This window comes from Rhodococcus sp. OAS809 (assembly GCF_040546695.1).
Taxonomy (GTDB): domain Bacteria; phylum Actinomycetota; class Actinomycetes; order Mycobacteriales; family Mycobacteriaceae; genus Rhodococcus_F; species Rhodococcus_F qingshengii.
Window position 1 is genome coordinate 3,647,582 of the sequence record NZ_JBEPOI010000002.1, and the last position, 115,343, is coordinate 3,762,924.

At 62.0% G+C, this 115,343-nt stretch carries 113 protein-coding genes, 4 tRNA genes and 1 pseudogene (1 of these 118 cut by a window edge); 38 read left to right on the forward strand and 80 right to left on the reverse strand.

Annotated elements, in window-relative coordinates:
* Positions 1-91: 91 nt before the first annotated feature.
* Positions 92-826, forward strand: a complete 735-nt coding sequence (locus ABIE52_RS20075; RefSeq protein WP_192712884.1) for a queuosine precursor transporter — start codon at positions 92-94, stop codon at positions 824-826.
* Here the strand turns inward: ABIE52_RS20075 and tgt are convergent.
* A complete protein-coding gene (tgt, locus tag ABIE52_RS20080; protein ID WP_007731594.1) occupies positions 817-2,106 on the reverse strand; it encodes a tRNA guanosine(34) transglycosylase Tgt in 1,290 nt (429 codons plus the stop codon). The genes ABIE52_RS20075 and tgt overlap by 10 nt on opposite strands.
* Positions 2,107-2,298: 192 nt before the next feature.
* Between tgt and ABIE52_RS20085 the strand changes: the two genes are divergently transcribed.
* From ABIE52_RS20085 to ABIE52_RS20105, 5 genes are all read left to right on the forward strand, one after another.
* Positions 2,299-3,090: an enoyl-CoA hydratase/isomerase family protein gene (locus ABIE52_RS20085; RefSeq protein ID WP_020723626.1), complete on the forward strand. Its 792-nt coding sequence runs from the start codon at positions 2,299-2,301 to the stop codon at positions 3,088-3,090.
* Positions 3,091-3,116: 26 nt separating this feature from the next.
* Complete coding sequence (locus ABIE52_RS20090; RefSeq protein ID WP_007731596.1) at positions 3,117-4,088, forward strand: ABC transporter substrate-binding protein; 972 nt, start codon at positions 3,117-3,119, stop codon at positions 4,086-4,088.
* A gap of 116 nt (positions 4,089-4,204) precedes the next feature.
* Complete coding sequence (locus ABIE52_RS20095) at positions 4,205-6,544, forward strand: CaiB/BaiF CoA-transferase family protein (RefSeq protein WP_065455095.1); 2,340 nt, start codon at positions 4,205-4,207, stop codon at positions 6,542-6,544.
* 50 nt (positions 6,545-6,594) lie between these two features.
* Entirely contained in the window at positions 6,595-7,542 is a 948-nt protein-coding gene (locus tag ABIE52_RS20100) for a quinone oxidoreductase family protein (protein WP_007731598.1), read from the forward strand.
* A gap of 15 nt (positions 7,543-7,557) precedes the next feature.
* Positions 7,558-9,081, forward strand: a complete 1,524-nt coding sequence (locus ABIE52_RS20105) for an AMP-binding protein (protein ID WP_054827402.1) — start codon at positions 7,558-7,560, stop codon at positions 9,079-9,081.
* Between the two features lie 11 nt (positions 9,082-9,092).
* On the opposite strand, the gene ABIE52_RS20110 is transcribed toward ABIE52_RS20105, so the two are convergent.
* The 15 genes from ABIE52_RS20110 to ABIE52_RS20180 all read right to left on the reverse strand — a co-directional run bounded on the left by ABIE52_RS20110 (position 9,093) and on the right by ABIE52_RS20180 (position 22,794).
* A complete protein-coding gene (locus ABIE52_RS20110) occupies positions 9,093-9,995 on the reverse strand; it encodes an IclR family transcriptional regulator (protein WP_007731601.1) in 903 nt (300 codons plus the stop codon).
* Positions 9,996-10,162: 167 nt separating this feature from the next.
* Positions 10,163-10,987, reverse strand: coding sequence for an alpha/beta fold hydrolase (locus ABIE52_RS20115; protein WP_007731603.1), 825 nt, complete (start codon positions 10,985-10,987; stop codon positions 10,163-10,165).
* Complete coding sequence (locus ABIE52_RS20120; RefSeq protein WP_007731605.1) at positions 10,987-11,307, reverse strand: DUF362 domain-containing protein; 321 nt, start codon at positions 11,305-11,307, stop codon at positions 10,987-10,989. The genes ABIE52_RS20115 and ABIE52_RS20120 overlap by 1 nt, the downstream gene beginning before the upstream one ends.
* Before the next feature lie 3 nt (positions 11,308-11,310).
* Positions 11,311-12,321: an NAD(P)/FAD-dependent oxidoreductase gene (locus tag ABIE52_RS20125; protein ID WP_007731607.1), complete on the reverse strand. Its 1,011-nt coding sequence runs from the start codon at positions 12,319-12,321 to the stop codon at positions 11,311-11,313.
* 150 nt (positions 12,322-12,471) lie between these two features.
* The gene (locus tag ABIE52_RS20130) at positions 12,472-13,257 is read right to left on the reverse strand and encodes a class II aldolase/adducin family protein (RefSeq protein WP_054188628.1); all 786 of its coding nucleotides are present in this window, start codon (positions 13,255-13,257) and stop codon (positions 12,472-12,474) included.
* 13 nt (positions 13,258-13,270) lie between these two features.
* Complete coding sequence (locus ABIE52_RS20135; protein WP_019746502.1) at positions 13,271-14,107, reverse strand: ABC transporter permease; 837 nt, start codon at positions 14,105-14,107, stop codon at positions 13,271-13,273.
* On the reverse strand, positions 14,104-14,967 hold the full coding sequence (locus ABIE52_RS20140) for an ABC transporter ATP-binding protein (protein ID WP_007731623.1): 864 nt from the start codon (positions 14,965-14,967) through the stop codon (positions 14,104-14,106). The genes ABIE52_RS20135 and ABIE52_RS20140 overlap by 4 nt, the downstream gene beginning before the upstream one ends.
* Positions 14,964-15,947, reverse strand: coding sequence for an ABC transporter substrate-binding protein (locus ABIE52_RS20145; protein WP_065351802.1), 984 nt, complete (start codon positions 15,945-15,947; stop codon positions 14,964-14,966). Before ABIE52_RS20145 ends, ABIE52_RS20140 begins: the two co-directional genes overlap by 4 nt.
* A 204-nt stretch (positions 15,948-16,151) precedes the next feature.
* Entirely contained in the window at positions 16,152-17,108 is a 957-nt protein-coding gene (locus ABIE52_RS20150) for an NAD(P)-dependent oxidoreductase (RefSeq protein WP_019746501.1), read from the reverse strand.
* A 109-nt stretch (positions 17,109-17,217) separates the two neighbouring features.
* Positions 17,218-18,090 (reverse strand): alpha/beta fold hydrolase, encoded by an 873-nt coding sequence (locus ABIE52_RS20155; RefSeq protein WP_192712883.1) that lies wholly within the window; start codon positions 18,088-18,090, stop codon positions 17,218-17,220.
* A gap of 30 nt (positions 18,091-18,120) precedes the next feature.
* Positions 18,121-19,077, reverse strand: a complete 957-nt coding sequence (locus ABIE52_RS20160) for a DODA-type extradiol aromatic ring-opening family dioxygenase (RefSeq protein WP_054188629.1) — start codon at positions 19,075-19,077, stop codon at positions 18,121-18,123.
* Positions 19,077-20,420 (reverse strand): M20 family metallopeptidase, encoded by a 1,344-nt coding sequence (locus tag ABIE52_RS20165; RefSeq protein WP_007731632.1) that lies wholly within the window; start codon positions 20,418-20,420, stop codon positions 19,077-19,079. The genes ABIE52_RS20160 and ABIE52_RS20165 overlap by 1 nt, the downstream gene beginning before the upstream one ends.
* Positions 20,421-20,542: 122 nt before the next feature.
* Positions 20,543-21,832: an aromatic ring-hydroxylating oxygenase subunit alpha gene (locus ABIE52_RS20170; RefSeq protein ID WP_007731634.1), complete on the reverse strand. Its 1,290-nt coding sequence runs from the start codon at positions 21,830-21,832 to the stop codon at positions 20,543-20,545.
* 81 nt (positions 21,833-21,913) lie between these two features.
* A complete protein-coding gene (locus ABIE52_RS20175) occupies positions 21,914-22,312 on the reverse strand; it encodes a hotdog family protein (RefSeq protein WP_021332874.1) in 399 nt (132 codons plus the stop codon).
* Positions 22,309-22,794, reverse strand: coding sequence for an FAS1-like dehydratase domain-containing protein (locus ABIE52_RS20180; RefSeq protein ID WP_007731639.1), 486 nt, complete (start codon positions 22,792-22,794; stop codon positions 22,309-22,311). The genes ABIE52_RS20175 and ABIE52_RS20180 overlap by 4 nt, the downstream gene beginning before the upstream one ends.
* A 101-nt stretch (positions 22,795-22,895) precedes the next feature.
* On the opposite strand from ABIE52_RS20180, the gene ABIE52_RS20185 reads away from it, so the two are divergent.
* Together ABIE52_RS20185 and ABIE52_RS20190 are read left to right on the forward strand one after the other, a co-directional pair.
* Positions 22,896-23,747, forward strand: coding sequence for an alpha/beta fold hydrolase (locus ABIE52_RS20185; protein ID WP_007731641.1), 852 nt, complete (start codon positions 22,896-22,898; stop codon positions 23,745-23,747).
* A gap of 7 nt (positions 23,748-23,754) precedes the next feature.
* On the forward strand, positions 23,755-24,936 hold the full coding sequence (locus ABIE52_RS20190; protein WP_192712914.1) for a multidrug effflux MFS transporter: 1,182 nt from the start codon (positions 23,755-23,757) through the stop codon (positions 24,934-24,936).
* Between the two features lie 5 nt (positions 24,937-24,941).
* Here the strand turns inward: ABIE52_RS20190 and ABIE52_RS20195 are convergent, their stop codons facing one another.
* The 5 genes from ABIE52_RS20195 to ABIE52_RS20215 form a co-directional block, all read right to left on the reverse strand.
* Entirely contained in the window at positions 24,942-25,685 is a 744-nt protein-coding gene (locus tag ABIE52_RS20195; RefSeq protein WP_007731643.1) for an IclR family transcriptional regulator, read from the reverse strand.
* 70 nt (positions 25,686-25,755) lie between these two features.
* Positions 25,756-27,687: an ABC transporter ATP-binding protein gene (locus tag ABIE52_RS20200; protein ID WP_007731644.1), complete on the reverse strand. Its 1,932-nt coding sequence runs from the start codon at positions 27,685-27,687 to the stop codon at positions 25,756-25,758.
* Positions 27,684-29,417, reverse strand: a complete 1,734-nt coding sequence (locus ABIE52_RS20205; RefSeq protein WP_003943950.1) for an ABC transporter ATP-binding protein — start codon at positions 29,415-29,417, stop codon at positions 27,684-27,686. The genes ABIE52_RS20200 and ABIE52_RS20205 overlap by 4 nt, the downstream gene beginning before the upstream one ends.
* A 114-nt stretch (positions 29,418-29,531) precedes the next feature.
* Positions 29,532-31,886 carry an MMPL family transporter gene (locus tag ABIE52_RS20210; protein ID WP_063315228.1) on the reverse strand — a complete coding sequence of 785 codons (2,355 nt, stop codon included), beginning with the start codon at positions 31,884-31,886 and terminating at the stop codon, positions 29,532-29,534.
* A 71-nt stretch (positions 31,887-31,957) separates the two neighbouring features.
* The gene (locus tag ABIE52_RS20215; protein WP_007731646.1) at positions 31,958-32,587 is read right to left on the reverse strand and encodes a TetR/AcrR family transcriptional regulator; all 630 of its coding nucleotides are present in this window, start codon (positions 32,585-32,587) and stop codon (positions 31,958-31,960) included.
* Between the two features lie 250 nt (positions 32,588-32,837).
* Here ABIE52_RS20215 and ABIE52_RS20220 point away from each other — a divergent pair, with 250 nt between their 5' ends.
* Positions 32,838-33,947, forward strand: a complete 1,110-nt coding sequence (locus ABIE52_RS20220) for a GGDEF domain-containing protein (RefSeq protein WP_020968182.1) — start codon at positions 32,838-32,840, stop codon at positions 33,945-33,947.
* Between the two features lie 12 nt (positions 33,948-33,959).
* On the opposite strand, the gene ABIE52_RS20225 is transcribed toward ABIE52_RS20220, so the two are convergent.
* A complete protein-coding gene (locus ABIE52_RS20225; RefSeq protein ID WP_003943908.1) occupies positions 33,960-34,415 on the reverse strand; it encodes an RrF2 family transcriptional regulator in 456 nt (151 codons plus the stop codon).
* A gap of 128 nt (positions 34,416-34,543) precedes the next feature.
* Between ABIE52_RS20225 and ABIE52_RS20230 the strand changes: the two genes are divergently transcribed.
* The gene (locus tag ABIE52_RS20230; RefSeq protein WP_047271543.1) at positions 34,544-35,485 is read left to right on the forward strand and encodes a sterol desaturase family protein; all 942 of its coding nucleotides are present in this window, start codon (positions 34,544-34,546) and stop codon (positions 35,483-35,485) included.
* On the opposite strand, the gene ABIE52_RS20235 is transcribed toward ABIE52_RS20230, so the two are convergent.
* From ABIE52_RS20235 to ABIE52_RS20245, 3 genes are all read right to left on the reverse strand, one after another.
* On the reverse strand, positions 35,451-35,789 hold the full coding sequence (locus tag ABIE52_RS20235) for a DUF202 domain-containing protein (RefSeq protein WP_003943794.1): 339 nt from the start codon (positions 35,787-35,789) through the stop codon (positions 35,451-35,453). The two genes, ABIE52_RS20230 and ABIE52_RS20235, sit on opposite strands and share 35 nt — an antisense overlap.
* Positions 35,790-36,140, reverse strand: a complete 351-nt coding sequence (locus ABIE52_RS20240; protein WP_003943804.1) for a YidH family protein — start codon at positions 36,138-36,140, stop codon at positions 35,790-35,792. It abuts the gene before it with no gap.
* A gap of 123 nt (positions 36,141-36,263) precedes the next feature.
* Positions 36,264-36,947 carry a YceI family protein gene (locus ABIE52_RS20245; protein ID WP_003943876.1) on the reverse strand — a complete coding sequence of 228 codons (684 nt, stop codon included), beginning with the start codon at positions 36,945-36,947 and terminating at the stop codon, positions 36,264-36,266.
* A gap of 245 nt (positions 36,948-37,192) precedes the next feature.
* Between ABIE52_RS20245 and ABIE52_RS20250 the strand changes: the two genes are divergently transcribed.
* Both ABIE52_RS20250 and ABIE52_RS20255 read left to right on the forward strand, forming a co-directional pair.
* Positions 37,193-37,366 carry a hypothetical protein gene (locus ABIE52_RS20250; protein ID WP_003943953.1) on the forward strand — a complete coding sequence of 58 codons (174 nt, stop codon included), beginning with the start codon at positions 37,193-37,195 and terminating at the stop codon, positions 37,364-37,366.
* 98 nt (positions 37,367-37,464) lie between these two features.
* Positions 37,465-38,952, forward strand: coding sequence for a DUF1254 domain-containing protein (locus tag ABIE52_RS20255; RefSeq protein WP_354541523.1), 1,488 nt, complete (start codon positions 37,465-37,467; stop codon positions 38,950-38,952).
* Positions 38,953-39,004: 52 nt separating this feature from the next.
* Here ABIE52_RS20255 and ABIE52_RS20260 read toward each other — a convergent pair.
* The 4 genes from ABIE52_RS20260 to ABIE52_RS20275 form a co-directional block, all read right to left on the reverse strand.
* Positions 39,005-39,095: transfer RNA gene (locus ABIE52_RS20260), tRNA-Ser, on the reverse strand.
* 56 nt (positions 39,096-39,151) lie between these two features.
* Complete coding sequence (locus ABIE52_RS20265; protein WP_003943869.1) at positions 39,152-39,343, reverse strand: CsbD family protein; 192 nt, start codon at positions 39,341-39,343, stop codon at positions 39,152-39,154.
* A gap of 138 nt (positions 39,344-39,481) precedes the next feature.
* A complete protein-coding gene (locus tag ABIE52_RS20270; protein WP_003943976.1) occupies positions 39,482-39,943 on the reverse strand; it encodes a nucleoside deaminase in 462 nt (153 codons plus the stop codon).
* Positions 39,944-40,483 carry a tRNA adenosine deaminase-associated protein gene (locus ABIE52_RS20275; protein WP_003943823.1) on the reverse strand — a complete coding sequence of 180 codons (540 nt, stop codon included), beginning with the start codon at positions 40,481-40,483 and terminating at the stop codon, positions 39,944-39,946.
* A gap of 48 nt (positions 40,484-40,531) precedes the next feature.
* On the opposite strand from ABIE52_RS20275, the gene ABIE52_RS20280 reads away from it, so the two are divergent.
* Positions 40,532-41,506 carry a prephenate dehydrogenase gene (locus ABIE52_RS20280; protein ID WP_031332706.1) on the forward strand — a complete coding sequence of 325 codons (975 nt, stop codon included), beginning with the start codon at positions 40,532-40,534 and terminating at the stop codon, positions 41,504-41,506.
* 26 nt (positions 41,507-41,532) lie between these two features.
* Here the strand turns inward: ABIE52_RS20280 and ABIE52_RS20285 are convergent, their stop codons facing one another.
* Complete coding sequence (locus ABIE52_RS20285) at positions 41,533-42,120, reverse strand: putative glycolipid-binding domain-containing protein (RefSeq protein ID WP_073512852.1); 588 nt, start codon at positions 42,118-42,120, stop codon at positions 41,533-41,535.
* A 238-nt stretch (positions 42,121-42,358) separates the two neighbouring features.
* On the opposite strand from ABIE52_RS20285, the gene ABIE52_RS20290 reads away from it, so the two are divergent.
* The 6 genes from ABIE52_RS20290 to ABIE52_RS20315 all read left to right on the forward strand — a co-directional run bounded on the left by ABIE52_RS20290 (position 42,359) and on the right by ABIE52_RS20315 (position 48,101).
* Positions 42,359-43,504 (forward strand): DNA cytosine methyltransferase, encoded by a 1,146-nt coding sequence (locus ABIE52_RS20290; protein ID WP_178377331.1) that lies wholly within the window; start codon positions 42,359-42,361, stop codon positions 43,502-43,504.
* A complete protein-coding gene (locus ABIE52_RS20295) occupies positions 43,501-44,361 on the forward strand; it encodes a hypothetical protein (RefSeq protein ID WP_073512853.1) in 861 nt (286 codons plus the stop codon). Before ABIE52_RS20290 ends, ABIE52_RS20295 begins: the two co-directional genes overlap by 4 nt.
* Before the next feature lie 10 nt (positions 44,362-44,371).
* The gene (locus ABIE52_RS20300; protein WP_030535751.1) at positions 44,372-44,776 is read left to right on the forward strand and encodes a very short patch repair endonuclease; all 405 of its coding nucleotides are present in this window, start codon (positions 44,372-44,374) and stop codon (positions 44,774-44,776) included.
* A gap of 10 nt (positions 44,777-44,786) precedes the next feature.
* Positions 44,787-45,476 (forward strand): DUF998 domain-containing protein, encoded by a 690-nt coding sequence (locus tag ABIE52_RS20305; RefSeq protein WP_073512854.1) that lies wholly within the window; start codon positions 44,787-44,789, stop codon positions 45,474-45,476.
* Positions 45,477-45,555: 79 nt separating this feature from the next.
* Complete coding sequence (locus tag ABIE52_RS20310) at positions 45,556-46,800, forward strand: alpha/beta hydrolase family protein (RefSeq protein WP_073512855.1); 1,245 nt, start codon at positions 45,556-45,558, stop codon at positions 46,798-46,800.
* A 98-nt stretch (positions 46,801-46,898) separates the two neighbouring features.
* Entirely contained in the window at positions 46,899-48,101 is a 1,203-nt protein-coding gene (locus tag ABIE52_RS20315) for a DUF6461 domain-containing protein (protein ID WP_030535753.1), read from the forward strand.
* A gap of 73 nt (positions 48,102-48,174) precedes the next feature.
* On the opposite strand, the gene ABIE52_RS20320 is transcribed toward ABIE52_RS20315, so the two are convergent.
* Positions 48,175-49,353, reverse strand: a complete 1,179-nt coding sequence (locus ABIE52_RS20320; protein ID WP_192712881.1) for a cation:proton antiporter — start codon at positions 49,351-49,353, stop codon at positions 48,175-48,177.
* Between the two features lie 114 nt (positions 49,354-49,467).
* On the opposite strand from ABIE52_RS20320, the gene ABIE52_RS20325 reads away from it, so the two are divergent.
* Complete coding sequence (locus ABIE52_RS20325) at positions 49,468-50,265, forward strand: DUF4352 domain-containing protein (RefSeq protein WP_064073565.1); 798 nt, start codon at positions 49,468-49,470, stop codon at positions 50,263-50,265.
* Between the two features lie 86 nt (positions 50,266-50,351).
* Here the strand turns inward: ABIE52_RS20325 and ABIE52_RS20330 are convergent, their stop codons facing one another.
* The 9 genes from ABIE52_RS20330 to ABIE52_RS20370 all read right to left on the reverse strand — a co-directional run bounded on the left by ABIE52_RS20330 (position 50,352) and on the right by ABIE52_RS20370 (position 57,096).
* Positions 50,352-50,981: a pyridoxamine 5'-phosphate oxidase family protein gene (locus ABIE52_RS20330; protein WP_192712880.1), complete on the reverse strand. Its 630-nt coding sequence runs from the start codon at positions 50,979-50,981 to the stop codon at positions 50,352-50,354.
* Positions 50,978-51,793 carry an ABC transporter ATP-binding protein gene (locus tag ABIE52_RS20335; protein ID WP_192712879.1) on the reverse strand — a complete coding sequence of 272 codons (816 nt, stop codon included), beginning with the start codon at positions 51,791-51,793 and terminating at the stop codon, positions 50,978-50,980. Before ABIE52_RS20335 ends, ABIE52_RS20330 begins: the two co-directional genes overlap by 4 nt.
* On the reverse strand, positions 51,790-52,842 hold the full coding sequence (locus ABIE52_RS20340) for a FecCD family ABC transporter permease (RefSeq protein WP_007731675.1): 1,053 nt from the start codon (positions 52,840-52,842) through the stop codon (positions 51,790-51,792). The genes ABIE52_RS20335 and ABIE52_RS20340 overlap by 4 nt, the downstream gene beginning before the upstream one ends.
* Positions 52,839-53,882: a FecCD family ABC transporter permease gene (locus tag ABIE52_RS20345; RefSeq protein ID WP_007731676.1), complete on the reverse strand. Its 1,044-nt coding sequence runs from the start codon at positions 53,880-53,882 to the stop codon at positions 52,839-52,841. Before ABIE52_RS20345 ends, ABIE52_RS20340 begins: the two co-directional genes overlap by 4 nt.
* Positions 53,879-54,913: an iron-siderophore ABC transporter substrate-binding protein gene (locus tag ABIE52_RS20350; protein ID WP_007731679.1), complete on the reverse strand. Its 1,035-nt coding sequence runs from the start codon at positions 54,911-54,913 to the stop codon at positions 53,879-53,881. The genes ABIE52_RS20345 and ABIE52_RS20350 overlap by 4 nt, the downstream gene beginning before the upstream one ends.
* A gap of 156 nt (positions 54,914-55,069) precedes the next feature.
* Positions 55,070-55,987 carry a helix-turn-helix domain-containing protein gene (locus ABIE52_RS20355; protein ID WP_192712878.1) on the reverse strand — a complete coding sequence of 306 codons (918 nt, stop codon included), beginning with the start codon at positions 55,985-55,987 and terminating at the stop codon, positions 55,070-55,072.
* Positions 55,988-56,033: 46 nt separating this feature from the next.
* A tRNA-Arg gene (locus tag ABIE52_RS20360) sits at positions 56,034-56,106 on the reverse strand.
* A gap of 82 nt (positions 56,107-56,188) precedes the next feature.
* A tRNA-Ser gene (locus ABIE52_RS20365) sits at positions 56,189-56,280 on the reverse strand.
* Between the two features lie 96 nt (positions 56,281-56,376).
* A complete protein-coding gene (locus ABIE52_RS20370) occupies positions 56,377-57,096 on the reverse strand; it encodes a dienelactone hydrolase family protein (RefSeq protein WP_003943860.1) in 720 nt (239 codons plus the stop codon).
* A gap of 61 nt (positions 57,097-57,157) precedes the next feature.
* On the opposite strand from ABIE52_RS20370, the gene hisC reads away from it, so the two are divergent.
* The 3 genes from hisC to ABIE52_RS20385 all read left to right on the forward strand — a co-directional run bounded on the left by hisC (position 57,158) and on the right by ABIE52_RS20385 (position 60,936).
* Positions 57,158-58,234 (forward strand): histidinol-phosphate transaminase, encoded by a 1,077-nt coding sequence (hisC, locus tag ABIE52_RS20375; protein WP_007731684.1) that lies wholly within the window; start codon positions 57,158-57,160, stop codon positions 58,232-58,234.
* Between the two features lie 100 nt (positions 58,235-58,334).
* Positions 58,335-60,029 (forward strand): bifunctional metallophosphatase/5'-nucleotidase, encoded by a 1,695-nt coding sequence (locus ABIE52_RS20380; RefSeq protein WP_007731686.1) that lies wholly within the window; start codon positions 58,335-58,337, stop codon positions 60,027-60,029.
* Positions 60,030-60,066: 37 nt separating this feature from the next.
* Positions 60,067-60,936, forward strand: a complete 870-nt coding sequence (locus tag ABIE52_RS20385; protein ID WP_003943978.1) for an MYG1 family protein — start codon at positions 60,067-60,069, stop codon at positions 60,934-60,936.
* A gap of 8 nt (positions 60,937-60,944) precedes the next feature.
* On the opposite strand, the gene ABIE52_RS20390 is transcribed toward ABIE52_RS20385, so the two are convergent.
* Positions 60,945-61,955, reverse strand: a complete 1,011-nt coding sequence (locus ABIE52_RS20390) for an alpha/beta hydrolase (protein ID WP_039973234.1) — start codon at positions 61,953-61,955, stop codon at positions 60,945-60,947.
* Between the two features lie 399 nt (positions 61,956-62,354).
* Here ABIE52_RS20390 and ABIE52_RS20395 point away from each other — a divergent pair, with 399 nt between their 5' ends.
* The 4 genes from ABIE52_RS20395 to ABIE52_RS20410 all read left to right on the forward strand — a co-directional run bounded on the left by ABIE52_RS20395 (position 62,355) and on the right by ABIE52_RS20410 (position 65,468).
* Complete coding sequence (locus ABIE52_RS20395; RefSeq protein WP_007731691.1) at positions 62,355-62,975, forward strand: LysE family translocator; 621 nt, start codon at positions 62,355-62,357, stop codon at positions 62,973-62,975.
* Positions 62,976-63,000: 25 nt separating this feature from the next.
* Complete coding sequence (locus ABIE52_RS20400) at positions 63,001-63,405, forward strand: DUF4259 domain-containing protein (protein ID WP_007731693.1); 405 nt, start codon at positions 63,001-63,003, stop codon at positions 63,403-63,405.
* Between the two features lie 160 nt (positions 63,406-63,565).
* Positions 63,566-64,774 carry an aspartate transaminase gene (locus ABIE52_RS20405; RefSeq protein ID WP_007731694.1) on the forward strand — a complete coding sequence of 403 codons (1,209 nt, stop codon included), beginning with the start codon at positions 63,566-63,568 and terminating at the stop codon, positions 64,772-64,774.
* Positions 64,775-64,799: 25 nt separating this feature from the next.
* Positions 64,800-65,468 (forward strand): 4-carboxy-4-hydroxy-2-oxoadipate aldolase/oxaloacetate decarboxylase, encoded by a 669-nt coding sequence (locus ABIE52_RS20410; RefSeq protein ID WP_007731695.1) that lies wholly within the window; start codon positions 64,800-64,802, stop codon positions 65,466-65,468.
* A 59-nt stretch (positions 65,469-65,527) separates the two neighbouring features.
* Here the strand turns inward: ABIE52_RS20410 and ABIE52_RS20415 are convergent, their stop codons facing one another.
* The 6 genes from ABIE52_RS20415 to ABIE52_RS20440 form a co-directional block, all read right to left on the reverse strand.
* Positions 65,528-66,571, reverse strand: a complete 1,044-nt coding sequence (locus ABIE52_RS20415; protein ID WP_192712877.1) for an L-idonate 5-dehydrogenase — start codon at positions 66,569-66,571, stop codon at positions 65,528-65,530.
* Positions 66,572-66,582: 11 nt separating this feature from the next.
* Positions 66,583-67,338, reverse strand: a complete 756-nt coding sequence (locus tag ABIE52_RS20420) for an SDR family oxidoreductase (RefSeq protein ID WP_007731698.1) — start codon at positions 67,336-67,338, stop codon at positions 66,583-66,585.
* Positions 67,339-67,433: 95 nt separating this feature from the next.
* Positions 67,434-68,768, reverse strand: coding sequence for an MFS transporter (locus tag ABIE52_RS20425; protein WP_047271513.1), 1,335 nt, complete (start codon positions 68,766-68,768; stop codon positions 67,434-67,436).
* On the reverse strand, positions 68,765-69,838 hold the full coding sequence (locus ABIE52_RS20430) for a 5-oxoprolinase subunit C family protein (RefSeq protein ID WP_047271511.1): 1,074 nt from the start codon (positions 69,836-69,838) through the stop codon (positions 68,765-68,767). Before ABIE52_RS20430 ends, ABIE52_RS20425 begins: the two co-directional genes overlap by 4 nt.
* Positions 69,831-70,538 carry a 5-oxoprolinase subunit B family protein gene (locus ABIE52_RS20435; RefSeq protein WP_172403470.1) on the reverse strand — a complete coding sequence of 236 codons (708 nt, stop codon included), beginning with the start codon at positions 70,536-70,538 and terminating at the stop codon, positions 69,831-69,833. Before ABIE52_RS20435 ends, ABIE52_RS20430 begins: the two co-directional genes overlap by 8 nt.
* A complete protein-coding gene (locus tag ABIE52_RS20440) occupies positions 70,535-71,338 on the reverse strand; it encodes a LamB/YcsF family protein (RefSeq protein ID WP_007731705.1) in 804 nt (267 codons plus the stop codon). The genes ABIE52_RS20435 and ABIE52_RS20440 overlap by 4 nt, the downstream gene beginning before the upstream one ends.
* A 191-nt stretch (positions 71,339-71,529) precedes the next feature.
* On the opposite strand from ABIE52_RS20440, the gene nac reads away from it, so the two are divergent.
* Positions 71,530-72,453 (forward strand): nitrogen assimilation transcriptional regulator NAC, encoded by a 924-nt coding sequence (gene nac, locus ABIE52_RS20445; protein ID WP_030535780.1) that lies wholly within the window; start codon positions 71,530-71,532, stop codon positions 72,451-72,453.
* On the opposite strand, the gene ABIE52_RS20450 is transcribed toward nac, so the two are convergent.
* From ABIE52_RS20450 to ABIE52_RS20565, 24 genes and pseudogenes are all read right to left on the reverse strand, one after another.
* A complete protein-coding gene (locus ABIE52_RS20450; protein WP_007731707.1) occupies positions 72,447-73,373 on the reverse strand; it encodes a D-isomer specific 2-hydroxyacid dehydrogenase family protein in 927 nt (308 codons plus the stop codon). The two genes, nac and ABIE52_RS20450, sit on opposite strands and share 7 nt — an antisense overlap.
* Positions 73,374-73,418: 45 nt before the next feature.
* Positions 73,419-74,201 (reverse strand): SDR family oxidoreductase, encoded by a 783-nt coding sequence (locus ABIE52_RS20455; RefSeq protein WP_064687970.1) that lies wholly within the window; start codon positions 74,199-74,201, stop codon positions 73,419-73,421.
* Positions 74,198-74,719 (reverse strand): gluconokinase, encoded by a 522-nt coding sequence (locus ABIE52_RS20460; protein WP_030535782.1) that lies wholly within the window; start codon positions 74,717-74,719, stop codon positions 74,198-74,200. Before ABIE52_RS20460 ends, ABIE52_RS20455 begins: the two co-directional genes overlap by 4 nt.
* A 104-nt stretch (positions 74,720-74,823) precedes the next feature.
* Positions 74,824-75,867 (reverse strand): urea transporter, encoded by a 1,044-nt coding sequence (gene yut / locus ABIE52_RS20465; protein WP_064687971.1) that lies wholly within the window; start codon positions 75,865-75,867, stop codon positions 74,824-74,826.
* Between the two features lie 34 nt (positions 75,868-75,901).
* Entirely contained in the window at positions 75,902-76,849 is a 948-nt protein-coding gene (locus ABIE52_RS20470; RefSeq protein WP_058038192.1) for an urease accessory protein UreD, read from the reverse strand.
* Positions 76,846-77,487, reverse strand: coding sequence for an urease accessory protein UreG (ureG, locus tag ABIE52_RS20475; protein WP_007731713.1), 642 nt, complete (start codon positions 77,485-77,487; stop codon positions 76,846-76,848). Before ureG ends, ABIE52_RS20470 begins: the two co-directional genes overlap by 4 nt.
* Before the next feature lie 10 nt (positions 77,488-77,497).
* Positions 77,498-78,211, reverse strand: coding sequence for an urease accessory protein UreF (locus ABIE52_RS20480; protein ID WP_047271507.1), 714 nt, complete (start codon positions 78,209-78,211; stop codon positions 77,498-77,500).
* Positions 78,195-78,842, reverse strand: coding sequence for an urease accessory protein UreE (locus ABIE52_RS20485; RefSeq protein WP_050655600.1), 648 nt, complete (start codon positions 78,840-78,842; stop codon positions 78,195-78,197). Before ABIE52_RS20485 ends, ABIE52_RS20480 begins: the two co-directional genes overlap by 17 nt.
* 9 nt (positions 78,843-78,851) lie before the next feature.
* On the reverse strand, positions 78,852-80,570 hold the full coding sequence (locus ABIE52_RS20490) for an urease subunit alpha (RefSeq protein ID WP_003943847.1): 1,719 nt from the start codon (positions 80,568-80,570) through the stop codon (positions 78,852-78,854).
* 35 nt (positions 80,571-80,605) lie between these two features.
* Entirely contained in the window at positions 80,606-81,043 is a 438-nt protein-coding gene (locus ABIE52_RS20495; protein WP_003943812.1) for an urease subunit beta, read from the reverse strand.
* A gap of 29 nt (positions 81,044-81,072) precedes the next feature.
* Positions 81,073-81,375, reverse strand: coding sequence for an urease subunit gamma (locus ABIE52_RS20500; protein WP_007731718.1), 303 nt, complete (start codon positions 81,373-81,375; stop codon positions 81,073-81,075).
* Between the two features lie 51 nt (positions 81,376-81,426).
* The gene (gene amt / locus ABIE52_RS20505) at positions 81,427-83,112 is read right to left on the reverse strand and encodes an ammonium transporter (RefSeq protein ID WP_007731720.1); all 1,686 of its coding nucleotides are present in this window, start codon (positions 83,110-83,112) and stop codon (positions 81,427-81,429) included.
* Positions 83,113-83,886: 774 nt separating this feature from the next.
* Positions 83,887-84,678, reverse strand: coding sequence for a squalene cyclase (locus ABIE52_RS20510; RefSeq protein WP_354541524.1), 792 nt, complete (start codon positions 84,676-84,678; stop codon positions 83,887-83,889).
* 92 nt (positions 84,679-84,770) lie between these two features.
* On the reverse strand, positions 84,771-85,466 hold the full coding sequence (locus ABIE52_RS20515) for an Imm52 family immunity protein (RefSeq protein ID WP_230793306.1): 696 nt from the start codon (positions 85,464-85,466) through the stop codon (positions 84,771-84,773).
* 87 nt (positions 85,467-85,553) lie between these two features.
* Entirely contained in the window at positions 85,554-86,249 is a 696-nt protein-coding gene (locus tag ABIE52_RS20520) for an Imm52 family immunity protein (protein ID WP_325066535.1), read from the reverse strand.
* Between the two features lie 533 nt (positions 86,250-86,782).
* Positions 86,783-87,556 (reverse strand): hypothetical protein, encoded by a 774-nt coding sequence (locus ABIE52_RS20525; RefSeq protein WP_223304698.1) that lies wholly within the window; start codon positions 87,554-87,556, stop codon positions 86,783-86,785.
* Between the two features lie 138 nt (positions 87,557-87,694).
* Positions 87,695-88,492 (reverse strand): hypothetical protein, encoded by a 798-nt coding sequence (locus tag ABIE52_RS20530; protein WP_275231771.1) that lies wholly within the window; start codon positions 88,490-88,492, stop codon positions 87,695-87,697.
* Positions 88,493-88,539: 47 nt separating this feature from the next.
* Positions 88,540-88,779, reverse strand: a pseudogene (locus ABIE52_RS20535) (Imm52 family immunity protein); the annotation flags it as partial.
* 331 nt (positions 88,780-89,110) lie between these two features.
* A complete protein-coding gene (locus ABIE52_RS20540) occupies positions 89,111-89,788 on the reverse strand; it encodes an SMI1/KNR4 family protein (RefSeq protein ID WP_065455076.1) in 678 nt (225 codons plus the stop codon).
* Positions 89,788-92,562, reverse strand: a complete 2,775-nt coding sequence (locus ABIE52_RS20545) for a hypothetical protein (protein ID WP_233272355.1) — start codon at positions 92,560-92,562, stop codon at positions 89,788-89,790. Before ABIE52_RS20545 ends, ABIE52_RS20540 begins: the two co-directional genes overlap by 1 nt.
* Entirely contained in the window at positions 92,559-92,897 is a 339-nt protein-coding gene (locus ABIE52_RS20550) for a hypothetical protein (RefSeq protein WP_047272170.1), read from the reverse strand. The genes ABIE52_RS20545 and ABIE52_RS20550 overlap by 4 nt, the downstream gene beginning before the upstream one ends.
* Before the next feature lie 62 nt (positions 92,898-92,959).
* Positions 92,960-93,352: a hypothetical protein gene (locus ABIE52_RS20555; protein WP_029254241.1), complete on the reverse strand. Its 393-nt coding sequence runs from the start codon at positions 93,350-93,352 to the stop codon at positions 92,960-92,962.
* Positions 93,353-93,443: 91 nt separating this feature from the next.
* Positions 93,444-94,127 carry an MspA family porin gene (locus ABIE52_RS20560; protein ID WP_054188735.1) on the reverse strand — a complete coding sequence of 228 codons (684 nt, stop codon included), beginning with the start codon at positions 94,125-94,127 and terminating at the stop codon, positions 93,444-93,446.
* A 590-nt stretch (positions 94,128-94,717) separates the two neighbouring features.
* Entirely contained in the window at positions 94,718-95,569 is an 852-nt protein-coding gene (locus ABIE52_RS20565) for a glycoside hydrolase family 43 protein (RefSeq protein WP_228402308.1), read from the reverse strand.
* A gap of 250 nt (positions 95,570-95,819) precedes the next feature.
* On the opposite strand from ABIE52_RS20565, the gene ABIE52_RS20570 reads away from it, so the two are divergent.
* Positions 95,820-96,314 (forward strand): DUF1877 family protein, encoded by a 495-nt coding sequence (locus ABIE52_RS20570; protein ID WP_019746449.1) that lies wholly within the window; start codon positions 95,820-95,822, stop codon positions 96,312-96,314.
* Positions 96,315-96,715: 401 nt separating this feature from the next.
* Entirely contained in the window at positions 96,716-97,096 is a 381-nt protein-coding gene (locus ABIE52_RS20575) for a hypothetical protein (RefSeq protein ID WP_030535797.1), read from the forward strand.
* 1,029 nt (positions 97,097-98,125) lie between these two features.
* Here ABIE52_RS20575 and ABIE52_RS20580 read toward each other — a convergent pair.
* The 4 genes from ABIE52_RS20580 to ABIE52_RS20595 form a co-directional block, all read right to left on the reverse strand.
* Complete coding sequence (locus tag ABIE52_RS20580) at positions 98,126-98,971, reverse strand: DUF4258 domain-containing protein (RefSeq protein WP_050655607.1); 846 nt, start codon at positions 98,969-98,971, stop codon at positions 98,126-98,128.
* Positions 98,972-99,459: 488 nt separating this feature from the next.
* Positions 99,460-99,549: transfer RNA gene (locus ABIE52_RS20585), tRNA-Ser, on the reverse strand.
* 50 nt (positions 99,550-99,599) lie between these two features.
* On the reverse strand, positions 99,600-100,025 hold the full coding sequence (locus tag ABIE52_RS20590; RefSeq protein WP_020968140.1) for a MarR family winged helix-turn-helix transcriptional regulator: 426 nt from the start codon (positions 100,023-100,025) through the stop codon (positions 99,600-99,602).
* A 128-nt stretch (positions 100,026-100,153) separates the two neighbouring features.
* Entirely contained in the window at positions 100,154-101,392 is a 1,239-nt protein-coding gene (locus ABIE52_RS20595) for a lactate 2-monooxygenase (RefSeq protein WP_044480920.1), read from the reverse strand.
* Between ABIE52_RS20595 and ABIE52_RS20600 the strand changes: the two genes are divergently transcribed.
* Positions 101,391-102,380 (forward strand): NAD(P)H-quinone oxidoreductase, encoded by a 990-nt coding sequence (locus ABIE52_RS20600; RefSeq protein WP_192712875.1) that lies wholly within the window; start codon positions 101,391-101,393, stop codon positions 102,378-102,380. The genes ABIE52_RS20595 and ABIE52_RS20600 overlap by 2 nt on opposite strands.
* 15 nt (positions 102,381-102,395) lie before the next feature.
* Here ABIE52_RS20600 and ABIE52_RS20605 read toward each other — a convergent pair whose 3' ends face one another.
* Positions 102,396-103,598: a cysteine desulfurase-like protein gene (locus ABIE52_RS20605; RefSeq protein WP_007731767.1), complete on the reverse strand. Its 1,203-nt coding sequence runs from the start codon at positions 103,596-103,598 to the stop codon at positions 102,396-102,398.
* A gap of 132 nt (positions 103,599-103,730) precedes the next feature.
* On the opposite strand from ABIE52_RS20605, the gene ABIE52_RS20610 reads away from it, so the two are divergent.
* The 6 genes from ABIE52_RS20610 to ABIE52_RS20635 all read left to right on the forward strand — a co-directional run bounded on the left by ABIE52_RS20610 (position 103,731) and on the right by ABIE52_RS20635 (position 109,065).
* On the forward strand, positions 103,731-104,300 hold the full coding sequence (locus ABIE52_RS20610) for a bacterial proteasome activator family protein (RefSeq protein ID WP_003943894.1): 570 nt from the start codon (positions 103,731-103,733) through the stop codon (positions 104,298-104,300).
* 64 nt (positions 104,301-104,364) lie between these two features.
* Positions 104,365-105,237, forward strand: a complete 873-nt coding sequence (gene wzm, locus ABIE52_RS20615) for a galactan export ABC transporter permease subunit Wzm/RfbD (RefSeq protein ID WP_064442976.1) — start codon at positions 104,365-104,367, stop codon at positions 105,235-105,237.
* 9 nt (positions 105,238-105,246) lie between these two features.
* Positions 105,247-106,053 (forward strand): galactan export ABC transporter ATP-binding subunit Wzt/RfbE, encoded by an 807-nt coding sequence (gene wzt, locus ABIE52_RS20620; RefSeq protein ID WP_007731776.1) that lies wholly within the window; start codon positions 105,247-105,249, stop codon positions 106,051-106,053.
* The gene (glfT1, locus tag ABIE52_RS20625) at positions 106,050-106,946 is read left to right on the forward strand and encodes a galactofuranosyltransferase GlfT1 (RefSeq protein WP_054825477.1); all 897 of its coding nucleotides are present in this window, start codon (positions 106,050-106,052) and stop codon (positions 106,944-106,946) included. The genes wzt and glfT1 overlap by 4 nt, the downstream gene beginning before the upstream one ends.
* Positions 106,947-107,120: 174 nt before the next feature.
* Positions 107,121-108,191, forward strand: coding sequence for a ribosome small subunit-dependent GTPase A (gene rsgA / locus ABIE52_RS20630; RefSeq protein ID WP_192712874.1), 1,071 nt, complete (start codon positions 107,121-107,123; stop codon positions 108,189-108,191).
* Positions 108,192-108,237: 46 nt separating this feature from the next.
* Positions 108,238-109,065 (forward strand): TylF/MycF/NovP-related O-methyltransferase, encoded by an 828-nt coding sequence (locus ABIE52_RS20635; protein WP_065455073.1) that lies wholly within the window; start codon positions 108,238-108,240, stop codon positions 109,063-109,065.
* 3 nt (positions 109,066-109,068) lie between these two features.
* On the opposite strand, the gene ABIE52_RS20640 is transcribed toward ABIE52_RS20635, so the two are convergent.
* Both ABIE52_RS20640 and ABIE52_RS20645 read right to left on the reverse strand, forming a co-directional pair.
* Positions 109,069-110,934 carry a glycosyltransferase gene (locus ABIE52_RS20640; RefSeq protein ID WP_192712912.1) on the reverse strand — a complete coding sequence of 622 codons (1,866 nt, stop codon included), beginning with the start codon at positions 110,932-110,934 and terminating at the stop codon, positions 109,069-109,071.
* 68 nt (positions 110,935-111,002) lie between these two features.
* A complete protein-coding gene (locus tag ABIE52_RS20645; RefSeq protein ID WP_054827093.1) occupies positions 111,003-111,812 on the reverse strand; it encodes a glycosyltransferase in 810 nt (269 codons plus the stop codon).
* 145 nt (positions 111,813-111,957) lie between these two features.
* Between ABIE52_RS20645 and ABIE52_RS20650 the strand changes: the two genes are divergently transcribed.
* Positions 111,958-114,168 carry a putative glycosyltransferase family protein gene (locus ABIE52_RS20650; protein ID WP_192712873.1) on the forward strand — a complete coding sequence of 737 codons (2,211 nt, stop codon included), beginning with the start codon at positions 111,958-111,960 and terminating at the stop codon, positions 114,166-114,168.
* On the opposite strand, the gene ABIE52_RS20655 is transcribed toward ABIE52_RS20650, so the two are convergent.
* A complete protein-coding gene (locus ABIE52_RS20655; protein WP_063315249.1) occupies positions 114,123-115,103 on the reverse strand; it encodes a Gfo/Idh/MocA family protein in 981 nt (326 codons plus the stop codon). The genes ABIE52_RS20650 and ABIE52_RS20655 overlap by 46 nt on opposite strands.
* 3 nt (positions 115,104-115,106) lie before the next feature.
* Positions 115,107-115,343: the end of a DegT/DnrJ/EryC1/StrS family aminotransferase gene (locus tag ABIE52_RS20660; protein ID WP_042950324.1), read on the reverse strand. 864 nt of this gene lie beyond the right edge of the window; 237 of the gene's 1,101 nt are visible here — the last part of the coding sequence; the start codon falls outside the window, past its right edge; its stop codon occupies positions 115,107-115,109.

Here is a 115,343-nt window from a genome sequence, read left to right on the forward strand (position 1 = left end):
CTGCGGTTCCACGTGAAACCGCAGGGCCTTCGGTGTGTTCTGCGCAACTGGACGGTCGCCAACTCGCATCCGAGCGCCTTGTGGTGCTTGGATGACGGACGTGACAGCTCAGGATCAGCAAGACGAATCGACCCACGAAACCAAATTTGCGCACGTCAGCCGGGGTTATTACCCGACGATCGTCGCGCTCTTCACCGCAGCGCTGCTGATCTCGAACGTGGCGGCGACCAAGGGGGTCGCCTTCTTTGCGGATTCCGACTTCTCGCTCGGTCCCTTGCAGATTCTGCCCATCATCACCGATGGTGGATTCTTCTTGTTCCCGCTCGCCTACGTCCTCGGTGACGTGCTCAGCGAGGTCTACGGCTTCAAAGCGACCCGACGCGCGATCTACCTGGGCTTCGGCGCACTGATTCTTGCCGCTGCGTGCTTCTGGATTGCAGTGCAACTCCCGTCGGCAGAGTTCTACGAGAACCAGGCCGCCCTCGAAACCGTGGTCGGTGTCATTCCCCGGCTACTGGTCGCGGGCTTGGCCGCCTACCTCGTCGGACAGCTACTGAACTCACTGGTTCTGGTCATGATGAAAAAGCGCATGCAGGAGAAGCATCTGTGGGCGCGACTGATCGGCTCGACCGTCGTCGGCGAATTCGCCGATACCCTCATCTTCTGTTCCATCGCCGCCGGTGTCATCGGCATCAGCACATGGGAAGACTTCATCAACTACGTGCTGGTCGGCTTCCTGTGGAAGACGCTTGTCGAGGTTCTGGTCATGCCGATCACCTACCGCGTCATCGCATACGTGAAGAAGCGCGAACCGACCTACGCCTGAGGTGCAGGCGTCTTCGCCGCGTAGAACTTTCCGAGCATGTCCGCCTTGAAGTCGTGGAAATACCCACCTTCGATGCTGGCTCGGATATCGTCGACCAACTTCACGGTGAATCGCTCGTTGTGGATGGTGCAGAGCGTCGACGCGAGCATTTCCTTCGCCTTGAACAGGTGATGGATGTACGCGCGGGTGTAATTGGCGCACGTGTAGCAGTCGCACTCGTCGTCGATAGGCGTGAAGTCACGACGGAATCGGCTGGTGTTGATGTTGAACCTGCCGGAGCGGACGTAAATCGCAGCATTGCGAGCAACACGCGACGGGTTGACGCAGTCGAAAGTGTCCGCGCCGTTCTCGATTGCGACGAAGAAGTCGTCCGGTTCACTGATGCCGAGCATATGACGCGGCTTGTTCTCGGGTAGTTCCTCGTTACACCAACGCACGATCGTTCCGAGGTTCTGCTTCTCGAGGGCGCCGCCGATGCCGTAGCCGTCGAAGCCGTATCCGTTCTCGCCTTCGATCGACTCGAGTCCGCGGCAGGCTTGACGTCGCAGATCTTCGTACTGCGCGCCTTGGATCACGCCGAAGAGAGCCTGATAGGGCTTGTCAGCGCGTTCGGCGGTGAGCTTCTCGTGTTCATTGATACAGCGGATCGCCCACGCCTGCGTGCGCTCGACCGATCGCTCCTGGTAGCCGCGGGTGTTGAGCAGCGTTGTGAGCTCGTCGAACGCGAACATGATGTCGGCGCCGAGCTGATGCTGGATCTGCATCGACACCTCGGGGGTGAAGCGATGCTTACTGCCGTCGAGGTGCGATTTGAACGTCACGCCCTCGTCGTCGACCGTCGCGAGACGCTCCTTGCCCTTCGCGATGACGTCGTCGGACTGCACACCGACGGCCTCCATCGCGAGCACCTTCTTGAACCCGACACCAAGCGACATGACTTGGAAGCCACCGCTGTCGGTGAAGGTGGGCCCGTCCCAGTTCATGAACTTGCCCAGCCCGCCGGCCTCGTCGACGATGTCGGGTCCCGGCTGCAAGTACAGGTGGTACGCATTGGCGAGCAACGACTGCGCACCGAGTTCCTTCATGGACTCGGGCAGCACGGCCTTGACCGTGGCCTTGGTTCCGACGGCCACGAACGACGGCGTCGCGATATCGCCGTGCGGTGTGTGGATGGTTCCGGTTCGTCCGAGCCGGTCCTCGAGCCTGGTCCCAATGGTGAAAATCGACTCGGGACGCTTGTCGACGGAGGGCGCGGGCGGTGTCGGTACTGCAGAAGTCACGGGCTCAATCCTGTCACAGGAGCAAATATCGCCGTGATCACAGCGAAGAAAGTTCCTACGCGATCAGCATCCGACATTGGTCTACTGACCGAACCCGAGCGGTACCGCCGCGTGAGGGTCCCCACCATACTTCCCACTACACATCCCCCGGCTCGACCGGTTTACCCCGCCAACCCGCTGACAGGAGCTCACTTGACGAGACAGACCGGCCAGACCTACAACTTCGTCACCGTCGACGTCACAGACTCGATTGCCACCGTGACTATCGACAAACCTCCAGCCAACGCATTCAACCCCAGCATGATCGCCGAGCTTCTGGAGATACTGCCGGTACTCGCGTCGGACCAGACCGTCCGCGTCATTGTCGTGACGGGCACTGGACGGTTCTTCGTCGCCGGTGCGGACATCACCGTGATGCGCGAGCTGACGGAAGAAACTCAGCGCGCGATGCGCCCGTGGGTCGACGTACAGCGGATCCTCGAGTCGGCTCCCAAACCTGTCGTCGCGAAGATCAACGGGCACGCACTCGGCGGCGGAGCAGAACTGACGTTGGCCTGCGACTTCCGCATCATGGCGCAGTCGGCGACCATCGGCTTCCCCGAGATCGGACTTGGGCTTTTTCCGGGTGCCGGTGGCAGCCAGCGACTTCCACGCCTCATCGGGGCTCACCGAGCCAAAGTGCTCATGATCGAAGGCAAGCGCCTCAGCGCCGAGCATGCACTCGATATCGGCCTGGTCGACACCGTCGTTGCGGACGCCGACCTCGATGCGCATTGCGCTGACCTCGCACGCGAACTCGCGACGAAACCCACTGCCACCATCGGAATGATCAAACGCATTGTCGACGAGGGCATGTCGTTGCCGCTCGATCAAGCGCTGGATCTCGAATTCGAGGCAGTGCTCGACCTGATCAAGACGGACGACGCTGCTGAGGGACTTCAGTCATTCCTCGACAAGCGGTCCCCCACCTTCACGGGACGCTGACAGCTCCCATTTACCGAGAGGCCATCATGCTCAACAAATTTCAGAAGAAATGGGTGGGCGCAGTCGCTTCTCTCGCCGCCCTGACGATCGCCGTCAGCGGATGCACCCGCCCCGCTACCGACAACTCCGCCGAAAGTGGTGGCCTGGTACGGATCGCGGTAGGTGTAGACCCGTCGTACGCCCCGATTTTCCTCGCCGACCACGAGGGCATGTTCGAGGCCGCCGGCCTCGACGTCCAGGTCATCCAGACCGAAGGCGGGGCAGCAGGCGCCCAGAACGTCGTAGCCGGAACTTCGGAACTCTCCGGCAATGCCGACTCGACGGCACTGTCCGTCATGGCCGCCAATCCGAGCCTGCGGGCGCTGGGCGTATTTCAGGAATCCGACCGATACTTCCAGGTTGTACTGAGGAATGGCGTCGAGCCGAAGTCGATCAAGACCATGGGCGTCTTCCCCGGCATCGGCCTCTACTTCACGAACCAGTACCTGGCCAGTCTCGGCATCGACCCCACGACGGTCACACTCGTGAGCACAAGCCCGCCCGAACAGCCTGCTTTGCTGGCGCGCGGTGACATCGACGGCTTCCTGTCCTTCGACCCCTGGGTGACGCAGAGTGTCAATACCGGCGGGCGCGTTGTTGCCACGACCGGCGACTTCGGCGCCAAGTACGCCCAATGGATCATCGCTTCGGACAACTGGTTGTCCGCGAACGAAGAAACCGCAGGCAAGGTGTTCAAGGTGATCTCGGAAGCGTCGGCAATCGTGAACTCGGATCCGGATCGGGCTGCAACCGCAATTGCCGCGTCTATCCAGATGGACCCGGCCGAGGCCGCAGACCGGGTGACCCAAATCGATTTCGGTGGACGCGGATTCACCGAGGACGACGTGGAGCGCGCAAACGAACTTGTTGCATTCTTCCGCGAGCAGGGCAAGATCTCCGCGGACATCGATCCGTCCGCTGTCCTCCTCTCGGGATGGTTCGAGCAGAACGCCGCCTGAGCGGAGAGTGAGAACGGGTCCGGTGGGCAGACCGAAATCATGTCGCCCACCGGCCCGCAGAACTACGTTCGACTCCAGTCGGTTCGGCGATATCTTTCGATTGAAACGGAGTAGTTGTGGTGCATCCTTCGGTACGGGTCGTAGAGATTTCCAGTCCGTTTGCGCGATTCGCCGGGCGCATCCTGGTCGGGCTGGGTTTCGAGGTCATTCTGGTAGAACCACCCACCGGTGACCCCAGTCGCACCGAGTCCCAGGGTGATTCGTACTTGCATTGGCATGCGGGCAAGAAGTCCGTTGTCCTCGATATCGACGACAGCAACGATCGCCTCGCTTTCGAAGCACTGCTGCGCAGTGCCGACGTCCTGCTCGACGGCAGCGCGACCGGCGCTCTACGCGACAACCGAGGATCTCTCGTTCACGTACGAGTGACACCCTTCGGCACAACCGGACCGCGAAGTGACTGGAAGGCAACAAATCTGACCGTCGCGGCACTCGGCGGGATGATGGCCCAGGTCGGCGATCCCGAGCACCCTCCACTGCTGCTCCCCGAACTCCAGGCTGAGCAGCTCGCCGGAATCAATGCCGCAATCGGCGTGCTTCTCGGACTGCGTTCGCGATCCAAGGGCCACAACCCGTTGCTGGAGATCAGCGCTCAGGAATGTGTTGCCGCCGCGCTGGAAGCGGGCACTCTTGCCTACATTCACGAGGACCGCGTACCACCGCGTCCGGGCCGGGTACATCCGCTCGTTCCGCACGGACTGTTCCAGGCCGCCGACGGTTATGTCGGTGGCGGCCTCGGCGGTAGCCCCCGCATGTGGGACGGCATGTTGGCCTGGCTGATCGACAACGATGCTCAGGACGATCTCGATCAACCGGAGTGGTCCGACGCGGTCTACCGAAAGACGCATCAGGAACACATTTTCGACGTTCTGTCCGCCTTCATCGCGAAGTGGCCGAAGGAAGAATTCGCGGTCAGCGCGCAGTCACGCAAGTTGCCGTGGGCAGCGGTCGACCGGCCCGAAGAACTGCTGCGTAACCCGCAACTCAACGACCGGGACTTCTTCACCGACGTGACCGGAGATCACGGTACCTACCGCGATCTCGGGTTCGGCTTCGCTTTCCCCGAAGGCCGGCGCATCGGAACGCTCGAGGCTGCCCGGTTGGGCCAGCATCAGGAACTCTTGAAGGCCACCTCGCCTGTGGCAGTGAACGAAACCCACGAGTTCAGCGGTGGCAGCACGCCCAGCCTCGAAGGTGTCCGCGTCCTGGATCTCACGTGGGTGTTGGCGGGCCCGTACGGCACCAGAATCCTTGCCGACCACGGTGCCGATGTCATCAAGGTCGAATCGATCGGACGCCCGGACCCGACTCGCTTTGCACCGTTCATGCATCTCTCGCGAGGACCGCACGACAATCCGAACACCAGCGGGTACTTCAACGACGTCAACCGCAACAAGCGCAGCATCACACTCGATACCCGATCCGCAGAGGGCCTTTCGGTACTGCGCGACCTGATCAGGAACTCCGACGTCGTGGTCGAGAATTTCAGCTCGTCGGTCATGGACAAGATGGGGCTCGGCTACGAACAACTCCGGGAGCTCAACCCGGACATCATCTACGTGTCGATGTCCGGGATGGGTCACACCGGTCCTCGCAAGGACTGGGTGTCGTATGCCGACATCGTTTCGGCAAGTACCGGTTTGACCGCACTGACCGGCTGGAACGCCGATGACGTTGTCGGAGTCATCTACGGCCATGGCGACATCGTCGCCGGACTGCAAGCCGGCGTCGCGATGCTGGCAGCCCTCGACTACCGCGACCGGACCGGCCGGGGACAGCACGTAGACCTGTCACAACTCGAAGCCATGGCAGCGCACATGGGTACCAGCGTTCTCCGAGCCGCCCGGTCACAGTCCCCCGATCCGATCGGCAACAGCCATCACGAACTGGCACCACACGGCGTGTACCCGTGCCTCGGCAGCGACCGGTGGTGCTCGATTGCCATTCGCGATACCACGGAATGGAATGCATTGTGCCGCGTCATCGAAGCAGAGAAATGGATCGGCAATCCTGACTTCGCGAGTGCAGAAAGCCGCCAAGCCGATCACGAACGTATCGACGACGCCATCGCCGACTGGACCAGGACTCTGTCACCCGAAACCGTCATGGAACGCTTGCAATCGGCGGGTATCGCGGCCGGCACCGTCCAGGACGGACGCGACCTGGTCGAGAGCGATCCACATCTTCGGGCACGCAGTTTCTATTCGGCACAGGAACATCCCCTCGCCGGAACATTCCTCCACGAAGGCATCCCCGTTCGCCGGAACTCCGAACCCGGCTCGATCCGACGCGCTGCGCCGGTGCTGGGCGCGGACACCGACGACGTCCTCGAGTCGGTGCTCGGATACAGCGACGAACTGATCGCCGGACTTCGCGACCAGTCGATCCTGTCCTGACCGCACTCATATTCAGTACATCCATTCACAGATCGCTACTAGGAGACACAATGCGCGCGGCCCGACTCCATCAGTTCGGCACTTCACCGGTCATCGACGACATCGACATTCCCACACGTGAATCCGGTCAGACGCTCGTGCGCATCGACGCTGCCGCGCTCGGCCATCTCGACATCACCGTCGCGAGCGGAAACTTCGGAGTCAAGCCGAACCTGCCACATATCGGTGGAACAGACGGAGCGGCGACGGTAATCGAATCCGACACCTATGAGCCTGGCACCCGCCTTCTGGTCCGAGGCGGCGGAGTCGGCCTGTTCAAGAACGGTTGCTGGGCTGAGTATCTGGTAGCGGCAGACAAGGCGTTCACACCCTTTGATCCCGCACTGTCGCCGGCCGTCGCCGCAACCTTCTTCCTGCCCAGCACAACCGGCTATGTTGCCGTCAACGACATTGCAGCCGTCGCTCCCGGCGAACGAGTTGTTGTCGCCGGAGCATCCGGCGCTGTCGGATCGATGGCAGCACAGTTCGCTCTGCTTGCCGGAGCGTCCGAGGTAATCGGTGTTGTACCGCGCGAAGATCAGGCTGCCTTGCTTCCGGAGGGTGTGCGTCCCGTCGTCGGGCAAGGCGACGAACTTGCCGGAGTGGTGGGATCCGAGCCTTCCGTCGACGCCGTGATCGACACGCTTGGCGGCGACGGCTTGCCGCACCTTCTGGCGAGTGTTGTCCCCGGTGGCCGGGCTGCCCTGATCGGATATACCTTGGGTAAGAGCCTCACCCTGGACTTGCCGAACTGGTTGCTCAGCGATGTCCGGATCCTGCCCGTCAACATGATTCGCAAGACTGCCCGGCAAGCCGAACTGGCACCTGAAATGATCCGGCTGCTCATCGAAGGCAAGATTTCCGTTGCAGTGCAGGAGTTTCCGCTGGATGACATCGCAACGGCACTGCAGTTGATGGGTGAGGGCAAGGTTGCCGGCCGGGCCGTCGTCGTACCCTGAGGGATACAATTACCCATGCCCCACGACGCACATGCCATTCCGCGCTCGCTTCCGGATTTGATCCGGAGGCGAGCTTTGGAGCGTCCGGAGCACCCGGCGCTCGTCGTCGACGGGATCACGGTCACCTACCGCGAATTGCGGGATCGTGCAGCGTCGTTGGGGGCGGATCTCCGTAATCACGGTGTCGGCCGTGGGGAGCGCGTGGCGGCACTGTCCGGCAACAGGATCGAACTGGCAGACCTTGTTCTCGGATGCGCGTGGATCGGTGCGGTTGTCGTCCCACTCAATACGGCCCTCCGAGCCGACAGTGTTGCCGGCGCACTCGAACAGGCTGGTGTACAACGGATCCTGGTTTCACCCGAATACTCAGGCGCTGTAGCCGGATTCGACGGCACCGTGTGGGTCATGGGTGAACAGTGCGTCCCCACTGCCGGTTCGCATCCGGGCTGTGAGCCCGAGACCCTCGATCCGCTCGACCTGGCCGCGATACTCTTCACCTCCGGCACCACCGGTCTGCCCCGAGGCGTTCGATGCCCGCACGCGCAGTTCCTGCAGTGGGGCAAAGGCGTCGGCGCCTCACTCGGGCTCACCGGGGACGATGTGCTGTACAACTGCCTGCCGCTGTTTCACACCAATGCTCTCAATGCCTTTGTTCAGTCCCTTTGGGCCGGGTCTACTTTTTTCCTGGGACAACGCTTTTCGGTCCGCAATCATTGGCGCGAAGTTCGCGAGATCGGCGCAACTGTCGACTACCTGCTGGGTGCGATGGTGGCCATGTTGATGAACGCGGACCCATCGCCGCAAGACCGACAGCACAGCGTCCACGTGGCACTTGCCCCCGCAACGCCGGCTCATCTGATCGAACCGTTTGCCCAGAGATTCGGTGTAGAACTCGTGGACGGATTCGGAAGTACCGAAACCAATCTCGTGATCGGCACACTTCCGGGAGATCGGCGGGCCGGGTACATGGGGCGGGTGATGAGTGGCTACGACGCCGCAGTCGTCAACGACGGTACTGCGGCCGCAGACGGGGAGCCCGGCGAACTGGTGGTCCGCAGCACGATCCCCGGCGCCTGTTCACTGGGCTATCTGGGCGAGGAGATTCCGGCGACGGAGAGTTGGATACAGACCGGTGACAGGGTGATTCGGGAAGCAGACGGCTGGTTCCGATTTGTCGATCGCATCAAAGACGTGATTCGGCGCCGCGGTGAAAATATTTCCGGGGCCGAAGTGGAAACCGTTCTGGCGTTGCATCCGTCGGTCGGTCAGGTTGCCGTCTTCCCGGTACCGTCGGATCTGGCCGAGGACGACGTCATGGCAACTGTAATACTGCGCCCCGGAGTATCTTTCGACCCCATTTCGATTCTGGAGTTCTCCCAGCAACAGCTGCCGTACTTTGCACTTCCCCGGTACATCGACGTCGTGGACACGTTGCCACTCACCGAAACCGGCAAGGTACAGAAAGCAGTGCTACGTGAGAGGGGCGTCGGCCCACACACCTGGGACTGCGAGAAGAGCGTGTTCCGCGCCCGGCGATAGACCGCGCCTCGCTACTTGCCGCAACCGTTGAACGAACACATCACCGGACTGCAGATCGTGCGCAGAGCCAGCGGGTCGCTCGGCGAATGTGTGCACTTCATGGCATGAAGTTTTCGGGTGATTCCGGCGCCGGCAGTGCGCAGGGCCCCGGTGATGCGGCTGACGTTGAGGCGAGCCGTCGGCGCTGTCACAGACAACGCGCCGGCCAGAGTGCGCGGGCCGCTGAACACCGGCACTGCGACGCTCATGTACCCGAGCCGTGTCTCCTCGACCTCCACCGCGAGTTGTTCCTTACGCATCCGCTCGGTTTGCTGGCGCAGCACGCTGACGGACATCGTCGTTCGACTGGTCAAGGCGGTGAAACCCTGCTCGACTACCTCGTCGAAGACCGATTGCGGGGAGAAGGCAAGGATGATCTTGCCGGTGGCGGTGCAGTACAGCGGGAGCCGACCGGCCACCCGCGACTGCTGATTGAGCCCGCGGTGTCCGATGATCTTCTCGATGTAGAGGACGTCGATGCCGTCACGAACCGCAAAGTGAACCGTCTCCTGCGTCGCCAGTAGTAGGTCCTCCATGTACGGCAGCGCCGCGTCGCGCAGAATCCGCTGACGCGGCACCAATTGGCCCAGCTCGAACAATCGCAGGCCGAGCCGGTACTTGGTACCCGCGCGCTCGAGCAATCCCCACTCGACCAGCTCGCCGGCCAACCGGTGAACCGTCGCTTTCGCGACCCCACTGCGCCGGGTGAGCTCCGTCAGAGACAGGTCACTGTGGTCGGTGTCGAAAGCGTCCAAGATCATTCGAGCCTTGCCCAGGACCGAGGACAGTTCACCTGCAGGCTGCGATGCAGCGGTCGTTTCCGACGCGATGGGTAGTACGGATCCGAACCCGACGGATTGTTGTGGAGCGGCCATGAGTGTCCTCCTGAACGATCTGTGACAGCCTGCCGAGACCGAGTGCCACAACGACCGAGATCGGTCGGGGTCCTCGTTAGGTGCAGGTGCTTCGAGACTGACACTATGGTGACGACACGATGAGACGCACGCCACACGGTCCGCTCAGTGAACCCGTCCCGCAGAGTTTACACGGGGCGCCTACCTGCGTAATTCTCCAGAAACATGCGGACGGCGGATGCAATCTGCGGAGCGTGCTCCTCGACGAGTGCGACGGTCCCCGATTCGACGATCTCCGTTTCCACCACTGCCGCACCCGTCAGGTGTGCACGCAACGGCGCAATGTTAGGCATCGAGAAGGGATCCTTCTGCGCGCCGATCAGCAAAACCGGCGCAGTCACCGAACCGACTCTCGCCTCCATGACGTAGCGGGCGCAGGCTTTGTGCCCCTCCGCCGGATCTACCCGGTAGGCAAGCGCGTCTCGGATGAACCTGTCGAGCAGTGCGGTGCCTGGTTCGGGGTAGTAGGGGCGACGCATCTCCCACAGCCTGGTGAGATGGCTACCGTCTGCGGCCCGGTCGACGCAGTCGATCCCACCGGGTCCCGAGTGCCCCTCGCGGTAGTTGCGGTCGGTCCACGGGCACGACGAGAGCACGGCAGCGTGCACCCTCTCGGGGCGTGATGCCGCCATCTCGAGCGCCACTGCCGCACCGGTGTGGTGACCGATGACCGTGACTCGATCGACGCCCAGGGTGTCGAGCAATTCCCACGCGCCTCGCGCATAGGTCTCGATGGTCTGCGGGCCGGGCACCGGAGCACTGTTGCCGTACCCCGGCATGTCCATCGCGACAACGCGGAAGTCGTCGGCAAGGAGTGGAATGAACTCGCGGAACTCGTCCCACGACCGGGGCGCCTGATGAAGCAGGAGAATCGCCTCACCCGAACCTTGCTGCGCGTAATGCAATTGCCCGAAAGACGAATCAACGTATCCGAGTTGCAGGCCGCCAGCCATCAGAACGCCGCAACCATCGGGGTATCGACGCCGACGATGTCGATCTTTGCCGAACCACCCGGATTTCCGACGGGCTCGCTACGGGTAGGCAAGACCTCGAGGAAGAAGCGCTTGTTGTCTTCCTTGAAATCCGGGTCTGCTTTCCGGTCGACGGTGATCGCCTCCACCGGGCAGGCCAATTCGCAAGCGCCGCAATCGATGCATTCGTTCGGGTTGATGTAGAGCTTGCGATCACCCTCGTAGATGCAATCCACGGGGCATTCTTCCATGCATGATCGGTCCGTGTAGTCGATGCATGCTTCACCGATGACAAATGCCATTGCCTAGCTCTCCTGTTCGGTGGAGTGTCCAGGGAAGATTTCTGCTTCCGGATCCAGCACTGCCGCAGCGTTGTTCACCGCAGTCGCGGCCTCGCCGAAACCGACGGCGATCAAGCGGACCTTGCCGGGATAGTCCGTGATGTCCCCGGCGGCATACACACGCGGAACATTCGTCTCCATCCGTGTGTTCACCGCGATGTGGCGATTGTCGATCTCGATTCCCCACTCCATCATCGGACCGAGGTCGGCCGTGAATCCCAATGCAGCGATGACGGATTGAGCGAGCAGCGTGGACGTGCTCTTGTCTTGTTTGTGGGTGATGTCGACCTCGCCGATCCACCCGTTTCCACGTACCGCCGAGACATCGGCGTTGACGAGAACCTGGACACTGCTTTCCTGCACCTTGGCGACTGTGGATTTGTGCGCGCGGAAACGATCTCGCCGGTGAACCAGGGTGACGGACTTGGCAATCGGTTCCAGGTGAACGGCCCAGTCGAACGCGCTGTCGCCGCCACCGACGATGACAACGTCTTTCCCGGTGTGCGCCGACAAATCCGGGACGAAGTAACTCAGCCCCCGATCCATGAACTCCGAACCCTTCGCCAACGGACGCGGGGTGAAGGTTCCGATGCCGCCGGTGATGACAACCGCGCCGGCCACCACGACCTGGCCCGTGCTGGTGGTGATCCGCACCCGGCCGTCGTCGTCATGCGACAGCTCACGAGCCTGCATGCCCAGAAGGTACACCGGATCGAACGGGGCAGCCTGCGCCATCAAACCCTCGATGAGGTTGCGTCCCTTGACCGAAGGGAATCCCGCGATGTCGAGGATCGCCTTCTCCGGGTACATCGCACTGACCTGTCCCCCCGGTTCCGCAAGGGCATCGATCACGGCAACCGAGAGGCCGCGGAAGCCTGCGTAGTACGCGCCGTACAGCCCGGCGGGGCCGGCACCAATGATCAGAATATCGACGCCGATCTCGTTGTCGGTCGCCGTGGAAGACGTTTTGTTCACACTCGATACGGTATTGCGCCGACGGACTCACGCAAATGAAACCGGTCCGCTCAACAGACCTCGGTAACAGTTGCGGGACAACACGAAAAGGGCCCGCCGACCTCTCGGTCGACGGGCCCAATGCTCGCAGGAATTCAGTGCGCGAAGAATTCAGTGCGCGAATACCTCGGGTTCGTCTGCTGCGATCTTCTGGATGATGGTCGAGTACGCAAACCACCCCACCTTCTCGGTGCCGACTGCTTCGTAGGTCTGCGCCGCGATCTTCTCGTGCAGGACAACCGGATCACCGGCGGCTCGCGCCGTCAACTCCGCCTGCATCGACCGCTCCATCGACACATACCACCACACTGCGCTCTCCACGGAAGTTCCGACGGTCAGATGACCGTGGTTGGTGAGGATCACGGCCTTGTTCGATCCGAGGGCATCCGCGATGCGAATCCCCTCCTCTTCGTCCAGCGCCACCCCGTGATACTCCTCGTAGATCGAGTGATCCTCGTGAAAGGCGCACGCGTCCTGAGTGATCGGCGTGAGGCGGGTGTGCAGCGAGGAGAACGCCTTACCGTTCAAACCGTGAGCGTGAACAGCTCCGATGACGTCGGGACGAGCCTCGTGAACCTTGCTGTGGATGACAAACGCTGCTCGGTTGAGCGGTCCGTCTCCGGAAATGACCGCGCCGTCCGACGCCACATGCAGCAATTCCTCCGGCTGAACCTGGGAGAAGTGCCGCCCGAACGGCGCAGTCCAGAAAGTCTCCGGATCTTCTGGGTCTCGGGCGGTGATATGTCCCGAGATTCCCTCGTCCAAACCGAATTTCGACAAAATCCGATACCCGCCGATGACAGCGGTCTTGCGACGACGCCGCTCACTCTCGATATCGGTGAACTCGGGCGGTCCCGGAATTCCGGCCTGCTCGGCAATGCTCAGCGGGTGATTCATGCTGCGCTCCTGACTATTTGACGCCGTAACGGGCGAGGTACCGCGAGGACAGAATGCGGAGAATCCGGTCGAAGATGAAGCCCATGATGCCCAGGACGATGATGCCGACGAACGTCCAGTCGATCCGGCCGTAGTTTCGAGCCTGCCAGATCATCGAACCGATACCCTGGTCGGCGGCGACGATCTCCGCCGACACGATGGTGAGGAAGCTGTTGCCCATCGCCAGGCGAGCGCCCGTGACGATGCCGGGGATCGACGACGGCAAGACCACCGTCTTCATGATCTGAAGTTTGTTGGCACCAAGATTTGCCGCTGCCTGCAGTTTGTTCTCGCTGATCGCTACAGTCGCGGCAATCGTGCTGACCGTGACGATGAATACCGAGGTGTAGAAGATCAGAACAACCTTCGACGTCTCACCGATGCCGAACCAGACGACGGCGAGAGTGACAAACGCAATAGGCGGAATGAACCGGAAGAACTCGATGTACGGATCGAGGAGCTGTCGCACGATGGAAATGCGGCCCATCAGAATTCCGACGGGAGCACCGATCACGACACCCAGGAACCAGCCGATGAGAATTCGCTGACCCGATGCGGTGATCGACGACCACAGAACGCCGCTCTCCCACAGTTCCTGTGCCGCCGACCATACTTCGGCCGGTGATGCAATGGTGGTCGGCCCGTACCACCACGCCAGGAACGACCAGATGCCCAAACCGATTGCCGCTGAGGCTGCATACATCAGCGTCGCTTTGACAATCTTGGATCGCCGCGCCGACGAACGCTTTTTTGTCTCCGCCACCTTCGCTGTTCTCACACCGGCTGAACCACCGGTCACTACAGCCGTCACAGCTCGTCCTCCTCAATGCCTTGGTTCCGCAGCGACGCAACCACTTCTGCCCGAATGTCGTCCCGCAGCTTCTCGTAGAGCTCGATCACCTCGGGATCGTTGCGGTCTCGCGGACGAGCCGCATTGACCTCGTAGACGCTCTTGATCCGGGCCCGCGGGCCGGCCGACATCACGATCACACGGTCAGCCAACGTCAGTGCCTCGTCGATATCGTGAGTCACGAATACCACGGTGCAGCGGGTGTGCCGCCAGATACGGTCGAGTTCGGTCTGCAGAACCTGACGAGTCTGAGCGTCCAACGCACCGAACGGCTCGTCCATGAGAACCAACGACGGCTGGTTGGCAAGAACTCGTGCGATCTGAACACGTTGCCGCATACCGCCGGACAGCTGCGAGGGGAACTTCGCACCCGCGTGGGGCAAGCCGACCATCGCGAGGTACTCGGCCGCGATACTCGCTTGCTCGCTGCGGTTCGCTCCACGCATCCTGGGGCCGTAGGCCACGTTCTGGCTCACGGTCATCCATTCGAACAACGCTTCGGAGCTCTGAAACACCATGCCGGCGTGGCGGTTACTGCCGGCGACGACATCTCCGTCGCACACGATCTCGCCGGCGCTGGGTTCCACGAAGCCGGCCATGGACGACAGCAGCGTCGACTTGCCGCAGCCACTCGGACCGAGCAGACAGACGAATTCACCTGGCTGCACGTGCATGTCGATTCCGGCGACGATCTCCGCCGCGCCGAAGCTGATTCCGAGGTCGACCACGTCGATGGCAACACCGGTGTTCTTCTTGCCGGGGCCGGCTGTCCCCGCGCTATTCGTCGAGCTGGTCGTTGAACCACTTGTTGCGATACTCACTGTGCACCATCCTTGTACCAATCCAGAAGCATTGCCGATTCGAGATCCGGCTGGTCGCTGAGAACACCGATCGACTTGTAGAAATCTACGATCGACTGAGCCGACTCGACATCCGCAGCTTCGAGATTCACCACGGCGAAGTCGATCTCGTCCACCGCGGCAATAGTCTGATCCTCGCTGACGTTCACAGCCGCCTTGGTCGCGGACGCTGCCACGCCCGGATCCGACTCGACCTTGCGCGTTGCCTCGTCGAGCACCTTCGCGACGGTTCGCGCTGTCTCTTCGTTGGCCGACAACCACGGAGCCGTCGTGATCGCCCAATGATGATAGAACCAGCCGTAGTCTCCGGTTACTGCCACCACGTGGCCGGTTCCCTGATCCAGGGCGGTGGCCGGCCACGGCTCCCACAGGACAAACCCGTCGATGTCGCCGCGACTGAGCAGTGCGGGCATGTCCGTCGGGGTCGCCGAGATCATCTCGACCGAACCGGGGGTAATGGAATTGGCAGCGAGGTACTTGTCCGTCGAAATCTGGCTGAGACCCGGGACGATGCCCATCTTCTTGATCGCAGCCGGTGAGTCGACACCGTTACGCAGCACGACCTTGATGTAGTCACCCGACGCCTCGTACGAGTACATCGCGCGCAACGACGGATTCTGACGCAACTGGGCGATCGTTGTCGTATCGGAGCTACCGGCGATCTGGACCTGCCCGGTCGAGAGTGCGTCGACGGCCTCGCCACCACGACCGAACTGGACGAGTTCGACGTCCAAACCGGCAGCGTCGAACATGCCTTCCTGATCCGCTACGAAGAACGGAGCGTAGGAAGCATCGATTCCGACTGCGATACGCAGTGGTCCACTTCCGGCAGAATCAGCTGTGCTTTGCGTCGCCGGGCGGCTGCATGCGCCGGTTGCAACGGTCAGCAGCAGCGCAGCCGAAACAAGAGCAGTCCTTCCAAACTTTGACAGCGAGGCCATCTACTCACACCTTTGTTTGTGATCTGTGCCGCAGTTGCGGGTCGTGGAGAGCAAACCTAGCTGTGTGTACCTACACCCGAGAACCAACCGGGTCCACCGTGCGGACCGGGGACAGGAACTTACCTCGGCGAAACACTGCACCTGGAGGAACGTGCGGACCGAAATACTTCGGTAACACGGCCCTCGATCACAATGTCCACCGAATCACAATGTCCACCGAATTGTCTGCGAGCGCAGCGCACTGGCGACATTCTGCGCCGTCATCGAATAGATCGACGCACGCGCTCCGGCGCTGCCGCCGGCGACGTGCGGGCTCAGGAGGGTCGAATCGAATCCACGGAGCGGGCTCGAAATCGGTAGTGGTTCAACGTCGAACACATCGAGGGCAGCGCCGCCGACATGCCTGGAACGCAAGGCACGCGCCAATGCCGCGTCGTCGACGACAGCGCCGCGCGCCACATTGACCACGATCGCTCCGGTGGGCAACTGCGCAACTCGATGGGAATTGATCAGTCCCCGAGTTGATTCCGTAAGCGGGACGGCCAGCACCAGGACATCCGCGAGAGGCAGTAACTCGTCGAGTGACACAAACGTCGCAGCCACAGTGTCACGCGGTCTCGAACGCGCGGTGACATAGACGTCGCAACCGAAGGCGGCAAACAATTCTGCACACCGGCGGCCGATCGAACCAACACCTACGACGCCGACCCGGCGCTGCGCCAGATCGCGGCAATCGCGCGTCAGGATGGATTCCTGTGGCCATCGACCATCGGTAACCTCGTTGTGCGCCCAGAACATGGAGCGGCACAACACACCTGCCGCGAGCACTGCCCACTCCGCAACCGAGTTCGCGTTTGCACCGGGAGTATTCGCCACCGGAACTCCGGCGGCGCGCCAGGCTTCGGCATCGATGAAATTGGTTCCGGCACCAGGCTGTTGGACGAGGAGCACATTCCGGCCGAGCTCTGCTTCCTCCTTGCCCAGTGGCAGATCACCGCTCCAGTCCCCCACCACGACGTCGCATGTCGGCAACTCCGCACGGAGCGCCCCCGTGGTGCGCTCAGGTAATCGAACGACCTCCGCCTCACCCCTGACGGCGTCACGGATTGCGGTACCGAGTCCGTTGTCGGCGTCGGCCGTCAGCAGAAGTACTTTCTTCACGAGAACTCCTTCGCTGTAAGACGATGACTGTACCTTCGAAAACGCGGAAGCCGGCCTCCCAATCGAGAGACCGGCTCCATTACGCAGCAGCATATTTGGCAGGAACTTCTCAGATAGCTGCCTTCGCGCTGGCTGATGCCTTTGCCAAGAACTCGAGGCTCAGCGGGTTGTACTTCGCTGCCTGCTCGTGCTGCGGCCAGTGACCGCACTCCGAGTAGAGTTCGAGCTGAGCGCCCGGAATATCCTCGGCCATCTTCTTCGCTTCCGGAACATCACCGAACGGATTTTCCTGACCCCAGACCACAAGAGTCGGCGCCTTGATGAGTGCCATTCGATCCGGGCGCAGCAGGTTCCGCTGGCGAACCTCCATCTCCTGCAAGGAAAGGAGGTTGTGGATGTTGGCGACAAAGTCAGGCTGATGGTAGATCCGGTGACGAGCCTGAACCAATTCCTCGGTTGCATCGGCGGGATCATGCATGAGCAACTGCATACGTGCGCGGGTCAATTCGATGTCGTCACTCTGGACGGCCTTCGCGGTCGACGTCTTGATGCGCTCCATGACTACCGGGTTCGCGACTGTTCCGCCTGCTGCCAGCAACTGCAGCGACAGAACACGTTCGGGCTGCTCGCTGGCCAGGTAGGCAGCGACCCAACCACCGAGGCTTTCACCCACCAAGTGCACACGGTCCAGTCCGACCGCGTCGAGGTAGTTCACCAAATGCTCGACGTAGCGCGGAATCTCGTACGGGTAGTCAGGCTTGCCGGTGTAACCATGGCCGAGCATGTCGATCGCGTGAACCCGGTAAGACTCGGCGTGCGGTGCAATATTGCGTGCAAATGCCTCGAGGTGTCCGCTGGTGCCGTGCAGGAAGATCACGGCCTCGTCACCGGATCCTGCCTGCAGAGAGCGCGTGGGCACACCGCCGGCGTCGACGATCGTCAACTCGAAATCGAGCCCGGCAAGTTCGTTCCAGATTGTCATCAGAGAAACTTCCTTTACTGAAGGTGCAGATTATGTTGTTGCGCTGTCTGTTCCAGCTGGATCGAGAATCGTGACACCCATACCGGTGAGCCACTCGGGAATCGCTTCGTAGGCAAGGCGTTCACCCGGAACGTAGTCGAGCATCGCGGCCATCATGAGCCAGGTCCGCAACTCCTGCGCACCGTTGCCCGCCTCGTCTTCGATCTGCTGCGTCGTGAACTCGGCAAGCTCACTTGCCTTGCCGCTGGCAAACAGATCAAGAATTCGGTCATCGAACTCCGGAGTGATCGCGGCATCGGCTGCGCGGATGATCTGGCGTCGCCGGACGTCGTAGTCGGACCAGTTCTCCCGGCCGTCCAGCCAGGCTTGAACCATGAAATCCTCGTCCTCACCGTGCGGATCCCGCCAGTCCGGCCAGGGCAGACGATGAGACAATCCACCGGACGCGATCACCACGACCCGGGTATCCGCCGGATACGACGCAACGGCATCCCGCAGGGCCTTCGCCACTTCCTCACATCGCTTGAACGTCGGGAGGGGCGGCGCGAATACGTTGACCACCAACGGAACTATCGGAACATCGATTCCGTCGAGAAGGTACTGAATCGCGTGAGACTGACCATGATCGATCTGCAATCGCGCCGAGTAGGCAAGATCGAACCGGCCACCTTCGATCAGCTCGTTTGCAAGGTGCCTGGCGAACTCCACGTCGACCCGTTGCGGCCCCTTGGGTGTTCCTGACTCGCCACTGGAAATGCACTCTCCGACGCCGAGAGTGAACGCCGGAATCAGATCCAGCCAGAAACCGCGAAAGTGGTTGGAGCCGAAAATCAAGACAACATCGGGTTTCGACGCCGCGATCTTCTCCCGGCTCAGATACAGCGCGTCCCGGAAGCGTTCGGCCTCCGCCTTGTGCGTCGTCTCTTCCCAATGGGTGTTCATCAAGGTGCTGTGGGAGGCACCGATACCCAGAACTATCTTCGCCATCAGTCGATTCCTACTTCCTCGAGCGAGCGGGTGACGGTGTCGAGGGCCACTCGGATCAGATACTTCGTAAATCTCTCCGCCGCAGCCAGGTCCACAGTGTTCATCCCCATCGCGAAGTCCACCTCGAACGGTGCGTCGACCACCTTGGGCATACCCACCCGAATCGTCGGGATGCCGCGGCTGCGCAGGATGTTTGCGTCGGTGGCTCCACTCGCGTCGAAGAAGTCCTGATGCGGCTCTCCTTCGGCAGCTTCCCACGCGTGGACTGCGGCGCGGCGCAACCACATTCGAGGGTCGGAACCCTCACCGGGGATGGCAAGAACCTGTTCGACGTCGATCTGCAGATCCAGCGATTGTGCGATCTCCGCAACGACGGCTTTGAGTTCGCGCTTGGCCGCGGTGGGCGTCGTCCGCGGGCTGAGCCGTAGATCAACGGTAAGGCGCACCTGCTCGGGGGTGAACGACGCTGTTCGCTCCCACCCGCCGCGGATGTTGGCAACGATCCCCTGAGGCGCAACCAAACCGTCCTGATGCGCCGCCGAGTACTTCGGGAACCATTCCTCCAACTTGGCGACCACCTCGCCGGCTGCGGTAATCGCGTTGCGGTACGGCAACCGGTGGCGCGAGCCGACGTAGGTGTGCAGACCGTGCACCGTGATCTCGAACCAGGCCAGTCCCACTTCTTCCCAGGAGACCGTCCAGCCGGGCTTGGCGATCAACGCGCAGTCCGCCCACACTCCCTGTTCCAGGAGGAACGAGCAGCCGACGCCCTGGCCGGTGTTGCGTCGGGGGTTTCCGACACCGGGGCGGGCATTGGTCGGCATACCACCGGCGCCGAATCCGAGCACCAGGTCACCGCGGAGCGGAATACCGGCTGCGGCAATTGCTTCGGCCGCCGCGACAATGCAGACGGCGTGGCCTTTGGGGTTCGACGCACCCAATCCGATCACGTAGTTCTCGTCGAACTGGGCGTGCGGCGTCAGATCCGCTCGCAGCTCATTTCCCACCCACGGCAGGTCTTCCGCCGGATCGCCGGTCGTGACGGTGTCGATCGGCGCATACAGCAACAGGTCCGGTCCGGACCCGTCACCGCGGAGCCTTCCCCACGAGTTCGCTTGCCGATCATCGAGATCCATTGTGTGGGCCTCGATGCCCGACGCTGCCAGGACCGCCGTGATGTGGCGGGCCAGCGGTGCTTCGTCACCCGTCGGACTGGGAATGTTGACCACCGAAGTGGCGAGATCCCGCAATCGCGCACGATCGACATGGGCGTAGGCTCGCTCGACCCATTCCCGGCGCTCGTCGCCTAGGCCTGCGAGAGCATCGGCCCTCGCAGTGGTCATGGATTGACCTGATGTACCTGAGTATTGCTGCGCTCGCCGGCCAGCTGCCACAGCTTGGGAACTGCCACTGCAACAGCGGCACCGATAGCGACAGCCGTCAGAATCTTGAACATGTATCTCTCCTATTCGCTGGTGCCGGTGGGAATCTGAGCGTCGGCGACAGGGGCCGAGCGGGGCGTTGGCGTCCGGCGCTCTCGGGTGGGCCTGACCGGCGCCTTGGGGGTGTGCTTGGCCGCGTCGGCGATCTTCTCGGCGTACTCTTCCTCTGCCAGATTTCGCCACGTCGTCAGCGACACGTCCGGTCGGTACAGCTTCTCCGGCGGTGCGTCGGTGACCTCGACCATCCACGCATCCTGACCCGAGAACTGACCGTGGAACAGCCAGCGGATCGCGCCGAGGTACTTGGCGTAGAAGCCCAATTTTGCTGCGCCGGAGACGAAGTTGACCATGAGGCCGACGTACTTGTGGTTGTCTTCGTCCACCGGGACGTAGAACTCGTAGTGAATGAACTTGGGGTACGCGATGCGCAGGACACCCGGCATGGACAGTGAAGCAAAACCGGGGAAGTTCTGAGCTGCGATCACAGGATTGACGTCCAGACCGGCGCCGACGTTTCCGATCTGCGAAATCTGGGTCTCGTCCGGCTTCTTCTTCCACCACCGCTTGTTCGTCCAGGTTCCCACGCCCGGGAATTCCGCCTCCCAGTACACCTCTTCCTGCACGCGGTAGATCCAGCGTCCCTCCGGAACGATGCTCGTGATGTTCCACGTCGGCATCGGCTTGAACAGACGCCACAATGCGGTGCGGTGCAGGTACTTCGCATGTCCCTCGTCGAAACCGTTCTCACATGCGAAGCGCCAGTTGCCTTCTCGGGGCTGAATCCGACCACCGACGATACCCTTGTTCTCCACCAGCTCACGCGGCAACTGGTCGTCGATGGACGGCGCCGGCTCGTTGGCGATCGGGATGTACACCCACACCAGACCGAGTCGCTCCTCGATCGCATAGGTCTGGACGTTCAGCTTGCCGCAGATCTTGGAATCCGGACCGTCGGTGATGACCGCGGCCAGCTTGCCGTCAGTGAGCCGGTACGTCCAGCCGTGGTACGGGCAGCTGACAGTTCCCGGGAACTGCTGATCGCCCTCGGACAACGGAACGCCGCGGTGCGGGCACCGATCGTGCAGGGCATATGCCTTGCCTGCGTCGCGGATGATCGCCAGCTTTTCACCACAGATGGTGAAGCTCTTGGGGTCTTTGGTGATGTGGTTCGACCACGTGACCGGGTACCAGTAACCGCGGTATCCGCTGCCGGCTGCGTTGTAACCCGGCCATGCCGTCCAATCCTGCCGACCGGCCGCTCGTGGCCGCTCGGGCAGCGCGAACGTGGCTTCCGACGCCTCGACACCAGTCATGTGAAGTCCTCTCGACACTGAACGTTTGAATGAAACAGATCTTGGGTGAGATTGCGGTCTACGCCAATGGATTCGGTTCGCTCAGCAGACCCGGACCACCACAGCGGTTCCGACGGCACACAGCACGCCATTGTCCGAATGCTCCCGCAATGCCAAAGTTAGTTGGTCACTGTCGATTTGGGACACTTCACCCGACACCTCGAGTGTGGTTCCGACGGGCGCGGGCGCACGATTCTGCCAGGAGACGGACACAACTCCTTCGTATCCACCGGCAAAGTGTGACGCGGCACGAAAGAACAGCGTGCCCTGCAACTGGGCCATGACCACCGGTGCGGACAACCCCTCCGTCTGCGCATATGAGGCGTCGTAGTGAATACGGTGCGAATTGTGCGTCGACGCCCCGAATCGAAGGATCCGAACCGGATCGCAGACCAAGGTCACCGATTCGATCGGCGTGCCCACGACTACTGTTTCGGTCATCGGACGATGAACTTCTCGACGACCTCGGCGAATGCGCCGGACTGCGCACCCCGGTAAGTCTTGGTGACCGAGAGCAGCAGAAACTCGTCCGGAGCCCGGCCCTTGGTCGTCACGGTATCGAGTACTCGCCCTACGACGACAGCCTCACCCAGCGGGGCCGGTCGCAAGAAAGTCACACTCTGCCCGCCGGCCATCAAGCGCACGTCGATACCGTCTGTGCCCGGCACTTCGTCACGGAACATGCCGTCTGCTCGGTACTCTCGATCGGAGCCACCTTGCGGTCCTCGCAAAAGCGAAGGCAGATACATCGGATGGACGGCAAATGCCGGGTGCTCCGGGTCGAGAAACCGGGGGTCCGTCTCGGCGGTGGCAACCGCAAACGCAACCGACTCCGCCGGACGCACCGTTCCCAACTCTCGCGTTTCCCGCGTACCGATCATCGCCTCCGCGCGATCACGCGCGTGCTCGAGTTCTGTTCTCATGCCAGCACGCTAGGCATTCGGAAGTCTCACAGCCACGAACCGGGTTCGCCTGCCGGACCGCGATACTTCCCATACCGCTCACCTCGAGGTCAGGTATAGCCATGGCTGATCAACCGAAGAGCTTGTACGCCAAAGCAGATGGCGTCACATTCCATTACTACGACCTCGGCGAGGGCGACCCCACGATTTTCCTGCACGGAGGCGGCCCCGGCTGCACTGCGTGGTCCGACTTCGGGCCAGTGGCACCGCTCTTCGCCTCGGATCGACGAGCGATTCTCGTTGATCTGCTGCAATACGGTCGGTCCGACAAGTGCACCATCGCCGGCCCAATGTGGGACTTCCACGCCGCCAAGGTGGTTGCCCTGCTCGACGAACTCGGAATCGAACGCGCAGACTTCGTCTGCAACTCGTGGGGCGGCACCATAGCGCTCAATCTTGCGGCAAAGTACCCGGAACGCGTTCGCTCCCTGGTGATCACGGGCAGCATGCCCGTCTTCTACGGTCCACTCGCGCCGCTCCCCGAGGATGGCCGTCGTGGCCGCAACGCCCGCGACGTCTACTACGGCGGCACCGGCCCCACCCTCGAAAAACTCCGCACCTTGATCACCAGTCTCGAATGGTTCGACGGATCGAAGTTGCCCGCCGAAACCCTCCAGATGCGATACGAGCAAAGTCTCGACCCCGAAGAAATGGCCCTGGCTGCCTCGGCGGACTCACCTCGTGGCGATTGGCAGGATCTCACAGCTGAACTCGGCCAGATCCAGGCGCCGACGCTCTTCGCCTGGGGCATGCACGACGCATTCCTCACCCCGGACTACCCGCTCATGCTTGCGCGGATGATTCCCCATGGCCATCTCTACATCATGGACAAGGCGTCGCATCATCTTCAGGAAGAACGACCATACGACTACTACAGTGTAGTTTCGGGTTTCCTTGACCAACAGCACAACTGAACGAACGGTGATCGCCCCGACGGGCGGTGCACGGATCCGATTGGTACTGCTTCTCGGAATTCTCACCGCCCTCGGGCCGTTCACCGTCGACATGTATCTTCCTGCGCTGCCACAGATCACGCAGGAATTCGGCACGTCGGACACGATGGTTCAGCTGACCCTGACGGGCACACTTCTGGGTCTGGCTTTCGGCCAGTTGCTCATCGGCCCACTGTCCGACATCTACGGACGTCGACGTCCCCTGCTCGTGGGCACAGTAATTCACGTCGGCGCGTCGTTGGCCTGCTTCTTTGCTCCGTCCATCGAAGTCCTCACTGCGCTGCGAACCCTTCAAGGTTTCGGCGCCGCCGCGACAGGCGTGATCGCGATGGCAATCGTTCGTGATCTATTCACCGGACACGATGCGGCAGTTGTACTTTCGCGGCTGATGTTGGTCATGGGCGTAGCGCCCATCCTGGCCCCCTCCATCGGCGGGGCACTGATGTCCGTAACACAGTGGCGCGGAGTCTTTCTAGCTCTCTTCATCCTGGGCATCGCGATGATCGCACTCGCGGCAGTATCGCTGCCGGAAACACTTCCACCCGAGAATCGGTCGGGCAAGGGCATCGGCGCCATCGCGCGAAACTACATTGCGCTCGGCAAGGATGCCCACTTCATGGTGTTGGTGCTCGTGTGCGGTCTCGGCCGCGGCGTTTTGTGGTCGTACATCGCCGCGTCGTCCTACGTGATGCAGGAACAGTTCGGACTGAGCGCCACCGCATACGGATTTGCCTTTGCCGGCGGCGCCGTCGTTCTGATCGGTTCGTCCCAGCTCAACGTCGTGCTTCTCGGCCGGTGGTCGCCGAATTCCATCACGATCTGGGCAATGTGGGGCAGTAGTGCCGTCGGCGCTGCATTTGTTGTTGTTGCCGCCACCGACTCGTGGGGATTCGTCGGGTTTGCCGTCCCCCTCCTGCTGATGCTCTGCGCAACGGGTTTTGTCATGCCCAACGCACCGGCGGTTGCACTGTCCCGTCACGGAGAAGCCGCAGGCTCAGCAGCCGCGCTGATCGGATTTGCGCAGTTCGGCGCTGCCGCTGTGGTTGCGCCCATCGTCGGCCTTCTCGGCAACACCAGTCTTGCCGTGGCCATCTCCATGACCGGGGCTTCGGTTCTCGGCGTGATCGCGCTGCTCTGCGTGCGTCGATAAAACGGTTATGCCGAGCGTTCGAGAACCGATACCTTCCGGCTGATCCCTTCGGCCGCCGCGCGCAACGGTTCGGCAAAACGCTCGGTGTCCATTCGATACCGCGGACTCGACACACCGATCGCGGCAACTGCTTCACCAAGTCCACCGAAGATCGGGGCAGCGATACTCGATGTTCCCAGGCGAACCTCTTCGGTCTCGACCGCCAACTGCTGCGAACGAACAGCGTCGAGTTGCCTACGTAACCCGTCTTCCGAGTTCACCGTCCGATCGGTGAACTCGACAAATCCGTTGCCTGTCACCGCTCGAAAAACGGAATCCGGTGAGTACGCGAGTATCGCTTTGCCGGTTGCCGTGGCATACATCGGCAGCCGGCCAGCCACCCGCGACGGCAGGTCCACCCCGTGATGACCGGAGATCTTGTCGATGTACAGAACATCGAGGCCGTCGCGAATCGCGAGGTGAACCGTCTCCCGGGTCGCCGCGTGAAGATCCTGCACATACGTCAAGGACACCTCGCGCAGAATACGTTGACGAGGAACCAACTGCCCCAGTTCGAAGAGCCGTAACCCCAACCTGTACTTGGTTCCGACCCGTTCCAGTAGACCAAGAGACACCAGTTCACCGGCTATTCGATGCACCGTCGCCTTCGCAACACCACTCCGATTCGCAAGTTCGGTCAGCGACAGCGCACCCGAATCCGCATCGAAGGAATCGAGTATCAGGCGCGCTTTCCCCAGCAACGAATGCATCGCCGAGCGCCTCCAGTACACAGAATGTGGTCCACCCAGCGGACCAAGTCTGCTCCAGTCTACTGAGGCATCAGATCTCCGCGCCCACGAATTGGCTGTTGTACAGACGGAAGTACGCGCCGCGGGATTCGAGCAGAGCCTCATGGCTCCCCTGCTCCACGATCCGGCCTTCCTCCATCACCACGATCAGGTTCGCATCACGAATTGTCGAAAGACGGTGCGCGATGACAAAGCTGGTGCGGTCGTTGCGCAGAACCGCGGTGGCGCTCTGGACCAGCAGTTCGGTGCGCGTGTCCACCGAACTGGTCGCCTCGTCGAGGATCAGGATGGACGGCTGCGAGATGAAGGCGCGGGCGATAGTGATGAGCTGCTTCTCGCCCGCACTGACGTTGCTGCCTTCCTCGTCGATGACCGTGTCGTAACCCTCAGGCAGAGAGTGCACGAACTTGTCGACGTAGCTCATCTCGGCCGCACGACGAATCTCCTCGTCGGTGGCACCAGGCTTGCCGTAGGCGATGTTCTCGCGGATGGTTCCACCGAACAGCCATGCGTCCTGCAGAACCATGCCGATCCGTGAGCGCAGATCGTCTCGCGTCATGTCGGCGATGTCGATGCCGTCCAAAGTGATTCGGCCCGAATTGAGTTCGTAGAACCGCAGGATGAGGTTGACGAGGGTGGTCTTGCCTGCGCCGGTGGGTCCGACGATCGCAACCATCTGGCCCGGCTCGGCAGTCAGGGACAGGTCCTCGATCAGCGGCTGTTCCGGCTTGTAACTGAAGGTGACGTTCTCGAACTTGACGCGACCCTTGTCGACCGTGGGCGACTTCGCGCTCTTCGGGTCCTCCGACTGCTCGTCTTGGTCGAGCAGCGCGAAGACCCGCTCGGCCGAAGCGACGCCGGACTGCAGCAGATTGGTCATCGACGCTATCTGCGTGAGCGGCTGGGTGAACTGCCGCGAGTACTGGATGAACGCTTGCACATCGCCGAGCGTCATCGTTCCGGATGCGACGCGCATGCCACCCACCACTGCGATGGCGACGTAGTTGAGGTTGCCCAGGAACATCACGGCCGGCATGACCAGACCGGAGATGAACTGCGCCTTGAAGCTGGACTCGTACAGATCCTCGTTCTGCTTGCGGAAGCGCTCCTCGACCTCCTGCTGGCGGCCGAACACCTTGACCAACTCGTGGCCGCTGAACGCTTCCTCGACCTGTGCGTTGATTCCGCCGGTGCTCTTCCACTGCGCCACGAAGTGCTTCTGTGAACGCTTCGCGATGAACGCTGTGACCATGATCGACAGCGGAACAGTTGCCACCGCGATCAAGGCGAGCAACGGTGAGATCCACAGCATCATCACCAGAATGCCCAGGACGGTCATCACCGACATGACCAACTGGCTGAGCGTCTGCTGCAAGCTCTGCGCGACGTTGTCGATGTCATTGGTCACGCGTGAGAGAACATCACCGCGGGCATGGGTATCGAAGTACCGCAAGGGAAGTCGGTGAATCTTCTGCTCGACATCCTCACGCAACCGGCGAACGGTTCGCTGGACCACGATGTTGAGCAGATACGCCTGCAACCAACTGAACAGCGACGCACAGACGAACAGCAGCAGCACGATCATCAAGACCTTGCCGACTGCGTCGAAATCGATTCCGGTTCCAGGCACAACTGCCATGCCGGACACCATGTCGGCGAGCTGACCCTGCCCCGAAGCGCGCAATCCCTCGACAGCCTGTTCCTTTGTCGTCCCCGGCTGGAGTTGCTTGCTGACGATTCCGTCGAAGATCAGGTTGGTGGCGTTTCCCAGGATCTTCGGCGCGATCGAGGAAAGTACGACGCTTGCGGTCACCAAAGCGAAGATCAGGACGACGATCGGCTTGTCGGGGCTCAAGCGACCGAGGAGACGTTTGAGCGAAGGGCCGAAGTTCATGGCCTTCTTTGTGGGATCGCCGCCGCCGGGCGGGCCGATGGGAGGCGAGGAAGTCGGTCGATTGCTCATGATGCGTCCTGTACGGCTAGCTGAGAGGCGACGATTTCGCCGTAGGTGGGACAACTGACCACGAGTTCGTCGTGCGTGCCGATCCCCACGATGGCGCCGTCGTCGAGCACGATGATCTGATCGGCTTCCACGATGGTGGAAATGCGCTGCGCGACAACGACGATGCAGGCGTCTTGCGTGACCGGCCGGAGCGCCGCACGCAGCCTCGCATCAGTAGTGAGGTCGAGTGCCGAGAAGGAATCGTCGAACAGATAGATCTGTGGCTTACGCACCAACGCTCTGGCGATGGCGAGTCTCTGACGCTGACCGCCCGATACCGTCGTACCGCCTTGTGCCACCGGTGTGTCCAGGCCTTCGGGCATGGCGCGGACGAAGTCGGCAGCTTGGGCGATCTCGAGGCACTCCCACAGCCATTCGTCGGTAGCTTCGGGGTTTCCGTAGCGGAGATTGGTGGCGACAGTGCCGGAGAACAGATACGGCTTCTGCGGGACCAGACCGATCACCGAACAGAGCAGCTCCGTGTCGATGTCGCGGACGTCGACGCCGCCCACCGATACCGATCCGGAGGTGGAGTCGATCAATCGTGGAATCAGGTTAAGCAGAGTGGTCTTTCCCGATCCGGTGCCGCCGATGATCGCCGTCGTCTTGCCGGGTTCGGCACGGAACGTGATGTCGCGCAATACAGGTTCCTCGGCTCCGGGGAACTGGAACTGAGCGCCACGAAGTTCGACAACTCCCGGGTCCTTCAGTTCTCGGACCGGATTCTCGGGCGGAATCACCGACGAATCCGTGTCGAGCACCTCGGAGATACGTTCGGCGCACACCGACGCACGCGGCAGCATCACCGCCATGAAAGTGGCCATCATGACGGCCATCAGGATCTGCATGATGTAGCTGAGCATCGCGGTGAGCGAGCCGATCTGCATCGAGCCCTCGTTGATCTGATGGCCACCGAACCAGATGACCGCGACGCTGGTGACATTGCTGATCAGCATCACGAGCGGGAACATCAGTGCCATGAGGCGGCCGACGCCGAGTGCAGTCTCCGTCAGCTCACGGTTGGCATCGCCGAAACGCTCTACCTCGTACGGTTCCCGTACAAACGCTCGGACGACACGGATGCCCGTGATCTGTTCGCGAAGAACACGGTTGACGGCGTCGAGGCGGCCCTGCATGACCCTGAATCCGGGGACCATCCGGGCAATCAGGAAACCCATCGAGACTACGAGAAGCGGGACGCTGATCCCCAGGATCCAGGACAGATTCAGGTCCTGACGCAGAGCCATGATGATGCCGCCGACGCACATGATCGGCGCCATGACGAGGATGGTGCAACTCATCACAACCATCATCTGCACTTGCTGGACGTCGTTGGTGTTGCGGGTGATCAGCGAAGGCGCACCGAAGTGCCCGACCTCTCGGGCCGAAAACGTCCCGACCTGATGCAGCACCGAAGCCCGGAGATCGCGTCCGACGCCCATGGCGACTCGCGCACCGAAGAAGACGGCACCCACCGAGCACAGGATCTGCGTGAGCGTGACCATCAGCATCATCCCGCCGGTGGAGAGGATGTAGCCGGTGTCGCCTTTCGTCACGCCGTTGTCGATGATGTCGGCGTTGAGACTCGGAAGGTAAAGGGCCGCCATAGTCGAAATAAACTGCAGGACGACAACGCCCGTGAGTTCACCCCGGTACGGCGTCAGATAAGTGCGCAGCAGCCTGATCAGCATAGTGAGCGAAGGTTACCAATCCTGGCCGACATGTGCCGCTGGATATTTCGATACACAAAAACTGCTGTGCGCCTTTATTAACCGCGGGGGGTTAATAAAGGCGCACAGCAGAGATCAAGCAGATGCGGACTGAAGCTCCGCTTCCTTTTCTTCACGGAGGGCCTTGCTGAGCTTCTCACCCTCGATGTCGACGTTCGGCAGAATCTTGTCCAGCCACTTCGGCAACCACCACGCCTTGTCGCCGAGCAGTGCCATGACGGACGGGATGATCACCATGCGCACGATGAAGGCGTCGAAGAACACCGCCGCGGCAAGCGCGAAGCCGATCGACTTGATGAACGAGTTCGGTTCCGCGATGAAGGCACCGAACACGGAGATCATGATGACCGCAGCCGCACTGACGACCCGGGCGCCATGGTTGAAGCCGATGGTCACGGCCTCCTTCGCGCTCGCGCCGTGGACGTACTCCTCACGCATACGCGTCACGAGGAACACCTGGTAGTCCATCGCGAGTCCGAACACCACACCGATCAGGAAGATCGGCATGAAACTCACGAGTGGTTGCGGGTTCGAGATGATGCCCAACCAACCGTGCTGGAAGATCGCCACCGTCGCACCGAATGTCGCGAGCACGCTGAGCAGGAAGCCGAGCGTCGCCGTCAGCGGAACCAGGATCGAACGGAACACCAAGAGCAACAAGATGAATGCAAGGCCGACGACGACGGCCAGGTAGGGCACCAATGCATCCTTCAGCGTGTCCGAAACGTCGCCTTCGAGTGCGGTCTGACCGGTGATGCCGTAGCTGACGCCGATCGAATCGTTGAGTCCGCCTTCGGCTCCACGAAGGCTGGACACCAGATCCATCGTGGCGGGGTCGGTCGGACCACTCTTCGGAGTGATCAGTACCTGCGCGGTGTCGCCGGCCTCGTTGACCCCGACGACCTGTGCGTTCTGGACGTCATCGAAGCTCGAGATGGTCGAGACGACCTCCGCAAAGGCCTCCCCGGCGGGAACGCTGGCCCCCTTCGCGTCGACAACGGCGATGAGCGGTCCGTTGCGACCGTCACCGAAGCCCTCGTCGATCAGGTCGTATGCCTGACGCGCACTGGTCGCCGGGTCACCGGTGGCCTCCGACGGCAGTGCCAGGCTCAATCCCGTTGCGGGCAGAGCCAATGCGCCCAGAAGCACTACTCCACCGATCAGCGGCACGAGCGGACGACGGACGACGGCACTGATGAAGCGCAGAGCCAACTTCGGCTTGCCCGAATCTTCGTCTTCGGACTCCTCAGCGCGCTTGCTGAGGAAGGGAATCTTGCCGGCAAAAGCCTTGCGTCCGAACATACCCAGGATCGCAGGCAGCAAGGTCAAGGCGATCAGAACCGCGATCAGCACGGTAAAGGCCGCTGCCGCACCCATATCGGAGAGGAACGGGATGCCGACGACGCGCAATGCAACCAGCGCGATGATGACCGTCAAACCAGCGAATACCACTGCGGAACCGGCGGTTCCGACGGCGCGACCTGCTGCTTCGGCACGGTTGTCGGTAAGGGTGAGCTCATGCCTGAACCTGGACATGATGAACAGCGAGTAGTCGATCGCCACGGCCAGACCGATCATGATCGCCAACGTCGGAGTCATCGAACTGAGATCCATGAATCCGGTGGCAACCGTGATTCCGAGGCTGCCGATAGCGATACCGATGATCGCGGTGAGGAGCGGAAGCCCCGCGGCCACAAGCGAACCGAACGTGATGGCCAGAACGACTGCGGCAACGGCGATACCGATCAGCTCGGTGACACCACCGGGCATCTCCGCTTCCTGAGCAGCAGAACCACTGACCTGGACGTTGAGTCCCTCGGCCCGACCGACATCGGCTGCGGAGTTGATCGAATCACGCAATGCCTGATCGAGATCGGCGAAGTCACCGCTGAACGGAACCTCGACGTACCCGACTGTGCCGTCGGCACTGAGCGGCGACAACGCACGCGCGTCGTCCACGGCCTGTGTCTCGGAAGTTCCAGCCGCAGCAGCCTTTTCCTTGAACATCGCAACCATGGAGTCGTTGCCGGTAACCGGATTGACCAACGCCTTCGCGGCCTGTTCCGGAGTGGCAGTCGCCGGGTCCACCTTGGCAGAGTCGGCGACCTTGTCGATGCCACGAATACTCGCGAGCATGTCGTCCATGGCTTTGACGTTCGCCGGATCGGCCAGCGTCGTGCCTGCCGGAGCTTGCACTACGTATCGTGCGCTCAGCGAATCCATAGGATTGGGCGCGTCGGGAAAACGCTCCGCCATCAGGTCTTGCGCCTGCTGCGCCGGGGTTCCCGGAATGGAGAACGAATCCTTGGTGGGGCCGGACAGAGTCGCTGCCCCGACGCCCATCAGGACCAGGATTATCAGCCAAACGCTGAGGACCGCGCCTTTTCGCCGGTAGGCGAACTTGCCGATCCGATAAAGATAGGTGGCCACGACGGGCTCCTTGCTGTTTCGGTGCGTGTACGTGGACAGGTATTACGTGTGGGGCTCAGAGACGAGACATCTCAGGGACGCGACATCTCAGGGGCAGGCGGCGGCGCGGGCAACCCGGCACGAATCTGCCGAAAAGCGTCGTGAACCAACTCTTCCGGACTGGAAGCCTCCGACTTTCCGCCAGTCCAGACGTCGATCACCGACTTAGCGGCTCCGCCCACCGCTCCCAGGAGGAGCGTCGGGTACAGGTCCTTCTCGGCGTCGGTACCGGTACGCTCCGCCAATGCCTGAACGACTGCACGGTTGATCCGCTGATGCATGTCTGCGGCATCCCGGTAGAGCGCGGGACTCGAATCCGACAGCAGCCAGATACTTGCCTTCTCACTCCCACTCGGACCTGAGTCGTTCACGATTTCGACCACAAGTTCTTCGAGGACGTCGAGAATTGGTTCGTCCGCGGGCCGTGACGCAAGCGCCTCGATCCACAGGTTCACCGATTCCTCGAAACTGGCGAGCACTGCCTCCTCCTTGCTGGAGAAGTAGTTGTGGAACGTCCTCGTCGACACTCCGGCCTCGGAGGCGATTGCGTCAGCGGTGACGCATTCGATCCCCAGCGCACGAGCGAGCCGTGCTGCCGCGCCGCTGAGTGCGGCACGGGTTGCTGCCTTCTTGCGGTCACGAAGGCCTTGTTCGATGATCACCCCAACACGGTACCCAACTTGCAGAGCTCTGCAACTTTGCAGAGGTCTGCAATATTGTGCGATCGAACACACGGCACGGAAACTCGAGGCGTACCTCACACTCACGCACGGCAAATGCCTGAACAGCGCAACAGAGAGAGTTGCGAGCAACTTCACCGCGTGACGCCCCCTGCCAAGTTGACGCGTGAATCAACATGGCCTGACATACTTTGCGGTGAATTAACCGCAATGTGCTCGGCGAAGGAATCTGATGGACCCGCTCCTGCATACCTGGCCGGTTTCGTCCACGGTGATGCTGTGGGGATCGAAGTCCGGACGAGGCTCCGTACTACGTCTCGTCCGTCTCACCATCGGGTTCTGCTCACTCAATTTCTCGATCGTGGCGTTCCTGTTTCTCCTCAGCGGAGAGGGCCCGGACGGACCGTTTGCGCGCAGTTGGCTCGTCGGCATTGCGGCCGTCAACCTGATCCCTACGATTCTCTGGTTTGTCGGCCGAATCAGAGGTTCACGCATGCTCAAGCTCTACGGACTGTGGGCGGATCTCGGAACTGCCTCGGTTCTCATCACCTTCACCAGCCATAACGCCGCCCTCTTCGGCGCGGCACTCTTTGTCGCCACCGGCGCCTACTTCACCTATTTTCTCGATTACCGCTGGTTGGCCTTCCATCTCGCCTTTGCCACGACATTTGTCATCGCCCTGACGGTGCTCGGCCTGACGAACGGCGACTACTCGACAACCAGCGTGATCGCACGCACGGACGTCGTCCTGTGTGCCGTGATCTTCATTCCGGCCACAATTCAGTTCACTTGGCGGCAATTACTCGCGCGCGCAACGGGATCCAAAGTGGATGCGCTTACCGGCCTGTTGAACCGACGAGGACTGTGGGACATGTCGGAGCGCATCTGGTCGGTCGCGTCGGCAAATCGTGCCGACATTGCTGTTGCCGTCGTCGACATCGACAAGTTCAAGGCGGTGAACGACACGTTCGGCCACGAAGTCGGTGACGCCGTCATCATCCGGACCGGAACGCGCCTGCAGGCGCATGTGAACGGTTTCGGTTACGCCGCGCGCACCGGCGGCGAGGAGTTCACCGTTGTGATGATCGGTACTCCGTACGGACTTCGCAAACGAATCGCGACGCTCCCCAAAGCCGTGGTGAACGCCTCCGACGACCCCCTGGCCACGGTCAGCGTCGGCGCAGCGACGCTACCTTTCATCCCACATCAGGAAGAGTTCGACTACAACGAGTTCTCCCGAGCAATCGTTGCGGCCGATCATCTGATGTACGACGCAAAATCCGCGGGAGGCAACACCGCGAACACTGCTCCTATGGCAGTTCCGCGTCGACGGGCACACTGAAACCGGGCTGTATCAGCGCCGATTCCACGCCTCGGGATCTGCCGTCAGTTCGTGAATGAACTCGGGCAACTCTCCACCTGCAACATCGGTGAGTGTGACATTTTCGAGCACAGCACGGAGGTTGACTCGCACTGCAATCCACACCTCCTTGAGGGGCGTTGCCGGTCCCCCGTAGTCGACGTCTTCCGGTCGCTGACCCCGAATCGAAGCCAGCGGTCCTTCGACAGCTCGTATGACGTCGGCAATCGTGATCTCGTCCGCGGACCGAGCGAGCCAGTATCCCCCGTCCGGGCCTCGACGGCTGTTGACCAAGCCGCCGCGCCGCAGGTCCGAGAGCACCGCTTCCAGGAACTTGTGGGGTATTACCTGGGATTTGGCGAGAAACTCGGCCTTGGCCGGGTCAGGACCAACTGCCGCGAGCTCGACCAGAGTCCGCACGGCGTAGTCCACCTTCGCGGTGATATGCACCGGCAATTCCTACCATCGTTCTATGAATAGTCGCAACAAACCTGCGAGTTCTTCGCCGCAAAGGGTTCCCTGACGTTACATTTTAATGCATGATGTAACGATCAGAGCTAGAGAACAGGACAAATCGCGTGTGGGAAACCCTTCTCGAATCATGGAAGTCACTGCTCGAACCGCTCCATGATCCCGTTACGCTCGCAATCCCCGCGTTTGTCATCTTCCTCGCAATCGAATGGTTCGCGGCCCGTGCGCTCGAAGATCATCCCGACGACGCCGACGGACGCGCACGGCCGGCACAGGGCGGCTACCGAAGCGCCGACGCCAGAACCAGCGTTCTACTCGGACTCGTGTCGATCGCAACGAGCACCTTCTGGAAAGTGCTGGCGCTGATCGGCTATTCCGCAATCTGGGTGTATCTCGCTCCGTGGCACCTCTCGCCGACTGCCTGGTACACCTGGGTGATCCTGCTGCTCGGAATCGACGTCCTCTATTACGCGTATCACCGCATCGCACACCGAGTTCGAGTCATCTGGGCCACACACCAGGCTCACCATTCGAGCGAGTACTTCAATTTCAGCACCGCACTGCGACAGAAGTGGAACAACAGCGGTGAGATCATCATGTGGTTGCCGTTGCCGTTCCTCGGGATCCCGCCGTGGATGGTGTTCGTCGGCTTCTCCGTCAGCCTCGTCTACCAGTTCTTCGTCCACACCGAACGTGTCGGAAAACTCTGGCGGCCCATCGAATTCATCTTCAACACGCCGTCACACCATCGCGTCCACCACGGCTCCGACGCCGAGTACCTCGACCGCAACTACGCCGGAATCCTCATCATCTGGGACCGGATGTTCGGAACCTTCGCAGCCGAAACCCACCGCCCTACCTACGGACTCACGACGCCGGTCGGAACGTACAACATCTGGAAGCTCCAAACGCGCGAATATGCTGCCATTGCTCGCGATTGGAAGGCGTCGACATCGTGGCGGCAGCGAGCCGGCTACGTGTTCGGCCCGCCCGGCTGGGCGCCGAAAGCCGAGGTCACTTCAGCAGAATCCACAGCCCCGTCGCACTGAGCAGGAGCAGAGCGACCGCGAGAGTTGCTCCCATACCCAAAGCGGGCGTTGCCTTTTCGGCCGAAAACTGGGCCAACCGCCTGGGCCGCGACCGACGTTCGTAGACCGTCACCGCGACGACGAGCACGGCAGCGACGGACGGGCCGATCAGGGCCACCGACCCGAACGGCGGCAACCATCTCAGACAGGCGGCAGACAAGCCGAGGATCGACAGACTCGTACGCACGAACGAGAGCGATGTGCGCTCGGACTGCAAGCCCTTGTCCGGAGGCTTGACACCTTCCGACGGTTCCAGCGCGGTCAATCAGTTCACGACCTCGACCACCAGGACGGTCGCGCAGATCACCAGCACGATGCCGACGACCGGCGCCATGAGCGGCACCGGCAACGAGCGCTCAGTTCGCAGTGCACGCTCGGCGCTGATCCAGTGGACAAAGGAAGTGATGGCGATCAGAGCACCGCCGACGAGCAACAACGCGGCCAAGCCGGATCGAACCGTCGGATTGAGAATGTCGCCGCCGAACGCTTCGAGTCCGACGCCCGACGCGACGAAGGCCGTTGCAGTGCGGATCCAAGCCAGATATGTCCGCTCATTGGCGAGCGTGAACCGTGGATCGGGGTCTTCGCCCGTCCGGAACGGTCTCCACCGGGGCATCACCTGTTCATTCCGTCCGGGCAGAGATCGCACACTGCCTTCGGAGCGGACAAGAAGAAAGGAAGGTCATGTCCTTAATCTTCCCTGCCCGCCCCGAAGCAGTGCGAATCGGGTGGACGTAATTCAGCTCGCGGCGAGTGAGACCAGGAAGTCCACCGAGCCGCTGCCGTCGACGGTGACGAAACCGAGGGACGGAGGCTCGACTCCGAAATCGGTCCAGGTGACCGGAATCGAGCCCGATGCGATCAGCGAATCACCCGAATGCAGCACGGTCATGTCGACCGACACCGGCTTGGACTGACCCTTGAGCGTCAGCGTTCCTGACACCGTGACCGTCGCCGTTGTTCCGTCCGTCGGTACAGCAGACAAGTCCACCGGCGAGTCGATCGTGAACGTCGCCGTCGGATACGTGCTGGTATCCATCACATTGCCCGTGAACTGGCCGTCGCGCCGATCCGAGTCGGTCTTGATGCTTGCCACCTGCACCGTTACTTCGCCGGAAGTGAGCTTTTCACCCTCGACAACCGCGTTTCCGCTCACCTCGCCAGTGGTTCCGACGACGGTCACACTCGATCCGTTGAGAATCTCGTGCACGGTGTACCCAGCTGCCGTCTGGTTGTCCCCCTGCCCGGCGACGACGGTCCATTGCCCGTCGATCGATCCGGACGCCGCCTCCGCGCCCTCAGTGGACACCACGGCCGCCGGTGCATCGTCTTCAGCGATGAACTTCCCGTACGCCCACGGCCCCACGAGCAGGGCGAGTACGACCACAACTACTGCTCCGCCGATCCACCAGATCTTTTTCATGGGCTCGACGATAGTTGCAGCTTCAACAGTTGTCAGGACTTACGACCTGGGAGAACCCTGTGAAAGTGCTCCACGACCACCCAAGGCGAGCCACATCTACAGCCATTAGTAATCATTTGGTAAAGTCGACTGTGCATTCCGGCCCCCAGCCTGGAATGCCTGGGCCGTGCGCATCGAATCATGCATCGATCCCGATGCGCACGGTCTGCCCGAAACATGAATCACACCGATCGAGGGAGCTCGCGATGGCGGACCTGACGCTCCTGACCGACGACGAGTTACGCGAGCGTCGGATCGCCCTCAGTCGATCCCTCACTACCGCAGCAGATTTGATCCCCACCCCGCCACCCTCGTTCTTCGAGAAGCTGAAGCAGGACATCGATGCCGCCGCTGCAGAGTGGATCGCCCGCCGCTCCTGAACGTTCGAATTGCGCACACAGAACCGGTTTTCGATTTCCTCACCGGTTCACCCCGCAAGGGTGATGATGCAGCGGACGGTCACCGGCACCATGACTTCATGGACTCCCCGACCGACTCAATCGCACAAGGTTTCACGCCGGCACACGCTCAACTGGCGAGATCGGCCGGAGTTCCAGCAACGCTCGCCGCTGAGAGTTACGTGGAAGCCCTCGCCCGGATCGTCTATTACTGGGGCTATCCAGCTGTGGACACCTTCGGCCGTACAAACATGTGGGAGATCATGGATGGCAAGACCGGACTCCAACTCGGCCTTCTGCCAGGCGCCGCCAAAAATTACACAGGTGCCCTCACCGACTACATGAGCCCGGCGCAGCGGTGGGTCGTCTCACCCAACAACGACACGATCTACGGCGCAGGATTCGCCGATCTCACCGACGAAACCGCAGTGATACAGACCCCGACCGAGGTACCCGACGGCCATTACTGGACTATCCAGATCGTCGACGTGCTGACAAATGTGACTCACCAACTTGGTTCGGCGACAGGCACTCCCGGCGGAAAGTTCCTTCTGGTCGGACCTGATTGGGATGGCGAGTTGCCGGAAGACTTCCTCGATGTGCTTCGATCACCGACGAACGTGGCTGGTGTCTTCCCTCGCAGTTTCGCAGCACGTTCCGAGGCGTCCAAGCAGCAGGCGCGGTCGGTGCTCGACCAGATCGGCATGTACCCGTTCAGCGAGGATCGACCCGGCCCGCGGTCCTTCGGCTACGAGGCCCACGCCGCGAACTCGATCTACCCTCAGGGCGTCACCGCCGAAATGTTGGCGTCCGATCCCGACGCCAGTCGACCTCAATGGGTGAAGCCGGAATCTTTCTGGACCGATCTTGCAGCAATGCTCGATTTCAACCCGACCATGGGCGCAGCAGACACCCCGATGGCTGATCAAGCCAAGACGCTTGTCGCACTGCATCGTTCGGACAAGTCGTACCGAGCGCTGCTCGACCGCGCCGCGCTCCGCGCCGACGTCGCCCTCCATCAATCGGCGAGCTACGTCCAAACCGGGGTCGACGCAGGCAACGGATGGCAACGGCAACGCAACAGTGGCCTGTGGGGCACCGACTGGTTCGGACGGGCGCTCGCGGCCGTCATCTACATTTACGTCAACGACTTTCACGAGGCTGTCTACCTCATCCGGGGTACCGACCACGACGGAGCGTTGCTCCACGGCCGCGAGCGGTACACCATGACCTTCACAGAAGACGCACTCCCACCCGTCGACCGCAGTCGCGGCGGCTTCTGGTCTCTGACCATGTACGACAAGGACGCATTTATGCTCGCCGACGCACCCGGTAACCGCGTCAACCTCGGCACCGTCAATCTCGACGCGGGCGATCTCGTCTTTCGTGACGGGAAGCTCACCTTGCACCTGTCTCACGACGAGCCGACCGATCCGGATGCTCGTGCCAACTGGCTACCCGCTCCGCACGACGAATTTCGACTGATCATTCGCAGCTATGTCCCCGACAAATCAGTCCTCGATGAAACCTACCGATTCCCCGACGTCGTCCGAGCAACGGGACTATAGGCGCCACCAAGCACAAAAAAGCTCCCCACCTGCGTGAACAGGTGGGGAGCTTTGGCGGTGGCGGAGGGATTTGAACCCTCGGACGGGGGTTACCCGTCACACGCTTTCGAGGCGTGCTCCTTAGGCCGCTCGGACACGCCACCGTTGGTGACTTTACCGGATGGAGTGCCCGTGGCTGAAATCGCCAGGTGGAGCGGTATTACGTAAGCTTGTCCTTGATGCTGGAAGCGGCGTCCTTGACCTTCTCGCCTGCATCCTTGACGGCCGATTTCACCTGGTCGCCCTTGCCTTCGTTTTCGAGGTCCCGGTCACCGGTAGCGCTGCCAGCAGCTTCCTTGGCCTTGCCCCCGAGGTCTTCGGCCTTGTTCTGAGCCTTGTCTGCGATTCCCATGAGTACTCCTCTGTGAACGCGAACGAATCGCCTTCCGACGATCCGCCGATGCCCTGACGGCATCTGCCTCCACCATGCCCTCGATTGATGGATCCGGCTACCCGAGTGTGCGATCACTCTCGATGGGGAATACCGAATTCAGGCCCGCTGCTCGCGGAAGAAATCTTCCAAAAGCCCAGCGCATTCGTCCTCGAGGACCCCGCCGCGCACCTGCGGCCGATAGGTCAATCTTTTATCTCGAACTACGTCCCATAATGATCCGACGGCTCCGGTTTTCGGCTCCCACGCCCCGAAAACGACCCGAGAAACCCGGGCGAGGACCAGAGCGCCCGCACACATCGTGCATGGCTCGAGGGTCACGGCAAGCGTCGCACCTTCCAGGCGCCAGCCGTCACCGTAGGTTTTTGCGGCAGCACGCAACGCGAGGATTTCGGCGTGCGCGGTCGGATCGGACGACGCTTCCCTGGCATTGGAGGCCCGAGCAACTTCGACGCCGTCTGCGTCGAACACCACTGCCCCGACCGGGACGTCTGCGTCGGAGGCGGAACGTGCGGCCACGATGGCCGCACGGATCATGCGCTGGTCGTCAGCGAGAGTCATCTAGCGCGGGAGCTTGTCGAGCGCTGCGCCGAACTCGGATGCGAACCCGAGTCGCTGCGCGATCATCCCCAACTGCTCGTCCGGATAGAGATCGGTCTCGGCCGCGATGACGGCGAGCACGGGTTCCGGCAGGCCCAGATCGGCCAGCACGGACAGATCGCCCTCTTCCCAGGGTTCGACATCGTCGAGGTCGTCCGGGTCGATGTCGGGGATCTCGATGTGCAAGGCGTCGAGGACGTCGGCCGCGATGTCGTAGTCGATGGCGGCGGTCGCGTCGGAAATCAGCAACTGCGTGCCCGACGGCGCCGGACGCAACACGATGAAGAACTCGTCGTCGACGTCGAGAAGACCGAAGACGGCACCCGAACTTCGCAGCTCACGCAGCTGCGTTTCGGCGGCCGAGAGCGAGGTCAACGCGTCGGGCGTCAGTGCCTTGACCGTCCAACGCCCCTCTTCACGGACCACCGCGACACCGAAGCCTTCAAGCTCCTCCGACTGGTTCGAAGAGGCGCTCTTGTTACCCGCGCGCTGTGCACCCATGGCGCAACGGTAGCCCGCCTGGTGCCAGTGAGTGAAGTCCGAGCATCGATGTGCCAACCTGAACTCGTGTCTGCGATCGATTCCGCCCCACCAGTCTGCGTTCTCGGCCTCGGATTGATCGGCGGTTCGCTACTTCGCGCCGCCGTCCGATCCGGCCGCCGGGCGTGGGGTTACAACCGTTCCAGCGAGTCCGCCGACGCGGCCCGAGCCGACGGTTTCGACGCCGACACCGATCTGGTTTCAGTGCTGCAGAGAGCGAACGAAAGCGGCGCGATCATTGTGATCGCCGTGCCGATGCCTGCCGTCGACGCCACCTTGGAGGCAATCGCCGCGCATGCGCCCGACAATCCGATCACGGACGTCGTCAGCGTCAAGGGTGAAGTGAAGGCCGCGGTCGAACGAGCGGGCTTGAGCGCCAAGTTCGTGGGCGGTCATCCGATGGCGGGGACGTCAGCTTCGGGTTGGGCGGTCGGGGATGCCGATCTGTTCGTCGACGCGGTATGGGTCGTTGCCACCGACGAGGGCGTCGACGCAGATGTGTGGTCGCAGGTCGCCGACCTTGCACTCGACTGCGGCTCGGTCGTCGTGCCGGCCGAATCTCTGGAACACGATCGAGCAGTCGCGCGAATCTCGCATCTGCCTCACCTGCTCGCGGAAACGCTTGCGATCACCGGAGCTGCCGGAGGCGAACTGGCTCTCGGGCTGGCTGCCGGATCATTTCGCGACGGCACTCGCGTGGCCGGGAGCGCTCCTGGCCTGGTGCGGGCGATGTGCGAGGGCAACCGCGACGCCCTGCTGGTCGCGCTGGACGAGGCGCTCGACCTTTTGCAGGGCGCACGTACCGATCTGCTCGACAACGGCTCGACGGCACGATTGGTGGACGCAGGGTTCGCGGCGCGCGGCGCCTACGAGTCGCACGAGCGGTGGGACATCGAAGACGTTCAGGCCGGAGAACCCGACTGGATCAACCGGATGCGAGACGCCGGTCGACGCGGCGGCGTCATCCGGCGATCCGCAACCTAGAACTACGCAACCTAGAGATACGAAACCTAGATACGAGTTGCCAGACCCGGGTAGTCGAGGACAAAACCTTCGGTGTCGACGGACAGCGTCGAGCTGGACACCGGGGACAGCACACTGATTCCGTCGGCGCCGGAGCTGTAGGTGATGGTCGCACCCTCGACGCGCAGGTCGAGGAGATTGACGTAGACGACCGGGACCTCGGCGTCTTCGATGTCGTTCTGCAAGCCGACGCGGCGGATGGGCAGCGTGTTGAAGAACGGGCTGAGGATCACGTCGACATCGAGTGCGCCATCGAACGCAGAGCGCTGGTGACTGGCGCCGTTCTCGACCATCCAGGTGCCTTCTTCGTCCCGGCTGATCGACATCTGACGCTCACCGGCGGCCAGGGCGGTCCGCACGGACAACCGGCGGGTGATGCCGGCCTCGTCGGTGACCAGGTCGTACGACGCGCTGAATGCCGGGTGCTCACTGCAGGCTCCACCGATGATCCGGCCGGAAGCCTTGATGCGATTTCCGTTCAGCTGCACACGAACAGACTCCATACGAGGAGCGTTGTGGGCCTGCCAGGTCAATACCGCGGGCCAGGACGCGTCACCGGAAGGTTGGATGCTCACCCGACCACGGTAATGGACGAACGGGCACGGAGCACCGCTGGTTCGGGTTATTGCTTCGATCAGGGACCTTTTAGGGACTTCGATCGGCCCCGAAGATCTCGATGTAAGGCGTTTCACAACGGTTCTTCCGTAAGGAGCACGCCGCGGACCGAATAGTTGGCAAACGGTGTCGGAGTTCTCGAGTACCGTGCTTCTAGGTCGGTTCGTGAGGAAGGGTGCTGTGACGTCGTCGCGGAGCATGGTGGGTTTGTTTGCCGGTATCGGTGGTCTCGAGTTGGGGCTCTCGGAACATGGGTGGAACACCGAACTGCTGTGTGAAATCGATCCGGGCGCGCAGGCAGTTCTCCGTTCGCGTTTCGCCGACGTGCCGTTGCACGGTGACGTCACCAAACTTCGCGCGCTGCCCAGTGACATCGAATTGGTGGCCGCCGGTTTCCCCTGCCAGGACCTCTCTCAGGCCGGCAAAACGGCAGGCATCACCGGCGCACGCTCAGGCCTGGTGGACGAGGTGTTCCGTCTGGTCAAGCGTAAGAGGGGCCCGCGCTGGCTGTTGATCGAGAACGTTCCGTTCATGCTCCAGCTCGGCAAGGGCGCCGCCATGCGGCACATCACCGACGCCCTCGAAGACCTCGGATACACCTGGGCGTACCGGGTGGTCGACGCCCGCGCCTTCGGACTCCCCCAGCGTCGCCAGCGAGTCATCATGCTTGCCTCGCGCACAGACGATCCCCGCGAAATCCTGTTCGGCCAGGACGCCGGCGAGCGCCTGGGTGGCGATCCCGCGGACTACCCCTGCGGCTTCTACTGGACCGAAGGCACTCGCGGTCTCGGATGGGCCGTCAATGCCGTGCCGACGCTCAAGGGCGGCTCGTCCGTCGGCATCCCCAGTCAGCCGGCAGTCCGGTTGCCGTCAGGTGAGATCGTCACTCCCGGTCTAGTCGATGCCGAGCGACTGCAGGGTTTCGATCCCGACTGGACGCTGCCGTCCGTCGAGGTTCCCGGCCTACGCCACAGCCATCGCTGGAAGCTCGTCGGCAATGCCGTGAGCGTGCGGATGGCGTCGTGGGTCGGTGGCCGGTTGAGCGATCCCATCGAATACGACGCCGCGGGCGAGACGCCACTCGAACCGGGCGACGCCTGGCCGAGTGCGGCCTGGGGCCGTAACCGCCAGGCCTTCCGCGTCCATACCTCGACCTGGCCGGTCCAGTACGACTACGAGGATCTGAGCGGCTTCCTCGAAGACACGCGGTTGCTGTCGGCTCGGGCCACCGCCGGCTTCCTCAAGCGCGCGCGCATGGGCAATCTTCGGTTCATCCCCGGTTTCATCGAGGACGTCGAAAGCCATCTCGAGCGGATGGGCGGATACCCCGAGGCCGCAGCATGACGGACTCGCTGTTCCCCGAACCGGAAACGCTGTTTTCCGAGCCGGAACACGAACCACTGTGGAGTGCACTGCAACTCGCGGGCGACAAGCCCCCGGCCGACGCCGATCGCGGCGAGAAGAAGAACTACGCCCAGCGACTGTCCAATCAACTGGCACAGACGGTGGCCGACGCTCTGCGTCCGCTGTATCCCAACATCACCCCGACGGCGTCCGGTGAAGGCCAGGAGGCAACAGTCGATGTCGCCAAGGGCCGAAAGCGCTTGGACGTCAAGGCACTCGACCCCACTCTCGGCCTGATCCTCTGCGTCTCCATCAAGACGTACAACTTCCAGGACTACAGTCCCCGCAGCGGCAAGCTGGGACGGTGGACCAAGAACATCGTCCGCAACGACCACGAATTGCGTGGCGAGGCAATGGTTCTGCATCAGCGTCAGCCGTACAGCGTGTTGGTCGCCGTCATGTTCGAGCCGTACGCCACGTGCGACGACGGCGACCCGACCAAGACCAGCGACACCGGCAAATCCTCTTTTGCACACCACGTCACGACGCTCTCGAAGCGCTCGGGCCGAGGCAAGCGCGCGGTGGTCGGCGTTCCGGGAAAGGCCTGGGTGGATCTCGGCGCCGAGGACACCCGCTACGACCTCTTCGAGAAGGTCTACATCGGACTCTACGAACTCGATGGCGCAGTTCGGTTCTTCGACGTCGACGAGCCGCCGCCGCGCAACGGGCGCCCCACCGAAGCTCAGACGCTCTCGTTCACCGACTTCGTGACCGTCGTGCACGGTGAAGTGGAGCGTCGCAACAGGTTTGCGCCCACCTGGTCCGATCCCGAAGACAGCGAAGATTCCGACGGCTGAGGGAACCACGGTGCCTGCGACGGATCCTGCCACCAGCGCTCGGATGAGCGCTCAGCGTCGGCGCGACACCAAACCCGAAATCGCACTTCGACGCGAGCTGCATCGACGCGGACTCCGGTACTTCGTGGACCGAGCGCCGATCAAAGGTGTTCGCCGACGGGCCGATCTGGTATTTCCACGCCGCAAAGTCGCGGTGTTCGTGGACGGATGCTTCTGGCACAGCTGCCCGCAGCATGCGACGTTTCCCAAGAACAACGCGCAGTGGTGGACGGACAAGTTGGCCGCCAACGTGGTTCGAGACCGCGACACCGATGCACGTCTGGCAGAGCAGGGTTGGACCGTCATCCGCATCTGGGAGCACGAAGATCCGCTGGTAGCGGCCGAACGCGTCCAGAAAGCCCTGCTCGGTCCGTAAGCTCGATTTCGTGAAGGAACGCAACGTTGCGCGGTGGGGTTTGGTGGCTGCGCTGGCTCTGGGCGGAATCGTCTACTCGTCGTGGATTCTCGAATTCTTCCTGGACACCGGCCTCGACCCGGTGACATCGTTCCTCAGCGAACTCGATGCCGAGAACCAGAAATACCGCGATGTCTTCGGTAACGCCGATGTCCTGTCCGCAATCTTGATGTTGATCTCCGGAGCGCTGGGCCTGCTGATCACGCCCCGGCGAAGGCTCTTCGTCACGGGCTGGATTGCGCTGGCAGTGTTCGGCATCGCGACCATCGCCGACGCGTCGTTCCCCCTCGAATGCTCGGGCGAGGGTTGCCCGTCGAGCGCACCCGACGGTCTACTTCCGCAGCTCCACCATGTTCACGCGTTGACGAGCAGCGTGGCGGTCTTCGCGATCTTCACCGCGATGATCGCATTCACCGTGGGAGCGTTCAGGTATCGCGAGCACCCTTCTTTGCGGACGACGGGTCTGACCATTCTGATCCTGACTTCCCTTGCGACGGTGTGGATGTTGACGACCAACAGCATCGAAGTCTCCGGCGGCGGTAATCTCGGACTGGGTATCGCTCAACGTGCGCAGGTGCTGGGAATGTCGTTGTGGTTGTGCACCCTGGCATTTGCGATGTCGAGGCCGCCATCCACCGGGCTCCCGGCGTCGCCGCGCTGACAGGTTTTCCGGCAAGCGATTCGGGCGATCCTGGAACTACAACTGAAAATGGCTGCCCCGAACTAGCGAAGGTGTGCCCATGTCTCTCGCGTCGTCGTTCTTCGCCCATCCGCACCAGGCGTTCACTGCTGGTTTCTATCGCAACGAGTCCTTCGACTTCGAGCTACGAGTCGTTCTCGGGCAAGCCACCTTCGGCGCGGCAGATACCGGCGAAGTGCTCTCGGCCATCGCTCACGTCGGCGAGAAGGACCTCGAAGGCTGGTACGAGGCCTGGTTCGACCTCGGCACACGGGTATTCGGGCAGGCCGATGAGGCAGCCGAGGCCGGGCATTCGCGAAGCGCGTCCAACGCGTACCTGCGGGCGGCGTCGTACTTCGGTGCGGCGATCAACGCCGTCGATGGTCTCAGCGACGATTCGGTTCTGGTCCCCACTTTCAAACGTCACCGACAGGCGTGGGACCGCTTCGTCGACACCACCGCCCAGCCCGTCGAACGCGTCCGGATCCCTTACGAGGACACCTACCTGCCCGGGTACTTCTTCCGGCCGCCCGGGGACGTGCGACGGCCGACTTTGATCATGGTGAACGGTAGCGACGGCCCGATCAGCGGGCTGTGGGGCAGCGGCGGTGCCGGGGCGCTCGAGCGGGGCTACAACGTGTTGATGTTCGACGGTCCCGGTCAGCAGTCGATGCTCTTCGAGCGCAACATCCCGTTCCGTCACGACTGGGAAGCCGTCATCACGCCCGTCGTCGACTATCTCGTGGACCGGCCGGACGTCGATGCGTCGAAGCTGGCGATGTACGGGATCAGTCAGGGCGGGTACTGGGTGCCCCAGTCGTTGGCGTTCGAGCATCGGATCGCGGCAGCGATCGCCGATCCGGGGGTCGTGGACGTGGCCGCGTCGTGGCTCGCCCACATCCCCAAGAACATGCAGAAGCTACTCGACGAGGGGAAGTCGGAGGCCTTCGACCGCGACATGGCGATAGGGCTGGGAATGAAATTCTCCAAGGACAGCGCCCGAATCTGGCGTTTCCGAGCGCGTCCGTACCTCGCCGACGGTTACTACAACACTCTCGCCGAGGTTCGGAAGTACCACCTCGAACACGTCGCCGGCTCGATCTCCACTCCCCTGCTCATCACCGATCCGGAAGGCGAGCAATTCTGGCCCGGTCAATCCAAGCGGCTTGCCGCCCTCGCCGGCGGACCGACGACGGTGGTTCCCTTCACCGCTGCCGAGGGCGCGAACTTCCACTGCCAGCCCATGGCGAGGCGTCTGACGGATCAGCGGATGTTCGACTGGCTCGACGAGCAGTTGGATCTCTGAATCAGGCCCTCGAATCAACGATCGAATGATGGCGTATTTGCTGTGCGCTCGATGGAGTTCGGCATTCGTCGGGTATCAATCTGTGGAAGCGTGCGAGTGTGCCTACCTATCACGACTATGTGTGGATTCAGCAGTACCTCAACACGAGCCTGTCTCTCGGGTACTGCGCTGCACTCATCCCTCGGTCCACTCCCGCACAGGTGTTGAGTGCCCTCGGCGCCGACGAGAACACACAATCGGAGGCAATCGGGATCGCCGAACTCGGCGAGGTGATGTCCGATCTCACTGAACAGCCCGAGACAGCCGGGGCTGGGCAGGTAGTCGCAGTCGCGGCGGTGGGCGACGACAGCACACTGTTGATGCAGATCAACGGCGGTTCCTTCGCTATCTCGGAAGAATTGATGCGGCCCCTTCTATCCGATCGCGAGGTGGCTTCGCACTATCTCAGCGTCAATGCCGACAGCCAGTTCATCTGGTGGTCGAACGGCACACGCGTGGCTGAATTCGAACTCTTCGGATCCAGCCCGGTGGTCGGGGACGATCGGATGGTGGATTTGATTCTCGATGTCGGCGGAATCGGAATCGACGATGACGCCCAAGGCTATGCAGGTGAGCATGCGTTGGAGGGCGCCTTTGCTCTCGCCGAGCAGATCACCGGCGTCGCAGTCCCCGCCTCGCTATTCGTGGAAGGCCAATTTATGGTGGCCGTTGTCCCCAAGTCAGGACAGTCCCCCTCGGCAGATGTGCCATCTGAGGCTTCTCCGCGAAAGTCGCCCGCTGCGTGGAGCGAGGTAGCGCGACGTTACAAAGCGGCGGAACGGATTCCGCTACATGGGGTGATGTTCCGCGGGCGACCCCCCGGCGGTCGTCCCTCCGTGCGACTCGAATTCTGGTTCAAGCCGCGCACCTGCATCCGTCTCGAAGACGAGCAGGGAGTGCTGTTTCTGCAGAACCGACAGAAGCAGACGTGGTTCCGCACCGACGGGGTCCTCGAACGACGAAACGGCGGATACAGTCTCGACATCCATATCGAACAACTTCTCCAGATACACAGAACCTGGCCGTACACACCTTTCGCCGACCTACGCCCACCCGACACGACAGGGCGGGAAGTAGAGGTCGACGGGCGGAGAGCGTGGGAATTCGCGATGCCACCGGATTGGGCCGGCCGTGATGCCACGGTGGCGTTCGACGCGGAAACCGGGATCCCTTTGCGGTGGGCGGACCGAACGGGCAGCCATGAGATATCGGCGCTGGAAACCGGTATCGACGTCGACGACGGCTTTTTCTCCGGCCCCTGATAATCGAAGCAAGCGAAGCGTCTGACGGATCAGCGGATGTTCGACTGGCTCGACGAGCAGTTGGATCTCTGAATCAGGACACTTTCTCTTTCTTCGACAACAGAGTGGCAATCATCGGCAACAGCAGAACCGTGATCGCCCCGGCCGCGACAAGAATCGACGCGTTGTCCGAGGACATCTGATGCGCGTCGACGGCCGCGCCCGTGACCGCCACGATCATGGGCAGGCCGGTAGCCCCGTACAACGCGACTTGCGCACTTTCGCGCGTGGTGAAGGGCGGCTCCACCTTCTCGAACTTGGTCACGAAGAACACCGGCACGCCCCGGACTACAACGATCAGGATCAAAAACGCAATCAGTATGCCGGGACTGGCGGCGACCGCCGAGACGTCGATCGCCATGCCTGAAGTGATGAAGAAAATCGGGATGAGGAACCCGAAGGCGATCCCGTCGAGCTTGATCTCGAGGCGCTCGTCGCCCTCCGGCATCAGTCGCCGCAGGATGAAGCCGGCGGCAAACGCACCGAGAATGACGTCGAGTGAGAACACAGCCGACAGCACTCCGAGGCTGACCAACAACAGAACGGTGAGGCGGACCGTCGTCTGCGCCGTCGTGTCCGCCCCTGCCCGCACCAGGCGATGTGTCCACGAGCCTTCGTGAATCAGCTTGCCGGGCAGCACCGCAACGATGACAGCGATCAAGGCGAAGACGGCAAGAACGATCAGCGACAGTACGGCACCACGGGCACTCAGCAGCACCGCCATCGCGACGACCGGCCCGAGCTCGCCGACGGCCCCGTGGTTGAGGACGGTCTTACCCAAGCGTGTGTCGAGGAGTTTGTTGTCCTTGAGGATCGGCAGCAGCGTGCCCAGAGCGGTCGACGTCATCGCAATGGCAACAGCGGCTTCGGCGGAGATCACGTTCCTCATTCCCAGCAGCGAGACCACCGTGAACGCCAGCGCGAGGCAGAACAGCCATGTGTAGAGCGCTCGACGTCCGCCGCGCCCACTGAGTTCCTGTCGGTCGATCTCGTAGCCGGCGAGCAGGAACAGCATGCCGAGGCCGAGTTCGCGGAGGATGCCGATCGCTTCGCTGTCAGCTGCGATGTTGAGGGCGAACGGCCCGACTACTGCGCCCGCGACCAGTAGCAACACCACTTCGGGAACCAGTCGACGCGGGATCAGGCCCGCGACTATCGGCGCGATGGCCGCGATCAGCGCAATCCAGAACAGCGAGGAGGCAATTGAAGGCACGGATCATTGTCGGACAAAACCGACCACTCTGCACACATTGCGACCGGTCAGTCTGGTAGAAGTATCGAATGCTCACCTAGTAATGCGTGAGCAATCCCACGTGAAGGAACGGCCATGACACAACCCCCGCAGGACCCTAACCAGCCATATGGCCAGCCGCCTCAGCAGCCGTACGGGCAGCAACCCCAGCAGCCCTACGGACAGCAACCACCGGCTCAGCAACCTTATGGACAGCCTTATCCAGATCAGTCTGGCGCGCCGTTCCCGGGCCAGTACGCTCAGCCGGCCGGTGGATTTCAGCAACCGCCGCCTTCACCGGCGAAAAAGAAGAAGTGGCCATGGGTCGTCGGAGGCATCGTGGCGTTCTTCGTGATTGTCGCGATCGCCACTGGCGGCGGGGACAAAGACAAGGAAGAATCCGCCGCGGCCCCCACAACCACGCAAGCCGCGGACAACGGTGCCTCCGTGGCCGCAGTTGCCCCGGCCGAAGCTCCCAAGGAAACGAAGTCTTCGAATCCCGGAATCGGCGAGGAAGTGCGAGACGGAAAGTTCGGTTTCGTCGTGACGGGTATCGAGACCGGCCTCACGACGATCGGCGACAATCCCTACTTGCAAGAGCAAGCTGAGGGTCAGTTCGTACTCGTTCACGTCGAGATCACGAACACTTCCGACAAGCCCCAGGCTTACTTCGGATCCAATCAGACCTTGATCGACACCGAAGGTCGCGAGTTCACCAACAACACGATGGCAGCGATCAATATCGACGCCGAAACCGCGATCGGCGGCGACATAAACCCCGGCATCACACGGAAGACCACCATTGTCTTCGACATCCCGACCAGTGCCACCCCCAAGGAGATCGAGGTACACGACTCGATGTTCTCCGGTGGCGCCACAATTTCGCTTCAGTAAACCCGGAACAGTAAGAACGACGGTCTCCACCAGTTGACGATCAGCTGGTGGAGACCGTTCTCCTGCGAAAGGCCAACGGACTGAGGTCAGTACAGGTACTTGCGGTACGCCTCTTGTCTGGCGGGTTCGAGGTCCTCGACGCGCAGGCTGTGTTGCTCCGCCATCATGTCGCGCAGACTCGGCACCTCATCGGATGCGGGCCACGTCGACGGATCCCACAGCTTCGCCCGCAGAATTGCTCTCGCGCAATGCAGATACGCCTCGTCGATCTGCACGATCACCGCAAGCTGTGCAGGCTTGCCGTTCATCGCCATCGAATCCAACAGATCAGGATCGGTGGACAGAGTCGCCGTGCCGTTGACGCGCACGATCTCGTCGTGCCCGGGCGCGAGAAAGAGGATCCCCACGTGAGGATTCTCGATCATGTTCCGGTACGAGTCAGCGCGCCGGTTGCCCGGACGATCCGGGAGCACGAGCGTCTTCTCGTCGGGAAACAGAACCTGACTGACCAGGTCTCCACGCGGCGAGCAATCGCAATTTCCGGCCGCATCGGATGTCGCGAGCACAAAAAACCGTGCCTGCTCGATGAATTCACGGATCAACGGAGTCGTGTGAGCGGTCTGCTTCTCCATGATCATCGGATGGGGCTGTCCGAGAATCGCATTGAGTTGTTCCACGGATTCGATCCGCCCGCCCGGGGCGTTCGACGCCGTCACGTCGACACGTCGTCGAGCACGTGGTGGCGCCCGAGCGGCAACACCAACGGCTTACCCGACATGGGGTCCGGGATGATTCGGCTCTCGAGACCGAACACGGTGCGGACGTTGTCGCTCGTGAGCACCTCGGCAGGATCACCCGCCGCGTAGACCCGGCGATCGGCCATGGCGACGAGGTAGTCGGCGTAGCGGGCGGCGAGATTGAGATCGTGCAGAACCATGACAATCGTTGTACCCCGAGTCCGGTTCAGGTCGGTGAGCAGGTCCAAGACCTCAACCTGGTGGCTCACGTCCAAGAAGGTGGTCGGCTCGTCGAGTAGAAGCAGATCGGTTTGTTGGGCGAGCGCCATCGCAATCCACACACGTTGGCGCTGACCACCGGAAAGCTCGTCCACCGATCGTTCGGCCAATTCGGTTGTGTCCGTGGCCGCAAGCGCCTCGGCGACAGCTGCGTCATCCTCGCGGCTCCACCTCGACAGCACCCGCTGATGTGGATGACGACCACGGCCGACGAGATCGGCGACAACTATCCCTTCCGGTGCGATCGGTGACTGCGGCAGCAGACCGAGCGTGCGAGCGAGCTTCTTCGCAGGCAGGCGATGAACATCCTTGCCGTCCAACAGAACATGACCGCTTCGGGGACTGAGTAGCCGCGACATCGACCGCAGCAGTGTCGATTTGCCGCACGCGTTGGCGCCCACGATGGTCGTGATCTTTCCCGGCGGCACCGCGAGGTCGAGCGATTCGACGACGGTCCGTCCTCCGTAACCGAGTTCGAGGTTTTCGACAGTCAGAGTATGGGATTCGGTCACAGCGAACCTCCCGTTCGGTTGGAGCGAATGATGAGGTAGACAAGATACGGCGCTCCCAGCGCGCCGGTCACCACGCCAACGGGGTAGCGGGTGCCGAAGGCGTACTGTCCGCAGAAATCGGCAACGAGCACCAGCAGAGCTCCGACCAGCGCCGACGGAATCAAAAGTGATGTTCCCGGACCGACGATGCGGGCGGCAATGGGGCCGGACAGAAATGCGACGAAGGCGATGGGCCCCGCAGCGGCAGTGGCAAAGGCGATGAGTCCGACGGCCGCAATGATCGTCAGAATGCGCGTTCGTTCCACTCTGACGCCGAGCGCTTGTGCTGCGTCGTCACCGAGCTGGATGGTCGAAAGGTTGCGCGATTGGCTCAGCAGCACCGGCCCGAGCACGACCAGCGCCAGGAGTACGGGAACCGTCGAACCCCAGTTGGCACCGTTGAGACTGCCGGTGAGCCAACGCATCGTCTCCTGCAGATCCCACGCGGCGGCGGTACTGAGCAGGTAGGCGGTGACACTGTCGAGCATGGCGGCGATGCCGATACCGATCAGAATCAGCCGAGTGCCTGCTACACCGTCTCGGAAGGACAGAACGTAGATCAAGACTGCGACGCCCAGACCGACAGCGATGGCGAAGATCGAGACCTGCGAGCCGCCGAGTGAAAGCGAGATGATCGCGAAAGCTGCTGCAGCGCTTGCGCCGGAGCTGATTCCGATGATGTCGGGGCTCGCGAGCGGGTTGCGCAGCATCGTCTGGAACGTGATGCCACCCAAGCCGAAACAGATCCCGGCGACCACAGCGAGGACAGCGCGAGGCAGCCGGAGGCGGCCGACTGTGAACGAGGCACCGGGTACGTTCTCCCCCAACACGACACGAAGCACATCTGACGGCGGGTAGAAGGTTTTTCCCACCATCAGAGTGACCGCGAACGAGGCGACGACGAGGACCGTCAGCGCGGCAATCACGATGCGGCGGCGTCTACCCCGTCGGATACGGCTTGCTCCGACGGCGTCGACCTCGACGTCGGGAGTAACGAATGTAGTGGTCACAGCTCACGTATTTTCTGACGGCGGACGATGTAGATGAAGAAGGGCGCTCCGATGAGCGCCGTAATGATGCCGACGTCGATTTCGCTCGGCCGCGCGACAATTCGTCCGAGAATGTCGGCGGCGAGCAGAAGGCCGGCACCTGTCAGCGCAGAAAACGGTAGCAGCCAACGGTTGTCGATACCGATCAACAACCTACACAGGTGCGGGACTACCAAACCGACGAAGCCGATCGGTCCCGCGATGGCAGTGGCCGCACCGCAGAGCAGCACTGCACCGAGCGCTGCCACTGCACGAACCACCGCGACACGCTCACCGAGGCCCGATGCGACCTCGTCACCGAGCGCAAGAGAGTTGAGACTGCGGGCCGACAGCAGGCAGATCACGAAGCCGACAACGAGAAATGGCAGACCGTGCCGGATCACCTCGAAACTCGCGCCACCGACGCCGCCGATCTGCCACGAACGAATGTTGCCCGCAATATCGTTTCGCGGCAGCATGATCGCAGTGATGAACGAAGCAAACGCAGCCGATGTTGCGGCCCCGGCGAGAGCCAACTTGAGTGGGGTGGCTCCACCTCGCCCGAGTGACCCGACCACGTAGACGAACAACGCCGCCCCGGCTGCACCGAGTACGGCCACCCAGATCATGCTGGTCTGGGTCCACAGTCCGAACCACGCCATTCCGATCACCACGGCGAGCGAAGCGCCCATGTTGACGCCCAGGATTCCGGGATCCGCCAAAGGGTTTCGGGTGATCCCCTGCATCACTGCGCCGGCAAGACCGAGCGCAGCTCCCACGATTATCGCGAGCACCGTCCGCGGAATGCGCTTGGCAATCGCGCCCTGACCGATGTTGTCCGTTGAACCACTCAGTGCGGCAAAGATATCGGACCAGTCGACGTCACGAGAGCCGATGACGATCGAGGCGCACATGAGCACCGCGAGGACAACGAGAAGGGCGATCAGCCACAGCGAATTGCCGAACGTCGGGCGCCGCGTATCGCGAGCGCCCGACGTCGAATCCTGCGAGGTTACAGTCACTCCGACTTTCCAGCGGACCCGGCGAGCAGATCGACGTAGTCGCCGAGTACCCACGAAATTGCGAGTGGAGTCGGGTTGGCCGCCGTTCCCATCGGCCCGGTCCCATTGAGGAACACGATCGAGTTATTGGCGACGGCAGGCATCTGCGAGAGCAATGGGTCAGCCTTGAGTGCGTCGACGAGCGCCTGGTCACCGTAGGTGACGATCAGTTCGACGTCGTCGAAGACGTCCACACGCTCGGCACTGACCTTCTTCGAGAACTCACCACCCGTCGAGGCGTCGGCAACGCTCTTCGGCGTCGAAAGTCCGAGGTCCTCGAAGAACGCGGCGCGCGTGTCGTTCGCCGTGTAGAAGCTGACCTGGCTCAGATCAGCGGTGTCGACGTGCGTCAGGAACATGGTTGCCTTGCCGGCAAGCTGCGGATGCGAGGCAACCTCGTCGGCGATCTCCTTTTCGATGGTGGAGATCAGTTCCTGCCCTTCGGATTCCATGCCGAGGCCCATGCTGTTGAACTTGATGACGTCGCGCCACGACGTCGCCCACGGCCCCTCGGGATACGCCACAACCGGAGCGATCTCACTGAGAGTGTCGTAGTCCTCCTGCGTCAATCCGGAGTACGCGGCAAGAATGACGTCAGGGTTCGTATCGGAGACGGCTTCGAAGTCGATGCCGTCGGTCTCGTCGAAGAGCACCGGCGGCTTCGCGCCAAGGTCATCGAGCTTTTCCTCGACCCACGGCAGCATTCCGTTGCCGTTGTCGTCACCGAAAGTCGCCGCTGCCATTCCGACGGGAACCACGCCGAGAGCAAGGGGCACTTCGTGATTGGCCCAGGCGACGGTGGCAACTCGCTCCGGCTTGGTGTCGATCGTCGTAGTTCCGAAAGCGTGCTCGATCGTGACGGGGAAGGAGCTGGATCCGCTTCCGGCGTTGCCGCCGTCGGCGGTCTCCGAGGAGTCGGAACTGCAAGCTGTCACGCCGAGGGCGACTGCGACCGCTGCTGCGGCCACCGCCAAGAAGCGTTTTGAACGCATGAAAACAGAACTCTCTCGAGAAGGGGTACGGCCCTCAACCCGGCTCAATCAGGCACTTAGGTGAGGTTTGCCTAAACCGTATACGGGAGGGCAATGTGGCGCAATCGCGTGTTTGGGACACCCCATGTAGCGATCGAGACAAGGTGTGATGGCCGATCAGCTAGCCCGGAACATCCCTGGTGTAGCGCCTGTAGTGCGCCGGAATGCCGCCCCGAATGCGCTGGTCGAGTGGTAGCCCACACGCTCGGCAACCTCTTGTAGATCCAAGCCGTGGGCAAGAAGGGTCACCGCTCGTTGGGCGCGCACAGCCGAGACCCACTGCCCGAAACTCATCCCGGTCTCCGACCGAAATACCCGGGTGATGGTTCGCGGGCTGACACCGAGGAGCCTTGCCCAGTCGGACAGCGTTCGCATGTCACTCGGATCGTCACCGATCGCATCGACGATGGGTTGCAGAAGTGGCGAGTCCGGCACCAGCACCAGCAACTCGTTCGGCGACGGTGCCAGCACGTCGATCACCATCTGCTCCGTGAGCGAGCGCGAAGGAGCTCCGAGTGACTCGTCTGCCAGTCGCTCGAGGAGGTTCCGCAGCAGCGGAGTGACCTCGATCGCCACCGGCACGTCGGACAGAGAAGGAACCGATGCGATGTCGAGCTGAGCGGCGCGATACCAGGTGCCGGCCGGCGCGATCGCCGAGTGCAGGACGCCGGCGGGCATCCACAGACCGACGGTCGGCGTAATGGTCCACGTGCGCGATCCCACCGTGGCGCTCGACGCTCCCCACTCGTTCCACAACAATTCGTGAGTCGGGTGCGAGTGCGCATCCCACCGGGTCTCGCGGGAGACAAGTTCGTCCATGCCCGCAATGACAAAGGGCACCTCGACCGCCCCGGCCGAGTAGACCGGGAGCGTCCGACTGTCGACGGTCTCCAACGGGTTCTCCTCGGTTCGCGTGGCTGCTCCGCAGAAAGCATAGGTCGCGGGGATCGGTTGTCGGTTCCCACGATCGCGAGGATCACCGCCCGAAATCGCCGAGGTGACCTCACACACATTCAAGAATTGCGTATGCACCACAACAAAAAGAAGGTCACAGACCTGAAGTCTGTGACCTTCTTTCTTGTGCGCCCGAAGGGATTCGAACCCCTAACCTCTTGATCCGTAGTCAAGTGCTCTATCCGTTGAGCTACGGGCGCATGTTCTGTTGTCTTGCTGGTCTTGCGTGTCTTACCGTCGTAATTTCTATCATTTCTAACCCGCCGGTCAAAATCACCGGCTTGGCGGAGGCGAGAGGATTTGAACCTCCGGTCCCTCGTAAAAGGGACAACTCATTAGCAGTGAGTCCCATTCGGCCGCTCTGGCACGCCTCCCTGGGGGTTCCGATCCTTTCGGACCGCCGGATCGAAAGATTACACACCCTTCGCCACCAAAGGCAAAACGTGTGGTCAGCGGACTGTTTTGTGGACTTACCGCAGGTGGCTGTCGAACCAGTCGAAGATCCGGGTCTGAGCTTCGATGATCGAGGCCGAATCAGGGTCGTCGAGGTCAGCGTCCTCGGACAGCTGTGGCGGCTCGTCCGCCCGGTGAGCCAGTCCGGCGTAGCTGACCACCAGTGTCGCGACGTCGGCCTTCGCGGTCGCTTCCCGGAGCAGAGTCACGTGTTCGCGAGGCGTGCTGGGATCGTCCTCGCCGTACAGCGCCAGCCACGGCGCCTGCAGGGAAGTGGCCGCGTCGACAAGCGCCTGAGCATCCACCGACAAGGCTTCGACGATTCCCCGGGCGGCGACGCTCACCGCGGCGCCGACGGGACGGCTGGTGGCCACGAGCATCGCGGCGGTACCGGCGTCGTCGAATCCGAGCACCCCGATGGTGTCTGCGAGAACTTCGCGTCCGACGAGCCAATCGAGGGTCGCGTCGAAGTCGGCGAAGAGGTTGTCACCGAACACCTCACCCTGCATGTGTTCGGGTTCGCGGTGAAACAGGTGAGGTGCGACGCTCACCCACCCTTCGCCGGCAAGCGCGCACATCAGATTCAGCAGAGCCGGGCTGAACTTCCGGGCTTCATGCAGGACGACGATCCCGCCCCGCGTCGGGCCGTCCGGCTCCACCACGGTCAGCGGAACAGCCGTGGCGACCTCCCCTTCGGCTCCGCGCAGATACGCGGTGGCTCGGAAGATTTCCGACATCTTCTAACTCTGACACGCAGACGGCCGCTACGCACCAAATCGGTGCGCGCATAATCGACTCGTGACCGCACACATTCGCCCTGACCTCGCCTCCATCCCCGCCTACGTTCCCGGACGCAATTTTCCGGGTGCGATCAAGCTGGCGAGCAACGAAACGACAGTAGGGCCGTTGCCCGGTGTGCGTGACGCCGTCGCCGACGCGGTCGCCAATGCCAACCGCTACCCGGACAATGCTGCGGTTGCACTCATCGAGGCGCTGGCCAGCTTCCTGAAAGTCGAGCCGGCCAACGTCGCCGCTGGTTGCGGCTCCGTGACACTGTGCCAGGAACTCGTGCAGATCACGTGCGATCAGGGTGACGAGGTCATCTACGCGTGGCGTTCGTTCGAGGCGTACCCCGTGGTCACCCAGGTCGGCCATGCCGTCTCGGTCAAGGTTCCGCTGACCGAGGACTTCGGCCACGACCTCGACGCGATGCTGGCCGCGATCACGGATCGCACGCGGTTGATCTTCGTATGCAACCCCAACAACCCGACCGGCAATGCACTGTCGAAGGCAGAGCTCGAGAGCTTCCTCGACGCGGTCCCGGCGCACGTCGTCGTCGCACTCGACGAGGCGTACTTCGAATACTCACGCTCGGACGCCGACGGCATCGAGCTGTTCCGCAGCCGCCCCAACGTGGTTGTTCTGCGCACCTTCTCGAAGGCGTACGGCCTCGCGGGAATCCGCGTGGGTTACGCGGTCGCGGATCCGGAGATCATCGTGGCCCTCGGCAAGGTGCACACCCCGTTCACCGTGAGCGCTGTCGCGCAGGCCGCCGCAATCGCTTCCCTGGCTGCAGCAGACGAACTGCTTGCCCGCACCGAAGGTGTCATCGCCGAGCGGACACGAGTTCGAACCGCTCTGATCGAAGCCGGGTACACCGTCCCCGAGTCGTCGGCGAACTTCGTCTATCTCCCCCTCGGAGAGCTCTCTCCCGCTTTTGCCGAGGCGAGTACCGAAGCGGGCATTCTGATCCGCCAGTACGGCGTCGAGGGCGTCCGGATGACCATCGGCGATCCACACGAGAACGACGCATTCCTCGCTTTCGCGAACACCGACGTCGCGAAGCAGGCCGCGGGCATCGGCGTCACCGCGTGACACTCGATACATAACTGTTACGCCGAGGACTGGAATTCGTTTCGGCAGACGGGCACACTCAGGGAGGTTCGAGGCCGGTCCGAGCGAGGGAGCACGACGCATGACGCGACGCATGACACGAACGTGTGCCGTGCTCGCAACGACCCTTCTCGCCACCACCGCGACCTCCCTGAGCGGCGTCGCCAACGCAGAGTCCCAGGACACGGTGTCGGTACGTCTGTTGGCGTTCAACGATCTGCACGGCAGTCTCCGCCCGCCGGAAGGTGTTCGCAGCGAGATCAGGCAGGCCGACGGCTCGCTCACTCCCGCAGGTGGCGCGGCGTATCTCGCGGCCTACGTGACGCAACTTCGCAGCCAGGCCACCAACTCGCTGCTGTATTCGGTCGGTGACAACTGGGGATCGTCGGCGCTCGAGTCGGCGATGTTCAACGACGAACCGACGGTCGAACTCCTGAACCGGATGAAGATCGACGCTTCCGCGATCGGCAACCACGAACTGGACAAGGGACTCGCCGAGTTCCGACGCATGCAGTCCGGCGGTTGCTCCGCCGTCGATGCGTGCACGTTCAGTCCGTCCTTCGACGGCGCCAACTTCCCACTGATGGCCGCGAACATGACGTACACCAACGGCACCCCGGCCACGCTGCCCTTCACCGTGAACATGGTCGACGGCATTCCGCTCGGAGTCATCGCGATTTCCCCCGCCAACACGTCGCAGATCGTGACACCAGGCGGGATCGCCGATCTGCAGTTCGGCGACGAGGTCGAAGCGATCAACCGCACCGCCGACGTCCTCGACTTCTTCGGCGTCAAAGCCATCACCGTCCTCCTGCACCGTGGGGACGAACCGGCCGTCGAAGGTGGGCCCAACGACTGCAACGTCGAGTCCGGGCCGGCCCGCGACATCGCCCTTCGTGCGTCACCGAAGGTGGACGTCATCTTCACCGCCGACAGCCACCAGCAGTACAACTGCGAATTCCCTGATCCCGCAGGCAATCCCAGAGTCGTGATGCAGGGCGCTTCGCACGGCCGGATCGTGTCCGTCGCAGACGTCACCATCGATCGCAACACACGCGAGGTCGTTCGCGATCAGACGTCCGCGTTCAATCAGATAGTGACACACGATATTTCGCCGGATCCCGATATTCAGGCTCTCGCCGACCGGGCCTGGTCGGAGGCGTCGGACAGCGCTCAGCGGCCGGTGGGGACCATTACCGCCGATCTGACACGCGACCGCGTCCCCAGCGGCGAATCGACACTCGGCAACCTGGTCGCCGACGCTCAACTCGCCGCCGGATCGACACGAGGCGCCCAACTAGCGTTGACGAACCCCGGCGGAATGCGCGAGGACTTGGACTTCGGCACTTCCGGCCAGGTCACCTACCGCCAGGCCTACGGTGTTCAGCCATTCGGTAACAGCCTCGAGGTGCTCTCCGTCACAGGAGCGGTGTTGAAGGACGCTCTCGAACAGCAATTCCAGATCGACCTCGACGGCACCGCTACCGAGCGCATCCTCTCCCCGTCCGCGGGCTTCACCTACGCCCTGGACCGGCGGGCGGCACCAGGCGCGCGAATCTCGGAAATGCGTCTGAACGGGCAGGACATCGCGCCCGACGCCGTCTACAGCGTCGTGGTGAACAAGTTCCTCGCCGAGGGCGGGGACGGCTTCACCGCACTGAAGAACTCCACCCAGATGACCGGTGCCGGCAACGACCTCGACGCCTTGACCGCCCTGTTCGCAGCCGGGTCGCCGGTCTCGCCACCTGCCACCGACCGCATCCGCACCATCGGCTGACTAGGCATCCCCGCGCTCGATTGCCTAGTCTCGACGGGTGATCATCGCGACCCATAACGGCAAGTTCCATGCAGACGACGTCTTCGGCGTATCGCTGCTCAAGCAGCTGTACCCCGACGCCACCGTCGTTCGCAGCCGTGACGAGTCCGTCCTCGACAGCGCGGACATCGTGCTCGACGTCGGCGGTCGCTACAACCCGGCCGAGGGGCGCTTCGACCATCACCAGCGTGATGCCGGCGAGCGCAGCAACGGCATCCTGTACTCCGCCTTCGGTCTGCTCTGGCAGGAATACGGCCTGCAGTTCTGTGAAGGCGACGCCTCCGTGTTCCGCCGTATCGACAGCCGACTGGTCGAGGGCATCGACGCCGTCGACAACGGCCAAGAGATCTACACCCTCAACGACTACGGCACCAAGCCTTTTGATCTGTCGTCCGTGCTGGACCTTTTCAATCCGATCTCGTCCACCGACGAGGAGTTCGACACCCAGTTCGAGCTGGCCGTCGTTCTCGCAACCCAGGTCTTGATTCGCCTGCGCGCCAAGTATGCCGGCGACGCGGCGGCCGAGCGCGAGTTCACCGAGACCTACGAAAAAGCAACGGATCCGCGCTTCGTCGTGCTGGAACGCTTCGTTCCCCACGGCCGCGCCGCGTCGGCCCAGCCAGAGCTGCTGTTCACCATCTTCCCGAACACCAACGGCGGCTGGTCGATTCAGACGGTCAAGCCTGCTGACTCCAAGTTCGGTTCACGAAAGCTGTTGCCGGAGCCGTGGCGCGGCCTGAACGGCTCGGATCTTGCCGCCCAGACGGGCGTCGACAGTTCGGTCTTCTGCCACAAGGCCGGGTTCATCGCGGCTGCGCAGACCCGTGACGGCGCCCTCCAATTGCTCGAACTGGCACTGGCCGAGTAGTTCTCAGCTCACATTCCCAGCGCCGTCTTCACCGTCGGCCAGGAATCGTGAAGCGCGTCTTGCCAGTACGGCCACGAATGGGTGCCGTCGTCCCGATACGCGAACACTGCGGGAATCGACAACTCCCCCAACCTCGCTTCGAACAGTTGTGTGCACGTATTAGCGAGCGCCTCGAGCGGTCCGCCTTCGATGGCAGTCTGCAGTCCACTCGGGGTGAAGACGTTGTCGTATTCTCCGGGCGCACCTGTACCGGAGGACACGTAGATCGTCTTCCCACGCAGCGTTTCCGCGTTGGTGGACGGGTCGTGCTTTTGCCAGTCGGGGTCCGACGCCGGGCCCCACATGTTGGTGGCGTCGCCCGCCTTGCTGGCCACGGTGAGCCGTACGGAGTCCTGCGAGGACGATTCGGAGTTGTCGAGACAGCCACTGTACGAGGCCAATCCGGTGTAGAGCTTCGGGTGATGTGTGATGAGGTTGGCCGCGCCGAGCGCACCCATGGACACCCCGCCGACCACGTTCGTCCCATTTCCGGAAAACGCAGAATCGATCAACGTCGGAAGTTCTTCTGCGAGAAACGATTCCCACTTGTTCACACCGAGGTTCGGATCGTCGTTCTTCCAGTTGGTGTAGAAACTGCCGGTGCCGCCCACGGGGAGAACGACGTTGACGTTCTTGTCAGCGAAAAACGTTTCGATGTCGGTCTTCTGGGTCCAGGTGCTCTCGGAGTATCCGGATTCCGAACCGGCACTGACTCCGTCGAGTAGGTAGAAGGACGGACGTGAACCGGCGCTCGACGCTGGATGCAGAACCTGCACTTGTACCTCGCGTCGCATGGCCGGCGACTCGACGAACACGGCACTGCGTGTGGGCGACAACTGCTCTATGCGATTGATGTGAGCCCCGGCCTGACCGGCCGAATCTCCTGGTGGGTTTTCAGGTGCCGGTTCGGCATACGCCACTCCGCCCACGACAAGCGCGAGCACGACCAACACAATCCCGACAAACCCAAATCTCCGCATCCGTCAAGCGCCCCCTGAGCATCGCACGACTACCGCTGACCCTCGATTGGACAGGACGAACGTCCCGGGGTCAACCCACTGGTTGGGATTTATTACTCGCGGGTATCCAATGGAGTTGGACAGTTCTCCACCGATGCACACACAGGTGTGGATAACTTCATTCACATCCACTTCCCAGTTGTGCATAACCTGTGGACAAAAGGATGAATTACAACAGAGTTATTCCTCCTACCTGCAACGATTCGTTTCCCCACAGTGTGCATAACTTTGTCGAACAGGGCTCGCGAGACGCCGGTTTCCGGGCGTGTCCATGCAGTTCACACCGCCGCGCCACTCTTTGTTCACAGGCCCGACACCACCGGCCGACAATGCTCCCCACCCCGACTTCATACTTGTTGCATGCTGACCGCTCTGCTCGCCGCCACAGCTGTGCTCGCCCTACTGACTCTGGTCCCCGGGCCCGACATGGCCGTCGTGACGCAGGCTGCTCTCGGCGCGGGCAGATCTGCCGGTTTCCGGGTAGCGGCCGGCATCGTCTCGGGCCTTCTGGTGTGGGGTCTGTTGACCGTCCTCGGGCTGTCGGCGATCCTGGCCGCGTCGGCGGAGGCGTACACCGTCGTCAAGCTCGCCGGCGCGGCTTACCTGATCTATCTCGGTGTGCGAGCACTGTGGGAGAGCCGGACGTCGCGGATGCAACACAATGCCGACGCTCCACGATCGCAGAAGGCCGGGACATGGAAGACGGGCTTCACCACCAACCTGCTCAACCCCAAGATCGCCGTCTTCTACACCGGACTGTTGCCGCAGTTGGTTCCGGCCGGGTGGCCGACGGGACCGTCGCTTGCATTGCTGGTGCTCATCCACGCAGCCATCACCATCGTGTGGCTCAGTGGCTACGTGGTCCTTCTCTCGCGAGCGCGTAGCACCTTCGAAAAGCCCCGAGTGCGACAGGCACTCGAGCGCATAACCGGAACAGTTCTTCTAGGATTCGGAGCGAAGATCGCGCTCGAAGCGCGCTGACACGGCAATCGGAAAAGAGTAGACAGTGGGCGCGTGGGGATCGGGACCGTTCGAGAACGACGGTGCAGGGGATTTGATCGCGTCCATCGGACACGGTGACTTCACCTTCGAATCGGTGGAGTGGGCATTCGAGGACGACTACCTCGAGGTGGACGGCGGCCAAATCGCCATCGCCTTGCTCGAATTGGTGCTGATCGTGCGCGCCGATCACAAGCGCGACCCCGCCACCGAAGACCTCGATCTCGACTCTTTCACCGCGGCCCTGACCAGCGAACGGCTCACCTGGTTGATCGAAATGGTGGAGCGCACCATCGCATCGACCGATTCGGAACTGTTCGAATTGTGGGACGAGCAGGGACCGGAAGAGCTTGCGTCGTGGCGCGTTCCCGTCGTGGACGGTCTCGAGGATTTGCGCGTTCTGTCGGTCTGATTCCGTCGCCGCTCCATCACGTTTGCTTATCGGGCCACAACGGTTCGGTCTTGGTCAGATGCCCTGGTAGGACCCTATGGTCGAACGGATCACCGAGTGAGAACTGTGGCTCGTCGACGACGGGAATCCACGCTCACCCCGGACCCAGGAGCAGACCATCATGGCGACTTTCGTTCCGGCTGCGCGCGTCGACAGAATCAGGGAGTCGCCGAGTGTGGCTGCCGCACAACGAGTGCGCGAGCTGAAGGCCCAGGGCCGTGAAATACTCGACCTGACCGTCGGGGAGCCCGATTTCGACACACCCGACAACATCAAGTCTGCGGCGATCACTGCGATCAACACGGGTCAGACCAAGTACACCGCAGTCAACGGCATCCCGGCTCTACGCGAGGCAATCGCAGCACGCGCGGCTTCGCGAACCGGAATCCAGTACGCGGACAACCAGATCACCGTCGGCGGCGGCGCGAAACAGGTCATCTTCCTCGCTCTCATGGCGACGGTCGAAGCCGGCGTCGAGGTTATCGTTCCCGCCCCTTACTGGGTTTCGTACCCGGATATGGTCCTCGCTCACGACGGAACTCCGGTGATCGTTCAGTGCGAGGAGTCCGACAACTTTCTTCTCACAGCCGAAGCACTATCCGCTGCAATCACTTCGAACACCAAGTGGGTCATCCTCAATGCCCCGGGCAACCCCACCGGATCTGTGTACACCCGCGAGCAGCTGCAGGCCCTCGCCGAAGTGATCGAGGCCAATCCCCATGTCAGTGTGTTGGTCGACGAGATCTACGACGAGATCAACTTCGGCGACGCTCCGATCCCGAGTCTGCTGCAGGTCGCTCCGCACCTCCGTGATCAGGTACTGGTCACCAACGGAGTCTCCAAGTCTCATGCCATGACCGGGTGGCGACTCGGATACGGACTCGGAAATTCCGGATTGATCGGCGCCGTCAACAAACTGCAGGGTCAGAGTTCTTCCTGCCCGTCCTCGATCAGCCAGGCCGCAGCCGTGGAAGCCCTTACCGGCGACCAGAGTTTCCTCACCGAATCCGTACGAAGTTACCGACGACGACGCGACCTCTCGGCTCACCTCCTCAGTGTTGTCCCCGGGCTCGAGCCCGTCGTGCCGCAGGGTGCGTTCTACCTGTTCGTCAACTGTGCCGGCTTGATCGGCAAGCAGACCCCGGATGGCACCGTGATCGAGTCCGACCAGGATCTCGTCCTCTATCTCCTCGACGAGGCGTCGGTTGCCACCATTCAGGGTTCGGCTTACGGCGCATCGCCGTACTTCCGTATCTCCTTCGCCACCTCCGAGGCCGTCCTCGAAAAGGCCGCGGCACAGATCGCCGCGGCAGTCGAACGCCTTTCCTGATCTTTCATACTTTCTGGAGTACAAGATGATTCACGTCAAGACGAAAATTGATCGCGCGGACAAGGACCTGATTGCCGAACTGGGGACGTTCTCCGCGGCCACGATTCACGAGGCACAGGGACGTAAGGGGTCGCTGCATCCGGCGATCAAACCGATCGACCGCGACATGAAGTTCTGCGGCTCCGCCTTCACAGTCAAGTGCCATCCCCGTGACAACCTCATGCTGCAGGTTGCGATCAGCTACGCACAGCCGGGTGACGTCCTGATCGTCTCTTCAGGTGATCAAGCCGCCGGCCAGTTCGGCGATGTCCTCGCCAATGCCTGTGTTGCGCGCGGCATTACCGCACTGGTCACCGACGGCGGAGTGCGCGATACCCGGGAGATCCGCGAACTCGGATTCCCCGTCTTCTCCAAGCACGTGTACATCGAGGGAACCGTCAAGGAATCTCTCGGCCCGATCAACCATCCCCTGGTCTTCGGAGAACAGGTCATTTATCCCGGTGACGTCGTCAAGGGTGACTGCGACGGCGTTGTCGTGGTCCGCCGCGAGGAGGTTGCCGAGGCAATCGAACTCTCGCGTGCCCGTGACGAAGCCGAAGCCGGGTACATCGAGCGTTACAAGCGGGGCGAGACCCCACTCGAGGTGAGCAATCTGACTGCCCTGCTGGAAGCCAAGGGCCTGGTGGTCGAATAACCTGCTGTGCGCCTTTATTAACCGCCCGCGGTTAATAAAGGCGCACAGGGTCGAAGGACTCAGAACCGCAACAGCACCTTCCCCGACACCGAAGCATCCTTGGCGACTGCGAAGGCTTCCAGAGCTTCCTCGACCGGATATTCGTGTGTGAGAACAGCATCGACAGCAAGCGAACCGTCGGCGAGGGCGAGCAGCACCTCGTCGATTTCGTCGTTGAAGCGGAATGAGCCCACCAACTCCAACTCTCGCGTGATCGCCAGCGAAATGTGTACCGGTTGAGGTCCGGACGGAAGAAGCCCGAGCATGACCACCCGTCCACCGCGCGCCGCCCCGCGAATAGCGGATTCGAGCCCGCGATGATTGCCGGTGCACTCGACGACCACGTCGGCATCGGATGCGGCGACTGCCTCGGCGTCGGTGGCCTCGAGAACCCGATCCGCACCGAGCGTCGACGCGATCTGCAGCGGAACGTCGTGCACGTCGACCGCGGTGATCGACTGCGCGCCTGCTCGTTTGAGCACAGCCACGACCAGTGCGCCGATGGGTCCGCAGCCGACGACCAGCGCCTTCTTCCCGCGTACGTCTCCCGCTCGCGAAACAGCGTGCCAGGCAACGCTTGCCGGTTCGGCTACCGACGCAGTCCGCAGGTCCAACCCCTCGGGCAGTTCCCGGAGCATGCGTGTCGGGAGCACTGCGTATTTCACGAAGGCGCCCTCGGTGTGTGGGTACTGCGCTGCACTTCCCAGGTATGTGCAGCAGGGCGAGAGGTTGGGCCGATCGCTCGGGAACCGAGGCGCGGTCCCACCGGGCGTTGCGGGGTGTACGGCCACGGAAGTTCCAACTGCCGGCCCCGTTCCGTCCGCCGCGGCCGTCACGACCGTGCCGACCACCTCGTGACCGAGCAGCATCGGTGCCTTCAGAATCGACTCCCCCGCCGCGCCGTGCGTCCAGTAGTGCAGATCTGATCCACACACACCGCCGTAAGCGATCTCGATCACTGCCTGCTCGGCGGTCGGCGCAGTCAACGCAACATGCTCGACCCGCAGGTCACCTGCCGCATGGGCCACCACTCCGAGCGTCGTTTCCGGTAGTACAAAACTCATGATGCGCTCTCTCAGTCGTTGCGACGGATGAAGTCGAGGCCACCGGGCACCTGGAAGGTGGGGAGCACCTCGATGAGACCAAGATTGACGTGGCCAGGGGCGTCGATCGCGAACTCGATGGTATCCGCGATGTCCTTGGTAGTGATGGATTCGTAGCCTTCGTAGAAGGTCTCCCACGCTTCCTTCATGGCTTCGGGCGTGCCGCCGAGGTTGCGACCGAAGATCTCGGTCTCGACCCGGCCAGGGCAGATCTCGGTCACTCGAATCCGCTTGCCGATGCAGTCGTTTCGCAGCTGGCGCGAAATCTGGTGCACCGCAGCCTTGGTCGCGTGGTAGGCAGTGTGGCCGTAGAAGTTGTACAGGCCGGCGATGGAGCTGATGTTGACGACATGACCTAGATCGCGCTCCACCATTCCCGGCAGCAGAATGCGGCACAGGTGCAGCACTGCACGAAGATTCACGTCCACCATCGCGTCGACCGATGCTTCTTCGGCGTCGAGAATGTTTCCGGTTGCGGACACCCCCGCGTTGTTGACGAGGATGTCGATCTCCAGTCCGCCGACAGCTTCGGCGAGCGCGGCGGTGTCGGTGATGTCCACGGGCAGAGGGATCATTCCGGTGCGATCGGCAACCTCACCGAGCTTGTCGGCATTGCGGGCGACGCCGTAGACCGTCAGTCCGCGCTTGGTGAACATCTCGGTGACGGCGGCACCCATTCCGGTGTTGGCGCCGGTGACGAGAGCTGTGCGGTAATCGGAGAAAGGCATTGTGTGCTCCTACAGGAAGAAATTGGTATGACCCGGCGGCCGCCGCGGACTGCAGGCGGCCACCGGGCCGGATCAGGAGTGACTCACGCGAGAAGTCACAGAGTGTCGCGTAGCGGAACGTGGGCGCGATCGGTGATGGTGCTGACCGCGATCAGCGTGCCGATTGCAGTGATGACCGCGTAGAAGGCGGGAACGTAGATACCGAATTCGGGGATCAACCAGGTCATCAACAACGGTGCGGTACCACCGAAGAGTGCGGACGAGATGTTGTAACCCAAACCGTAGGCGGAGTAGCGAACCCGCGTGGGGAACAGTTCGACGATCAGGATGTGGATGACGGCTGTGTGCCCGGCGAAGATCACTGCCATGAGGCAGGCACCGAGAACGGCGAGGCCGACGTTGCCGGTCACGATCATGGCATAGCAGGGGATCGCTCCGATCGCCATTGCCGCAGCTGCACCGGCGATGACCTTCTTGCGACCGATCCGGTCGGAGAGAGCACCCATGAACGGAATCGCGAAGCAGATCGCGACCAGGCTGGATGCGGTGACGAGAAGCGCTGTCCCGGTCGAGAATCCGATCTGATCGCCTTTGAGGAACGTGGGCATGTACGAGAACAGAACGTAGTAGCCGGAACCATTCATCAAGGGGATGAACAGGGCGAGGATCATGGCGCGACGGTGTTCGGGAGTGGAGAATGCTTCCTTGAGCGGATTGCGCGACAAACCGCCGGATTCCTTGAGCCGCTCGAAGTTCGGGGTATCGGAGATCGCGCGGCGGATGTACCAGCCGATGATTCCCATCGGAATGGCCATGAGGAACGGGATGCGCCACGCCCACGATGCGAGTCCGCCGCCGTTGATCGCGTCGGCGTTGAGCCACGGCGACATGGCAAACGCGATCATCGTTCCGGTCAGCAGTGCGAGGAACGACGCGATCTGCGCGTAGCTCGTGATCAAGCCGCGCTTGCCTTCCGGGGCGTGTTCGGCGAGGAACGTCATGGCGCCGGCAGCTTCACCACCGACGGAGAATCCCTGCACGATCCGCAGAAAGATCAGCAGTGCCGGTGCCGCGATACCGATGGCCGCGTAGGTGGGCAGCAAGCCGATACCGGCGGTCGCCACGCTGATCAGCATGATGACGAACACCAACATCTTCTGTCGACCGATCCGGTCGCCGAGGATGCCGCAGACCACCGCGCCGAGGGGTCGAACGAAGAACGAGACCGCGTAGCCGGCGAACACCAGCATCAGCGCGTCGCTCGACTTCGATACGTCGAAGAACACGATGGCCAGTGCCGTCGCCATGAACGCGAAGACACCGTTGTCGTAGAGCTCGACGAAGATGCCGACGCAGCCCGCTGCGACGACTTTCCGGACCTTGCGCGGGTCGGCTACCTGGCCGTCTACCGCTTCGATGGTGTTGGTCATGCTGTCTCCAAAATAGACGCGCGGCGCGGAGCGCTCGCGGGGCGTGTGGTGCCGACGTGGCTCGGTACTCGGGCTTCCGAGGTGTGAAGAGGTATCCGGAGGGTGGTGAATACGTTCTCCACACGCCGCCTCAGCAAGGCGATGCGGTGCTGCTGTTCGCGGTGCTCTGCAACCGCCGTTGCGACGCTGCAGTTCCGGAATCGGACGCGGTGCCCGGGTCGGGCCTGTCCCAGCTGTGAGAGTGAAACGGTGGTGACGACTGCCAGCACCGGATAACCGGCGGTGACGCCTCTACCTCGATGCAGGACCAGAAGTTCGTTGCCAGCGGGTACTTCGACGGCACCGATGGGGACGCCGCGCGAGAGGACCTCGCCGGTGCCGGTGCGCTGTGGGAGCGGCTGCTCATCGGTAGATGCCAGCCGAAGCCCGATGTGATTGCTCTGATCGCCCACCACGAATTCGGTGCCGAACAGCGCGGCTGCACTCTCCCCGAAGTCGTCGATGTCGGGGCCGTCGGTCACGTCGAGCGTCCACACGTTGCCGAAGGACGGTCGGTCGGGCAACAACCGGAACAGCGGTAGCCGGAAGACCGGGTGGTCGATCGGCGGGCAGTCGGTGTCGACGACCAGCATCTCCCCCGCGGTCAAGTGACGGCCGAATCCGAGGACCTGGTCGGGAGCGCAGCTGCCCAGGAGGTAGTCGGCCGTCAGCTCTCCGTGGACGGCGACGTAGACGCGCAATCCGTCGTGGATTCCGGTGACGGCAAGCCGCTGACCCGCTCGCCAGACGATCGGTTCCCACTGCGGTTGCCGATGTCCGTCCACCGTCACCGTTGCGGGTGCACCCGTGACGGCGATCAGCAGATCCGTGGACGCCGACGCTGAAAAGTCGAGGGCCGTCAACTCCAGTAGCGGGGCCTCGCGCCTACTACCCACCAACGCGTTGGCGATCTCCGCGCTGATCTGGTCGGCTGCGCCGCCCGTCGCCTGACCGAACTGTGACGCCGATCCACGCCCCAAATCCTGGACGGAGCTGATTCCGGGAGTCAGGACGGTGACGGTCTCAGCCATGGGGATCACCCCCTACGGGCAGGAGCGAGCGTCCGTCGAAGTCGTCCCAGCGATCGGCGTCGATCGCACGGAAGACGAACAGATCGCCCGGGCGGTAGGCAGAAATCTGCTCCGACGCCGGATCGACCAAGATGAGCGGGGTCCGGCCGATCACTGCCCAACCGCCGGGCGCAGGCCTGGCCGAAACGACTGCCTGACGTCCGGCCACCGCAACGGAACCGGCCGCGACGTGCGGTCGCGGGCTCGATCGGCGCGGGATGGGAAGGCCGAACGCCGGGCCGTCGAGCATCGGGGCGCCGCCGGGTGAGCCGTAGCAACGCATGACCAACGGGGCTGCGGAGTGAAGGCGCACCACTTCGGCTTCGGTGACGCCGAGAAACCGCGCTGTATCACCCAGGTCCGGGCCGTGTTCGCCCCCGTAGACGACGGGGATCTCGAACGTCCTAGGTTCACCTTCCAGCGGTCGGGGGATAGTCGTTGCTTCGCGAACCAGGCCGCGGACGGCGTCGTGGTCGGTGAGGAGGTTGTCGAACTCGACCAGCAGGGCGTCGTATGTCGGGATGACGCTGACGATGCCGTCGGCACCGAGATCGAAACGTGCAGCGATCGATCGAACGGTGTTCCAGTTCTGCTCGGCGGTCCCGCCGCTGACACTGACGCGAACGGCGGCGTCACCGCAGTCGGCGACGTAGGTCTTCACGCGGAACACCCGACATCACGGGCCCGCCGTGACGCCACGACCCGGGTCAGCGGCGCAATGGTGACACCGGCGGCCTCGAGCGCGGCGCGAATCGCCTTCGCGTTCGCGACGGCACCGGGGTTGTCACCGTGCACGAGGACCGTATCGGCGACAACCGGGATCAACGTGCCGTCCACAGCTTCGACGACTTCCTCGACCACCATCCGAACGGTCCGCTCGACCAGAACGTCGACGTCGTGAATCACCGCTCCCGGCTCGCTGCGGGGCACGAGAGTTCCGTCGGAGTTGTATGCGCGATCCGCGATTCCGACGATGCCGACGCTCAATCCGCGGGCAGTCGCCTCGTCGGCCAACGCCCCGTCCTGGGCGAGCACGATCAACGACGGATCGAAGGCCGCGACCGCATCGACGACGGCGCGCGCGTAATCCTGGCGTACGGCAACAAGATTCCCGAGCTTGCCGTGGGGAGCGATGTGCGACAACGACGTTCCGCTCGCGACCGCAAAGGCGTGAAGGGCGCCGAGTTGGAACAGCACGTCGGTTCGGACCTCGTTCTCACTGAGATCCATCGCGCGACGTCCGAATCCGGCGAGGTCCGGAAAACTCGGATGCGCGCCGATGCCGATACCGCGCGATACGCACCCCCGCACGGTCGCATCCATGGTTCGTGGATCGCCTGCATGGAATCCGCAAGCGATGTTGGCCGAAGTCAGCGTGTCGAGCAGAGCATCGTCGGCGCCCATGGTCCACGTGCCGAAACCTTCGCCGAGATCGGCGACAAGATCGATGCTGGTTGCCATTTCGGTCCTTCCGGTTCGTTTACTTGTTCGTACGGGCGCCGTTGCCCGTGGTTGGTCCGACTGTCGAAGTTCTGTGTGTCGACTTCGGTGTTTCTGGGACGCTACTCAGGAACGCCAAAGGGTTGTTAATACCGTTTCGCGTTGGGGTGATCGGAATTCGATATGTCCGTTGAGCTGGTAGTTTGCACAGCATGGACACGAGAAGGCTCTACTCGTTCGTACGAATTGTCGATGCCGGCAGCATCACCCGAGCCGCCGACATCCTGCACATCGCACAACCCGCCCTGAGCCAACAGATGACGTCGCTGGAAACGCAGTTCGGTCAGCAACTTCTGATCCGCAGCAAACAGGGTGTCGAGCCGACCGATGCGGGGCACGCACTCTATCGGCATGCTCAGGTGATTCTGCGTCAGGTGGAGAGTGCCCAGGCCGAGGTGTCCGTGGTCGGACGGGCGCTGGCGGGTGGCGTCTCGGTCGGCCTCGCCCCGTACAGCACCGCGACGGCAATCGCCTTGCCGCTCTTGGCCCGTGTGCGCGAGCAGCACCCGAATATCTTGTTGCACATCAACGAGAACTTCGGTGGCGTGCTCAGCGAAGCGATGATGACCGGTCGCATGGATCTGGCGTTGTTGTACGACGCCGGCCCGATCAAGGGTGTGACGTTCGAACGCTTGCTCACCGAGGAGCTGGTGGTGGTTGCGCCGTTCGGTACCGGACTGGCAGGCGAATCGGGATCCGACATCTCCCTGCCCGAGATCGCCGAACTGCCACTATTGCTTCCGGGTCGGATGCACACCATCCGCAAGGTGGTGGAGCAGGCTTTCGACCGTGCAGAGCAGCAACCGAACGTCGTGGCCGAAGTGGAATCGGTGATGACGCTGTCCGAGGCCGTACGCACCGGATTGGGCGCGACGGTTCTGCCGTGGTCGGTGGCCCGCAGGGTCATGGACGTCGAAGCGCTCGAGCTACGACGCATCGAGCCGGGCATCGAAGTGCATGTCTCCCTTGGCACCCCGGCCAATCAGCCCCTCTCCAAACCGGCCGAGGCGGTGCGCGATGTTCTGCGCACCGTCGTTGCCGATTACGTGAAGGGAACCAACGCGAGCGGTCAGTAGCCCGCCGACGGATCGATCACGGCGGCGAGGTCCTCACCTGCGGCGAATCGGGCGACGTTGGCTGCAACGTGATCTGCCAGGACGCGGGTGAGCGTCGTAGCCGGGTTGGCGACGTGTGGAGTGATGATCGCGTTGGGCAGCTTCCACAACCGATGCCCGTCCGGCAACGGCTCGGGATCGGTGACGTCCAGTGCCGCCCCGCCGATCGAACCGGCTTCCAGTGCGTCGACCAATGCGTCCGTGTCGACGAGGGTGCCACGCGCGATGTTCACGATCCAGCTCGACTCCGACATCTGGTCCAGTTCGGCCTTGCCGACCAGATGCCGCGTCGCGGATGTCGACGGTGCTGCGATCACGAAGTGATCTGCCTTGGACCAGATTTCGCCGGTGCGGTCGGCCGAGAGCGTTTCGGAAGCACCCTCGACAGGGGTCCCGGAGCGGGTGATCGCGATGACCTTGACTTTGGACGCGGCGAGGTACGGGATCAACGCACGGCCGATTCCGCCGCAACCGATGATCGCCACTGTCGAGCCCTGCAAAGTGCCCACCCGCGGGTCGAACTCTTCCTTGCGCCACGACTGCGCCGCCAATTGTTCAGGGAGAGAACGAACTCCGGCGAGGAGAAGCATCATCGTATGTTCGGCAACATTGCCCGCGTACGCTCCGGCAGCAGACGTCCAGACCCGCTTGTCGTCGATCACCCCGGCGTCGAACCAGGGCTCGATGCCGGCGAACGGCAACTGCACCCAGCGAACCGAATCGGGTAGCGACGACGGGAACGTCTCCGGCCCGTGTACCCACACGACGCCCTCGGCGTCTGCCAGTGGAACGAGAACTCCACCGGCTCGGCGTATTCCGTCGGCGACGTGAGGATCCTCGACGGGACCGAGGTGGATGCGAGGGGCGCTGGCGTCTGTCATGTGGGTGCTTTCTGTTCGAGTAGCGGACGATCTAACAGCGGACAATCAGACGACGGCCGTCATTCCGCCGTCGACGTAGAGGATCTGACCGTTGACGAAATCCGAAGCCGGGGAGGCCAAGAACAGTAGCGACCCGATCAGCTCCTCGGTACGGCCCCAACGTCCGGCGGGTGTCCGCTTGGCAAGCCACGCGGTGAACTCCGGATCGTTGACCAGCGCAGAGGTCAGTTCGGTGTCGAAGTATCCCGGTGCGATCGCGTTGATCTGCAAACCGAAGGGTGCCCAGTCGGCGCACATTCCGCGGGTGAGCATCTTGAGCCCGCCCTTGCTGGCCGCGTACGGTGCGATTCCCGCTCGGCCGAGTTCGCTCTGCACCGAGCAGATGTTGACGATCTTCCCGTGTCCGCGCTCGACCATGCCGCGGGCGAATTCACGTCCGACGTAGAACGCACTGGTCAGGTTGGTGTCCATGACACGCCGGAAGTCGTCGTCGCCGAACTCGAGAAGCGGGGCGCGGTGCTGCACGCCGGTGTTGTTGACAACGATCTCGACCGGGCCGACCTCCGCCTCGATGCGTGTCGCCGCATCCCGGACGGCGGCCGAATCGGTGACGTCGAACGCGTATGCGTGCACCGTTGCGCCGGTCGCGTCGGCGATGCGTCGACCCTCGGCTTCGAGCACGTCGGAATTTCGGCTGTTGAGCACCACCACCGCACCCGCCTCGGCGAGACCAGTCGCGAGGGCCGAGCCGATGCCTCGGCTCGAACCCGTCACCAGCGCGACCTTCCCGGATATGTCGAACGGGCCGGGGCTTGCGGTGCTACTCACGCTGTGACGCTCCTCTGAGATGTATGGATGTAGTCGACTGCCTCGCCCACCAGTGTGCTCGGTTCGGAGACGACATTCAGCGTGATGCCGCGCTCGTCGTCTGTAAGCGGTTCGAGAGCCTCGAACTGGGAGATGAGCAGACTCTCCGGCATGAAGTGCCCGGCGCGGAAACGCATACGTGCGGAGATAGTCTCGAAATCACCGGCCAGGTGGACGAACTGCACGTCGAGACCGTCCGGGCGCAACCGGCCCCGATAGTCCTTTCGCAGAGCCGAACAGGCAACGACGCCTGTTCGTCCCGCATCGGCACGCTCGGAAAGCCAGGCCGCGATCGCGTCGAGCCACGGCACACGGTCTTCGTCGGTCAACGGTGTCCCCGAACGCATTTTGGCGACATTGGACTCGGGGTGCAGATCGTCACCGTCGACGAAGTCTGCCCCGAGAGACGTGGCGAGACCCACTGCCACGGTGCTTTTTCCAGCACCGGCCACACCCATCACAACTACCTGCACGGTCATGCTTCGACCATGCCCGACTACCGAAGGCCAGACAATACTCGAGTGATACCGGTTCGCGAGGGTGCCATAGCGGAACGATCTAGGAACTTCTGCCCGTTCGAGCCCTATCCGTTCGCCTTTGCGATCGAATCCTTGCCCTCGGCCGCTCCACCCTCGATGGTGTCGTGCTGGATGGGAACGAACTTCTTCTTCGGCAGCAGGAACAGCCACGTCGCGAAGACGAACGGGCCCGTTCCGGCCGGCAGGCTGATCGGAGCAAAGGCAGACACCAGCGTGCCGTGGATGACAACAGTCACCAGTACTCCGAAGACGGTGTAGACGAACACACGCCACGACGGGTTGTAGAACACCGATCCGAGAGCAATTGCCGTCAGCACCGAACTGAGCCCGTAGAGACCATTGCCGATGTCGACGGTGTTTGCGCCCAGCGCCAGTACCGAACCCATCGCTATCGCGGAACCGATGAGCGCGAACAACGCCGCCCAACGCGACGCGACCAGCAGCGCGATCACGAAGATAATGCCGGTGACAGTGTTGTTGATCAGAAAGATCTGGGAGACGTTGCGAAACAGCGTGTCCCACAGGAAGTTGAAAGTGATGTCGGCATGAACCGACGCGTCCCCGATGTGCTGGGGAAACTGGCCGGCGCTGAGGTCCGACGTTTCGATCCGCAGGAACTGGAACGCCGCGAGGAGGAAGAACCAGTTGACGAGGTTGAACGGAAAGGTCAGCGCCGGTACGCCCCACGTCTTGAAGACATTGGCAACGGCCAGGAACGCGATCGTCGACGCGGCAGCTCCCACCACGAGGTAGATCCACAGCATCACACCGCCGGCAAGGAACGTCGGAAAGGCAGCTCCCACAAGAACTCCGTTGTATCCGTACAGGCCGATACGCATCGAATCGTCGTCGGAGTGCAGCATCATGCCGGTGACGGTGGATACCACCAGACCCACCACGGCACCAATTGCGACGGTGATCGTGTCCGCGGCTATCGCTCCCCAGAAGATACCGACCAGAAACAGCAGGCCCGTCAGCGCATTGCCCTGGAACATCACCTGCCCGGAGCCTTTGAGATTGGTGTCGATGAATCTGAGCACGACGTTCTTGTCCGCGACGTCGTCCCAGGGTTTGGTGATGGTGGTCATCGCACGTCCCTCGATCCTTCTCCGACGATCCGCGTCATCCCCACAGCGGGACGGGCGGAATGGTGGTGTCCAGAACTGCCTTTCGTACCAGAGACCAGAAATCACGGACCTTCGCCTTGACGGGTTCGCTCTCCGGACCGAGGACTTTGAAGATGAGACCGGCGTCGTTCGGTAGCCGGCTCGCCCCGGAGACGACCTTGCCGTCACGGCCCGGAACTATCTCCTCGAGAATGGCGTCTGCGTGCTCCTTCGGTGTCAGTAGGATGACATTGCCGAAGACGTCGTGGTCGCCCATGATTCCGCCGTATCGCACGGGGAAGCGTGCCGGTTCGATCACCAACTTCTCGGTGAAGAGATTCTTCCCGTCCGGGCGCTTCGCCTTGATCAAGGTGGAGTACAGGTCGTAGACGAACATCTCTCCGCCGTCGTGGTACTTGCGACCCGGCATCACGATCTCCGAGAACAACAGCGTTGCAGTCGGATCCACCGTGATGTCGGTGCGCGCGTAGTACCTCGCGCTGCGGTGTGGGATCGTCACTCCCGGCATCAGTTCGAGATACGAATTCTCGGCCAGCACCACTTTCTGGAGTTGTGACGCGTGATTGGCATCCATCCGGTGGACTTTGGTAGCCGACTGGGTGGTCACGTGTGCAAGGGAACCTGGCTCCATTTCGATGGTCAGGAACAGTCGATCGCCTTGCAACACACTGCCGGACGTCGAGATCATGTAGACGCACGGCATGGTCGGCAACGCTTCGTCCCAGTACAGCGCCTGCTGAACGAGCAGCGGTGTCTTGCGGTACATGTCCCGCAGAATCGTCTTGTCGCCACGGTCGACAAATCGCATCTCGAGAACGCCGGTCTTCCCGACCTTGCCGGCCGGGGCCTGCTTCGGCTGGTCCTGGTACTGGTCGAGTTCCGGGATGGTCGGGATCGGCCCCGGGAGCGACCGCGATGCTCCCGGGACGGACGTTGCGCTCACGGTGCGCTCGCTCCCACTTCCTCTTCGTCGAAGAGGACTCCGTGCACGATGAGGTCCACCACTTCCTTGATGCCTTCCCCGGTCATGCAATTGGTGAAGACGAACGGCTTGTCGCCGCGCATCCCCTTGGAGTCGCGATCCATGACTCCGAGATCGGCGTTGACGTACGGTGCGAGATCGGTCTTGTTGATGACCAGGATGTCGGACTGCGAGATTCCCGGACCGTTCTTGCGCGGAATCTTGTCGCCTGCGGCTACGTCGATGACGTAGATGAAGAAGTCGACCAGAGCTGGACTGAACGTCAGTGTGAGGTTGTCGCCACCACTTTCGATGAACACCACGTCGGTGTCCGGGAACGTCTTCTCCATGTCCTCGACCGCCGCGAGATTCATACTCGGGTCTTCGCGGACGGCGGTGTGTGGGCAGGCTCCCGTCTCCACGCCGACGATACGTTCCTCCACGAGAACACCTTTGAGAGCCTTGCGCACATGCTTGGCATCTTCGGTGGTGACCACGTCATTGGTGATGATCAGAACGCTGGTGCCCCGCTTGATGAACTCCGGCGTGATCGCCTCGATGAGTGCGGTCTTACCCGAACCCACGGGTCCGCCGATTCCGATGCGCGTTGTCTTCTTCATCGTTCTCCTTCTAGTTCATGAACATTCGGACGTGCGCCTTGACGTGAACCGCAGCCAGAATGTCGATCATCGGGGCGAAATTGGACATGTCGTCGAGTCCGTAGTCACGCACTGCGGCGTACTCACGGCCGGCGCTCTGATTGACCTCGAACAGAATCTCTTGCGTCGTGAGGTGATCGACTCGGACGATACGAAGGGCAGCGCCGAGCAACGTCATCGCGACACCGTACTGATTGACCGTGAAAGCGTCCTCTTCCGGAGAACCCATCTCCGCGAAAGCAATTCCGAGGCCGACGGGGTAGGTACCCGGCGTCTCCCCCGATGCGATCGCGGCCAACCACTTGTTGAACAGGGTCTCACCGGCCAAGCGCCCGCCGAGTTCGGCCAACTTCTTACCCATGCGGGTACTCATCGTGCGTGCTTCTTCGTTGAGTTTGCGTTCGATCACTGCATGATCAGCGGCGAGGATCGCCGAGAAATCACCGGCTGCCGCACCCCGGTGCGCCGCGAGTACGGCGATACCGTCGCACGTCGCGCCCTGATGGGCGGCCGAGAGCACAAACTCCCGCAGCGACGGACCACCCGTGACAATTCCCTGCGCCACGGCCGATTCCAAACCGTTGGAGAACGAGAAGGAACCGACCGGGAACATGGAATCGGAAAACTGCATCATCCGCATCGCGCGGTTGATGCTGAGCCCGGATCCCTCAGACGAGAGGGTCATGGGTATGCCCCTCGCCCTCACGCGCGGCCGCACCGAACAAACGGCGTGCCTCGTGTGGAGCGATGTAGGGAATTACCTCGGCGCCCGGGATGAAGGTGTACTCGATGCCCTCGAAAGCATGTGTCCGCATCACCGAGCCCATGACCGCCTTGTCGACCGTCAACGGAACGTAGACCTTCATTCCCTTCACCACCGCAGGCCAGTGCTGGTTACCCACGGCATGTCCCAACTCCAAGCACGTCTGAATCATCTTCTCGGGCGTCACCTCGACCAGTGCGCTCAGGTCGATCTCCAACACGTCCTTGAGGTTGATCCTCGCCACGACGACGGTGTTCGCCTGCTCGTCCCACAGCAGAATGTCGCCGTCCTGCAACTGAATACCCCGATCGAGCGAGACGGCCAATTCACGGCCACCGATCGTGGTGCGTCGTAACCGACTCTTCTGCGCTTCCCACTGATCGAGCGACAAGACGTCGACTACCGCATTGTCGAGTCGACCGGCCCACTCCTCGTCGGTCTCCTTCCCGAGCAGCGCGTCGACTCGCGTCGGCTTTCCGCTCGGCGCGGTCATCTCGCCGTGCGTGTGTGGCGTCGCATCGGCGCCGTGCGTGTGTGTGATTGTTCCCGACACTGGAGACCCCTAACTGAAGAAGTAAAGTTGGTTCAAGCGAATGGATTCGGCAGGTTCGACGTATGCGTGGACGCCGTCCGCAGTCACCGCGAAGGTCTCCGGGTCCACCTTGATTTCCGGAGTGGCCGAGTTGCGAACCAGATCACGCTTGGTGACTGTTCTGGTCCCCTCGACAGCAACAACCTGACGTTCGAGACCGAGCCGGTCCTTGATGCCGTCGTCGAGTGCCGCTCGCGAGACGAACGAGACCGAACTCTGCGGCAACGCCTTGCCGAATCCACCGAACATCGGCCGGTAGATCACCGGTTGTGGTGTCGGGAGTGAAGCATTCGGATCTCCCATGGCATGCCAACTGATCAGACCGTTCTTGATGATCGTCTTCGGCTTCGCACCGAAAAATGCGGGCTCCCAGAGAACAAGATCCGCCATCTTCCCGACACCGATCGACCCGACCACATGCGAAAGACCAAACGTCAACGCGGGATTGATCGTGACCTTCGCGACGTAGCGCAACACGCGGAAGTTGTCGTGCGTCGGTGAATCCTCGGGCAGCTTTCCGCGGGACCGCTTCATGCAGTCCGCTGTTTGGATCGCGCGTAGCCAGTTTTCTCCAACCCGGCCCATCGCCTGTGAGTCACTCGAGAACATCGAGATGACGCCCATGTCCTGCAGTACGTTCTCGGCACCGATCGTCTCGGCGCGAACGCGGGACTCGGCAAACGAAACATCCGAGGGCACTTTGGGATTGAGGTTGTGACAGACCATGATCATGTCGAAGAGCTCGGCCTGAGTGTTGATGCCGTACGGCAACGTCGGATTGGTCGACGCCGGAAGTACGTTGTCCTCGCCCGTCACTCGCAGGATGTCGGGTGCGTGACCGCCGCCCGCACCCTCGCTGTGATAGGTGTGAATCGTACGGCCTTCGAAGGCCGCGATGGTGTCCTCGACGTATCCGGCCTCGTTGAGGGTATCCGTGTGAATGGCGACCTGAACGTCCATTTCGTCTGCCACCCGCAGAGACTCACGAATTGTGGCCGGTGTCGCGCCCCAGTCCTCGTGGACCTTCAGACCGGCCGCACCGGCCTTGATCTGTTCGACCAGCGACTGATGCCCGGACGAGTTCCCCTTGCCCAACATGCAGACGTTGACCGGCAAACCCTCGTTGGCCTTGAGCATCATCTCCATGTTCCAGATACCGGAAGTGATGGTGGTGCCGTTGGTTCCGTCGGTCGGGCCGATACCACCACCGATCAGCGTCGTCACTCCCCCACTGAGTGCGTGGTACGCCTGCTGTGGTGACACGAGGTGAACGTGTGGATCGATGCCGGCGGCAGTGAGGATCATCTGCTCACCGGAAATCGCGTCGGTCGCCGGACCGGTGGTCAGCCCCGGGGTGACACCTTCCATCGTGCTGGAGTTTCCCGCCTTGCCCCAGCCAACGATCTTGCCGTCCTTGATTCCCACGTCTGCCTTGACGACGCCGATGGTTGCATCGACGATGACCACGTTGGTGATCACGAGGTCGAGGGCACCGTCGATGCTGCATGACTCCGGATCCTGGCCCATGCCGTCGCGCAGCGTCTTGCCGCCGCCGTAGATCGACTCGTCGCCGATCGTTCGAAGATCTTCCTCGACCTCGATGTACAGGTCGGTATTGCCCAGTCTGATCTGGTCACCCGTGGTGACCCCGAACAGACCCGAATACTCTTGTCTCGAAATGCTTGTCATGGGTGTTGCTCTCCTTCGTCCGCCGTGAACGAGAATCAGTCGGTTTGAGGTTCGGACAGAAAGCCGAGTTCTTCGGCACGCTGGACGGCTCCGGGAAGCCGAGGCCGGTAGGCGGCGTGGGTCGGCGCCCAACCGTCGACAAGTCCGTTGAAGCCTTGCACTCGTTGCTTGCCGCCGAACGGCACCAACGTCACTTCCTTCTCGTCGCCCGGCTCGAACCTGACCGCCGTGCCCGCGGGAATGTCGAGGCGCCAGCCGAAGGACTGTTCACGATCGAAGGACAACGCGCGATTGACTTCCATGAAGTGGTAGTGCGAACCCACCTGGATGGGACGGTCACCGGTGTTTCGGACTCGCAACTTCAAACGTGGACGGCCCTCGTTGAGTTCGATCGGCTCGTCCCGCAACACGTATCCGCCGACCGGCACCTTCTTCTCGCCGCCGGAATCCTTCTTCGTCGATTTGCTTGCCATCTTGGAGTGCTCCTGACATCTCGGTCGGGCTACTGGATAGGAGAGTGCACGGTGACGAGCCGGCTACCGTCGAGGAACACCGCCTCGACCTGCACACGTGGAATCATCTCCGCGACACCGTCCATCACGTCGTCGACCGTCAAGGCGTGCGATGCGTCGGCCATGACCTCCTCGAGAGTCTTGCCCTCCCGAGCTCCCTCCAGGGCGGCTGCAGTGATAACTGCGACGGACTCCGGGTGATTGAGTTTGAGCCCCTTTGCCTTTCGCCTCAGTGCGACATCCGCCAACATGAGGATTGTCAGCTTGTCGAGTTCTCGCGGTGTCAGATGCATTCTGAACGCTCCTTGTCGATCATGCGGTAACTCCCTGTCGTCGAATACATGTCAGCTCCCCTGTTCCGTCGCTTCGGTGAGAGGTTCGGCCGCTTGCTGGACGAAACCGCTCCTCCTGCCGCCCGAGTACTCGTTGATCGCGTCCAGAACCGCCTGTGCATGTTCCGAGGCGACCAGCACCTCGACACGCAACCGCTCGGTGAACACGACGTCGTTGCGTTGTCCGCGGAACTTGAGCGAGGCCGAGTCACTCGCGGAGACATGCGCTTCCGATACGACTATCGACTCCGCTCCGGCGGCCAGCAGCGCCTCCCGTAGCTTCTCGGACTCGATGGTCTGCAATACCGCGGTGATGAGTTCGTGCTTCGGGGCGCCGAGGTTCGGAACAAGTTTTGCCCCCTCGACCAGGACCCCCGAGTCGAACCCGCTGGTCTGCGGCGCACCACCTGCGTCGACGAATGCGGCGTTGTAGCGGTATGCGTCCATGCCTTGCTGACGACGGTCGATGTCCACCTGGTCTTTTGGGGCCAGCTTGAGACCGATGGTCTTCTCGATGCCCGTGGCGATCAGCCAGGTCACCACGAACGAGAAAGCGATGACGACGATCAACGCCAGCGCCTGCTCGCCGAGTAGTCCTGCCCCGCCGCCGAAGAAGAGTCCGTCGCGGCCGATCGAATTGATGGCTTTTTCGCCGAACAAACCGAGAAGGAGTGAACCGAGGATGCCGCCGATGAAGTGGACCGCGATGACGTCGAGCGCGTCGTCGAACTTGAAGATCGACTTGAGCGCGAGCGCGAAGTGGCAGACCAGTCCGGCAAGCGCGCCGATCGCCAACGCGGAGAAGGTGCTGACGAAGCCGGCGCAAGGGGTGACGGTCGCGAGACCGGCTACCGCGCCGGTGATTCCGCCGATCGCCGTGGCCTTGCCCTCGGTGTACCTTTCGATGACGAGCCAGACGACCATACCGCCCGCTGCGGCGATGTGAGTGTTCATCAAGGCCTGTGCCGCAACACCATCGGCAGCCAATCCGTCGCCCGCGTTGAATCCGAACCAGCCGAACCACAGGATGCCTGCGCCGATCAACGCCAGAGGCACCGAGTGCGGGACTGCCTCGGCGTTGGGCCATCCCGGACGTTTACCTACCACCAGCAAGATTGCCAGGGCGGCGGCGCCGGCGGATGCGTGGACGACAATTCCGCCGGCCCAGTCCTGAGCTCCGCGGAGCGCCAACCAGCCTTCGGGATTGAAGAGCCAGTGCGCAATCGGGGGGTAGACGATGATCGACCACAGCACGAGCAGAACGGCCCAGCCCAAGGGCTTGAGCCGGTTTGCGGTCGCACCGGTGATCAGCGCAGGCGTGATGATCGCGAACATCATCTGATAGACCACGAACGCCAGAGTCGGTACCGCGACTGCACCTTCGATCAGGTGGAAGCCCGGGGCGGCGGCAGTGTGTATGTCCTGCAAGCCGAACAATTTGAGGTCACCGAGGAAGCCGGAACCCCAGTCTCCACTGAACGCGAAGCTGTATCCGAACACGACCCAGGTAATCGAGACGAGTCCGAGTGGGACGAGGTTCTGCTGCAACATGACGAGCGCACTGCTACCACGCACCAGACCGGCGTAGAAGAAGGCGAGTCCGGGAACCATGAAGAGAACCAGACCCGCGGAGATCAGCACCCACGCCGTGTCCCCACTGTCTATCACTGCTTCGGCTAACACCATTTCCATCGACATCGACGACCTCCGAGCATTATTCGGACCTGAACAAAGTCATTGGTTAGAGCAGCAATTCGCGATGTTCCGGTTCGCTGCGACAGTTACGCTACGCCCCATAGTTGCACCTTCTCAGCAAAATCGGGGGAACATCCGGTTTTCACGTTTAGTAGAGCATTGTTCTGGGAAAAGATGGGACTTTGCCTAAACATTGCGGACGCTCCACAACCTACAATTGCGGGACTAATTCTCGCCGAAAGTGGTTTAAATCTTGCAAAATGGGGAACGTAGCCGCAGGTGAGCGCCACTTTCGGAGCAGAAATGCCGTTTCCAGCTCGGGACTTAGCTCCCTAACCAAGACAGCTGCGAGCGCCTTATTTGATTACCAACGTCGGTGACCCGCCTATCCGATCGGGTAGGTAATTTCACCGAACATCTTCTCACCTGTTCAGATGATTAACCTTCACCGCACTGAGGGCAATCCTGTCGTTAATATGTTCTTCATCCGTACTGGATATTTCGACCGGAAAGTCGAAGATCACCTTTCGATAACCTTTAAAGGTGAAATAATTTTCGCTGTAACTATTTTGTTATGCAGAACCTAGAGGGGAGGATTGATCCCACCAGGCGAGCACTCGGATGCCGGACAAAGTCAGCCACTTCGACGGCTCCCCCGCCTTTGTGTCGACCTCGAACCACACCCGCCCCGGTTGGCGACCGGCCTGGAGCCACGTCCCATCCGAGGCTCGAGCGGCCCGGATCATCTCGATCGAGTCCGCCATTCGCGGATCAGGCTCATTTCCCATACGACAACGACGCTTCACGGAAGTAGTCGGCCGCATTGAGCACGTTGTAACGCCACCGGAATGGATACGCGAACCGTCCGACCCAGGGCCCCAGCGGTTCGCCGGTCGAGAGTCGCCGGAACAGACCGCGCCGCAGTAAGAATTCCTCACCGGATCGCCGAGCCGCGCGCGTCTCATCTGTTCCCCCGGTCGCGATCTCGTACGCGAGAAGCCCTTTGAGTGAATTGAGCGTCGAATGGAACGACGATCGGGTCGAACCTTCGATCCACTCACAGTTCCACCCACCATCCGGAAGTTGATGCCGCACAAACCAATCAGCCAGTTCATCAACGGGCATGCCGAGCCAAACACCGTTTGCCACCGTCCAGGCGTTGATGCAGCAATCGACCTCACCGTCCCAGTACGGCCGGCCCTCGTACTCCCAGCGACAGTTCTCCGCGAGCAGTTCTGCAGTACGACGCTCCCGCAGAACACTGGCGTCGAGGCCCCACTCACGCAAGGAGTTGAGCGTCCAAGTAGTTGCCGTCCAGGGTTGCGAACCTTCTTCTGCTGCTTCGGGTCCCACGAAGTCGAATTCTGCCGGGAAGAACGCCCCACCCGCCCATTGGCCGTCTCGATCCTGCAACGAAAGCAGGCGTGCACCAAATCCTTTGGTAGCGATCGACGCACGCGTCGCCGCCCACACAGTGGGCGCTTCGTTCAGCAGGTCGCGCTCCACCTGCCACCGAATCGCCGGATCCGAATCGAGGAGCCACGCGAGCAAGTCGGCTCGGGGTGCCATCTGGCAATACTATCGAAAGGCGAAGCAGGCCATCCGGTTAACACATTTCTCGACGTCTGATGCAATGGTGAATTCCAGACCCGTTGCGGGGCCTACACCGGGTAACCCAACGCCGCCCGCACCGCCACGATGTCGGCGGCAGCGACCTCCATTGGCTTGTCCCCCAACCGAACCAACGTGCCAATGGGCAGCTCCTCCACCACCGCAGATTGGGGGAGTTTGCTGCGATCGAACGTAACTCCTGAATGGAAGTATGTTTCCCATCCCACCTCCACCTCACCTTTCGACCGATTCTGAAGGTGCCGGTAGTCGCCGATGCTCCACCGAGCCCGATCCGGATCCCAATGCTTGACGATCACTCTCACGATCGCGTCTCCGATATCCGGGTCGAGCAACCGCCGGGTACTGTCGGTGAGCTGCTTCTCCGTCGGCAACGACACCCGGACACTGTTGGGAGCACTGGTTTCCAGCCCGCCGACCCAGGCACCGACCCGGCGCGCGGTCCCGTCCTCGGGCGACAAGTCGATGTCGTAACCCGGTCCCGGGGTGTCCGAATACCCCATCTCCTTCGAGCGGGAATACTCGAAGATTCGCACCAACCCGTCCACACTGAGATCTGCTGGCACCTTGTCGAACTCGGCAGTCGAGACCCACGGCAACGCCAACCCCGGGTCGACCGCTTCCAGATCATCGAGGAAAGCCCGCATCGTCTGCGCCACCTCCTGACTCGACTGCACCCGCGTGCCCCAATATCCGGCTACCGTCGGCCGCCGCCCGAACATGCTCATCGCCCCGTCCTTTCCGACCAATGCGCAATCGTCTCCAATTCAACTACGTGTCGCGACGTGAGCAGCGCTCGGCGGTCACGCGGCATCTTAGACCGGGTAACCCAGTGCTTCCCGCACGGCCAGGATGTCGTCGAAGTTGACGTCTAACGGTTTCTCGCCCAACCGAATCAGCGTTCCGTTGGGGAGTTCCTCCAGTACGGCGACGACGGGCAGTTTGCTGTGATCGAGATCGATCCCGGACTGGATGTATGTCTCCCACCCGACTTCGATTTCGCTGACCTCATTTCCCTGCGCATTGCGGTACTCCCGCGTCCCCCACCGCGCAGACTCCGGCGACCAATGCTCGATGATCGCTTTCATGATCGCGTCCCCGACGCCTGCGGTTAGCAACCGCGACGCCTCCCCGATTGCTTGTTTCTCCGGAGGGAGGGTGACGTTGACGAGATTCGGAACCCTCGGAACATTCCGGCCGAGAGAGAATTGGATTCTCAAGAACTGATATCTGTCCGGGTGCAACAAACTCACGATGTAGCCGAGGTCGAAGGCCGCAACGGATTGCCCTTCGACATCCTTCGCTGCCCGGAAGATTTTCGCTAGGCCTTCCACGCTTAGATCGGTCGACTCGGAGGCAGTCTCGGGCGAAAACACCCAAGCTTGTCCAAGTGCTGGATCAATGTTCCTCAGACTATGAAGAAACGAGAACACCTCCGCTGCAATGTCTTCTACCGGTTGCGTCCGAGGGCCCCAATACCCGATCACTGTCGCGCCACGATCCGAATTCATCGACCTTTCCTTTCCAGCCACTCTGCGATCGTCATAGTCGTTCTCGGCAAATCATTGTCATTGAACAGTTGTGGTCCGGGTTGCTGCGGAGCGCCGGGAGCATCCGGATTCACCGGCACCTGACCGACATCAGGCAGAGTCGGCACACTCGGTTCCTCGGCACGACCTGGCGAGGGAGCCTCCGGGGTGGAGTTCTCGGGTCTCGGGTTCGACCCCGGATCGCCAATCTCACCGGGCGAGAATGATTCCCACTCGCCACGATCGGGAACGCCGGGAAAGTGGGTTGCGAGGGTTCCGGAATCGCGGGATCCGGGCGTGCAGGTTTCATTCACGGACGGAACAGAGGGTTGATCATGCTCGGCATGTTGAACTGTGCCGTCGATGGCGGGTATGCCGCGCGGTGGCACTCCACCCGGAGCGTCGATCAGCTGGTGCGTAGCCGGATCGGGATCGCGGCGCGGTAATTACGGGCAGGCTGGTCGGTCCGCGCCATCCCTACCTGCAGGCAGCCCCGAGTGCGCCCAACGTAGGGCTCACAGCCGTCTGAAACCTTTGGGTAGAGGAATCTCCGGTCGTTCGGTCGGCAGTCCTGCTGCTGCGCGGATGCTTCGGATGTCCTCGACGGTTAACGGCGTGGACAGATTCTTCTGGATGACGATTGTGCCGTCCTGGTAGGGAAACGCCTCCACGCTGGGCGGGAGCTGCGTTTCCTTGATCGGCAACTCAGGACCGAAGTAGGTGCAACTGCCCACGATCGCGTCACCCGGTACGTTGAACTGAGGCGATGATTCGGTTCGGCGGTAGAGCACGGTGACACGCGAGTCCCAGATGTCGGCTAGTCCCTGTACGAGCTTCAATGCCAGCGAAATCAGTGATTCGTCGGCAAAGGCACATGCGAATGCGCCGGACCCTGAGGTGCCCCCGAAACTGACAACGACTTTGACGTCTCCAGCGGGTGAATACAGGGTCATATGTCGTCCCAATGAGAGGGGATACATACCGCCGGTGGCATCGGGGGATCGTCTGCGCTCGATCAATGCGGCTTCGATCGATTTTTCCGTCGGAGGTACAAGGATCTGACGGAGATTCGACGCCAAGGCCTGCTCGACTCCGGCGCCGTCGGGGAGTGCATCGCCTACTGTTTGGTACAAGTCGACGTCGAAGACAGGATCGATGTCGCGAAGCAATCGTAGCGAACGTGCAACGAGCGCGGCCGTGACGGCCTCGCTTTCAGGCGAACCCTTTCGTGGAATGACCTTCACTGTCAAGCCCGCCGTAGGATTGCGGCGCAGTGATGACGTAGGCACTTTCACTCCCCTCCAAATACGATGATGTTGATGTTCTCCATCCCGATGACCTCGTCGAACGCATCCTCCATTATCTGAGCAGCTTGTTCTTAAGAACACCATCACCTGCGGACGTGAGCTTGGCCGTAACTTCTCGTGTCACAGCCGACGCGAGCCTTTCGGTAGGCGAACCTCCGGTCGTTCGGCCGGCAGGCCGACTGCTGCGCGGATGCTTCGGATATCGTCGGCAACCAACGGGGCGCGTGGATCACGCTGGATGACGATCGTTCCTTTCTTGTACGGAAAAGCTTCGACAGTGGGTGGGATCTGCGTTTCGTTGATCGGCATCTCAGGGCCGAAGTAGGTGCAACTGCCCACCGTTGCGTCGCCGGGCACGTTGTACTGAGGTGTGAGTTCCGCATCCCGGTAGAGCACGGCTGTGTGAGCGTCCCAGATATCGGCCATGCCCTGGACGAGTTTCAATGACAGTGAGATCAGAGATTCATCGGCGAAGCCCCCTGGGTACGGCCAGATGAACGTGCAAAGTAAGGAACCTGCTCCCGCCGTACCCCCGAATCCGATGAGAATTTCGATGTTTCCGTTGTCGATGAACAACCTGAGTTGATGCCCGAAGGAGAGTGGGTAAATCCCGCCTGCGGCATCAGAAGACTTTCTGCTCTCGATCATTGCGGCCTCGAGGGAGTTCTCTGCCTGAAGCGTGAGGATCCGTCCACCATTCGATGCAAGCGCCTGCTCGACCGTAACGCCGTCGGGAAGGCCATTCCTCACGGAGCGATACATGTCGACGTCAAAGACTGGGTCAAGCTCTCGAAGGAACTGCTGCGACCGCGCTGCCAGCACTGCGGTGACCGATTCGGCTTCCGGCGGCCCCTTTCGCGCCATGACTTTCAAGGTCAATCCGGACGCCGGATCGCGACGTAAAGATGAAGCAGACAACGTCACTCCTGCTCGAAGACGATCGACCAATTGGACAGGCTCTGGCGCTACACCGGGTAACCCAACGCCGCCCGCACCGCCACGATGTCGGCGGCAGCGACCTCCATTGGCTTGTCCCCCAACCGAATCAACGTGCCAGTGGGCAGCTCCTCTACCACCGCAGATTGGGGGAGTTTGCTGCGATCGAACGTAACTCCTGAATGGAAGTATGTTTCCCATCCCACCTCCACCTCACCTTTCGACCGATTCTGAAGGTGCCGGTAGTCGCCGATGCTCCACCGAGCCCGAACTGCCCACGATCGCGTCGCCGGGTACCTTGCGCTGAGGCGATGATTCGGTCCGGTGGTAGAGCACGGTGACGCGAGAGTCCCAGATATCGGCCAGCCCCTGTACGACCCTGAACGCCAGCGCAATCAGCCATTCGTCGGCAATGGTGCAGGAAAACGAGTCGATGCGTGAGGTACCCCCCGAAACCGATCATGACCTCGAGATCCCTTTTGGTCAGACAAATTGATCATCTGCTCTTGGGAGACTGGATCCCAGGCACGTGCCACGTGGGGCAAGACCGCACACAAATTTCTTAGACTGTCTCCAGTCTGGATATCCAAGGCGCAGGCTCTAGGCACCGAGTCCGACGTTGGTCCAGATATCAAGGTAAGTGGAGTAATCGACCAATTCAGGGGGTTCCGTCGATGACCACACAACACCCCTTGTCGATTCCTCACCAAAGTACAAGCAAAGATAACCGCCGCCGCCCGATCTGAATGTCGCGATGCAACGAGCCGGATCTGGGTACTCTTCAGGGGACAGCCCGTCCAGAATAGACCATTCAAAGCTGTCAATTCGAAACATATCTTCAAGAGGCAGTGGCCCGACAGTCTTACCGGCAATATAGTACCAACCGTTGTGCAAATTTGAATAGAAATTCTTTAGACTGGGGGGAAATTTATTCCAATACCCTGGAAGTTCATCACCATCCACTACCGGTGGCGTACCCAAATAGTAGAGATCGGTCCCGTCTGCCATTTTAATTTTATATAGAAGAAAAAACCTATTTTCAGACCTGAGCAGCCGAACATCAGATAGATTCTCTTTAATGTTTCTGTAAGTGTCGCCCAATATCGGTCGCCCAAATACATCCCATTGGTCCAATATCCCCGAAATTCGAGCTGCAAGGTCACCATTTAGCGCATCCAACCAATAATTCGGAAGCGCCGTACGTTCAAGTGGTGTCAAGTCGTCAATCTCCACAAGCACGGGCGAGTCGATATACCGCGAAATCTTGACCAGATCCACTACTGAACTCCATTCAATATACTAGATATCATTTGACGAATTTCCTCAGTAAGATGAGTTTCGATTTCGATCATAGCATCCCGGAATTCAGGGGAAACCGGGATTCCGCCCTTCACATAGCCCCACCAGTCTGCCCAACTCTTGGCGCCCTTTGACGTATTCGCAGTCGGGCTCAAACCCAGGAAGTTATCGACGTAGTTCAATACTTGAATTTGCTGCTCGAAGGTCAACTGCGTAAAGCCAGGCATGTCGAATATGACCCTCATCGGTACGGTGTGATCCGCCTCGAGGACGTCGGGCAATGTGAGCCCGGGAAGAACCGGGTCCGGTCCGCCACCTTCGTGATCGAGGTTAACTATGTCGCGGATCACATTTGTCGGCGTTTTTCGACGCAGCGACGCATACAATTGAGCTAAGTCAGCGGCCGTCAGCGGGTTGCCTTCGGAATCCAAGCGAGAATCCTCGGGTGCAGCCTCACCCGAATCAGATGACTGCTGCGGAGGTGATTCTGGACTTGTCTCGGCACCATCGGTGAGTGAATCTACGACTTCTTGCACCGCGTGAATGAAGTTCGACGCTAGTACCCGCTCGACGGATGAACGTTCGGTGGGATCTGGGCGGACCGTCGGATCGGCGATCGTGCTCGGGTCGGGATCAAAGGGGTCGAACTCCGGGGGTCCGGGCTGGGTCGGCGCACCGGGAGTCTCGGGATCGACCGGAATGTGGCCTGGGTTGACCGGATCGACGGCCGGTTGCTCGCCAGGTTCGGGAGCCGAAGGTTGTTCGGGGTCAACTAATCCAGGTGCGGTGGTGCCGGGGTCTACTGGTGGTTCGAAACCCGGATCCGACGGTGTTGCCGGATCGCCTGAATCCGGCTCGCTGGAGGGATCTTGCGGCTGGGTCGGATCGTGATCACCAGGCAGACGCGGTACAGGCCGCGGCGTGGGCCTCCGAGGCGGCGGCTTCGCGGCAGGTCCGGCCGGCCCGGGCTGGGCGTGGCCGGGAGTGTCCTGCTCATGCGCTGGGGGCAGCTTCACGAACGGAGAAAGGACAGTGCGAAGAAGTGCCTGATCCTGCGGAGAAAGCAGGGCCATAGCCTTCACGAGCACTTCGGCGAGATCTACTCCGGCCTCGAGCGCCCATTCCTCGAGGCTTTCCATGCGGCCGAACAGTTCCGAATCCCCCAGACCCACACCTGCAAGGATTTGCGCGAACAAAGCTGCGATTCCAGCGGTGAGCATGAGCCCGGCTTCGGCTGCACTGAAGATGCCGCCGATGATCGGAATTCCTGCCAATTCTGCTTGGGGTGTGTCGGTTTCGTTCGGTGTAGCGGGCGCTGGGTCGATGGATGGGGATGTCCCGGCACCTGGTCCGTCCCCGCCGATGTCTCCGCTGATGTCCTCGGCCGGCGACCGCTGCGGGATCTGCTCCGGCACTTGCGCCGGAGCCTGCTCAGGGACTTGTGGTTCGGGCTCGACCGCGGGTGGGACCGGTGGTTGAGTGGGTATCGGTTTCTGGACTGGTGGATTGGGGGCCTTGTGGCCTTCGACCTGCGGTGTCTCGTTCCAATGTGGACCGTCATCTGAGCGGGTGCCGTCGTCCTCACCGGAGATCTTGGTCGGGCGCGCCGGTGCAGGCGATTTCTTGCCGCTCTGTGTGCGATCCTGCGGGTCCGCCAAAATCGGATACAGCACGTTCTCGATACCCGTGGTGTCGACGACCTGGACGAGTTGCCCGTCCCGGATCTCATAGTGCGTCGGAATGGGTGTGCCGTTGGCGTCGTAGGCCCACGGGGCATCGATTGTCGAGACCGGGTTTCCGTCGGCGTCGAAGACCGTGACCGTGCCGTCTTGGTTGACGCTCATGTGACCGCCGGGCGGCACCGCCACCGGAATCACGGATTCGTGCGACGACGTTTCGTCGTGGATCAGGAAGAAGAACCGGCTTCCGCCGGTGATCGGATCGAACACCCGCAACGAGGACTGTCCGCCAGGTGCGTACGCAGTCAACGGCGACGCGGCAGTCCCGACCGCCTGGGAGAGTACTGATTCGGGCGTGCGGGGGCTGAAAGGTCCCGGCCGCCCGCGCACTCCGATACCCGCGGCGGTGAACGCCGCAGCGCCGATCAGGGTGAGTTCGAGATACCGGTCACGGCCCGAGTCCTCCCCGGCGGTGGAAACATCTGCTGCCGGGACCGGAACCGTTTGAGCCGGTGCGATATTCGAATCCGAATCCGCGGGGATCGGTCCGGGACCACGATCGGTGGTGGTTCCCTCACCCGGGGTGGGTGTGGGTGAGGGAACCGCTGATGCCGATGCATTGGGGAATGCACCGACACCAGTTTCCGAGGCCGGGGACTCGGAAGCAATGGGCGGAACCTCGATCGTCGGCACAGGGACGATGGGGGTGCCGTTGTAGGTGGGAAAGTTCGTCGGACCATTGGCCCCGACATTCGGGCCACCGCCTGGAGCCTGTGCACCGGGGAGCCCGACGGTGGTCGTCGGCGCAGCTGTCGCCGTCGTGGACGGCGCGCTCAGGCACGGGTTGATGATCTCTGGCGGGATGGGTGCGCCAGGTGGCAGTGAGGCGATGAGATTCAGGTAGATCTGATGATCACGTGCCCGCACCGCCGCGCAGTCTTCTTCCGGCGTCGCGTTCGCCGGAGCGGCGGAGAGTGCAATTCCCGCACCGATCGCTCCGGCCGCTCCGGTCAACAGCGCCCCAGCGGCAAGCACTCCCGCGAGAGTCCGGCGAAGTCGTCTACCGGACTTCACCGGTGCGCACCACGATTGTCACTCTTCTTCGTTCGGAGTAGCGCGATGAGTTTGTCTGCGCCCCACCAGAACAACCGTCCGGAGATCGACATCCACAAGAAGAACGCCAGGTAAACCAGGACCGTCCCGTAGTCGTTCGCCCAGCCGGCAAGCTTCCCGATCACCGCGAATGCCGCGATCAGCAACCCCAGTCCGACTGCCGTAGCGATCACAGCCTTGGAGAGTGGACTGAGTTCACTCTCCGGATCCCAGTCATCAACGTCTGCAACGTCTTTGCTATCGACGGCAGCGGGTTCCGGTTGGACACTGCGACGTTCGGCGTTGTTGACGGTCATGGCTGGAACTCCAAACAGGATGGGAGAGCGGGGACAACGAGTCGCCGGTACTGGGCGTGTTATCAGTTCCAGTACTGCTCCGTCAGCACTATGTGCCCCTCACTGGCGGGGTGATTCGGGTCGGAGACAAAGACATTGGCATGCCCACCACGCGCGGCTGCTTCACCGAGCACAGCTCCTTCGAGGGCGTCGACCTTGCCATCGGTAACAGTTATCGCGGAACCAGGCGCCAACCAGACCCCCCTCAGCGAACCTGGAACGATGTTCGCAATCGCATCAGGAATCGGGCTCGCCGCCAGCGCCGCCGTTTCGGCATTCGAAAGTGAAAGTCCGATCCGGCCATGTTCCGGTTGCACGATCGGAGTTGCAGCAGATGCCACGCCGGCGCCGAGAACACCGATCAGGGCGATACCTGCGGTGAGGGTTCCGGCAGTGGCCAAGGTACGAATCTTCATGATTTCTCCTTTGTGAGCGTGATGAGTAACCACCCCGGGACGGGACGGATCAGGAATTACTCGCCAGCAGCGCCGGCGAAGTCTGCGAGGGTCAGAGCCAGGTGGGATCGGAGTACACGAACAACGTGTTGTCGGACGTCGCCGTCGACACCGAGAGTTGTGCGTACGAGCGGATCGTCACCGGCCCCATGCACGCATCAACCTTCACGTGCACGTTCTCCGCGGTGATCGACGCCTTCGACGACTCGAGATCCTTCTTCCCCAACGGAATCGTCGTGATCGTGCCCGGCGCAATCGTCGACTGAATACTCGGATTCACCGACGCATTCACACCCACGTTCGCCGACGGGACACCCGAAATACTCACACCGACAGACGGACCGAGCGAAAAGCCAAGCCCCAAGCCAAGTCCGGAGGAAACATCGATCTGGCAGCCGATCTGCAATCCCTGCTCGACATAACCGGTCTTCACTGCCGAATCACCCTGACCGCCGATCGTGCCGGTCACCTTCGCCGACACGAACCCCTCACGGGTGAACGCCGTCGTCGCCAGATTCGGCACCGGGTTCGCCGACAGTTTCGTGGCGGCAAGATCCAACGACCAGCCGTCATCGGTGACCGTGCTCGCAAATTTGTCCACCAACGCCGTCGGCGTTGCCGATGCGCTCCCTGCGAAGACCACACCAGACGACAGCGCGGCAACCGCACACGCCGCGAGCCCCACTGCGGCCCTCGATCGACGATGGGATATGCCGTTTTGCGATTCGATCGACATGAACTGCTCCTCCACGTGACACAGCAACCAGAGCGGTAGCCGACAACTAACTGAATTAGTTACCGGACGGTACCAATCGTCCTGTTTGCCCGCCAGTGCGCCATCTCCCCCATCTTGGATTTAGGGTGAACTTTCGGTAACAGATATATATCGACAGGCTTATCAGCAGCGAAAAGGACCTAGGTCCCACTATGAGCAAGGTCACCGTTTACGGACGAGAAGACCCCTCAGAAACAGTGCGGCAAATCGGATTCGACCCGCATCCCGCGGGCCTCAGAGCAGCTGAAGGCAGAAAGTGCGGGCATCAAGCCAGTGTGCGTACTTGAATATGAAACTAACAGGCATTACCTGGCAATCAATCGTGAAGTACGGCGCCCAAGCGGGGCCTGGGAGCGCAACGCTGCACAGCTCCCGCGGAGATACTCACTTCATGGTCGGCGCGAAATCGTCGGACCCACGGGCATCGCATCGTTAGCTTGTCAATCACTGATAGGCGCAGACGACGCACACAAGTAGTACGCAAGTACGAGAAAAGGCTCTGACCAAGACCGGAGTCCTTGATCAGAGCCCTACCAACTCAGGGTCGAATGTTATGCCGGTTCTCTCATGATGCCGAGATGCCGTGCAGTCCCGGACACCCCAGGAACCTCTTGCACAGGAGACCAGGTGTTCAGCCCGTCCGTGCTGTCGGAGTAGAGATACTTTCCTTCGGTATAGGCGTCGAGATAGATCCGCCAGTCGCCGCTCGGCAACTGAACCACGGCCGGACCTTCGACAAGCGAACCCCAATTCCCGGGCGGGACAAACGAATAAGGTCCCGTCACCGAAGGAGCGACCGCATGCTCGACGACCTTCCTCGTCTCGTTCTTGGTGAACGCATGATAGGTCGATCCGACTTTGACCACGGTGGTGTCGATGTGGTCCGCACCGATCCCGGCGAGCGGAACAGGCGGGCTCCACAACCGGAGCGACGGTTCCAACGCCGTCATCAGATACGGCACAAATCCTCCACCGGTCGACATCGACAGGATGACGTTGACGCGATCGCCGTCCACAAACCATTCAGGCGCCCAGGCCTTGGTGACGAATGGTGACAGCGACGGTCCGTCGCTGAATCCGGCCGAACCCGAGAAGCCCGGGGGGCTCGCAGAACCGGTGCCATCTCCCGTGCCAGGCATCAAGGCGCAGCAAAACGGAACCGGATAGTTCCCCAGCGGCGTCCAGTTGATGCGGTCGCTGCTGCGTGCGAACCCGATGTTCGCCCCACCACCCGTCGTGTAGGTGAGGTAGTACACCCCGTCCGTGTTCCGGAAGATGCTCGGATCACGCACGAGCCCAGATGGCGGCCTGTACGCCGACTGCTGGACGAGCTGAAAGCCGGTGCCGTCGGCCGACTCGTAGACATCCATGTCGCGGTCGCTGGCATTGCTGAACGCCACCATTGTGTATTTCCAGTCAGGCGGCGGCGCGGCGCTGCTGGCAGGGGCTGCGACCAGCAACCCCGCGACGACGAGGATCACCAGCGATACAACAGAAAGGCCGGTCCGTTTTGTCGGAATCACCGATGAAGTATGTATGACAGCAGGCCCACCATGGGTAACTTCGGTCGGAGGCAGAGCAGGATCGTTACCTAAGTCGATTCGTCTTGTAGTGACGGCGGGACGGCGGCAGGTCGGCCGTTAGCATCACGCCATGGAACTTGGGGTGCATTTCGCGCTGTCAGACAGCGTGGCAGCGGAACTTCTGGACGCGCGCGGCGACGACGACAAACTCGGCGCTGTGGTCGAGGACATCGAGGAGACGGGCCGATCCGAGTTCTCGTGCGACACGGACAAGGCGTGGGATCCGATCCTGTGCGCCCTCTCCAGCACGGGGTACGAGCGCGTGTCCGAGAACTGGCCGGCCTACGGCGTGATCTTGGGGGACGAAGATCTCAACACCGACACCGACGACCAACTCGTCACCTACCTCGCACCCGATCGGGTCGCCGAAGTCTCCTCGTACCTGGCGGAAATCACCGAATCCGAGTTCGGCGTGCGCTACGACGCGATGCCGCTCGACGACCGCAACCCGGAATACGGCTCCGACGAGCGCGGGTACGCCTGGGGCTGGCTTCAGGAAGTGGCGGACTTTTTCCAGCGCGCGGCCCGAGAGCGTCGCCACGTGGTATTCACCGTGCGGTTCTGACAGTCGAGAGCCCACTGCCGAAGCAGCGCGCCCTCGAAGAAGGAAAGACCGCTTGACAGTGGCGCTCAACTGCGGAGGACCCTCTGCGCGGGTTCTTGCTCTGACAATTCCTGTGCCGCAGCGTTTCTGGGTGACCGAGTGCGTGTCCTTCTCGCAGCCAGACTGACCAGTAACGGAAACGTAACGACGGCCCGGGCGCTTCTCTGGCATTCACGATCTTGACCAGCAATTTCACTGAAACAGTTTATTCTTCAACGGATTTCCAGTAGTGAGCTGCATCTCAAATCAACCCAGTGGATTGCTCATTGTTTGCGACATGTCGTTGACTGTTACCGGAAGAATCAGACAAAGTGGCCTGTGGAGGCGCAACTCGAGTGGGCCACCGACGAGGGAGAAGCCGAATGACGCACCTACGCAAGATGATTACCGCGGCCGCCTTGATACCTGCCGGTATCGCAGCCATCGCACTCAGCGGCGCGGGCGCAGCATCAGCTGTTACTCCGATCGCCGACAACGGGCGCATCGGCGTGCAGCTGAACCAGGGTGAGACGGCATTGTTCGGCCAGCTCAATGCGGGCGCTGCGATCGAAAGCATCACTAACTCCACCCAGATCGGCGTGCGCCTCGCACCAGGATCGCGCTTCGAGAGCGGCCCCAACGTCGTCTGGGGACGTCTCGACCAGTTCGCCAACGAAGCAGCCTCCCGTGGTGGAGAAATTTCTCTCGGCGTACTCAACCCGGCGAGGGGTTCACAGCAGTTCTTCTTCATTCAGAACTGGTAATACCCTCCGCCGTCGAATTGATGCTTCGCTCTTCCTGTGGCGGGGCGGAGTATTTTTCGTTTCCCGTGGCCACGTTTGTCGCCGAGTGTTGAACAGGCGACGTTATCCCGGACGACTTTTGTGAGGACTGCAAACGGGCACCGATGCGTGCGGGAATTCCCTGTACCGCTGCGTAATAACGCATCCACAACCGACCCCTGAGGCGAACGAATGAGGTGGACTCGGCGCACCTCTGTTATTGAAAATGAAAATCATTTTGACCGAGGCAAGTGGATGGCATTCAAACTTAACTGTCCAGACGAGACGGATGCTCGAAAAGTGGAATGAGCTGCAGACTTAGGCGGCGTTGCCGTGCCGGTCGCTCTGCTCCATTACGTCCAGTTCGTCTGAGACGACGTCACGAGCGCTTTCGAATACTGAAAGTAACTTCTTCTGTTCCGAAGACAAGGTGACACGCCAGGCAGGCATACGGACGCCTGCGCTGCTGTACAGGTAGTCGGTTTTACCTGGAATCATCAGGATGTGGTCGTGTTCCACTGGGATGCGGTAGGCGAGGTAGTCGTGATCGGTGATCAGGGCAAATGGATGGCCGCCCTCGAAGGCGAAGACGTCTGAACCGTCAGCCTGCGAATCCTAATCTGCTCCCGCATCACAATAAGCAACTGCTGGCCAGTGTCACTTGACATGACACTGGTCGCGCAAGTGAGTCAAAGCCTGCCTTGATTAGTCGCCCCTGGACCGAGAAAAGAGACTACGGAAGCAAGTCCAAGAATTCTTGGATAACTTCTCGCACCTTCGACTCATTTTTGCTCGAATTCGAAGGATCATCCTGGTTAATTGCATTCATTATTTCAATTTGACCCCAGGCCCCCCTCAGGGTTTCGGAATCTGATGCACGCTCCGATTCGCGTTCTCTGACGTACCTCTCGAATATTTCAACTAGCGCATGCAAGGATATTTTTCCGTCACAATAATCACGATTAACCTGCTCAGCTTCCAGGCGGTAAATTGATTGATCCGTCATGTTTTTCACTTTCCCGATAAATTGCCAAATGAGGTGGTCACAACTCTGCCCGTTTCATTGATGATAACTGATAGGTTGTTTATCGAATCATAGATCACGGTCGTGTTTCCTCTGCTCGGGGTCGCCAACCCTTCACGAATGGCCTGTTCAACCAGGGATGGAAGTATGCCGCGCTCTTGCATTCGGTCGAACGCATGCCCCGTATATTCACGACCGTTGACTATTCCAGGACGATTGGTTCCGGGCTTTACATTTATTTCGCGATCTCCGCGCCCACCCACAGGCGTCGAGGCCGGTCTGTCTCCGACGGGAATAGTCGGATCGCTAGGGGCTCTATTCCCGGCCTCACCGGCGGTGGCGGCTGCCCTGCGACCTGCGGCTTCGGCGTCTGCGGCGGTTCCGCCGCGCCGCAGAACAGCCTCCACCGCTTCTTGCACGGCAGCTCCGCCGACTCTGCCTCCTGTGCCTACGATCGGAATGAGGGAGACGATATTTGCTGCTGCGGCAGCGATCTCAGCCGGAGAATGCTCGGGTGAAGGCTGTGCTCGTTGGCCGCGATTGAAGCCGAACGGATCGACGGCGGCATCGTGCACGGGGACTACGAGGAAGTTTCGCCACGCGTCTCCGAGCGTTCCGACGCTATCGACTGTTGTGTCGACGGCACTTTCCCCGACACCCCACGCGGTGTCCCATACTTTTTGCGGGAACGATCGGTCGTCGGGCTCGTTCGGATCTGGCGGGATCGGCACATTGCCGGTGAAACCGGCAGGCACGTCCCCGTGCGCTTCGGCAAGCTGGTTCGCAGCTTGTTGACGTGGACTGACAGTGGGTTTGGGGCCCGGACTGGTCACCAAACTTGGACCATCCGCCCATTGGTGACAGTCGAGCAAACGTGCAAACAAGGCACGATCCGGAGCATTTCAGCAGATTGAATGCAACGTGGTCTCTGGCGATATGGCCACGCAAACTTATTGAACGGTCAACAGTTAATTGGTGGCGCGCAGCTCATCCGGACACCAAGCGCAAGGAGGCCGCGTAAACCACGAGCCCATCTAGCCAAGGAGGGAATCGAATTGACCACCAGCCGCACGATGCGATCACCTGGAACTCTCGTCGCCGAGCGCCGCAATGGCTGATCGTTCACCACAGCACAACGAGAACCGGCAGATTGCCGCAACATCGGACGTAGCACCGAAGTGGCGAAGCCATTGCTTCACCCGGCGACCCCAGGGCGGCAAAGATTGCTACACATCCGACTCCTCGACGCTCCTGCGCTTCGTAGGGCACGAAAAAACCCAGCCCACGCTTTCGCGCGGGCTGGGTTTGAACAACGAACATTTGGCGGAAGCGGAGGGATTTGAACCCCCGGTGGGTTTAACGCCACGCTCGCTTTCAAGGCGAGTGCATTCGGCCGCTCTGCCACGCTTCCGTGGGCGATCCTATCGGGTGTTCCCACGGACCGCGAAAACGGCTCCGGAGTCAGCGCTCGCCGATGGCTTTGTCGACCTTCTCGAAGACGTCTGCCAGCACGTCCAGTTCCTGGGGAGTCAGCAGATCGACCAGATTGTTCCGCACGCCGGCCACGTGAGTAGGTGCCGCCTCGGCGAGGCGACGCCTACCCTCTTCCGTGATCCGCGCGAGCACGCCGCGCCCGTCTTCGACGCAGGTGTCGCGCACGACGATGCCCTGAGATTCCATCCGCCTGATCTGGTGCGTCAGGCGGCTCCGCGAAGACAGCACGCCGTCTGCCAGGTCACTCATCCGCAACGACCCGTCAGCTGACTCCGAGAGCATGACCAAAATGCGGTAATCGGCCAACGACAGGTCGTGTGAATCCTGCAGTTCGCGGTTGAGAACCTCCATGAGGCGCTGATTACCGTCCATGTAGCCGCGCCATGCACGCATCTCGCATGGCGTCAGCCACGGTGTCTCACCGTGCGCCGCCTGCGATGTCTCCTCGGTTGTCGCTTCAGCTGTCACAGGTTCCAAGTTTAGACCTGTGTCCGCCCGTCACAGTAAGACTCACCCTAAAGTCACGAATTGGACATCAGGATCGAACGGTCGATTTCGGCGACCGATGCCAGCCCCGCCAGTCCCATGGTGAGATCCAGGTCGGCCAAGAGACTCCGGAGCGCATGACGCACTCCGTCCGCTCCGGCCAATCCCAACCCGTACACCCACGGCCGCCCGTACAGCACTGCGTCGGCACCCAAGGCCAGAGCCTTGATTACGTCTGCGCCACAACGAATTCCGGAGTCCATCAGGATGTCCACCTCATGCCCCACCGCATCAGCGACGGGACCGAGAGCGTCGAGTGCCGAAATCGACCCGTCGACCTGACGCCCACCATGGTTGCTCACCACAATGCCGTTGGCGCCGGCCGCGACGGCCTCACGTGCGTCGTCGGGATGGACAATTCCCTTCACTGCGATCGGAAGTGTCGTCCACTGGCGAAGTTTCGCGATATCCGCGATCCGCACCGCATGGTTACCGAACAACGACACCCACGTGAGAACCGCGATCTGCAGCGCTTCTGCGCTCTCCTCGGGCGGCGTCGCCAGTTTGGCGCGGAACACCGGATCCGACAGATAGTTGGCAATACCCTTCGCCTGCAGGAACGGAAGGTGGCCGAGCTCGAGATCCCTTGGACGCCAACCCATACCGGGAGTGTCGGCAGTCAGGACGATAGCCTTCGCGCCCGCCGTCTCCGCTCGGCGGACAAACGACTCCGCAAGTTCGTCGTCGGCCGGCCAGTACAGCTGGTACCACCAGTTCTCGCCGGAGGCCGCCGCTACGTCTTCGATGGTCGAGGATGCCGCCGTCGAGAGAATCGATCCGATCCCCAACTCGGCAGTGACCGAACCGACCGCAACCTCGGCGTCGTCGTGGACCAAGCCGAGCACGCCCACCGGAGCCGTCAGGATCGGTGCAGCCAACCGCGTCCCCAACACCTCGACGCTCAGATCACGCGCGTCGGGCGCCGCAGTCCCCCGCAACATCCGCGGCACGATCGCATGCTTGTCGAACGCCCGCAGATTCGACACCGCGGTTCGTTCGGTCGACGCGCTACCGGCGATGTACCCGAAGGCCTCCGGTGAGAGTTGCTCGCGCGCGGCATCTTCCAAGCCTGCCGCAGTCATCGGCAAAGCCGGCTTCGCGCCGCTCAGTCCCGTCAGATAAATCTCGTTCTGCATGTTCCCGAAGTAAGTCACGTCCGCGACGGTAGCGGCAAAACACCCGTCAGCGGGGAGATTCGCTAGCGTCGTATCCATGTACGCCATAACGATCGATCAGCCCGGCGGTCCCGAGGTCATGAAATGGGCGCAACAGCCCGATCCTGAACTACCTCGCGGGCACGTACTCGTCGAGGTCGCCGCGACCGCAGTCAACCGCGCCGACCTGCTCCAACGTCAAGGCTTCTACCCGCCGCCGCCCGGCGCGAGTGACATTCTCGGCCTCGAATGCTCGGGTGTGATCACCGAACTCGGCGAAGACGTCACGGGTTGGTCCGTCGGCGACGAAGTCTGCGCACTGCTGGCCGGCGGCGGTTACGCCGAGAAGGTCGCGGTCCCGGCAACACAACTTCTCCCGGTTCCCGCGGGCGTCGATCTCCGTGTCGCAGCGTCTCTGCCGGAAGTTGCGTGCACGGTGTGGTCGAACGTCGTGATGCGCGGCGGCCTACGACGCGGACAGGTCCTCCTCGTCCATGGTGGTGGCGGCGGAATCGGCACCCACGCCATCCAGGTCGGCAAAGCCCTCGGCGCCCGCGTCGCAGTTACCGCGGGTTCGGAGGAAAAATTGAACCGCTGCCGCGAATTGGGCGCGGACATTCTGATCAACTACCGCGACAGCGACTTCGTAGCATCACTCGCCGAAGCCACCGACAACCACGGCGCCGACGTGGTTCTGGACAACATGGGAGCGTCGTATCTCGGACGCAACGTCGACGCACTCGCCATGGACGGCCACGTCGTGATCATCGGAATGCAGGGTGGCCGCAAGGGCGAAGTCGACATCGCCAAGCTGATGGGAAAGCGCGGAAACATCACGTCGACGGGCCTGCGTGGGCGTCCGCTCACCGGCCCCGGCGGTAAAGCGGACATCGTCGCCGACGTCCGCGCGAAGTTGTGGCCGTTGATCGCAGACGGATCGGTTCAACCGATCGTGTCGACCGAACTTCCGATCACCGAGGCGCCATTAGCCCATCAGTTGCTGGATTCGCCGGAAACCGTAGGCAAGGTCATCCTCACCGTGAAGTGAGCCGAGCGGGATCGATCAGCCCAGGGCGCCGAGTTCGGCGACCAGCTGATTGATCTCGTACCGCGTCGTGTACGGCGCAAGGCCGACGGTGACCGCGCCGCCTTCGTCGTTGACACCGAGGGCGTCGAGCAGCCTGGAACCGCCGTGCGTACCGCTGACCGTCGCGATGCGCTTGTCGGCCAGGTGCGCCGCGACCTTGTCTGCCGCCATCCCCTCGAGTGTGAAACTGAGCGTCGGCACCCGCGTCGGTGCGCCGCCGATCACCATCACGTTGGGCAGGGCTGCGAGAGAACGCATGAGGTGATCGAACAGACCGTCCTGGTAGTCCTGCAGCGAGCTGATCGAGGTTTCGAGGCGCTCACGCCTGGTTCCCGTTGCCGATTCGTCCAACCCGGCCAGGAAATCGATCGACGACGTGAGACCGGACAGCAGCGCGAACTGATGACCGCCCACCTCGAGTCGCTCGGCGCCACGCGCGTACGGGTTGAGCGACACGGCCGGAATTCGGTCGAGCAGTCCGGGATCGCGGAAGACGAGTGCGCCCACCTGCGGACCGCCCCACGACGGCGCGCTGACGGCAACGATGTCCGCCCCGAGATCAGCCATGTCCACATGCGCATATGGCGCTGCACCGACGGCGTCGACCACCATCAGTCCGCCGAATTCGTGCAGACGATCAGCTGCGGCGCGGACGTTCGGAGCCGAACCGACGACCGGTGATGCGGCCGTCAAGGCCACCAATCGAGTGGTCGAGGTGATGAGATCGTTGAACTGCCAACTCGGGAGCTCACACGTTTCGATTTCGACCTCTGCCCATCGCACCTGAGCGCCGTAGCGACTGGCCACACGAAGCCAGGGCGCGACGTTCGCCTCTTCGTCGAGGCGCGAGAGTACGAGACCGGTTCCGAGGCCCAACCGCGAACTGAGCGACTCGGCGAGCCAAGCCAACAACACCGCTCGGTCTGATCCGAGAACGACTCCCGCAGGATCTCCGCCGACCAGATCGGCGACCGCGGTGCGCGCACTCTCGAGAATGGCAGCACTACGACGGTTCGAGACGTGGCGACCGGAGGAAGAAGATGCAGAGGCACGGAACGCGGTGGAGACCGTCCGCGAGACGGCGTCCGGGATCTGCATTCCGGCCTGCGGATCGAGGTGGATCCAGCCGTCACCGAGTGAGGGAATCAACCCCCGTACGCGGGCAACGTCGTAAGCCATGCTCGACACTCTAGGTGCAGACGCCCGCTTAGTCGAAGGCAGTCACCCAATTACCCGTCAGTACAGTTATTCGATAGCTAACTTTTTGGGGGTTACGCGGCGTTTGTCGCCCACACACGACAAGATGGAAGCATGACGAACCCCGACAAAGAGCAGGTACTCGTTATCGGACCCGACGGTCGACCCGTCGCGATGCCGGCGGCCGAGGCAGAGGCCTCCACCTCCGGCACCACCGAAGGCGCGGAATCCGAAGCCGAGTCCGTCGCCGAGATGGTCGAGCAGCCGGCGAAGGTCATGCGAATCGGCACGATGATCAAACAACTCTTGGAAGAAGTGCGCGCCGCGCCGCTCGACGACGCCAGCCGCAAGCGCCTCAAGGACATCCACACCTCGTCCATCCGAGAACTGGAACAAGGCCTGGCACCCGAACTCCGTGAAGAACTCGAGCGACTGAGCCTCCCGTTCACCGACGACTCCATTCCCTCCGACGCCGAACTGCGAATCGCGCAGGCCCAACTCGTCGGCTGGCTCGAAGGACTGTTCCACGGAATTCAAACCGCACTGTTCGCGCAGCAGATGGCAGCGCGCGCTCAGCTCGAACAAATGCGTCAGGGCGCACTGCCTCCCGGCATGAGCATCGGGGCTCCGCATTCGCCTGCACATCCGGACCAACAGAGCCCAGGAACCGGCCAGTATCTGTAACTCGGACCACCGCTAGGTCCGAGGGAAATCCGGCGCCGACGCCAGGCCGGTAGGCTCGACCTCCGTGTCAGCATCCGCAATCGAATCCGAGACGCCGGACGCACCTGCGCCCGTGTCCGACTCCCAGACGTTCCGTCGTGCGTTCAAAGACCTTCGCGACGGTCTGAATCAGCGTGAGTTGTGGCTCAGCCTCGGCTGGCAGGACATCAAACAGCGCTACCGCCGGTCGGTGATCGGACCGTTCTGGATCACGATCGCCACCGGCGTTCAGGCCGCCGCGATGGGTCTTCTGTACTCCGCGTTGCTGAACATTCCGCTCAAGGAGTTCCTGCCGTACGTCACGGTCGGGCTGATCGTGTGGAACCTGATCAGTGCAAGCATTCTCGAAGGTTCCGAGGTCTTCATCGCCAACGAGGGCCTGATCAAGCAGTTGCCGTCGGCGTTGAGTGTGCACGTATATCGCCTGGTTTGGCGTCAGGTGCTGTTCTTCGCGCACAACTTCGCGATCTACATAGTTCTTCTGTTCGCGTTCAGTATCTGGCAGAACATGAGCTGGACGGCGCTCGCGGCAATACCGGCATTCGTGCTGATCGTCGCGAACACGCTGTGGGTCTCGATCGTCTTCGGTATCTTCTCCACCCGGTACCGCGACATCGCCCCCATCCTCGGCAGCCTCACCCTGCTGCTGTTCGTGCTGACGCCGATCATGTGGACAACTCAGGCCCTCAAGGACCAGGGTGGGCAAGCCATGGAACGGGTCCGGCTCGCCGAACTCAATCCGCTGTACCACTACCTCGAGATCATCCGAGCACCACTCATCGGGGCCGACCAGCAGGCATACCACTGGTACATCGTCATCGCCTTCACCGTCGTCGGCTGGGCCGTCGCGATTCTGGCACTCCGCAAGTACCGGGCACGCGTGCCCTACTGGGTCTAGAGGAAACACATGAGTCAGCCAGTCAGCATCCACACGCAGAACGCGTGCGTCGACTTCCCGATCTTCGACGCGAAATCCCGCTCGCTCAAGAAGGCCTTCCTCGGCAAGGCCGGAGGATCCATCGGCCGCAACGACTCCGATGTCGTCGTCGTCGAAGCGCTCCGCGACATCACGATGACGCTCAAGGAAGGCGACCGCATCGGGCTCGTCGGCCACAACGGCGCCGGCAAATCCACCCTGCTGCGCCTGCTCTCCGGAATCTACGAACCGACCCGGGGATCCGCCAGCATTCGCGGACGCGTCGCACCCGTCTTCGACCTCGGTGTCGGCATGGACCCGGAAATCTCCGGGTACGAGAACATCATCATCCGCGGCCTGTTCCTTGGTCAGACCCGCAAGCAGATGCTCGCGAAGATGGACGAGATCGCCGAATTCACCGAACTCGGTGAATACCTCTCCATGCCACTGCGTACCTACTCCACCGGTATGCGCGTTCGCGTTGCCATGGGCGTCGTGACCAGTATCGATCCCGAGATCTTGCTTCTCGACGAGGGCATCGGTGCCGTCGACGCGGAATTCATGAAGAAGGCCCGCATCCGGCTGCAGAAGCTGGTGGAACGCTCCGGCATCCTGGTATTCGCCAGCCACTCCAACGAATTCCTCGCTCAGCTGTGCAACAGTGCGATGTGGATCGACCACGGCCAGATCCGCATGCAAGGCGACATCGAAGACGTCGTGCGCGCCTACGAAGGTGACGACGCCGCCGAACATGTGCGCCACGTGATCAAGGAAATGGAACGGGAGAACACCCCGTGAGCGCACCCGAGAAAATCATCGGGGTCGTCGTCACTCACAAGCGTCGTGAACTGCTGGCCGAATCCTTGAAGGTTCTCAGCACCCAGTCGCGTCCGCTCGATCATCTGGTTGTCGTCGACAATGCCGACGAAGCCGATGTGAAAGAGCTCGTCGACAACGCTCCACTGCCGACCAGTTACATCGGTTCTCAGCACAACCTCGGCGGTGCCGGAGGATTTGCTCTTGGCATTCTCTACGCGCTTTCACTCGGCGCCGACCGCGTCTGGCTCGCCGACGACGACGGCCGCCCGGACGGCCCCGAAGTCCTGGAAACACTGCTCGACTGTGCAATTCGGAACGACCTGGCCGAGGTCTCCCCCGTCGTCTGCGACATCGACAACCCCGACCGCCTCGCCTTCCCACTTCGCCGCGGTACGTCGTGGCGCCGGTTGCGTTCCGAACTCGGCGACGAGGATCTCCTGCCCGGTATCGCGTCCCTCTTCAACGGCGCACTGTTCACCGCCGACGCGATTGATGCCGTCGGAGTTCCGGATCTACGCCTGTTCGTCCGCGGCGACGAGGTCGAGGTACACCGTCGCCTCGTGCGCTCCGGCCTGAAGTTCGGTACCTGCCTGCAAACTGCTTATGTCCACCCCAACGGCGCGGACGAGTTCAAGCCGATCCTCGGCGGTCGCATGCACACGCAGTACCCCGACAACGACACGAAGCGCTACTTCACGTACCGCAACCGTGGATACATCCTCTCCCAACCGGGAATGCGGAAACTGCTTCCGCAGGAATGGGTTCGGTTCGGCTGGTACTTCCTGATCACACGCCGCGATCCGGCCGGACTGCGCGAGTGGATGCGATTGCGCAAGCTCGGCCGGGAAGAGAAGTTCGAACGTCCGAGTTAAGTCGGCCGCCCCGAGTTAATTCAGTTGCACAGTCGCGTCTGCGGCTGAGACGATTCTGATCCGACGCATGGTGCGTCCTGAGATTTTCGAGGAGTGAGTATTGATGACTGTCGTGTTCCGCAGTTTCAGCACCGTCAACATTCACACTTCTTCGTACTCGAGGACACACTCACCATGCCGGAAAACAGCGCGCCCCTGACCGAATACGGTTGGAACGCAACACTCTCGAACACATTCACTGCCCTGGCCCCACCGGACTCCGCACCCGGGCGCGTTCTTCGCGTCGACCGGGGGCGGTGTGACGTGGCCGTCGCCGAAGGCACAGTTCGCGCACTCAGCGGCAGCGATCCACTCTGTACGGGTGACTGGGTCGCCGTGGCCGAGTTACGGGACTCACGCGAACCCGAGATGCACACGGTCACTTCGATACTCCCCCGATCAAGCAGCATCGTTCGATCCTCGGCATCCGGAAAATCGGAAGGCCAGATTCTGGCGGCCAATGTCGACACCGTCGTCATCGCCACGGCTTCGGACGGCGACGTCGATCTCGGGCGCATCGAGCGACTACTCGCACTCGCCTGGGAAAGTGGTGCAACCCCTGTCGTCGCACTCACCAAATCGGATGCAGCTCACTATATCTCCGACACTCTCGCCGAGGTCACTGCCATTGCGCCCGACGCAACAGTGCTGGCCGTCAGTGCCGAGACCAACGAAGGAATGGATGTACTCGATGCAGTTCTGGACGGCACCGTGGCGATACTCGGTCCATCAGGCGCCGGTAAGTCGACGCTCGCGAACGCCCTCCTCGCGGACACCACAGACGCCGATCGACTCGAGACCGGTCGCGTTCGGACCGGTGACGGAAAGGGACGCCACACCACCGTCACCAGAGAGTTGATCTCATTCTCCGGCGGCCGGACACTGATCGACACACCCGGCCTGCGAGGGGTCGGCATGTGGAACGCGGCGGAGGGGATCGAGAAGACGTTCCCCGAGATCGAGGAGCTGATTGCAGAGTGCCGGTTCTCCGATTGCGCACACAACTCCGAGCCGGGATGCGCAGTCCTGAGCGCACTCGGGCGTGGCGATATCGATGAGCGGAGGCTCGCGAGCTACCGGAAACTACAGCGAGAGAATGCATGGAACGCCGCGCGAAGCGATGCTCGTCTGCAGGCAGAGAGGACGCGGGAGATCAAGGTGATCTCCCGACAACTCAAGAGTCACTACCGCGGTCGGGACCGGTAGCGAACAAAGCCTGGCAGCATGGGGGTGATCCCGACGAGAGGTTGCCATGTTCGAGCAGTTCCGTTCCAGCGCCAGAACCAAGCTTCAGCGTGCGGTATCCGAGGTGGTCGAGGCCGCCGACCGGCGCAACGCAGATCGCACGCAACAGATCCTCGACGCGCTGGCACTCTCACGTGACGAACTGGCCGAGGCCCGCGGTGACATCGCGGGCCTCCGGTCCAGGATCGACGAGCTGGAATTTCGCCAGCGTCGGGATCTGGCCTACGCCGTGGATCTGGAAGCGACAGCGTCGACTGCCGAGTTCATCCTCGAACACCTTCGAGTCGCGGAGACATTCGGCCACCCGCACGACACGCTGCGCCACGCATTGGGCTTGATCGAAATACCCGGCATGGCACTCGAATTCGGCGTCGCCAGCGGAACCACACTCAGGATCGTCGCGGAGGCTTTCACCGAACGCGAGGGGACCGTCGCAGGTTTCGACGTGTTCTCCGGCCTTCCGGAGACCTGGCGCACCGGGTTCCCGGTCGGCGAGTTCGCACAGGAATCCATCCCCGAAGTGCCTGGAGCGCAACTTGTTCCGGGCCTCTTCGAGGACACCTTGCCCTCGTTCCTGAACGACGAACCCGGCCCCGTTGCGTTCCTGCACCTCGACGCCGATCTCTACTCGTCCACCAAGACGGTGCTCGATCTCCTCGGCGACCGCCTGGTACCCGGGTCGATCGTCGTCTTCGACGAATTCTTCAACTATCCCGGGTGGCAGCAGCACGAGTACCGGGCGTGGACGGAGTTCGTCACACGCACCGGCATCTCGTTCGAATACCTCGGGTACACCGTCGACAACGAGCAGGTCGTCGTCAAGATAGTGCGCTGAGGCTCACTTCTCGTACAGTCGAGCCCAGTTCTCCCGACTCGTGAGCTGCGGAAACTCGCGAGCGAATGCTTCAGCCACACTTGGTGCTTCGGCGAGGAACCTCTTCATGACGCCGGCGAGGCGGCCGCTCATCTCGGCGGCCTTCTCGCTGTCGAAGCGGCGTTCACGCACGCCTCCCTGCGAAGCATCGGTGACGAAGACGTGATCGAAACGTCCGACGTGCCACCACTGCGCGTCCTCGTACGAAATCGCCACCGGACCTCGCTCGAGGTGATTGCGAGCCTGCATCACAGCGCGTTTCGCCAGAACGAGGTCCGTCCACAAACCGGGTTTCGGGCTGGGCGCAACGCGGCGGATCGGCAGCCTGCCCGGCAGCTCCGACGCCGGGCGGGTCACAGTCTCGGGGAAGCGCTTACGTTCCTGGTTGATCGCGGCAAGCGCCTTCTGCCCACCGTCCGCCAAACCTGCCGGCCCCTCGAGGAATCCCTCGATCGCCCGGAGTTGCGTATGTGCAAGGCCGTACTGCAAACCCACGATCGAGTGCGAAATATCCCGGGAGAGCTGCTTCGCGAGGGTTTTGGGTGCAAACCCTGGGTCCAGCGCAGCGGTGATCAGACCGTTGCGCGTACTGAAGTAGTGCGCGAAACCGTCGACGTCCTTCCAATAGAAGTCCGCATGCCACACAGCAGCCGACGGCAACGTGATGGTGGGAATCCCGGCCCGCCCAGCCCGCAAGCTGTACTCGACGTCGTCCCACTGGAAGAAGACCGGCAGTGGCAAGCCGATCCGCTCGATGGCTTCGGCAGGGATCAGGCAAGACCACCAGCCGTTGTATTCGGCATCCACGCGGCGTTCCGGCAGCTTCTCGAGCACACTCCGGTTGCGAACACCGTGCTCATCGGTCGGTACACCACGCTGCAGGGTGCCCAGATCGACGCGTTCACCCGAAGCCAACAGGAAGTCGGGGTTGAACAGAAAGAGCATCTGGGCGCCGATCAAAGCCGGCTCCGTCGTCATGTTCGCGAACGCACTCAGTCGAAGAACCGATTCGGGCTCGCACAGAATGTCATCGTCCATCAAGATCACGTCGGCGTGCGGTCCGGCCGCCGAAGCTTCGTACAAGCCCCGCGTGAACCCGCCCGCACCACCTAGGTTCGCCTGCCGCAGATACTGCAACCGCGAACCGAACTTCTTCGACACTTCCTGGAACAGCTCACGGCTCTCTACCGGATCCGTTCCCTGATCGACGACGTACAGAGCGTCGAGCAACGCGAGTACACGCTCGTCGGACGCGAGGGCCTCGACCGTGCGCGCACAGTCGTCCGCACGATTGAACGTGCAGATCGCCACGGCTACCGGGCGAATCGACTCCGGCGAGACGACGGTCCATTCCACATCGTCGACCACTGCGCCGCCACCCTGCGCTTCGAACTGCAGCCACAGTGCCCCGCCGTCGACGAAAGTATCGAGCGGGGCGGTCATGGACACTCGCTCGTCGCCGGTCACGACGACGTTCGTCACGATCCGGCGGTGACCACCGATGTCCGAGGCCTGGATCTGGATGCGGCAAGCGGTATCGGCCACGACATGCGCGGTGACAGTGACCTCGGTGACGTTGGTCCAGCGCTGCCAGTAGCTGGCCGGAAAACGACCGAAGAAGGTGTTGGTGTGTGCGACGGCCCCGGGCTGAAGCCGCAACTCGAATCGCGATCGCGTCGACATTCCGACCTTGGTCACCGCATACAGTTCGTCACTGGCGACGGGCGAAGTTCCGGTGAACAACGTCCGCTGCGCCAGCAGTCGATCCGACGTCGCGCTGCGTTCGATCAACTCGACTCCGGAATCGGACTGGTCATCGGTCGTGTTCACGGTATCCACGCCCCGCAGGGTATCGCGAATCCGCACCTCGGCGCCCCGGGCACCGAGTCACACCAGGTCTACCCGTGATTACTCACTGCAGCGGCGGAGCGCAGCTCGGTCTTTCGCCGACGAAGCGACAACAGACCCTTCGCCATCTGGACCACGTCCTTGGGCGAGATACGGCTCGCGTGCGCCAGATGATCGTCGCTGAGTCGGATCGGGACCTCGACCGGGCGCACCCCAGCCAATTCGAGCGCGTAGTCCAATTCGGTGGTGAAAAGGAAGCCACGCTCGGTCAACGAGGGTGCGATTCGACGCAGCAAGACACCGTCGACGATGAAAGTTCCCTGGGGATCGCCCGTGCGGGTACCCAGCACCACCCGTCGCAGCGTCGCGAATCCACCCGTCATCACCGAACGCAGCAAGCCACGTTCCACCTCTGAGTCCGAATGAGCCTTTGAACCGATGACCACCGGCGGGACGGACCCTAGATCCGCCATCACGCGGTCGGCGCCTTCGATGTCACCGAAACCGAACGGAAGGTCGTCCGCGGTGAGCAACACGCGTCGTCCACGAGAAGCAAGCGTCCCGGCGCGAAGCGCTGCGCCCATCCCTTTGTCGCTGCTCATCGGCAGGAAGGTCACTCCAGGCCAAGACCAGGAAGCTGCCAGAGCAGCACACACGTCGGCAGTGTTGTCCGTCGAACCGTTCTCCACGACGATGATCTCGACCTGACCGGCGCTCTCGGCCGGGCGGCTGGTGAAGTACTCGGCGAATTGACGCACCGTCGACTCCAGCACCTCGCCTGAGTTGTATGCGGGGATGATCACCGAGAGTTCCGGCGTAGCTGGTTCCCCACGAACGGGTTCCGTTCGCGATGTCGCCACGTCCCGATCTCCTTACTTCCCCGACTGCAGTTCGAACTCGTCGGAATACTACGCTCCGAGAAACAAGGCGCAGCCCAGGCTCCGAGAAAAAGAGCACGACCCAGGCTCCGAACAACAGCCATCGACTCGAAGACGAAAGCACATCGTGAAATCTGACTTACCGCTCGCACAACGCGTGGTGCCGCCAATTCTTCTCGCCGCTCTGGTGTCGATCGTCGCCGCCATCCCACTGATCTCCAATCGGTGGTTCTACTACTGGGACGACAGCGCAGCAGCTTTCACGCCTGGTTGGCACACGATCGGCGAGCGAATCCTGTCCGGGTCATGGCCGACGCTCATTCCCGAATTGTGGGCCGGCGGCAATGTCACAGCCGAAGCCCTTTACGGGACATACAATCCCGTGATCCTTCTGGATTCGGTTGCCATTGCTCTCATTCCGAACCTGGGAATCGGAATCACCCTGGTCAAGATGCAATTCATGGCGATTCTCGCGGTAGGCGTTTATCTGGTGGCCCGCCAGTACGGCGCCAATCGGTCGATGGCTTTCATCGCCGGATTTGCCATGCCGTTCGCCGGATACACGCTCTATTTCGACGCCTCCAGTTGGGCGTCCGGGCTGATCGCCTTCGCCTGGATCCCCCACGTCTGGTGGTCTACCCGCGCCAGCGCCCTCGGCCGAGTGAACCCCCTGGTACCGATCGTTTTCGGCTATCTTGCGATGACCACCGGAAACCCGTACGGCGCTGTCGGTGTCGCGGTCGTCTACCTCGCTGTCATAGCGGAATGCATCGCAATCAAACGCGCAGGCAGCATCAAATCACTGATGATCAGCGCGGCAGCGATCATCATGATGTCGCTGATCGTGTATCTACCGTTGCTCTTCACCACCGGCGTGTCGGTGCGTACTCAGTCCGGAATCGCGAACGACGGTTCGCTTCGACCCGATCTCGGTGACCTGCTCAACGTCTCCGGCCCGTCGAACCAGCCGTACGTCACCGCTTTCGCTTCGCCTGCCATGACGATTCCGCTGGTGTACCTGGCTTGGTTCCTCATACCGCTCGCACCGTGGATTCAGTGGAAGTCACTGAAGAAGTTGGGCCGCCACAGCGTCTCGCTGTTCGTCTTCGGCGGAATTTACGTCGTACTACTTCTCGGACCGTCGAATCTGTGGCTTTTCCGTTGGCCCGCGCGACTGCTCGAGTACGGTCAACTGCCCGCCATCGTGGTCACGGCGGTCGCCCTCTCTGCCGGACTGCATCGTGATCGAATCCGGACAAGATCAATCATCACCGCGGGATTGTTGGCACTTCAGTTCTATCTTGCCTGGTCGAATGTCCCGGAAGACATCGGTATTCACTCGGCATCACTGATAATCACCGTGGTTCTCACCGTCTTCGCGTTGGTCGTGGCCTACCGAAAGCCCCGCTACCTCGCCGGTGCACTCGCTGTCGGCATCGTCGTCGTGCTCAGTGCTCAGACCAATTTCTGGTTCACCGGAAACTACAACGTGACACCGTGGAAGTTCCCCCGGCAGGTGGCATTCCTGGAGTCCAAGTTCGAGGACCGTTACCAGGGAACCACTTTCGCGATTGCCGACCCCGTCAACATCCCGCCGGACAACGAAACCGGGCAGTGGGGTGACCTCCTGTTCGGCAACGCCTGGCAGCCTGCCGGAGTCAATGCCGTCAACAGCTACGCCGGAATCAGCTACAACGATTTCGTTCAAGCACTGTGCTTGAACTACTACGGCGGTGTCCAGTGTCCGGACGGCGTCGACCGACTGCTCGCTGAGTCGCCGGGAACGGGTGTGTCCTGGCTCGACGCGATGCGAGTCGACACGGTCGTCGTTCAGAATTCCGGACCGTACGGCGGAAAACGCGCCCTCGACGCCCTACCGGAGGGCGAGTGGACCGTATCGCCGGATCGGGTGGTCACGGTCGGCCATCGCACCACCGAGCATCAGTGGCCCGACGGTCGCGTATCGGCAACGACGCCTGGTCTCGACGTGCGTGGCGATGCCGCCGCTACGGACACCAGGGAAACCGTCGAATACACCGGATCAGGCACGGTCACATTCGCCCTGCTGGCCTGGCCGGGTTGGAGCGCGACCGTAGATGGTCAGACGGTCGAGACGAAGGCCAGCCCCGGCGGGTTGTTGCAGGTCGATCTACCGCCGAGTGCCACGTCCGGATCTGCCCTCACCATCGAATTCAGTCCACCCGGAAGCACTTTCGGCTGGACTGTCGCCGGCGTCGGATTGCTCCTGGCACTGTCTCAAGGAGCGTGGGCCTTCCGACGCCGACGCAGCGGTCAGGACGACAACGCTGCAGCCAACGCAGATTCCGTCACCTCGTGAACCGCGCGGTGAGCGGGCAGAATCGACGCTCGCTCACCGTCTGCGTCACCGGTGCCCTGCACCAATCCGAGGAAATGCGTCAGCTGCGCGGCAAGCGGTTCCTCGCTGTAGCGGATCGTCGGAATTTCGATGACCGTCTGCTGCTGGTAGCCGTCCCGATCGGTGGGCATGTTGTCGTCGATGTGCCGGTAGATCGTGATGTCGCGACGCAGGAGATCGATCTCGATGAGTCGATCGGCCTCGAGCAACGACAGCTGGCGAATCTTGCGCTGACTGATCCGGCTCGCGGAAATCGTTGCAACAGCACCTGATCCGAAGCGCAATACGGCGTCGGCGCAATCTTCCGACCGGTTCTGCACGGACGTCGGGTGGAAGTAGCCGAACTCCCCTTTTGCCAAACTGGGTTCCGAGCCGGCAAATCCGATGGCAAGGTCGATATCGTGAATCAGCAGGTCCGTCGCGACACCCGTCGGAATGCGGGAAACGAACGGCGAGTGGCGGATACCGTTCACCTGCCACACATCGCCGGAGAACTCACGGGCGGTGCGGACAGCGGGATTGAACCGTTCGAGCAGTCCACACATCAGGGGAACACCGGACGCGCGTGAACGATCGACCAGGTCGACGCTCTGCTCGTACGTCGCTGCCAACGGCTTCTCCACCAGGACGGGCTTCCCCAGATCGAGAACCCGCCCGGCCAACTCGTAGTGCGCCGGCGTAGCGGCAGCGATCACGACAGCATCGATCTCGTCGAGGGAGTCGAAATCGGCGGCCCAACGCGTATCGAACCGCGCAGCAACAGCTTTGCCCTGCTCCTCGCGCGGCTCGATCAGCAGATCCAACTCGCACAGCGCCGACTGCGCGATGACCCGCGCATGCAGCGAGCCCATCTGACCGGATCCGACAAGAGCGATACGTGGCTTGCTAGCAGTCATTTTTCAGGCCTCCATGGCGCCGCGTACCGCGGCAACGATCTGATCGACGTCGCCGGCGGACAACGCAGCGTGGACGGGGATGCTCAGGCACCGGGACGCAACCGAAGTGGCCACCGGCGTCTCGTCGATGACGACGCGCGGATGTTCGCGGTAGCACTCGTAGTCGTAGACGGCCTTCGGGTAGTAGATGCCGCTACCGATGTCCTTCGCGGCCAGACGCTCACTCAACTGGTCGCGAGT

What these genes read in the sequence shown, in the direction of transcription:
- ABIE52_RS20075 (WP_192712884.1), top strand. Translation starts at nt 92, where the DNA reads ATGACGGACGTGACAGCTCAGGATCAGCAAGACGAATCGACCCACGAA.
- ABIE52_RS20090 (WP_007731596.1), top strand. Translation starts at nt 3,117, where the DNA reads ATGCTCAACAAATTTCAGAAGAAATGGGTGGGCGCAGTCGCTTCTCTC.
- ABIE52_RS20100 (WP_007731598.1), top strand. Translation starts at nt 6,595, where the DNA reads ATGCGCGCGGCCCGACTCCATCAGTTCGGCACTTCACCGGTCATCGAC.
- ABIE52_RS20105 (WP_054827402.1), top strand. Translation starts at nt 7,558, where the DNA reads ATGCCCCACGACGCACATGCCATTCCGCGCTCGCTTCCGGATTTGATC.
- ABIE52_RS20110 (WP_007731601.1), bottom strand. Translation starts at nt 9,995, where the DNA reads ATGGCCGCTCCACAACAATCCGTCGGGTTCGGATCCGTACTACCCATC.
- ABIE52_RS20115 (WP_007731603.1), bottom strand. Translation starts at nt 10,987, where the DNA reads ATGGCTGGCGGCCTGCAACTCGGATACGTTGATTCGTCTTTCGGGCAA.
- ABIE52_RS20120 (WP_007731605.1), bottom strand. Translation starts at nt 11,307, where the DNA reads ATGGCATTTGTCATCGGTGAAGCATGCATCGACTACACGGACCGATCA.
- ABIE52_RS20130 (WP_054188628.1), bottom strand. Translation starts at nt 13,257, where the DNA reads ATGAATCACCCGCTGAGCATTGCCGAGCAGGCCGGAATTCCGGGACCG.
- ABIE52_RS20145 (WP_065351802.1), bottom strand. Translation starts at nt 15,947, where the DNA reads ATGGCCTCGCTGTCAAAGTTTGGAAGGACTGCTCTTGTTTCGGCTGCG.
- ABIE52_RS20155 (WP_192712883.1), bottom strand. Translation starts at nt 18,090, where the DNA reads ATGACAATCTGGAACGAACTTGCCGGGCTCGATTTCGAGTTGACGATC.
- ABIE52_RS20160 (WP_054188629.1), bottom strand. Translation starts at nt 19,077, where the DNA reads ATGGCGAAGATAGTTCTGGGTATCGGTGCCTCCCACAGCACCTTGATG.
- ABIE52_RS20165 (WP_007731632.1), bottom strand. Translation starts at nt 20,420, where the DNA reads ATGACCACTGCGAGGGCCGATGCTCTCGCAGGCCTAGGCGACGAGCGC.
- ABIE52_RS20170 (WP_007731634.1), bottom strand. Translation starts at nt 21,832, where the DNA reads ATGACTGGTGTCGAGGCGTCGGAAGCCACGTTCGCGCTGCCCGAGCGG.
- ABIE52_RS20175 (WP_021332874.1), bottom strand. Translation starts at nt 22,312, where the DNA reads ATGACCGAAACAGTAGTCGTGGGCACGCCGATCGAATCGGTGACCTTG.
- ABIE52_RS20180 (WP_007731639.1), bottom strand. Translation starts at nt 22,794, where the DNA reads ATGAGAACAGAACTCGAGCACGCGCGTGATCGCGCGGAGGCGATGATC.
- ABIE52_RS20185 (WP_007731641.1), top strand. Translation starts at nt 22,896, where the DNA reads ATGGCTGATCAACCGAAGAGCTTGTACGCCAAAGCAGATGGCGTCACA.
- ABIE52_RS20195 (WP_007731643.1), bottom strand. Translation starts at nt 25,685, where the DNA reads ATGCATTCGTTGCTGGGGAAAGCGCGCCTGATACTCGATTCCTTCGAT.
- ABIE52_RS20200 (WP_007731644.1), bottom strand. Translation starts at nt 27,687, where the DNA reads ATGAGCAATCGACCGACTTCCTCGCCTCCCATCGGCCCGCCCGGCGGC.
- ABIE52_RS20205 (WP_003943950.1), bottom strand. Translation starts at nt 29,417, where the DNA reads ATGCTGATCAGGCTGCTGCGCACTTATCTGACGCCGTACCGGGGTGAA.
- ABIE52_RS20220 (WP_020968182.1), top strand. Translation starts at nt 32,838, where the DNA reads ATGGACCCGCTCCTGCATACCTGGCCGGTTTCGTCCACGGTGATGCTG.
- ABIE52_RS20240 (WP_003943804.1), bottom strand. Translation starts at nt 36,140, where the DNA reads ATGCCCCGGTGGAGACCGTTCCGGACGGGCGAAGACCCCGATCCACGG.
- ABIE52_RS20245 (WP_003943876.1), bottom strand. Translation starts at nt 36,947, where the DNA reads ATGAAAAAGATCTGGTGGATCGGCGGAGCAGTAGTTGTGGTCGTACTC.
- ABIE52_RS20250 (WP_003943953.1), top strand. Translation starts at nt 37,193, where the DNA reads ATGGCGGACCTGACGCTCCTGACCGACGACGAGTTACGCGAGCGTCGG.
- ABIE52_RS20255 (WP_354541523.1), top strand. Translation starts at nt 37,465, where the DNA reads ATGGACTCCCCGACCGACTCAATCGCACAAGGTTTCACGCCGGCACAC.
- ABIE52_RS20265 (WP_003943869.1), bottom strand. Translation starts at nt 39,343, where the DNA reads ATGGGAATCGCAGACAAGGCTCAGAACAAGGCCGAAGACCTCGGGGGC.
- ABIE52_RS20270 (WP_003943976.1), bottom strand. Translation starts at nt 39,943, where the DNA reads ATGACTCTCGCTGACGACCAGCGCATGATCCGTGCGGCCATCGTGGCC.
- ABIE52_RS20275 (WP_003943823.1), bottom strand. Translation starts at nt 40,483, where the DNA reads ATGGGTGCACAGCGCGCGGGTAACAAGAGCGCCTCTTCGAACCAGTCG.
- ABIE52_RS20280 (WP_031332706.1), top strand. Translation starts at nt 40,532, where the DNA reads ATGTGCCAACCTGAACTCGTGTCTGCGATCGATTCCGCCCCACCAGTC.
- ABIE52_RS20290 (WP_178377331.1), top strand. Translation starts at nt 42,359, where the DNA reads ATGGTGGGTTTGTTTGCCGGTATCGGTGGTCTCGAGTTGGGGCTCTCG.
- ABIE52_RS20295 (WP_073512853.1), top strand. Translation starts at nt 43,501, where the DNA reads ATGACGGACTCGCTGTTCCCCGAACCGGAAACGCTGTTTTCCGAGCCG.
- ABIE52_RS20310 (WP_073512855.1), top strand. Translation starts at nt 45,556, where the DNA reads ATGTCTCTCGCGTCGTCGTTCTTCGCCCATCCGCACCAGGCGTTCACT.
- ABIE52_RS20325 (WP_064073565.1), top strand. Translation starts at nt 49,468, where the DNA reads ATGACACAACCCCCGCAGGACCCTAACCAGCCATATGGCCAGCCGCCT.
- ABIE52_RS20350 (WP_007731679.1), bottom strand. Translation starts at nt 54,913, where the DNA reads ATGCGTTCAAAACGCTTCTTGGCGGTGGCCGCAGCAGCGGTCGCAGTC.
- ABIE52_RS20370 (WP_003943860.1), bottom strand. Translation starts at nt 57,096, where the DNA reads ATGTCGGAAATCTTCCGAGCCACCGCGTATCTGCGCGGAGCCGAAGGG.
- ABIE52_RS20380 (WP_007731686.1), top strand. Translation starts at nt 58,335, where the DNA reads ATGACGCGACGCATGACACGAACGTGTGCCGTGCTCGCAACGACCCTT.
- ABIE52_RS20390 (WP_039973234.1), bottom strand. Translation starts at nt 61,955, where the DNA reads ATGCGGAGATTTGGGTTTGTCGGGATTGTGTTGGTCGTGCTCGCGCTT.
- ABIE52_RS20395 (WP_007731691.1), top strand. Translation starts at nt 62,355, where the DNA reads ATGCTGACCGCTCTGCTCGCCGCCACAGCTGTGCTCGCCCTACTGACT.
- ABIE52_RS20405 (WP_007731694.1), top strand. Translation starts at nt 63,566, where the DNA reads ATGGCGACTTTCGTTCCGGCTGCGCGCGTCGACAGAATCAGGGAGTCG.
- ABIE52_RS20410 (WP_007731695.1), top strand. Translation starts at nt 64,800, where the DNA reads ATGATTCACGTCAAGACGAAAATTGATCGCGCGGACAAGGACCTGATT.
- ABIE52_RS20415 (WP_192712877.1), bottom strand. Translation starts at nt 66,571, where the DNA reads ATGAGTTTTGTACTACCGGAAACGACGCTCGGAGTGGTGGCCCATGCG.
- ABIE52_RS20420 (WP_007731698.1), bottom strand. Translation starts at nt 67,338, where the DNA reads ATGCCTTTCTCCGATTACCGCACAGCTCTCGTCACCGGCGCCAACACC.
- ABIE52_RS20425 (WP_047271513.1), bottom strand. Translation starts at nt 68,768, where the DNA reads ATGACCAACACCATCGAAGCGGTAGACGGCCAGGTAGCCGACCCGCGC.
- ABIE52_RS20430 (WP_047271511.1), bottom strand. Translation starts at nt 69,838, where the DNA reads ATGGCTGAGACCGTCACCGTCCTGACTCCCGGAATCAGCTCCGTCCAG.
- ABIE52_RS20440 (WP_007731705.1), bottom strand. Translation starts at nt 71,338, where the DNA reads ATGGCAACCAGCATCGATCTTGTCGCCGATCTCGGCGAAGGTTTCGGC.
- nac (WP_030535780.1), top strand. Translation starts at nt 71,530, where the DNA reads ATGGACACGAGAAGGCTCTACTCGTTCGTACGAATTGTCGATGCCGGC.
- ABIE52_RS20450 (WP_007731707.1), bottom strand. Translation starts at nt 73,373, where the DNA reads ATGACAGACGCCAGCGCCCCTCGCATCCACCTCGGTCCCGTCGAGGAT.
- ABIE52_RS20460 (WP_030535782.1), bottom strand. Translation starts at nt 74,719, where the DNA reads ATGACCGTGCAGGTAGTTGTGATGGGTGTGGCCGGTGCTGGAAAAAGC.
- yut (WP_064687971.1), bottom strand. Translation starts at nt 75,867, where the DNA reads ATGACCACCATCACCAAACCCTGGGACGACGTCGCGGACAAGAACGTC.
- ureG (WP_007731713.1), bottom strand. Translation starts at nt 77,487, where the DNA reads ATGAAGAAGACAACGCGCATCGGAATCGGCGGACCCGTGGGTTCGGGT.
- ABIE52_RS20480 (WP_047271507.1), bottom strand. Translation starts at nt 78,211, where the DNA reads ATGACCCTCTCGTCTGAGGGATCCGGGCTCAGCATCAACCGCGCGATG.
- ABIE52_RS20490 (WP_003943847.1), bottom strand. Translation starts at nt 80,570, where the DNA reads ATGACAAGCATTTCGAGACAAGAGTATTCGGGTCTGTTCGGGGTCACC.
- ABIE52_RS20495 (WP_003943812.1), bottom strand. Translation starts at nt 81,043, where the DNA reads ATGGCAAGCAAATCGACGAAGAAGGATTCCGGCGGCGAGAAGAAGGTG.
- ABIE52_RS20500 (WP_007731718.1), bottom strand. Translation starts at nt 81,375, where the DNA reads ATGCATCTGACACCGCGAGAACTCGACAAGCTGACAATCCTCATGTTG.
- amt (WP_007731720.1), bottom strand. Translation starts at nt 83,112, where the DNA reads ATGTCGATGGAAATGGTGTTAGCCGAAGCAGTGATAGACAGTGGGGAC.
- ABIE52_RS20510 (WP_354541524.1), bottom strand. Translation starts at nt 84,678, where the DNA reads ATGGCACCCCGAGCCGACTTGCTCGCGTGGCTCCTCGATTCGGATCCG.
- ABIE52_RS20515 (WP_230793306.1), bottom strand. Translation starts at nt 85,466, where the DNA reads ATGAGCATGTTCGGGCGGCGGCCGACGGTAGCCGGATATTGGGGCACG.
- ABIE52_RS20520 (WP_325066535.1), bottom strand. Translation starts at nt 86,249, where the DNA reads ATGAATTCGGATCGTGGCGCGACAGTGATCGGGTATTGGGGCCCTCGG.
- ABIE52_RS20550 (WP_047272170.1), bottom strand. Translation starts at nt 92,897, where the DNA reads ATGACCGTCAACAACGCCGAACGTCGCAGTGTCCAACCGGAACCCGCT.
- ABIE52_RS20555 (WP_029254241.1), bottom strand. Translation starts at nt 93,352, where the DNA reads ATGAAGATTCGTACCTTGGCCACTGCCGGAACCCTCACCGCAGGTATC.
- ABIE52_RS20560 (WP_054188735.1), bottom strand. Translation starts at nt 94,127, where the DNA reads ATGTCGATCGAATCGCAAAACGGCATATCCCATCGTCGATCGAGGGCC.
- ABIE52_RS20565 (WP_228402308.1), bottom strand. Translation starts at nt 95,569, where the DNA reads ATGGTGGCGTTCAGCAATGCCAGCGACCGCGACATGGATGTCTACGAG.
- ABIE52_RS20570 (WP_019746449.1), top strand. Translation starts at nt 95,820, where the DNA reads ATGGAACTTGGGGTGCATTTCGCGCTGTCAGACAGCGTGGCAGCGGAA.
- ABIE52_RS20575 (WP_030535797.1), top strand. Translation starts at nt 96,716, where the DNA reads ATGACGCACCTACGCAAGATGATTACCGCGGCCGCCTTGATACCTGCC.
- ABIE52_RS20590 (WP_020968140.1), bottom strand. Translation starts at nt 100,025, where the DNA reads ATGCGTGCATGGCGCGGCTACATGGACGGTAATCAGCGCCTCATGGAG.
- ABIE52_RS20600 (WP_192712875.1), top strand. Translation starts at nt 101,391, where the DNA reads ATGTACGCCATAACGATCGATCAGCCCGGCGGTCCCGAGGTCATGAAA.
- ABIE52_RS20595 (WP_044480920.1), bottom strand. Translation starts at nt 101,392, where the DNA reads ATGGATACGACGCTAGCGAATCTCCCCGCTGACGGGTGTTTTGCCGCT.
- ABIE52_RS20605 (WP_007731767.1), bottom strand. Translation starts at nt 103,598, where the DNA reads ATGGCTTACGACGTTGCCCGCGTACGGGGGTTGATTCCCTCACTCGGT.
- ABIE52_RS20610 (WP_003943894.1), top strand. Translation starts at nt 103,731, where the DNA reads ATGACGAACCCCGACAAAGAGCAGGTACTCGTTATCGGACCCGACGGT.
- wzt (WP_007731776.1), top strand. Translation starts at nt 105,247, where the DNA reads ATGAGTCAGCCAGTCAGCATCCACACGCAGAACGCGTGCGTCGACTTC.
- rsgA (WP_192712874.1), top strand. Translation starts at nt 107,121, where the DNA reads ATGCCGGAAAACAGCGCGCCCCTGACCGAATACGGTTGGAACGCAACA.
- ABIE52_RS20635 (WP_065455073.1), top strand. Translation starts at nt 108,238, where the DNA reads ATGTTCGAGCAGTTCCGTTCCAGCGCCAGAACCAAGCTTCAGCGTGCG.
- ABIE52_RS20655 (WP_063315249.1), bottom strand. Translation starts at nt 115,103, where the DNA reads ATGACTGCTAGCAAGCCACGTATCGCTCTTGTCGGATCCGGTCAGATG.